We start from the raw sequence: 115343 nt of genomic DNA, 5'->3' as shown, positions 1-115343 counted from the left end.
AGACCGTCGTCCAGGACCTGGGGTGGTACTACATCGGCCTGGTCGCCGGCTGCGTCTTCTTCGCCATCTGGCTCGCGGTCTCGCCCATGGGAAGCATCGTGCTCGGCAAGGACCCCAACGACGAGCCCGAGTTCAAGCTCGGCTCCTGGTTCGCGATGCTGTTCGCGGCCGGGATGGGGATCGGCCTGGTCTTCTGGGGAGTGGCGGAGCCCCTCAACCACTTCAGCGTCACACCACCAGGGGCCAGCGCAGGTACCCCGGCGGCCGCCGCCCGGTCCGCCATGGACGTCACGTTCCTGCACTGGGGCCTGCACGCCTGGGCCGTCTACGTGGTGGTCGGCCTCGCCATCGCCTACTCCGTGCACCGCCTCGGCAACCCGGTCTCGATCCGCTGGGCGCTCAAGCCGCTGCTCGGCGACCGGATCAAGGGCTTCTGGGGCGACGTCATCGACGTGATCGCCGTACTGGGCACGCTGTTCGGCGTCGCGACCTCGCTCGGCCTCGGGGTCACCCAGATCGGTGCGGGCCTTGGCTATCTCGAGGTGATCGACGAGCCCAGCACCTGGCTGCTCGTCGTGCTCATCATCGTCATCACGGCGCTCGCGGTGACGTCGGTGGTCACGGGCGTCGACAGGGGCATCAAATGGCTCTCGAACATCAACATGGGCGTCGCCGCGGCGATCCTGGTGTTCGTGCTCATCGCGGGCCCCACGGTGTTCATCCTGAGCGACTTCGTGACACAGATCGGCTCGTACCTGCAGAACTTCTTCATCCTCACGTTCAACGCCCGGCCGTTCCAGGAGGACGGCGCGGCGTGGCTCGGCACCTGGACGACGTTCTACTGGGGCTGGTGGATGAGCTGGGCGCCGTTCGTCGGTGTCTTCATCGCGCGCATCTCCAAGGGGCGCACGATCCGCGAGTTCGTGACGGGGGTGCTCCTCGTGCCCACCCTGGTGACGTTCCTCTGGTTCTCGGTGCTCGGCGGCTCGGCGCTGTACCAGGAGATCTTCGGCGGCGGCGGAATGATCGCGGAGGACGGCACGGTCAGCACCGACACCGCACTGTTCCAGCTGTTCGACACCCTGCCCGGATCCACGATCCTGAGCGTGCTCGGGATCGTCCTGATCGTGATCTTCTTCGTCACGAGCTCCGACTCGGCGTCGTTCGTGGTGGACATGCTCGCCTCGGGCGGTGACCCGAACCCGCCCAAGTGGAGCCGTGCGTTCTGGGCCTCTGTCGAGGGAGCGGTCGCGGCGGTGCTGCTCGTCGTGGGCGCCCTGGCGGCCGCTGCCGACCCGGAGGCGGGAATCGACCCGCTGAGCGCGTTGCAGACCATGGCGATCCTGTTGGCGCTCCCGTTCAGCGTCGTCCTGGTGCTGCTGGCGGTGTCCACCGCCAAGGCACTCCTGCGGGAGCAGAAGGTGCGGCAGAGAAAGCAGCGGGAGTGGTTCGCGGAGCGGGTCGCGGAACATATCGAGAACCGCTCCTAGCCGGGCTCCTCGCTCGTGTGGCGCTCGGGTGAGGGCTCCCCGTCCGATGCGGCCTCGCCCGCCGGGCCACGGGGCCGCGGACGACGTCATCGACCGGCCTACGGTGTGACGGCGCGGCGGACCGCCTCGCGCAGGAAGTCCCGTCGCCGCCGGTGCTCCGCCGGGTCCTCGTCGGAGTGCGCCGCGTACACGTTGCTCACCGGCGACCAGGCCATGGACATGCCGATCACCAGGGCCATCACGTCGAACGGTTCGCCGGGTACGACCTTCCCGGCCGCCTGGGCCGCGGCGATCGCGGCCAGCTTCTCCTGGTCCTGCCGGTCCTCCTCGGCGACGAGGTGCCCCCGTGGGCTCCGTTCCAGCCGTGACCACGTCGCCAGCCTGACGATGTCGGGGTGCGCCAGGTACTCGTCGTAGAGGCGCACGGCCCAGTCCGGCAGGTCGTTCGCGTCGATCGTGGCCAGGTCGATGATCTGCCGGAACGACGCGGCCAGGACTGCGTCGAAGAGCTCGTCCTTGGTACCGAAGTAGCCGTAGAGCTGCGCCTTGTTGGTCCGGGCTGCGCTCGTGATGCGCTCGATCCGCGCGCCCGCGAAGCCGTGCTGGGCGAACTCGGCCGTCGCGGCGTCCAGGATCCGGTCCCATGTCGCCGCACCGCGGGCGGTGGGGGGCTTCCTGTCTGGCACGTGGCGACCATACCGTCCGCTCGCTTGTCGGCGCGGTAGGAGTGGCGTAAGGTCAAACAGACCGAACAGTCTGTTTATTTGAAGGAGCGCTCATGCGCAGCACCACCGGGTACGGGGCACAGGGGGCCGCGGAACAGCTCACACTCCGGACCATCGAGCGCAGGGAGCTGCGGCCGGACGACCTCGCCGTGCGGGTCACCTACTGCGGCGTCTGCCACTCCGACCTGTCCGCCCTGCGGGCGTCGCAGGGCCGGGGCGCCGACGGCCTGCTGGTACCCGGCCACGAGTTCGTCGGTGAGGTGGTGGCCGTCGGGGCCGACGTCACGCGGTTCCGCGTCGGCGACCAGGTGGCCGTCGGCAACATCGTCGACTCCTGCGGCACCTGCGCCATGTGCCGGGCGGGCCAGGAGAACTTCTGCGCCGAGTTCCCGACGCTCACCTACGGCGGAACGGACCGGCACGACGGCACGCCGACGCTCGGCGGGTACTCCGGCGAGTACGTGGTCCGGGAGAGCTTCGCCTACCACCGCCCGGAGAACCTGGACCCGGCCGGCGTCGCGCCCCTGCTCTGCGCGGGCGTGACGGTCTGGGAACCACTGCGTCGATGGGGCGCCGGGCCAGGCCTGACGGTCGGGGTCGCGGGACTCGGGGGCCTCGGCCACCTCGCGGTGCGCCTCGCCGCGGCGCTGGGCGCACGGGTGGTGGTGCTCACCCGGTCAGCCGACAAGTCGGCCGACGCACGGGCCCTCGGCGCCGACGACGTCGTCGTCACCACCGACGAGCACGACCTCGCACGCGCGGTGAACAGCATCGACCTGCTGATCGACACGATCTCCGCGCCGCACGACGTGGGGCAGCTGCTGCGCCTCGTCGCGCTCGACGGCACCCTGTGCTCCCTCGGCTACCTGGGACCCGTCTCGCTGGAGACGATGGACCTGCTCGTGGGGCGAAAGAGCCTGTCGTCGGCGGGGAGCGGCGGCCGGCCGAGCACGCAGGAGCTCCTCGACTTCTGCGGCGAGCACGGCATCACGGCCGACATCGAGGTGCTGCCGTCCGCGCAGGTCTCCACGGCGCTCCGCCGGCTCGCCGCGAACGACGTGCGGTACCGGTTCGTCCTGGACCTCTCGGACCTGCCCGCCACCGCGGCGTAGACGATCACCGGCTCCCGCCCCGTGGGCCCGCCCGGCCGACGGGGCGCGGCGCGCCGTCCGGCGCGGCTAGACTGCCGGTGGCCGTGACTGGCGAGGGTGGGTCACCACCGGGGAGCGGCCGAGCGACCCGTGATGCGCGCCGCCCGCCTGGGTGCCAGGGTTTTCCGCGAAGCTACCTCCGAGGAGAACCGCCATGTCCGGCGTCCCGTCCGCACACCCCGCCAGCCCCGCTGGCCAGCTCACCGACGACTCGCAGCGCCCCGTACGGCGCGCCCTGCTGAGCGTCTACGACAAGACCGGCCTCGTCGAGCTCGCGACGGCGCTGCACGCCGCCGGCGTCGAGCTGGTCTCCACCGGGTCCACCGCGTCGAAGATCTCCGACGCCGGCATCCCCGTCACCCCCGTCGAGCAGCTCACCGGGTTCCCCGAGTGCCTCGAGGGCCGCGTGAAGACGCTCCACCCGCGCGTGCACGCCGGAATCCTCGCCGACACCCGCAAGCAGGACCACCTCGATCAGCTCGCCGGCCTGGAGATCGCGCCGTTCGAGCTCGTCGTCGTGAACCTCTACCCGTTCGCCGCGACCGTCGCGTCGGGCGCCGGGCCGGACGCCGTCGTCGAGCAGATCGACATCGGCGGCCCGTCCATGGTGCGCGCGGCCGCGAAGAACCACCCGTCGGTCGCCGTGGTCGTGGACCCGGACGCCTACTCCGCCGTGGTCGACGCCGTCCGCGCGGGCGGGTTCACCTACGCGCAGCGCAAGGCGCTCGCCGCCGAGGCGTTCGTGCACACCGCCACCTACGACGTCGCCGTGGCCTCGTGGATGAGCAGCGTCGTGTCGCCGACGGACGAGGTGACGGTGGACGGCGAGCCGCAGCGCTCGGGCTTCCCGGCCTGGGTGGGCGGCACGTGGGAGCGCGCGGACGTGCTCCGCTACGGCGAGAACCCGCACCAGCGCGCCGCCCTCTACACCCGCGGCGACGGGGTGACGGGTCTGGCCCAGGCCGAGCAGCTCCACGGCAAGGCCATGAGCTACAACAACTACGTCGACGCCGACGCCGCGTGGCGTGCCGCCTGGGACCACGAAGGCCCCGCGGTGGCGATCATCAAGCACGCGAACCCGTGCGGGATCGCCGTGGGCAGCGACATCGCCGCCGCGCACGCGAAGGCGCACGCCACCGACCCGGTCAGCGCGTACGGCGGCGTGATCGCCGCGAACGGTGTGATCACGGCGGCCGCGGCGCAGCAGATCGCACCCGTGTTCACCGAGGTGGTCGTGGCGCCCGGGTTCGAGCCGGAGGCGCTCGAGATCTTGCGGGCCAAGAAGAACATCCGCCTGCTCGTCGTGCCGGAGGCGCCGACCGCGGCCGTCGAGACCCGGCCCATCTCCGGCGGGCTGCTCATGCAGGCCACCGACCGTTTCCAGGCCGACGGCGACGCCCCGGAGAGCTGGACGCTCGCGACCGGCGAGGCGGCGTCGCCCGAGGTGCTCGCGGACCTCCAGTTCGCGTGGCGGTCGGTGCGCGCCGCGAAGTCGAACGCGATCCTCCTGGCCAAGGACGGTGCGGCGGTCGGGATCGGCATGGGTCAGGTGAACCGCGTGGACTCGTGCCGCCTCTCGGTCGAGCGGGCCAACAGCCTGGCCGACGGCGCCGAGCGCGCGCGGGGCTCCGTCGCGGCGTCGGACGCGTTCTTCCCGTTCGCGGACGGCCTGCAGGTGCTGCTCGACGCCGGCGTCACCGCCGTCGTGCAGCCGGGCGGGTCGATCCGGGACGAGGAGGTCGTCAAGGCCGCCGAGGCGGCCGGGGTCACGATGTACCTGACGGGCACGCGCCACTTCGCCCACTGAGCTGCGTCAGACGGCGGCGTCCTTGAGCTTGATCGTCGGGTCCAGGGCTCGGTCCAGGTCGACGGTGAGCGGCACGCCGCGGTTCATCAGCTTGCGGACCTGACCGACCTCCCGCGGGGAGTCGACCAGCAGCACCGCCCGGACGGTCACCACCCGGTGGCCGTCCGAGGTGCGGCGGGGATGCCGGTCCAGCGCGTTCTCCAGGTAGAGCGCTGCCCAGCCGCCCGCCGCGGCCGGGTCGCCCCGCAGCACCACCTCGTCGAACGGGGACGGCACACCGAACAGCGCGAGGTCGTGCCCCAGCTGCTGGGAGAAGACGTACGGAGCGTGCGCGGCGATCGGCGCGAGCCCGAGCCGGGACCGCACGTGCTCGGGTTCCGCCGCACGTTCGTCGAGGCCGAGCAGCGCCCGCACGGTGGCGTCGGGGTCGTGCAGGGCCGCCGACCAGTGGCCACCGGGCACCGGCCCGAACACCGGGTGCTCACGCGTCGCCATGTCGCCCACCACCCACACGCGCCGCAGGGCGTCGAGGTGGAGCCTGCCCGCCGGGTCGGTGGGGGAGTGCAGCCCCATGAACCGGCCCGCGCGGTTGACCCGCAGCCCGCCGTTGGCCTCGCGCGGCAAGGAGCCCGCGAGCCAGCCGGAAGCGGGCCGTGCGCCCACGGCGGCCAGCACCAGGTCCGCGTCCAGCACCCTGCCGTCCGCGAGCACCACGCGCGCGCCGTCCGTGCCGTCGCCGTCCGTGCCGGGCAGCACCGTGTCGACGGCGACGTCCGTGACCAGGGTCGCACCCGCGGCCTCGTACCAGGGGGCGAGCAGCGTGCCGACCCGGCGGCCGAGCTGGCGTTCCAACGGGACCGGACCCGCCTCGACGACCGTGACGCGTGCCCCGGCGCCCGCCGCGACGCCGGCCACCTCCGCGCCGATCCACCCGGCGCCCACGACGACGAGCCGCATGCCCGGTACGAGCGCCGCGCGCAGCCGTTCCGCGTCGGCGGCCGTGTGCAGCGTGACGGCGGCGTCCCAGCCCGCCGGCCGGACGGGCTCGCTGCCGGACGCGAGCACCACGGCGTCGGCCACGACGTCGTCGCCCGACGCCGTCCGCACCACCACGCGCTCCCGGTCCACCTCGAGGCGGACCGCCGGGTCGGCGAGCCGGAGGTCGTCGGCGAGGGCGGGCAGGTCGACGCCGAGGTCGTCGGCGAGCCAGACCGGCTCGGTGCGCTTGAGCAGCTCCTTGGACAGCGGCGGGCGGTCGTAGGGCGGCAGCCCCTCCGCGCCGAGCACGGTCACGCGCCCCTCGAAACCGTGCTTGCGCAATGCCGCGGCGGTCTGTGCTCCAGCCAGTCCCGCACCCACGACGACGACGCTGCTGAGGACCTGTGCTGAAGGCGTGGGCATGGACCTCACGGTAGCTCGCAGGCCGCCAACCTGGGAACGTGCTGTCATTCAGGTTGCAAGCAGGTCACGGCTCTCCAGAATCGCGACGTTTCGGTTGTACCCTCGTCCCGTGGATCTCAGTGAGACGCGGACTGCCCCCGGCGCACCGGGTGGCGCTACGACGCTCCTCGAGCCGGGCTCGGCCGGAACAGCTACGCTCGAACGCACCAGAGAGGCACGTCTGACCACTGCCGCCACGACGACCAGCCAGGAGCTCGACCGCAGTGAGCCATCCAGCGGCGAGGCCCTCGACATGATGCCGGAACTGCAGCGCAGCAACATCGCCATCTGGCTCGTCCTGGTCGGCGTCGCCCTCTCGGTCCTGCTCGGCATGACCGTCGGCGCACGGGCGGGTGCCATCGGGATCGGCGTGGTCCTCGTGGTCTGCGCCATCTTCCGCGCGGTGCTCGACAGCCCGGTGGGCCTGGTCATCCGCACGCGGACGGTGGACATCGTGCTGTACGGCGCCACCGCGGTAGTGATCGGCGTGCTCGCCGTGGCGACGCCCAGCATCTGACGTTCGTCGTCAGCGCTGGGCGCCCTTGAGGGAACCCGTCACCGGCTTCTCCGACTCGACGACGCACAGGATGCGCCGGTCGCCCTCCGCCCAGCTCTCCTCGGACGGTGCGATCGGCCAGTACTGCAGCTCCGACCTGGCCCATCGCATGCCGACGAACTTGGTGAACTCGGGGTAGCAGTACGCGTCCGCCGCGTCCCACAGCTCCTGCTGGGTGGGCGTGCCGCCCTTCCCCGCGAGACTGTCGGGCGCCGTCGTCTCCGCGTAGATCTCCCCGCCGTGCGCCGTGGTGCAGGCCACCACCGGGATCCGGTACAGCGTGGTCTGACCCGATGTCGCCGACGTGTCGAAGCAGTCGCCCACCGCCAGGTCGGGGATCTCGGCGCCGGCGGTGGCCGTCGCGTCCGCCGGTGAGGACGGCTCGTCCGACGTCTCCGTGTGGTCCCCGATCTCGGGCGTCGGCAGCGTGGCAGGACCGTCCGGCGTCTCCGCGTCCGCCTCGGGGGCGTACGGGTCGGCCGTCGCGTACGGGTCGTCGCTCGGTGTGGGGGACGACGTCGGCGCGGCGAGCTCGGTCCCGTCGCCGGGCTGCGCGATGCCGAGCGGGCCCGCCAGGGCGGGCGGGACGAAGGACTTGACCGTCGAGACGAATCCGGTCGGCAGCGACGACGCGTACGTGGGCGCGGCCGCGATGCCGATCGCCAGCCCCACGATGCCGACCGCACCGAGCACGACGGCGCCCAGGGCGAAGTCGAGGGCGTACACGGAGGACTTCTTCGCACGGCGGGTGTTGCCCGTGCCGTTGGCCTCGGCGGTGCGCATCGACAGCACGAGCGCGGGGATCGCGAGCGGCCAGAAGAGCAGGAACGCGGCGACCACCCAGCCCACGCGCGTCGGAGCGGGGCCGGCGGGCTGGTCGGCGGGCTGGTCGGCGGCGGGTGCCCCCGTCACGGCGTGGGGCGTCGATGCGACGCCTTCGTCCGTGGTGTCGGGGTCCGTCTCCGGGGCGCGATCCGCCTCGGGGACCGCGTCGGCGTCCGGCTCGTCGTCCGCCTCGTCGTCCGCCTCGGCATCCGGACCGGAGCCCTCGGGCGCTTCGTCGTCGCCCGACGTGCCGGTGCCGTCCTGGTCGCCCGCGTGGTCCTTGTCGGCGAGCTTCTCCGGCGCTCCGCCTGACTCCGCTTCTGGCCTGTCCTTGTCCGGTTCTCTCGCGTCGCCGGGCTTGCGCAGGGTGTCGGCCATGATGCCGAAGCGTAGCGGCGGGACGTCTCCGGGCGAAAGGCGCCTCGTCCCGCCGGGCCCCGCGGCGAGCGCTCTGCTCCGCTCCGGTCCGGTCCGGTCCGGAGGAGCGTGTGGGGCGACGGAGACAGCCTCGGACCCACGACGACGGGGCCGCACCTCCCGTACGGAAGGTGCGGCCCCGACGTCGTGCGGAAGCTGCCGGCGGTCAGGCCTTGTCGTCGGTCTTCTTCGCGGGGACGGGCTCCGGCTCAGGAGTCGTGTCCGAGTCCTTGTCCGAGTCCTTGTCCGTGTCGGCCGTCTCGGTCGCGGAGGCGGACGTCGCGGCGACGGGCGCCTTCTCGTCGTCCTCGTCCTCGTCCTCGTCGTCCTCGTCGAGGTCGAGGTCCTCGTACTCCTCGGTCTCGCCCGCGCCGAACGCACGGTAGAACAGGGCGGCGAGGGCGGCACCGACGAGCGGGGCGAGCCAGAACAGCCAGAGCTGGCGGCCCGAGCCGTCGCTGCCCCAGTCGTTGGCGAAGACCGCCGCGGCGGTCGAGCGGGCAGGGTTCATGCCCGCGTTCGTGACGAACCACGAGACCAGGGTCAGCGCGGCGATGGCGCTACCGACGGCGACCGGGGCGTAGGCGAGCTTGCGGCGCGGGTCGTTGACGCCCAGGTACACGCCGACGAGCACAGCGGAGATGATGACCTCGACCAGCAGGGCGGGCAGCCAGTCGAACTGCGCGCCACCCTGCGTCTGCAGGTAGAGCGGCGAGTGCGTGGCGAAGCCGTTCACGGCGGAGTCGAAGGTGTCGGCAGCGCTCTGCTTGCCGAGCAGCTCGACGAGCGCCTTGGGGAGCGTCGCGAAGAGGACGGCACCGGCGAGGAGGGCGCCGACGAGCTGCGCGCCCCAGTAGCTGAACATGCTGCTGGCCGAGGTGCGCCCACCGAGCCAGGCACCCAGCGAGATCGCCGGGTTGAAGTGCGCGCCGGAGACGCGGCCGACTGCGGCGGCGCCCGCGATGTAGGCGAAGGCGCCACCGAGTGCGATGCCGAGCCCGCCGACGGTGTTCAGCGGGCTGTAGACGAGCACACCCACGATCACGAGCGTCAGCAGGAACGTGCCGAAGGTCTCGGCGAGCAGGCGGGAGAGCAGGCTCGAAGACCGCTCTTCGACCTCGGAGACGCCGCGGGTCGCGGCGAGGTCCTGGGACATGAAGTCAGATCCTTTCAGTGGCGCACCCAGCGGTGCGCGTCATGGCGTCGTGCGTGCGATGTCGCGCACATCCTGCCATTACCTGGCTGAGCAAAACCTGAATGGACACAGGTATTTTCTTCACCGTACGCCCGCCTGCCCGGACGGCATTCTCTGCACCAGGTCGTCGGCGGTCGAGGAGCCCGGCAGACCGATGCCGCGTGGGGGCTGGGCGAGGTGGGCCGGTCGATGCAAGAGTGGTGCCATGACTGAACCCGTGAACGTCACCGTCACCGGAGCCGCTGGCCAGATCGGGTACGCGCTGCTCTTCCGCATAGCCGCGGGCGAGATGCTCGGCGCGGACACGCCAGTACGGCTCCGCCTCCTCGAGATCCCGCAGGCCGTCGCCGCAGCAGAGGGCACCGCGATGGAGCTCGACGACTGCGCCTTCCCCACGCTGGCCGGCGTCGAGATCTTCGACGACCCGGTCAAGGCCTTCGACGGGGTCAACGTGGCGCTCCTCGTCGGTGCCCGCCCGCGCGGCGCCGGCATGGAGCGCGCCGACCTCCTGGAGGCCAACGGCGGTATCTTCGGCCCGCAGGGCCGCGCCATCAACGACGGCGCCGCCGACGACGTGCGCGTGCTCGTGGTCGGCAACCCCGCCAACACCAACGCGCTGATCGCGGCGTCGAACGCGCCGGACGTGCCGGCGACGCGGTTCACCGCGATGACCCGCCTGGACCACAACCGCGCCCTCTCGCAGGTCGCGGCCAAGACCGGGACCGCCGTCGCGGACATCAAGAAGCTCACGATCTGGGGCAACCACTCCGCCACGCAGTACCCCGACCTGTTCCGCGCGGAGGTCGGGGGCCGTCCCGGCGCCGAGATCGCGGCGGACACCACCTGGCTCACCGACGACTTCATCCCGACGGTGGCCAAGCGCGGCGCGGCGATCATCCAGGCGCGCGGGGCATCGTCGGCGGCGTCGGCCGCGAGCGCGGCGATCGCGCACGTGCGCGACTGGACGCTCGGCACGCCGGAGGGTGACTGGACCTCCGCGGGAGTCTGGTCGTCCGGCGAGTACGGCGTGCCGGAGGGGCTCGTCTCCTCCTTCCCTGTCACGTCGGACGGCAGCGGCGAGTGGAAGATCGTCGAGGGCCTCGAGATCGACGAGTTCTCCCGCGGCCGGATCGACGCGAGCGTCGCTGAGCTGTCGGAGGAGCGCGACGCGGTCCGGACCCTGGGCCTCGTCTGACCCGCCCCCGCCCGGGCCCGGACGGGACGCTCGGGCGGGCCTTCGGCTGGTTCTGGGCCGGTGAGGCCGTCTCCGAGCTGGGCACCTACGTCACAAGCATCGCGCTGCAGGTGCTGGTGCTGGTCACGCTCGGCGCGAGCGCGACGGAGCTGGGCGTCGTCAACGCCGCGCGCTGGGTCCCGTACCTGGTGCTCGGCCTGGTGCTCGGCGCGGTGGTGGACCGCTGGCAGCGCCGGCCCCTGCTGATCACCACGGACCTGGTCCGCGGGCTCCTCCTCGGGTCCGTCCCGCTGCTGTGGTGGGCAGGGGTCCTGGACGTCCCCGTGCTCGCCGCTTTCATGGTCGTGCTCGGGCTGGCGTCACTGCTCAACGACGCGGCGTCCCAGTCCTTCCTGCCGCGGCTCGTGCCCCGCACGGCCCTGGTCCGGGCGAATGCCCGGCTCGACCAGACAGGGGCGGTCGCGCAGGCGTCCGGGCCGGCGATCGGCGGCGCGCTCACCACGGCCCTGGGTGCGCCGCTCGCCGTGCTCGTCGACTCGGCCACCTACCTGTTCGCCGCGTTCGCGGTCTGGCGGGCGAAGGTGCCCGAGCCGGACTCCACCCGCACCACCGCGCGGCGGGACGGCGGTGGCGTGCGGCTCGGTGCCCGGCGCCTGCTCGAAGACATCCGCGAGGGCATGCGCTGGGTGTACCGGCACACGATGCTCGCGCCCCTGGCGCTGGCGACGCACGGCTGGTTCCTCTGCAACGGCGTGGTGACCACCGTGCTCGCCCCGTTCGCGCTGGTGGGGCTGGGGCTCTCGGCGTTCCAGCTCAGACTGGCGCTCGCGGCGGCCGGCGTGGCGGGGCTGGGCGGCGCGCTGCTCTCCGAACGGGCGGGGCGGATCTGGGGCGCCGGCCCCACCGTGGTCGTGGCGATGGCGGTCATGGCTCCGGCATGGGCGCTCGTCGCGCTGACGCCGGCGGGCGGAGCCGGGACGGCGGCGACCTGGCTGAGCGTGGCGACCATCGCCGTCGGCCAGGGGCTGTACGGGCTGGGGATGGGGCTCGAGAACGCGAACTCGATGGGCTACCGCCAGGCCGTGACGCCGGACCGCCTGCAGGCGCGGACGAACACGACCATCAGGAGCCTGAACCGCGCGATGCTGGTCATCGGTGCGCCGCTGGGCGGGCTGCTCGCGGATCATCTCGGCTACCGCCCGGCCTTGTGGCTGGGTGTGGCCGGGTTCACGCTGGTGGCGGTGCTGCTCGGTGTCTCACGATTCAGGGCCGCGCGGCACCCTCAGGTATCTTGATATCGAGAGATCGGCACATTCCAACACCCGGGGAGTCAGCCACACCCATGTCCAAGATCATCTATACCCATACGGACGAGGCCCCGCTTCTTGCGACCTACTCGTTCCTGCCGATCGTCTCGGCGTACGCGGCCAAGGCCGGTGTGGACGTCGAGACCCGCGACATCTCGCTCGCCGGCCGCATCATCGCCCAGTTCCCGGAGCGTCTCACGGAGGAGCAGCGTCAGCCCGACGCGCTCGCCGAGCTGGGTGAGCTGGCGCACGACCCGTCGGCCAACATCATCAAGCTGCCCAACATCTCGGCGTCGCTGCCGCAGCTGAAGGCCGCCATCGCGGAGCTGCAGGGCCTCGGCTACGACCTGCCGGACTTCCCCGAGAGCGTCGAGACCGACGCCGAGAAGGACGCACGCGAGCGGTACGGCCGGGTCATGGGCTCCGCGGTGAACCCGGTGCTGCGCCAGGGCAACTCCGACCGCCGTGCCCCGGCGTCGGTCAAGAACTACGCGAAGGCGCACCCGCACCGCATGGGTGCCTGGTCGCCGGAGTCGAGGACGAACGTCGCCACCATGGGTCACGACGACTTCTTCTCCAACGAGAAGTCGGTGATCGTCGAGGCCGACGACACCCTGCGCATCGAGCACGTCGCCGCCGACGGCACCGTGACCGTGCTCAAGGAGTCGCTGCCGGTCCTCGCCGGCGAGGTGGTGGACGGCACGTTCCTCGACGCGGCCGCGCTGGACGCGTTCCTGCTCGAGTCGATCGAGCGGGCAAAGGCCGAGGGCGTGCTGTTCTCGGTGCACCTCAAGGCCACGATGATGAAGGTCTCCGACCCGATCATCTTCGGTCACGTCGTGAAGGCGTTCTTCAAGCCGGTCTTCGAGAAGTACGGCCAGGACCTGGCCGCGGCCGGGCTGTCGGCGAACGACGGCCTCGGCGGCATCTTCGCCGGGCTCGGGTCCCTCCCGAACGGTGCCGAGATCCGCGCAGCGTTCGACGCCGCGCTGGCCGACGGCCCGAAGATGGCGATGGTGAACTCCGACAAGGGCATCACCAACCTGCACGTGCCTTCCGACGTCATCGTCGACGCCTCGATGCCCGCCATGATCCGCATCGGTGGTCACATGTGGGGACCGGAGGGCGAGGAGGCCGACACGCTCGCGGTGATCCCGGACTCCTCGTACGCCGGCATCTACCAGACCGTCATCGACGACTGCCGCGCCAACGGCGCCCTCGACCCGGCCACCATGGGCTCCGTCCCGAACGTGGGCCTCATGGCGCAGGCCGCCGAGGAGTACGGCTCGCACGACAAGACGTTCGAGATCGCCGCGGACGGCACCGTCCGCGTCGTGAACAGCGCCGGCGACGTCGTCATGGAGCACGCGGTGCGCGCCGGCGACGTCTGGCGTGCCTGCCAGACCAAGGACGCCCCGATCCGCGACTGGATCAAGCTGGCCGTCACCCGGGCCCGCGCCTCCGACACCCCCGCGGTGTTCTGGCTCAACTCGCGCCGCGCGCACGACGCCAACCTGATCACGAAGATCGAGCAGTACCTGCCGGAGCACGACACCGACGGTCTCGAGATCCTCATCATGGACCCGGCGGAGGCGACGGCGTACTCGCTGGCCCGCATCCGCAAGGGGCTGGACACCATCTCGGTGACCGGCAACGTGCTGCGCGACTACAACACCGACCTGTTCCCGATCCTCGAGGTCGGCACGTCGGCGAAGATGCTCTCGATCGTGCCGCTGATGAACGGCGGCGGCCTGTTCGAGACCGGGGCCGGTGGCTCCGCGCCGAAGCACGTGCAGCAGCTCGTCGAGGAGGACTACCTGCGCTGGGACTCGCTCGGTGAGTTCTTCGCGCTGGCCGCGTCCTTCGAGCACCTCGCGACCAGCGAGGGCAACGCCCGTGCCCAGGTCCTGGCCGACACGCTCGACCGGGCCACCGGCACGTTCCTGGGCGAGGACCGCTCGCCGGGCCGCAAGCTCGGCACCATCGACAACCGCGGCTCGCACTTCTACCTGGGCCTGTACTGGGCACAGGAGCTGGCCACCCAGTCCGACGACGTCGAGCTGGCCGCCACGTTCAAGCCGCTCGCCGAGGCGCTGGCCGCCGGTGAGCAGACCATCGTGGAGGAGCTGCTCGCCGTCCAGGGCAAGCCGGCCGAGATCGGCGGGTACTACCGTCCGGACGAGGCCAAGGCGACTGCGGTCATGCGCCCGAGCAAGACGTTCAACGAGGCGCTCGCCTCCCTCTGACCCCCCGCCGAGGTAGTCCTCTGGCGAGGTAGTCGTCTGGCGAGGTAGTCACCCAGCGGGCAGGGGTGACTACCTCGCTGCACGACTACCTCGCCAGACGACTACCTCGCGAGGGTGCGGCGTGACGCTCGTCGCTCTGCGGAAAAAGAGGCGGGGAGTGTCGGTGTCTCGACGTAGCCTCAAGAAACGATGATCGACGCGCCGCAGACCCCCGACACCACGCCCTTTCCCGAGGCGTCGCCTCGCGCTGCCGGTGCGCTGACGGACGACCCCGCCCGCCGCCTCGACTGGCGCAGGCTGCGCGGTGCCGCCGCCGTCATCGCGCTCCTCGCCCTCACCGCGGGCGCCGTGGGCCAGGCCCTCGGCACGGTCGCGGCCGGGCAGCTCGCCGCCGACGCCACCCTCGTCGGGCTGGTGCTCCTCGCCGTGTGCGTCGTGGGCGGCGCGCTCTTCGACGGCGTCGGGCAGGTGGTCTGGGCGAGCGTCGTGGACCGCGCGGAGGGCAGGCTCCGGAGCGATCTGCTCAGCGCGGCGCTGCGCCAGCCGCTGGCGACGCTCTCCGAGCAGGCGGTCGGCGAGGTGCTCGACCGGGTCGACGACGACACGCACGCCGTCGGCACCCTGGTACGGCGGCAGCTGTGGGGCGCCGGGCGCACCGTCGTAGGCGTCGTTCCCATGTGGATCATCGCGGGCGTCACCTGGTGGCCGGCCTGGTTCCTCTTCCCCGTCCTCGGGGGCATCGTCGCCCTGCTCACCCGGCCCCTGCTCGGCGAGATCTCGCGCCGCAAGGTCATCGAGGAGGCCGCGTGGACCGACCACGCCGCCGCCTTCGAGGAGGCCGTCGCGGCCCGGAACGACCTGCGTACCAGCCTGGGACAGGCGTTCGCGGTGCGCAGGGTCGCGCAGCTCTCGGCGATCGTGCACGACAAGTTCCGCGCGGTGGTGCGGGTCGAGGAGCGTCTGCTGCGGCGGGCCGGCCTGGTGATGTACGCCCTGCTGGCCGGAACCGCGGTCGTCTGCGCCGTGGTCGCGGTCGACGGGGGCCTGTCGGTGGACCAGCTGGTCACGCTGTTCCTGGTCACCGCGATGTTCGTCGGCCAGATGGACAACCTGGTGCACCACCTGCCGGACATCCAGGAGGGTCTCGGCGCGGTGCTGCGAATCCGGCAGATGCTGTCCGTCGAGCCGGAGCCCGAGGGTGGTGACGACCTGCCGGAGGGGCCGCTCGACCTGGAGCTGCGCGACCTGTCCTTCGCCTACGCGGAGGGCACGTTCGCGCTGAACGGCGTCGACCTGACCGTCCCCGCAGGCGAGACGATCGCGCTCGTCGGCCGTACCGGCTCGGGCAAGTCCACCCTCGCCGCACTGCTGTCGCGCGCCGTCGAGCCGGAGCGCGGATCGGTGTTCCTGGGCGGTTCCGACGTGCGTGACCTGGACCTGCAGAAGCTGCGCGGTGCCGTGGGCGTGGTCACGCAGCGCACCGAGATCATCGCGGGGACGCTCGCCGAGAACATCGCCCTGTTCTCCGACGTACCGCGGTCGGACATCGAGGAGGCCGTGCGCGAGCTCGGGCTGACCGACTGGGTGGCCGGGATGCCTGACGGGCTCGACACGCTCCTCGGACCCGGCGGCACCACGCTGTCCGCCGGGGAGGAGCAGCTCGTCGCGTTCGCGCGGCTCCTCGTGCGACACGTGCAGCTCGTGGTGCTGGACGAGGCGACCGCCCGGATGGACCCCCTCACCGAGGCGCGCGTCGTGGCCGCGTCGGACCGCCTGCTCAGCGGCCGCACCGGTGTGCTGATCGCGCACCGGCTCGGCACCATCGAGCGAGCCGGCCTCGTCGCGGTCCTCGACCACGGCCGTGTCGTGCAGCAGGGCCGGCGTGCGGTCCTCGCCCGCACACCCGGCCCCTTCCGGTCGCTGCTGGAGGCCGGCTCGAGCGACGGGTCGCTCGACGGCGCCGCCACCGGTCCGGAGCCGGACGCCGCAGCCGACGCCACCCACCAGACCGCGACAAGCACCCCGTCCGACGCCGCAACCGACGCCACGACCGACACCGCGACGGACGCACGTGATCAGTCGGTGACGGCCCCCGCCGAGCCAGACGCGGTCGGCGGCCGCCGCCGTGCGGGCACCCCGCCCGACCTGACGCCGCCCGGGGACGGGCCGAGCCTTGCGCGCGGGGTGCTGCACGCGCTGTTCGTGCGCCCGAAGTGGGGCCTGTTCGGCGCGGTCCTGTTCCTCCTGGCGAGCCTGGTCGCCGCCCAGGGCGCGGTCAGCGGGTTCCTGTGGGGCCGCACGGTGGAGGAGGTCGGCACGGGCGAGCTGCCCGTCGGCCTGCTCGTCGCGCTCGCGGTGCTGCTGCTCATGCAGCCGCTGTTCATCTCGCGCGCCCTGGGCGTCTACCCGCGCTGGTGGGTCGAGGTGCTGCTGCGGATCCGGATGTCGGTCATGCACGGGCAGACCCGGCAGCACCGGCTCCCCGCCACGCCACCCGGCGAGGTCGTGGCCCGGTCGATGGACGCCGACCGGTTCGTGCGGTACGCGGACCGCTGGGTCGACTTCGTCAACGGCCTCGCCATCGTCGCGGTCACGGCGCTGATCAGTGGTACCTGGACGGCGGGTGCCGTCCTGCTCGCGGTCATGGTGGTCTCCGCGGCGGCCTCGGCGATCGGCCGGCCCATCGCGGGCCGCTCGGCCGCCGGCTCGTCCGCGGCACGCGCGCGGTTCGGCCGCGCCCTGGTCTCGGCGCTCGACTCCGCCCGCACGGTGAAGCTGGCCGCCCGCACACCCGACGTGCGCCGACACCTCGGCCGGGTCGACTCGGGCCGCGTCACCGCGGCCATCTTCGAGCACCGGGTGCAGGCGGTACTCGACTCGGTGCCGTTGGTGACGCTGTACGCGGGTGTGGTCGCCGCGTGGACGTTCTACCTGACCGACCGGTGGGACCTGGCCACGACCCTGCTCGTCTCGAGCGCGGTGATGGGCTTTGCCTGGTTCGGTGTGGTCGCGGGCGCCGTGGTCACCGAGGCACCCGGCACCCGCGCCTGGCAGGTGGCGACGGCCCGGTTCGCGGGCGGTGTCGACCTCGTCTCACGGCTGCCCGACGTGGACCTCGTGGCGGGCACCGCTCCGGCGCCCGAGTCGACGCGGCGCGAACCCCTGGACCGCCTGGAGCTGCGCAAGGTCACCGCGGTGCACGACGACGGGACGATCGGCGTCTCCGACGTCGACCTCGAGATCCGCCGGGGTGAGCTGGTGCTGCTGCTCGGGCAGGTCGGTTCCGGCAAGTCGTCCCTGCTGTCCGCGCTCGCCGGGCTCATGGAGCACACCGGCGAGGTCCGCTGGAACGGCACCGAGGTGACCGACGCCCAGGTGTTCCTGCGCCCCGGCCAGGTGGCTCACGTGGCCCAGGTGCCGCGGGTGCTGTCCGGCACGTTCTCGGACAACGTGCAGCTCGACCACGCCCGCGAGATCCATGGCCCGGTGCAGGGCGCACGCCTCGCGCAGGACATGGCAGAGGCGGGCGGACCGCACGCCCTCGTGGGGCACCGCGGCGTACGGCTGTCCGGCGGCCAAGTGCAGCGCCTCGCGCTGGCCCGGGCGCTCGCCGCCGACACGGAGCTGCTCCTGGCGGACGACGTCTCCAGCGCGCTCGACGCCTCGACGGAGATCGAGCTGTGGGCAGCCCTGCGTGAGCGGGGCACCACGGTGGTGGGTGCCACGTCCAAACGTGCCGCGCTCGCCCGGGCCGACCGCGTGGTGGTGCTGACGGACGGCAAGGTGGCCGAGGTGGGGCCGTGGGCCGCCATCGCGCCGCGGTGGAGTCACCTCGCCGGCTGACGGTCGACACCCGTTCGACCCGGGCCGACGCCCACGGCACCTGGACCGGCCTGCCCGAGCGGCAGGTCAGTCCAGGTGCCGCAGGTCCGGCCAGATCGCGGCCCAGCCGCCGACAGGTTCGCGGCACACCAGGATCGACACGCCCTGCTCCTCGTTGTCGACGCCGACGCCGTTTTCGAGCCGCCCTTCGACCGCGCACCGTGCGAACCGGCCGTCCCACGCACCGGGGGTCTCCGTGAGCACGAGGGCTACGCTCGCCGAGTCCGGCGGCGGCCCGTACTCCCACAGCTGGTTGTGCCCGGAGTACGCGGCGGGCAGCCCGAGGTCGGTGCCGAACCGGTCCACCGCGCCGGCCTCACCGTAGTTCTGGGTCAGCACCACGGAGCGCTCCCGGTCGGCGGCCGGGAGCGCGGCGTGCACGTCGGCGACCTGGCGCACGTACTCCGGCCAGCCGACGGCGTCCTGGGCCGAGGAGTTCATGTCGGCGATCGGCGTCTCGGCCAGGTCCGCGACTGGCACCAGCGGCAGGCTGATCACCAGGCACGACGCCGCGTTCAACAGGACGACGGCCACGACGACGACCCGCCGCCATGCCGTCCGCGCCCACGCCGCCACCGGCACGCACCCCGCCGCGAACAGCACCGACAGCAGGCCGGTCGCGTAGTACGTCTGCGACCCCGCCGCGTAGGTGAACACGAGCAGCACCGGGTACGCCACCACCAGGAACCGCAGCGTGGGCAGGCGCCGCCAGAGCCACACCAGCCCGGCGATCCAGACCAGGGCCAGCGGCGGGCCGAGCGTGAGCAGCTGGAAGAGCCACATCTCGGAACGCACCTCGGCGGCGTTGTTCTCGCCGAGCGCCGCGCCCATGGCGAGCTGTGGCCACCCGTTCGTGGCCTGGTAGACGAGGTTCGGCAGGCCCACCAGCAGCGCGAGCACGCCGCCCGACCAGGGCCAAGGCGTCGCGAGCGGCCATCGGGTCGTGGTGCCCGGCGCGCGCAGCGGTCGCCACGGCCAGGCGACGAGCAGCCCGAGCAGCACCCCGCCGAGCAGCGCCACCACGAGCAGCTTGTTGTACAGGGCGACGCCGGTGACCAGTCCGGCCGCCAGCCACCAGCGGGGGTCGCGCCGCACGGCCCGGATCATGCACAGCAGCACCGCGGGCCACACCGCCAGGTCGAGGCTCGCGGTGAGGAACGTGTGCCCGAACGCCAGCGGGATCGCCGCCGTCCCGTAGCCCCAGGCGGCCAGTGCCTGCGCGCCCCCGCGCCCGCCCAGCTCGCGCGCGACGAGCGCGATCACGACGATCGCAGCCAGGTGCGCCAGCGTCGCGGGGATCCGCATCACCAGCAGCGTGTCACCGAACAGGTCGGCGAACGTCCGCGCCAGCCACGGGGTCAGCGGAGGCTGGTCCACGTATCCCCAGGCAGGGTCGAGCATGCGGAAGTACAGCTCGTCCCGGTGGTACCCGTACCGGGTGCTGACCGCCGTCAGCAGCACGCCGAGGACCAGCACCGCTGCGCCCACCGGGCCCCACGCGACGGCGGGCAGGGCCTCCGCGGGGCGTGCGCGCCCCGCACCGGGTTCGGTGCCGGAACCACCTGGTGCGGAGGTGACCGCCATGGCGGGAACGTACTCGTCGTACGCCGCGTGCACCAGGGAGGTCGCGGGTGGTCTTCGCGACGGCGCCGCGCTGCGCTACGCCTGCCGCACGCGCGGGTCGACCCGCCGCGGCAGCGCGAAGACCAGCAGGAACGAGGCCACGGCGAGCGCGGCGCTGGTGCCCATCGCCATGGTCGCGGCGTCGGCGAACGCGTCGGCGACCACCTCCGGCGTCGGGCGGCCGGGCGGGAACGACAGCGATCCGAAGAGCACCGAGCCGATGACGGCGATCCCTGCCGCCGACCCGATCCGCTGCATGGTGCCGATCACGCCGGAGGCCGCTCCCGCCTCGGCCCGGTCGACGGTGGCGACGATGAACTGCGCGTTGGGGGCGATGAACAGGCCGCTGCCGACGCCACCGACCAGGAGCGGTGCCGCCAGGGTCCAGCTGGTCAGGTCTCCGGCGGGCACGAGCCAGAGCACGAGCCACAGCGACACGAGGCCGATCGCGACCATGCCGGTGCCGATCACGAGCACGAGCCGGCCCAGGCGGTGCGCGAGGCGCTCGCTCTGGGACGCGCCGACGATCGACCCGATGGCGAACGGCACCGACACGATCCCCGATGCCAGCGCCGAGTGGCCGAGACCGGACTGCCAGAAGATCGAGACGGTGAAGAAGATGCTGGTGAACGCGGCGAAGTAGACGAGCGCGAGAACGACGCCGCCGGTGAAGGCGGGGTGCGAGAAGAGGTGTGGCGGGACGAGCGGGTTGCCGCCCCCGGCCACGAACCGGCGCTCCCAGAACGCGAAACCGACGAGCAACAGCAGTCCGCCGGCGAGGGACGCCCAGGTCCACCACGGCCACCCGGCGTCCTCGCCCTCGATGAGCGGGACCAGGACGGCGACCAGTGCGACCGAGACGAGCAGCAGGCCCACGCCGTCCACCCCGCGTGAGGTGCCCCCGACGACGATCCGGGGCAGCAGCACGGCCGCGGCGACGACAGCGATCATCCCGAACGGCAGGTTGACGAAGAAGATCGAGCGCCAGCCCTCCGCCTCGCCGAACGCCTCGATGAGCAGCCCGCCGACGATGGGCCCGAGCGCCGTGGAGAACCCGATGGCCGCGCCCATCACGGCGAACGCCTTGCCGCGCGTGCGGCCGGCGAACATCAGCTGGATCAGCGCCGTCACGGCGGGGAAGAAGATGCCGCCGCACAGGCCCTGGACAACGCGAGCCACGATCAGCTCGGTGGAGCCGTCCGCGAGCCCGCACCACAGGCTGGCGAGCGTGAACCCGGCCAGGCCCACGACGAACACCCACTTGTGCCCCACCCGGTCACCCACCCGGCCGGCGGGGATCAGGGCCAGGCCGTAGGCCAGGGCGTACCCGGAGATGATCCAGGACAGGGTGCCCTCCGAGGCGTCGAGCGAGGTGCGGATGGTCGGCAACGCGACGTTCACGATGGTGGTGTCGAGCAGCGCCATCGAGACACCGAGGACGAGTACCGCGAGCGCGATCCACGAGCTGCGCGGAGTCGCGTCCGGCGCGCCGCCCGACGCCGCGGGCGCGGAAGAGCTGGTCACTGGAGTGCGCCTCTCGGAGAAGGGGGAACTCCCAGATGCTACGTGTCGGACGCGGAGCGCATCCGGGGATTCGTGTGCCCTGGCACGTTACCTAGGGTGAGCCTCATGGACCTGATCTTTCGTGAGGCGAAGCTCGACGACCTCGAACGCGTCGTCGAGCTCATCGCCGACGACGCCGTCGCCGCCCGCCGCACCGGCGCCTACGGCGAACCGCACCTGAGAGCCTTCGAGGCCATCGCCGCGAGCCCGGACAACGAGCTGGTCGTCGCCGAGTCCGACGGCGCGGTGATCGGGGTGATGCAGCTGACCTACATCCCCGGGATCTCGCGCAACGGCGCGTTCCGGCTGCTGGTGGAAGCCGTACGGGTGAGCAGCGAGCTGCGCGGCCAGGGCATCGGCCGCCTCCTGATGGAGCACGCGCACGAGCGCGGCAGGGCGCGGGGCTGCGCGCTGGCCCAGCTCACCTCCGACAAGCAGCGGCCCGACGCGCACCGGTTCTACCGGAGCCTCGGCTACGAGCAGTCGCACGAGGGCTTCAAGCTCCCGCTCTGACACTCGCACCGTGAAGGTCCGCTTCCACCATGCACGTGCGCATGCTTTCGGGCTGCGCAGCGGGCCCAGCTGCATGGTGGAAGCGGACCTTTTCGCTGCATCGCACGAGGGGCGGCACATTCGACCTCGACCAACCTTGCTGCAACGTTCTGCAAGCGTTACAGTCGCGTTCGGTTCACACTGGGTTCCGGACGACGAAGGGGTCATCCATGTCTCGCACCGCGCGCCCGCGCCCCACACAGCTCGGCGCGGCCGCCGTCGCGTTAGCGCTCGCGGCATCGGTCGGGCTCGCCGCCTCGGCGTCCGCCACCGCAGGCGCCGCCACGCCCGACGCGACCACGACCAGCGGGGCGGAGGACCGCACCGCGGCCCTCGTGGGCAGCCTCCAGGACGAGCTCGGCTGCGCCGCCGACTGGGACCCGGCGTGCGCCGCGACGGAGCTGAGCCCACAGGGCGACGGCACGTTCGTCGCCGAGCTCGAGCTCCCCGCTGGCACCTACGAGTACAAGGTGGCCCTCGACGACACGTGGGACGAGGCCTACGGCCGGGACGGCGGCCAGGACAACGCCCCGCTCCACCTCGAAGGTCCGGCCACGGTCCGCGTCACCTATGACGACACGACCCACCGCACCGCCCTGACCCCGCTCACCCTCGCGGGCGAGTACACCGAGCAGGACGGCGACCTCGTGCGCGAGCCCGTCCGCCAGCCCGGCAGCGACGAGCGCTTCTACTTCGTCATGACCGACCGGTTCGCCAACGGCGACCCGGCCAACGACGAGGGCGGCCTGACGGGCGACCGGCTCACCACCGGCTTCGACCCGGAGGACAAGGGCTTCTACCAGGGCGGCGATCTCGCGGGCCTGCGCCAGAACCTCGACTACATCGAGGGCCTGGGCACGACGGCGATCTGGCTCACCCCCAGCTTCCTCAACCGCCCCGTGCAGGGTGAGGGCGATGACGTGAGCGCCGGGTACCACGGCTACTGGATCACCGACTTCACGCGCATCGACCCGCACCTGGGCACCAACGCCGAGCTGGAGGCCCTGATCGACGACGCCCACGCGCGCGGCCTCAAGGTGTACTTCGACATCATCACCAACCACACGGCCGACGTCGTCGACTACGCCGAGGGCACGTACGACTACGTGGACCAGGCCACCGCCCCGTACACGGACGCTGCCGGAAACTCGTTCGACCCGGCCGACCACGCCGGGACGGGCAGCTTCCCGGAGCTCGACGCCGCCACGAGCTTCCCGTACACGCCGGTGATCGACCCGGCCGACCAGGGCGTCAAGGTCCCGGCCTGGCTGAACGACCCGACGCTCTACCACAACCGGGGCAACTCGACGTGGGCGGGCGAGTCCGTCACCTACGGCGACTTCAGCGGCCTGGACGACCTCATGACCGAGCACCCCGACGTGGTGAACGGCTTCGAGGAGATCTACAAGGCGTGGATCGACCTCGGCATCGACGGGTTCCGCATCGACACGGTCAAGCACGTGAACTTCGAGTTCTGGGAGGAGTGGTCGGCCGAGATCGAGGAGTACGCCCGCGCCCAGGGCAAGGACGAGTTCTTCACGTTCGGCGAGGTGTACGACGCCGACGCCGCCAAGACCTCGCCGTACGTGCGCCGCACCGCCATGAGCTCCGTGCTCGACTTCTCGTTCCAGGCCGCCGCCACGAGCTACGCGAGCGGCAACAGCGCGCAGCGGCTCGCGGACCTGTACGCGTCCGACGACCTGTACACCACACCGCACAGCAGCGGGGCCGCACTGCCCACGTTCCTCGGCAACCACGACATGGGTCGCGTGGGCTACATGCTGGCCGGTACCGACGACCCGCTCGCGCGGGACGAGCTGGCACACGAGCTCATGTACCTCACGCGCGGCCAGCCGGTGGTCTACTACGGCGACGAGCAGGGTTTCGCGGGCACCGGTGGTGACAAGGACGCCCGCCAGACCCTGTTCGCCACCCAGGTCGACGAGTACGCGAACCAGCCCCTGGTGACCGGCGAACAGGCGGGCAGCGTCGACCGGTACGGCACCGACGCCCCGCTGTACGAGCACATCGCGGCCCTCGCCGACCTGCGCGAGGAGCACCCGGCGCTCGCCACGGGCGCCCAGCTCGAGCGGCACGCCGACGACGGCGCGGGCGTCTACGCCTTCTCCCGCGTGCACCGCGACGAGCAGGTCGAGCACCTGGTCGCGGCGAACAACGCGGCCCAGGAGCGCACCGTCACCCTCGACACCCTCACCCCTGGCGCGACGTTCGCCCCGCTGTACGGCACCGACACCGCGCTCACCGCCGACGCCGACGGCGCGGTCACGCTGACCGTCCCCGCACGCTCCGCGATCGTGCTGGTCGCCGACCGCACCGTCGGCGCGGACTCGGCGGGCACGGCCACCGTGGTTCCCGGCGCGAGCGCCCGGCCGGGCGCCGCGATGTCCTCGGTGGCCCCCGTCGCGGCAGGAATCGACGACGCCTGGGCGGAGACCTCGTTCGCCTGGCGCGCCGTGGGCACCGACGAGTGGCACCACCTCGGCACCGCCGAGGACACGTCGCCCCGCGTGTTCCACGACGTGGGCACCGGCGGCTCCGACCTGCCCGAGGGCACCCTCGTCGAGTACCGCGCGGTCACCCAGGACGCCGACGGCGACCGTGCCGCCGCCAGCTCGTACGCGTCGGTGGGCATCGACGTGAGCGGCGTGGTGGACGACAGCACCGACCCCGACCTCGAGATGGTCACCGTCGCCGGTTCGCACAACAGCGAGATGGGCTGCGCCGGCGACTGGACCCCCGACTGCGAGGCCGCGCGCCTCACCCTCGCCGACGACGGCACCTGGACCGGCACGTTCGAGCTGCCCGCCGGCTCGTACGAGTTCAAGGTGGCCGTCAACGGCTCCTGGGCGGAGAACTACGGCGCCGACGGCGTGCGCGACGGCGCCAACATCCCGTACACGACGGGCGGCGGACCGGTCACGTTCACCTGGGACCCGGAGACCAAGGTGCCCGGCGTGCGGACCGGCACCCCCGGCACACCGGGGGAGGGTCAGCAGGCCGCGCACTGGGTGCGGCAGGACCTGCTCCTCGTCCCCGCCGAGGGCTTCGGCTCCGGAGACCGCTGGACCCTGGAGACCGGCGACCCGGAGGCCCCGACGTCGTACACCCTGCTGCGGGGTGCGGCGCCCGCGGACGTCGCCGAGGACTTTCCCCACCTGAGGAACCACCGCGCCCTGGAGATCGAGGGTCTGGACCGGGCCGCGGCGACGCGGGCCCTCCAGGGCCGGCTCCGGCTCACGCGCCACGACGGCGACACGCTCAGCGCCGCGACGGGCGTACAGATTCCCGGCGTGCTGGACGACCTGTTCGCCACCGACCGCACGCTGGGCGTGACCTGGCAGGGCAGCAAGCGGGCGTCGTTCGCGCTGTGGGCGCCTACCGCCCGGTCGGTCACGCTGCAGGCCTGGCCGGCGGGTGCGTCGCTGGAGGACGAGCCGCGCGCCTTCGAGATGAAGCGGGAGCGCGACGGGGCCTGGACCCTCGACGGGGGCAAGGGGCTCGACAAGCGTGCGGGCTGGCAGGGCGCGCGCTACCGGTACGCCGTCGAGGTGTACGTACCGAGCACCGGCCAGGTCGAGACCAACATCGTCACCGACCCCTACTCGGTGGGGCTCACGCTCGACTCGACGCACTCGGTGGCGGTGGACCTGGACGCGAACCAGTGGCGGCCGAAGATCTGGCGCACGACGCCCGCACCGGTCGTCGAGGACGCCGTCGACCAGACCATCTACGAGCTGCACGTCCGTGACTTCTCGATCTCGGACGAGACCGTGCCGGAGCGCCTGCGGGGCACGTACGGCGCGTTCGGGGTGCGCGGCTCGAACGGCATGACGCACCTGCGCTCGCTGGCCTACGCCGGGCTCACCACCGTGCACCTGCTGCCGACGTTCGACATCGCGACGATCCCCGAGGACCGCGCCGACCAGGCCACCACGGGTGACCTGTCCGGCTTCGCCCCCGACGGCACCGAGCAGCAGGCCGCCGTCGCGCAGGTCCAGGGGCAGGACGGGTTCAACTGGGGGTACGACCCGTACCACTTCATGTCGCCCGAGGGCTCCTACGCCGTCCGGGCCGACGGTGGTCAGCGCGTCGCCGAGTTCCGCTCCATGGTCGGCAACCTGCACCGGGCAGGGCTCCAGGTGGTGCTGGACCAGGTGTTCAACCACACGGCGGCCTCGGGCCAGGACCCGAAGTCGGTGCTGGACCGTGTGGTGCCCGGCTACTACCACCGGCAGAACCCGGTGAGCGGGGCGGTCGAGACCAGCACCTGCTGCCAGAACGTCGCCACGGAGCACGCCATGGCCCAGAAGCTCATGGTGGACTCGGTGGTCACCTGGGCCCGCGACTACCACGTGGACGGGTTCCGGTTCGACCTCATGGGCCACCACTCCCGCGCCAACATGGAGGCGGTCAGGGCGGCGCTCGACGAGCTGACCCTTCAGGAGGACGGCATCGACGGGTCGAGCGTGTACCTGTACGGCGAGGGCTGGGACTTCGGCGAGGTGGCGGGCAACGCCCGGTTCGAGCAGGCCACGCAGGGCCAGCTCGGCGGTACCGGCATCGGCACGTTCAGCGACCGCCTGCGCGACGCCGTCCACGGCGGCTCGCCCGTCGACGGCTCCTCCCTGTTCACGCAGGGCTTCGGCACGGGGCTGTTCACCGACCCGAACGGGAACGAGGCGCGGCTGGGCGACCCGGCGTCGGTCAACGACGGCGGCGACGACGAGGCGACCGACCTGGCCCACCAGAGCGACCTCGTGAAGCTCGGGCTGGCCGGCAACCTGCGGTCCTACGAGGTCACCACCGCATCGGGTGATCAGGTCAGGGGCGACGAGCTGGACTACCGGGGTGCGCCGGCCGGCTACGCGGACTCGCCGGAGGAGGTCGTGACCTACGTCGACGCGCACGACAACGAGACGCTGTTCGACCTGCTCGCGCTCAAGCTGCCCGCCGACACCCCGATGGCGGACCGGGTCCGGATGAACACCGTGTCGCTGGCGACCGCCGCCCTGTCGCAGTCGCCGTCGTTCTGGCACGCGGGCACCGACCTGCTGCGCTCCAAGTCGCTGGACCGCAACTCGTACGACTCCGGCGACTGGTTCAACGCGATCGACTGGTCGGGGCAGGACAACGGGTTCGGCCGCGGCCTGCCGATGGCGGCCGACAACGAGGACAAGTGGCCGCACCAGCAGCCCCTGCTCGCCGACGCCGCGCTCAAGCCCGGCCCCGACGACATCGCGTTCGCCTCGGCCCAGGCGGCCGAGCTGCTGGAGCTGCGGCACTCGACGGAGCTGTTCCGGCTGGGGTCCGCCGACCTGATCCGGGAGAAGGTGACCTTCCCCGGCTCCGGCCCCGACGCCGTCCCCGGCGTCATCACGATGTCGGTGGACGACCTCGCGGGCCCGGCCGACGCCGACCCGGCGCTGGACGGCGTGCTCGTGGTGTTCAACGCGTCGCCGTCGGAGGCCACCGTCGAGGTTCCCGAGCTGGCCGGCCGCGACTACGCGCTCTCGCCGGTGCAGGCGGGTGGGGCGGACGCCGTCGTGCGGCAGACGGAATGGGACCGCGCAGGCGGGACTGCGACGGTACCGGCGCGGACGGTAGCGGTCCTGATCGATCCGGAGGGCTGATCCCTCGCGACGGCGCCGGTCTTTCCGGCGCCGTCGGGAGCTCCTGGGAGCCGACAACCTGACAGCGCTGACAATTGCTCCCGAGAGTCCCTTGACTACGGCACGCCAGGGGTGAATCGTGTGCCTCAGCTTGTCCGGCAGTGCTGCCGGACTTCGCACGACGCAAGGGAGCTTCATGCGCACGGCACGATTCCTCATCGCACCCGTCACAGCAGCGGCGCTCGCCCTCTCGCTCGGTGCCTGTGGCTCCGGCGGAAGCGGGTCCGACGAGTCCACGATCAAGGTGGCCTACCAGAAGTTCGGCAACTTCACGCAGGCCGATGAGCTGTTCAAGGACGTGAAGGCCGACTTCGAGGAGGCCAACCCTGACATCACGGTCGAGCTGGTGCCCATCGAGGCGCAGCAGAACGACTACTTCACCAAGCTCGCGCTCATGAACCGGTCACCCAGCACCGCGCCCGACGTCATGTACGAGGACACGTACATGATCAAGTCCGACGTCGAGGCCGGGTATCTCGCACCGCTGGACGACTACCTCGCCGAGTGGGACGAGTGGGACCAGTTCGTGGACAGCGCCAAGGAGGCCGGCGCGGGCGACGACGGCAAGACCTACGGCGTCTCCATGGGCACCGACACGCGCGGCCTCTGGTTCAACAAGGACGTCCTCGCCAAGGCCGGCCTGCCGGAGGACTGGGCGCCGAAGTCCTGGGACGAGCTCCTCGAGGCGGCCCGGGCGATCAAGGAGTCCGACCCCGACGTCGTCCCGTTCAACATGTACTCCGGCAAGCCGCAGGGCGAGGCCGCGGTGATGCAGGGCTTCGAGATGCTGCTCTACGGCACCGGCGACACCCTCTACGAGGACGGCAAGTGGGTGGTGGGCTCCCAGGGCTTCATCGACTCCCTCGAGTTCATCACCACCGTGTTCACCGAGGGCCTCGCGCCCACCCCGCAGCAGGCGCTCGACACCAACATCGGCAACACGGTGCAGGCCGAGTGGCTGCCCGAGGGCAAGGTCGGCATCGCGCTCGACGGCTCGTGGGTGGCGGGCAACTGGCTCGAGTCCGGCGTCGCGCCCTGGCCCGAGTGGTCCGAGACCATGGGCACGGCCCCCATGCCCACCCAGGACGGTCAGGACCCGGGTGCGGTGAGCATGTCGGGCGGCTGGACGCTCGCCATGGGTTCGGGCTCCAAGAACCCGGACGCCGCGTTCGAATTCATCTCCATGGCCCTGAACCGTGAGAACTCCCTCTGGTTCGACGTCGCGAACAGCCAGATCGCCGTGCGGACCGACGTGGCCGAGGACCCGGAGTACACGAAGACCAACCCGACCACCGAGTTCTTCACCGGCCTGGTCGACGTGACCAACTTCCGGCCCGCCACCTCGGACTATCCGAAGGTCTCCAACGAGATCATGGTCGCCATGGAGTCCGTGATGACCGGACAGCAGACGCCGGAGGAGGCAGCCGCCGTCTACGACGAAGCAGTAGCCGGCATCGTCGGCGACGAGAACACGACACAGGGCTGACTCGATGGCCGTCACGTCCCGCGGCGCGGCGCGGGTGGTTCCACTCGCGCCCGCCGTCGTCCTGCTCGCGCTCTTCATGCTGGGCCCCGTGGTGTGGTCGTTCTACGGATCGTTCACGAACGCTGCGCTCACGGGCCCGGCAGCCCTGAACCCCGAGTGGATCGGGGTCGACAACTACACGGCCCTGTTCAGCGACCCCGAGTTCCCGAAGTCGCTCTGGCTGACCGTCGTGTTCCTGTTCGCCTCGGCCGTGGTGGGCCAGAACGTGCTGGGCATCGCACTGGCCGGGCTGCTCCGCTCGGCCGTCAAGCCGGTGCGGTCCATCGCCTCGACCGTCGTGGTCGCCGCGTGGGTGCTGCCCGAGATCGTCGCCGCGTTCGCCGCGTACGCGTTCTTCCACGCCGAGGGCACGCTCAACACCATGCTCGGCGGCGTCGGCATCGCCGGCCCCGACTGGCTGTACACGACGCCGATGCTCGCGGTCATCCTCGCCAACATCTGGCGCGGCACCGCGTTCTCCATGATGGTCTACTCCGCGGCGCTCGCCGAGGTGCCGCCGGAGCTCACCGAGGCCGCGCAGCTCGACGGCGCGAACGGCCTGCAACGGCTCGCCTGGGTGACCCTGCCGGTCATCCGGCGCAGCATCTCGACCAACCTGATGCTCACCACCCTGCAGACCCTGTCCGTGTTCACGCTGATCTACGTCATGACCGGCGGGGGACCGGGCACGGACAGCTCGACGCTGCCGATCCTGGCCTACCAGGAGGCGTTCAAGTTCGCGCAGGTCGGCTACGGCACGGCCATCGCGACGGTGATGATCATCGTGGGCGGCGTCTTCTCCGTGGTGTACATCCGCGCACTCCGCCCGGAGGTGGACTGATGGCCGGCCAGATGACGGCGCCCGCCGTGACGACGAGACGTGGCACCACGGCCGGCCAGCTGGCAGGTCCGCGGCTCAAGGCGACCAAGCTGGTGGCGAACCTGGTGCTGCTCGTGATCGCCGTGCTGTTCGTGCTCCCGATGGCCTGGGTGGTGGTCGCGTCGTTCGACGCCGAGGCCACCCTGTCGTTCGGGCTGCCCGACGCTCTGACCGCGGACAACTTCGCCGCGATCATGACGCCGGAGCTGACCTGGCTGCCCTTGTGGAACGCGTTCGTGCTGTCCTTCGGCGCCGGGGCCATCACGGTGGTCGTCGCCGTGCTCGCCGCGTACCCGCTGTCGCGGTACCGCATGCGGTTCGGCAAGTACTTCCTGTACTCGGTGCTGTTCGGCACGTGCCTGCCGATCACGGCGATCATGGTCCCGGTGTACTCGCTGTTCGTGCAGCTCAACCTGCTGGACTCGCTGCCGGGGACCATCTTCTTCATGGCGGCCACGTCGTTGCCCATGGCCATCTGGATGACGAAGAACTTCATGGACTCGGTGCCGATCTCGCTGGAGGAGGCGGCCTGGACCGAGGGGGCGTCGGCCATGCAGGCGCTGCGCCAGGTGGTGCTGCCGCTCATGCGGCCGGGGATCGCCGTTGTGTTCATCTTCGTGTTCGTGCAGGCGTGGGGGAACTTCTTCGTCCCCTTCGTGCTGCTGCTCTCCCCGGAGAAGCAGCCGGCGGCCGTGAGCATCTTCGCGTTCTTCGGGCAGTACGGGAGTGTGGCGTACGGACAGCTCGCCGCGTACTCGCTGCTCTACGCCGCGCCAGTCCTCGGGCTGTACGTGCTGGTCACGAGGATCTCGGGCTCGGCGTTCGCGCTGGCGGGCGCGGTCAAGGGCTGACCCGCGAGCCGGGCGGTCGGCAATCCGTCAGGTGATCGGTAGTCCGAACTGCCGATCACCTGACGGATTGCCGACCACCCGCCCGGAGCAGTGGAGTCAGCGGAAGACGACCGTGCGGCGGCCGTCCAGGAGCACCCGGCGTTCGGCGTGCCAGCGGACGGCGCGGGCGAGCGTGCGCCGCTCGACGTCCTCGCCGATGCCCACCAGGTCCTCGACCGTGCGGGAGTGGTCCACGCGCTCGACGTCCTGCTCGATGATCGGGCCCTCGTCGAGGTCGCCGGTCACGTAGTGGGAGGTGGCGCCGATGATCTTCACGCCGCGGTCGTGGGCCTGCCGGTACGGCCCCGCGCCCTTGAACGACGGCAGGAACGAGTGGTGGATGTTGATGATCCGCCCGCTGAGGTCGCGGCACAGCTCGTCGGACAGGATCTGCATGTAGCGGGCCAGCACCACCACCTCGACGTCCAGCTCCTTGACCAGCCCGCGGAGCGTGGCCTCCGCCTCGGCCTTGGTGTCCTTGGTGACCGGGACGTGGTGGAACGGCTTGCCGTAGAACGTGGCGATGTCCTCGAGGTCGCGGTGGTTGCCCACCACGCCCACGACGTCGATGGGCATGCGCTGCGACCGCTCGCGGTACAGCAGGTCGACGAGGCAGTGCGCGGCCTTCGACACCATGACCAGCGTGCGGATCCGCCGGCCGACGACGTCGAGCGTCCACGTCATCTCGAACCGCCCCGCCACCTGCGTCATCGCGGTGGTGAGCTCGTCGCGGGACGCCGTCGACTCGACCTGCACGCGCATGAAGAACAGCCCCGACGCCGGATCGCCGAACTGCTGCGACTCGGTGATGTTGCCGCCGTGCTCGGCGAGCATTCCCGCCACCGCGTGGACGATTCCAGGCTGGTCCGGGCAGGACAGGGTGAGGATCCAGTGGGTGGCTTCGGTCGCGGCGTTCATGCGGGCAGGCTAACCCGCCGCGACGGCTGGCCCCTCCCGGGGCTCGAGCTCCCTGCGCATCACCCAGCGCCGCCGGCCACCGCTCACGCCTCCGGTCTCCGCCGCGCGGTGGAAGCCCGCGGCCTCGAACAACCGCACCGACCCGACGTAGCCGCTGATCACGTCCACGCGGTCCGGCCCGGAATCGGCCGGGTAGCCCTCGACCACCTCGGCGCCGTGCGCCCTGGCGTGCTCCACCGCCCCGGCGAGCAGGTGGTGCATGAGCCCACGCCTGCGGTACCCGGCGCGGACGACGAAGCACACCGCCACCCAGGCGTCACGCTCGTCGACGAACGGGATGGTGCGGCTGTTCATGAGCCTGCGGTAGGTGGACCGGGGCGCTATCGAGCACCAGCCCGCCACGACGTCGTCCACGTAGACGAGCACGCCCGGGCCGGGGTCGGTGGCGCAGAGGTCCTGCATGTAGCCGGGGCGCTCCTCTGCCGGGACGCGGCTGTCGCGGTAGCTCATGCACCAGCAGCCCTTGCCGCCAGGCTTCTTGACCCCCACCACCTCGTAGAAGTCGTCGTACCGCCCGACGGCCGGCCGCACCTCGATGTGCTCCCCGGCTTCTGCCCGCTCCTGGGTTCCCTGGTTGCCCATGCCCGCAATCTAACCGGGGTCACCGACACGCACCGTCCGCACCACGAGCCCGCGTCGACCGGTGTGCGCGACCTCTGACACCATGGCCCCATGAGCAACTCCACCACGACGATCGCGCTGGTCGAGGACGACCATGCGGGCGAGCTTCTCACGCTGCGGCGCGCCGCGTTCGTGACCGAGGCCCAGCTGTACGACGACCCGCACATCCCGCCCCTGACCCAGACCCTCGCGGAGCTGCGGGACGACCTGGCGCGCGACGACGTGGTGACGATCGGCGCGTGGGAGGGCCACCGGATGATCGGCTCGGTACGCGTCGAGATCGAGGGCGAGAAGGCGACGCTCGGCCGCCTCGCCGTGGCCCCGGACAAGCAGGCCCGCGGCATCGGCACCGAGATGCTCTTCGCGGTGCTCCCGTACCTGCCGGAGCAGACCAAGGAGATCTGGGTCTTCACCGGCAAGGACTCCAAGCAGAACCTCGCGATGTACACGAAGCACGGCTACGAGGAGCAGTACGACAAGGCGGCCGGCGACCTGACGTACACCTACCTGCGACGGGTGCTCGGCGCCGCGGGCGCGCAGAACGTGTCGCAGGACGGCTGACGGTCGGTACCCCCAGGCCTGGGTCGGTACCCCCAGGCGTGGGTCAGTACCCCCAGGCGTGGAAGGACTCGATCTCCATCCACGCGTCGAATCGCGGGCTCTCGCGGTCCGGGTACGGCTTGCCCGTGTAGTGCGTGGAGAGCCGGTCGATGCCGGCGAGGTCCTCGTCGGGCGTGATCGTCACGCGGCCCCTGAGGCTGACGTGGCGGTACCAGCTGTCGCCGTCGAGCACCGTGAGCGAGACGCGCGGGTCCGCCCGTAGGTGGTCCAGGCGCTTGCGGGTGCCGTCGAGGTTGAGCAGCACCCGGCCGTCGTCGTACAGGTACCAGGTGGCCACCGACACGGGCGCGCCGTCGGGCCGCACGGTCGCCATGACGGCGGGGTTCGCGCGTTCGAGGATCCGTGCGAACTTCTCCGGGACAGGGGGCGTTGCCATGTGTGCTCCTTCGGACGCGGACGGTCCGAGCAGCCAATCAGGTATCGAGGTCCAGGCCAAGTACGTCGAGCGACCGGAGCAGCCCGCCCCGGCGCCCGCGGTTGTGGTCCGCCTGGTCGAGGGCACGGCGAGCGGCCCGGACGGCCGCCGTGGCCACCGGCTCCGGCGGGAACGGCACCGGCGTCCGCCGCACCATCGCCAGCGCCGCGCGCTCGGTCGTGGGGCAGCCGTCGACGGCGTCGAGCCGGTCCAGCATGACCTGCGCGGCGAAGTGGCTGCCGGCGACGCCGCAGCTGCCGAGACCTGCCGTGTGCTGCACCCGGCCGCCCGCCGCCTGGCCGAAGAGCCCGCCGGACCGGGTGGACAGGTCGGCCACCCCCGACCACCGGTGCGTCAGCCGGATGCCCTCGAGCTGCGGGAACGTGGTCAGGAGGTGCTCTGCCAGCCGCCGGTACGGCTCCTGACCGCCGAACACGATCCGGTGGTCGGCGGTCAGCCGGTAGTGGTGGGTCCGGTTCGCCAGGTCGGCCAGGCCCTGCCGCCCGCGCCAGCCGATCGCCCCCAGCAGCTCGGCGGACAGCGGTTCCGTCGCGACCATGTCGGCGCGGGCGGGCACGGTGTGGCGGCGGTAGCGCCGCAGCAGGGACGGGAGCGCGCTGGTCCCGAGGAGCACGCGGCCGGCGAGGACGCGTGCCTCCCCGGCGGGCGACGCCGTTCGCAGTACGACGGCGGTGCCCGCACCGCGGCCGGCCAGGGTGAGCCCGGTCACCCGGGTCTGCTGGAAGACCTCGACGCCCAGCTCGCTCGCGGCGCGGGCCAGCTCGGTGGCCAGGAGCGCGGGATGCACCAGGGCTGCGTCGTCGGGCCGCACGAGGCCGGCCTCATAGGTCGGGCTCGCGATCTCCGCCCGCAGCTTCGCGCGGTCGAGGAACGTGTGGGGCGCACCGGTGCGGGCGGCCCGCGCGGCGGCGTCCTGCAGCCAGTCGATCTGGTGCGGCTCGATCGCGAGGTCGATGGTGCCGGTGCGTTCCCACTGGCAGTCGAGGCCCAGATGGTCCACCGCCGACCCGATGGCCGTGAGGTTCTCCCGGCCGAGCCGTGCCAGGGTGTCGGGGTCGTCGGGCGGGCCGCCGCGGTGGCGCACGAGGCGCGCCCCGCAGAACCCGGCGTTGCGCCCGGATGCCGCCCACCCCACCGAACGGCCCTCGAGCAGCACCACCCGTGCCGCGGGGTGCCGCTGCTTCGCCAGCAGCGCCGACCACAGGCCGGTGTACCCGCCGCCGACCACCGCGATGTCCGCCCGGGCCGGCGCCGTCAGCGCGGGGTAACCGGTGCGCCCGTCCACGTCGTCGAGCCAGAGCACCCCGTGGCGCGTCTCGCCGAGGGCGTGGTCGACGACGGACCGCGCCGGGACGTTGCGCTCGAAGACGGTCTGCTGGAGACGGGACATGCCGCGAATCTAGCCAACGCGCGGTGACCGCTGGTTTCCGCCGGGTGAGCGGCAGATGACGGTGCAGGTCACGCGCCCAGGCAGATCGTCTCGTAGCTGCGCTGGGCGTCGAAGCCGAGCTCGATCTTGTCGGCGGTCCCCTCGGGGCACTTGCTGCCGCCGATGGTGAGGCCGACGACCTCGCGCGTGCCGTCCTCGGCGCACTTCGCCTCACGCCCGTCCCCGTCCACGCAGTCGCCCGAGACGAGCTGGCCGCCGCCCATCCCGGGATCGCCCGGGTGGTCGTCCGACAGGTTGCGGGCGCACACTGCCTGGGTCACCCCGCCCGCCTTGCCGTCCTTCTGGAAGATCACGTCGGTACCGGTGGGGCAGTGTGCCTGTCCCACGGACACCGCGTCCTGGATGTCGAGGACGGTGACGGTGGCCTCGGCGTCGTCGCAGGCCAGTGGGCGGTAGGTGTCCGTGGCGGCGCCGGCGTCCTCGGCCGTCGGGTCCGGTCCGGCGCACGCGTCGACGGCCCAGAGCGCGGTGGCCTCCTCGGTGGCGTCGGGCCCGAAGAAGTGGAAGCCGACGGCTCCGATGACGCCCGCCGCGACGAGGAACGCGACGACGGACCAGATCCAGTCCCGTCGGCCGCTGTTCCGGCGCCCGCCGTCGTCGTTCCCGGAGTGCCCGGCCGGCTGCCCGCCGAGGTCGGGCGGCATCCGATGGGCGCCGGAGCGAGTGGGGAGCTGGCCGGACTGCGGCCGGTCGGCCGCCGCCGAGCCCGGCGGAGGCTGGTTCGTGCGGAAGGGGCCGGGCTGTGGGCGTCCGCTCGGCTGGAACTGGCCGGAGCCGCGTTGGTGTTCCGGAACACCTGCGTCCGGTGACACGGGGTAGGACATGGGCGGCACCATAGCGATGTACGGGTGAATCGCGAAAGGGTCTCAAGTACTTTCGGTGCAATCACGCGCCTCGCGGTCCGCGACGCCGTCGTCGGGCGGTCGTGGGGAACCGGTTCCGACCGCCGCTGCTACGATCTTCGGGTCGCGACTGGCGTCAGGTGGATCACCACCGGGGAGCGACGAGTCATGCTGACGACGGGTCGTTCGCCTGGGCCCCGGGTCACCTCGTGATGGGTGTGCGCCCGGGCAGGATGTCGCGGCGCGTGTGCCCTCCACCGCCGTCCGACTATCCCCGTCCCGCATGAATCGAGGAGCTATGAGCGCATCGACTCCCGACCCGCTCGCGACCCCGCTCGCTGAGCTCGACCCCGAGATCGCCGCCGTCCTGGACGGAGAGCTGACCCGCCAGCGCGACACGCTCGAGATGATCGCGTCCGAGAACTTCGTGCCGCGCGCCGTCCTGGAGGCCCAGGGCTCGGTCCTGACCAACAAGTACGCGGAGGGCTACCCGGGCCGCCGCTACTACGGTGGCTGCGAGCAGGTGGACATCGCGGAGAACCTCGCGATCGCCCGTGCCAAGGACCTGTTCGGCGCCGAGTACGCCAACGTGCAGCCGCACTCCGGCGCCCAGGCCAACGCGGCAGTGCTGCACGCCCTGATCAACGCGGGCGACAAGATCCTCGGCCTCGAGCTGGCCCACGGCGGCCACCTCACGCACGGCATGAAGATCAACTTCAGCGGCAAGCTGTACGACGTCGGCTCCTACGGGGTGGACCCGCAGTCCTACCGCATCGAGATGGACGAGGTGCGCAAGAAGGCGCTGGAGCACCGGCCCGATGTCATCATCGCCGGCTGGTCCGCCTACCCGCGCCAGCTCGACTTCGCCGCCTTCCGCGAGGTCGCCGACGAGGTGGGTGCCAAGCTGTGGGTCGACATGGCGCACTTCGCCGGGCTCGTGGCGGCAGGGCTGCACCCGTCCCCGGTGCCGCACGCCGACGTCGTCTCCTCGACGGTGCACAAGACGATCGGCGGGCCGCGCTCCGGCTTCATCCTCGCCAAGGACGAGTACGCCAAGAAGATCAACTCCGCGGTGTTCCCCGGCCAGCAGGGCGGGCCCCTCATGCACGTGATCGCGGCCAAGGCTGTCGCGTTCAAGGTCGCGGGCACCGAGGCGTTCAAGGACCGCCAGGAGCGCACGCTGCGGGGTGCCTCGATCATCGCGGAGCGCCTCTCCCAGCCCGACGTGGCGGCGGCGGGCGTGTCCGTGCTGACCGGCGGCACCGACGTGCACCTGGTGCTCGTGGATCTGCGCCACTCCGACCTCGACGGTCAGCAGGCGGAGGACCTCCTGCACGACGCCGGGATCACCGTGAACCGCAACGCCGTCCCGTTCGACCCGCGCCCGCCGCGTGTCACCTCGGGCCTGCGGATCGGCACGCCGGCGCTCGCCACGCGCGGGTTCGGCGACGCCGAGTTCACCGAGGTCGCGGACATCATCGCGACGGCCCTCAAGCAGGGCGCGGGAACGGACGTCGAGGCCCTCTCGACCCGGGTCGCAGCCCTCACGGCCAACTTCCCGCTCTACCCGGGTCTCTAACCACACCCCACGCTGAGTGCTGGATATTCGCCCCTGGATCGCCGCTGGCAGGGCGAATGTCCAGCACTCAACGAGAGAGGACGACATGACGGCTCAGATTCTGGACGGGAAGGCTGTCGCCTCGGCCATCAAGGGCGAGCTGAAGGAGCGGGTCGCCGCGCTGCGTGAGCGCGGGGTCGTACCCGGCCTCGGCACGCTCCTGGTCGGCGACGACCCCGGGTCGCAGTGGTACGTGGCGGGCAAGCACCGCGACTGCGCCGAGGTGGGTATCGAGTCGATCCGGGAGGACCTCCCGGCCGACGCCACGCAGGAGGACATCGAGGCGGCGGTCCGCCGGCTGAACGAGGACCCGGCCTGCACCGGGTACATCGTCCAGCTGCCCCTGCCGAAGGGCATCGACACCAACCGGGTGCTCGAGCTCGTCGACCCCGACAAGGACGCCGACGGCCTGCACCCGACCAACCTCGGACGCCTGGTGCTGCGGGTCAACGAAGAGGTCACCTCCTCGTTGCCCTGCACGCCGCGCGGCATCATCGAGCTGGTGGAGCGGCACGGCATCAAGCTCGCGGGCAAGGAGATCGTGGTGCTGGGCCGCGGCGTCACCGTGGGCCGCCCGATCGGCCTGCTGCTCACGCGGCGTGCGGTGAACGCCACGGTCACCCTCACGCACACCGGCACCCAGGACCTCGCGGCCCTGGTCCGGCGGGCCGACGTCGTCGTGGCCGCCGCGGGCGTCAAGGGCATCGTCTCCGGCGACATGGTCAAGCCGGGCGCGGTGCTGATCGATGTCGGCGTCTCGCGCGAGACCGATCCGGAGACGGGTAAGTCGCGCGTGGTGGGCGACGTGTCACCCGAGGCGGCCGAGATCGCCGGCTGGGTGTCGCCCAACCCGGGCGGCGTCGGCCCGATGACGCGGGCGATGCTGCTGGCCAACGTGGTGGAGTCGGCGGAGCGGACGCTCGCGGGCTGAGCGGCCCGGAGGACTGGGCGCTCGATCCGCCGAACGGAGGAGTAGTCGCTCGGTCCGCCCTCATCAGGCGACCGAGCCTGAGTTCGGCGGATCGAGCGACTGCTCCTCCGTTCAGCCATCAGGGCTCCGGCCGATGAGTTCGCGGAGGCCGGGGGGTCGGAGGAGGTGAAGGGGCCGTTGGCGCCCACCGATCAACCCAGGAGCAAGCCATGGTTACCGTGCGACCACACCTCTGGTTCGGCAACGACAAGGCCGGCGAGGCTGCCGCCTTCTACGCCGAGCACATCCCGAACTCGTCCGTCGACACGGTGCTCAAGGCGCCCGAGGGTGTCCCGGGTGCGCAGCCGGGCGCGGACTTCGTCGTGGAGTTCACCGTGGCGGGCATGGCGGTCATCGGGCTGAACGCCGGGCCAGAGCTCAACCTCGACGAGGCCTTCTCGTTCTACCTGCGGGTGGAGGGTCAGGAGGAGGTCGACCACTACTGGGACATCCTGACCGCCGACGGCGGAGCGCCCGGCCCCTGCGGCTGGTGCAAGGACAAGTTCGGCGTCTCGTGGCAGGTCATCCCGAAGGAGCTCGAGGAGCTCTGCGGCACCTACTCGACACCGGCCGAGATCGCCACGATGAACGCGATGCTCAAGATGGGCAAGATCGACGTGGCCGCGCTCCAGGCGGCGCACGACGCCGCGTAGGTCGCTCACGTTCCCCGTGCCCGTTGCCGGTCCCGTCCGCGCCGTGCGGGGCGTGGCGGGACCGGCGGGACGGGTCAGCGCGCGGTGGACCGCGCGGCCTCGAGGATCACGTTGGTCACGGACTCCGGCCGGGAGACCGTCACGGCGTGCGAGGCGTCGACCTCGACGAGCGTGGCGGCCGCTCGCTCGGCCATGAAGCGCGAGAGCTCCGCGGGGACGGCCAGGTCCTTCGTGGCGGAGAGCACCCACGAGGGGATCGACCTCCAGGCCGCGGCGCCGGCCTGGGCCTCGAAGGCGGCGAGCCCGAGCGGACGCTGCGTGGCCGCCATGTGCTCCGCCGTGGTCGCGTCGACGTCGCCCGCGAACAGCTCGTGGAACTGCGCCGGGTCGATGTAGAGCTCCGTGGCCGTCTTGCCCTCGGGCGTGGTGTACGGGAACGGCTGCGCCGCGCCACCGAGCTTGGCCCCGGGGAACTTCTCGACGAGATCGACGAGGCTCTCGCCGGGCTCCGCGAGGAAGCTCGCGACGTAGACCAGGGCGGTCACGTCCGGGTTGCCCTCGGCCGCGTGGCTCATGACGTGTCCGCCGTAGGAGTGGCCGGCGATGACGACGGGTCCGTCGATCGTGTTCAACACGTCACGCAGGTACTGCGCGTCCTGCTCCAGGTCGCGGAGCGGGTTGGCGACCGCGATCACGCGGTGGCCGGCCTCGCGAAGCGCCGTGATCGAGCCGTTCCAGCTCGACGAGTCGGCGTAGGCGCCGTGGACCAGGACGATGGTCTGCTTCGTGGCGGTGGTGTTCATGATGCCCTCTCTCGGATCGGTCCTGCTTCGTCGAGGACTTGTGTCCTCGCCCCCCGCGCAACGCATTGTGAATGCAATATATTGCATGTCGCCCGCGAGAGCGAGGGTGAACCCAGGCGCAGCAGCGGTGCGGAGCGCGTGACCGGCCCGTGTCGGAGGCTCCGGTTAGGCTTCCCCGGTGCCCCTGATCGTCGCCACCGCCAACGTCAACGGGATCCGCGCGGCAGTCCGCCGCGGTATGGAGTCCTGGATCACCACCCGAACCCCGGACGTGCTGCTGCTGCAGGAGGTCCGCGCCCCCGACGCTCTCGTCCGTGAGCTGCTCGACGGCTGGCACGTCGCGCACGCCGAGAGCGAGGTCAAGGGCCGGGCCGGGGTGCTGGTCGCGTCCCGCCTGCCGCTCGGCGAGGTCCGTACCGGTCTCGCCGCGCACGGTCCCGCCGGCGCGGTCGAGGAGGGCCCCGACACGGGCCGCTGGGTCGAGGCCGACGTCGAGCTGCCGGGCGGTGGCACGTTCACCGCCGTCTCCGCCTACCTGCACTCCGGTTCCACCAACCCGGGGCAGGAGCACACGATGGTGGCCAAGTACGCCTACCTGGAGAAGGTGACGGCGCGCCTGGCCGAGCTCTCCGCGGCCCCTGCCCCCGCTCTGGTGGCCGGCGACCTCAACATCGCCCACCAGAACGTGGACATCAAGAACTGGAAGGGCAACGTCAGGAGCGCGGGTTTCCTCCCCGAGGAGCGTGCCTACGTGACGCGGTGGCTCGACGACCACGGGTGGACCGACCTGGGCCGCACCCACGGCGGCGACGGCCCCGGACCGTACACGTGGTGGTCGTGGCGCGGCAAGGCGTACGACAACGACTCCGGCTGGCGCATCGACTACCAGCTCGCCAACCCGTCGCTCGCCGGTGCGTGCCGCAAGATCGAGGTGGACCGTGCGCCCACCTACGCCGAGCGCTGGAGCGACCACGCCCCGGTCGTGGCCACGTACGAGCTCTGACCGACCCGATCCGTCCTCGTCGCACTCGACGAGGACGGATGGGGATCAGTAGCGGATCGCGTCGATGACCTTGACGCGGACCGCGTAGATCGCGGGGATCAGGCCGGCCAGGGCGCCGATGCCGACGGCGCACGCCATGCCCACCAGGGCCGCGTCGAACGGGAAGCCGGGCAGGTCGTCGATCGGGCGGCCGAAGATGCGGTCGATCGGGATGTTCTTGATGATCGCCACGGCGACCACCACACCGACCACGCCGGCCACGGTGGTGGCGACCACCGACTCCATGAGCACGCCGAAGAACACCCGCCCGCTCGTGGCGCCGAACGACCGGCGGATGCCGATCTCCCGGATCCGGTAGCGCACCGTGACCAGCGCGATGTTGAGCAGCCCGAGCCCGCCCAGCAGCAGCGCGAACCCACCGACACCGAGCACGAGGTACTGGAGCACGCGGTCGATCACGAGGTCGTCGCCCTGCGGCGGCTGCACGTCGAACGGCACGCCTGCCGCCGCCAGGTCACGTGGCAGCACCGCGGCGAACTGGTCGGCGAGCTCCGGCGGCACCCAGAACCGGTACGCGTCGGCCATCACCCGGTCCGGGAACCAGTGCGTCGCCTGGTCGAACAGCATGAGCGCACGCGGCCCCTCGTCGGTCCACTGCACGGGCACCTCACCGATCACGGTCGCGGCCACCGGGGTCTCGCCCTCCAGCACGACGGTCGGGTGCGTCGTGGCGGAGGCGCCGTCCGCGTACGCGTCGAGGAAGGCTTGGTTGACCACGAGCACCGGAGCCAGCCGCTCCGTGTCGGTCTCGCTGAACCAGCGCCCCTCCTCCATGTCCTGCCGGGTGATGGTGCCGTTGTCGACGTCGACGGCCGACCACTCGACGTACTCGCCCGCCTGGCTGCCGCGCACCTTGACGTCGACGGACCCCTGCACGGAGTAGTACGAGATGTCGTGCCGCTCGGCGACCCCGTCGACGAGCGCGTCCACCTCCGCGGGCGACATGTTCCCGTTGCCCATGGACCAGGCCTGGAGGGTGGTGTCCCGGCCGGACATGCGCTCGGTCTGCTCCTGCATGGCCTGGCCGACCATCGTCACGGACGCCGTGATCCCGGTGATCGCGGTGACCGCGCAGGCCACGCCGATGAGCGCGAGCAGCACCCGTACCCGGTGGATCCGCAGCTCGTCCCAGGCCTCGATGATCGCTCCGACGACGCCGGTCATGCGGTCAGCCTCGCCGTCTCGGACACCGCGACGGTGGCGGTGGCCGCGTTCTCGGCCACCTCGGCAGGTGCGTCGAGGTGGATCGGGACCAGGACGCCGTCGGCCAGCCGGAACTGGCGGTCGGCGCGGGCCGCGATCGCCAGGTCGTGCGTGATGGTGACGAGTGCCGACCCGGTCTCGCTCGCCGCGTCGTCCAGCAGGGTCATGATGGCCTGGCCGGTCTCGACGTCGAGGGCGCCCGTCGGCTCGTCGGCCAGGATGACGCGTGGCCCGCGCACGAGGGCGCGGGCGATGGCGACGCGCTGCTGCTCGCCGCCGGAGAGCTTCTCCGGCCGGGTGTCGAGCCGCTCACCCAGGCCGACCCGCTCGAGCGACCGCGTGGCCAGCCGCGTACGGCTCCAGAACTGCTTGCCGCGTGCGTACAGCAGCGGCGCGGCGACGTTCTCGAGAGCCGTGCGGCCCTGCAGCAGGTTGAACTGCTGGAACACGAAACCGAAGTCGTCGCCCCTGCGCCGGGCGAGCGCCCTGCTGCGCAGGCGGCCCACGGGCTCGCCCTCCAGCAGGTACTCGCCGGACGTGGGGGAGTCGAGCAGGCCGAGGATGTTCAGCAGGGTGGACTTGCCGGTGCCGGAGCGGCCGACGATCGCCACGTGCTCACCCGGGCCGACCGTCAGGTCGACGCCGCGGAGGATCTCGAGGGTGCTGCCGTTCGGCAGCTCGACGTGCCGGGTGACGCCCTGCAGGTCAACGAGCGGGATGGCCGTCATCCGAAGCACTCCTCCTCGAACGCCTGCATCGTCTCGATGTCGCCGCTCATCGAGGCCTCGTCGTAGGCGGTCATGTCTTCGCAGTCGATGCCGCCCTCGGTGCCGTCGTCGACCGGGATGAACTCGAGGATCTGCTCGCCGGGCCTCAGCCCCTTGGTGATCTCCACCTGCAGGCCGTCGGTCAGGCCGAGGGTGACCTCGCGTTCCTTCGGCTCGGCGCCCTCCTTGGCGACGGTCCAGACCTTGCCGGTCTGCGAGGTGCCGAGCACCGCGCTGATCGGCACCACGACGACGTCCTTCGCGTTGCCGTTGGTGATCTCGATCTCCCCGCCGAGGCCGGGGAACGCCTTGATCTTGGTCGGGATGGAGCAGCGGACGGCGCCGGTGGCGGTCTCCGTCGACGCCTCCATCGCCTCGTCGCCCGCGCCGCCCCCGCCGGCAGGCGCCTCGCCGATGGTGAGCCCCGTGCAGGTGAAGGGCGCGGGGCCGCCCTTGAGCGTCACCTGGGCCTTCCCGGTCGCTCCGACGAGCCGGTACTGCTGGTCGGCCGTGAGCGTGCCCGAGACGGACAGCGTGCCCGGGGAGACCGTGCCGATGACCTCGCCCACGGTGACCGCCTGGTCCTTGAGCACCGTGACGTCGACGGTGCCGTCGACGGGCGCGAGGGCCGAGGTCCAGGTGACCTCGGGCTCCTGCTCGGTGACGGTCTCCTCGCCGGTCTCCTCGTCGACCTCGACGACGGGCTCGACGGGCTCCTCGGTCTTGATCCACAGGACGCGGCTGTCCTTGCCGACCTCGGCGTCGTCGACCTGGATCTCCGCGATCACGCCGTCCGCGGTGGCCTTCAGCTCCACGGGCGGGTCGGCGACCACGGAGGCGGGCACCGTCACCGCGTTCGTGACGGAGCCCTTCTCGACGGCGATGACCGACTCGGTGATCTCGCCGGTGGGCTGGAGCGCGTCCGGCGGGTCGAGCTCGGCCCCCTTGAGGGCGAGCGCGACGAGCGCCGCGGCGATCACCGCCCAGATGATGATCCGGGCGGTGGGGAAGACGTACTGGCGGACGGCACCCATGTGGGCTCCTCGCGGCGGGGACATTGGGAGTCGGTGGACAGGCGGCCCGGCGGACATTAGCGCAGGTCGGCGCCCGGACGGGATGAAAATGCTGGGTGAAGCCAAGACTTTGCGCGCAGCGGGCGACACGCTGGGGGACGCCCTGCTGTCGCGCGAGCCACACTACTATGCAATACGCGATACCGGTGTCAGAAGCGGGGTCTCGGGCGTGATCGTTGCGCCTGTGCTTCCAGCTCAGGCGCAACGATCACGCCCACGACAAGGCGTGGCTAGGCCGCCGGGGCGGACGGCGGGGCCAGCAGGAACGCCGGGGCGGCCAGGCCGGCGTCGGCGAAGGCGCCCGCGACCGCCGGGGCGACCGTGTCGACGTCGGGCAGGCGCACCAGCGCGATGGCGCTGCCGCCGAACCCGCCACCCGTCATGCGCGCGCCGAGCGCGCCCGCCGCCATGGCGGTGTCGACCACGAGGTCGAGCTCCCGGCAGGAGACCTCGTAGTCGTCACGCAGGGAGGCGTGCGACGCGAGCAGGAACGGGCCGACGTCGGCAGCGCGTCCCTCCCGTACGAGGTCGGCGAAGCGCGCGGTGCGGTCGATCTCGGACACCACGTGCCGCACGCGACGACGCAGCACGCCGTCGGGATCGTGCGGCTCGAGCTCGGTCAGCGCCCGCTCGATACCCATGCCACCGAGCGTCGGCGCGATGTCGCGGAGGGATTCGAGCCCGAGCAGCTCAGCGGCCTGCTCGCACGACGCGCGGCGCGCGCCGTACTCGCCGTCGACGTGCGAGTGCTCCGCCTTGGTGTCGACCACCAGCAGCGTGAGACCGGCGGTCGCCAGGTCGAACGGCACGGGCACCCCGGACTCGAGCGGCTTCAGCCCCGGACGGAAGTCGAGCAGGAGCGCGTGCCCCTCCCGGCAGCGCAGCGACGCCGACTGGTCGAGCCCGCCGGTGGGCGCGCCCGCGATCTCGTTCTCCGCGCGGCGGCTGGCGTCGACCAGCTCGGCGCGGCCGGCGTCGGACGCCGCGAGGCCGAGCCCCGCCACCGCGTCCAGGGCCACGGCGGCGGCCGCCTCGAGGGCCGCCGACGAGCTCAGCCCTGCCCCGAACGGCACGCACGAGTCGACGGCGGCGTCGAAACCGCCGACCTTGTGGCCCGCCTCGGCCAGGGCCCAGGCAACGCCCGCCACGTAGGTGCCCCAGCCCTGCACGGCGCCGGGGGCGACGTCGGACAGACGCGCCTCCCACACCCCCTCGGCCTGCGCCGAGACCAGCCGGACCTGGTCGTCCTCGCGCGGCCGCAGCGCGATGTAGGTGCGGTGCGGCAGCGCCGTGGGGAGGCAGAGCCCGGCGTTGTAGTCGGTGTGCTCGCCGATGAGGTTGACCCGGCCGGGGGCGGACCAGACACCCTCGGGCGAGCCGTCGAACGAACGGGTGAAGAGCTCGTCGACCCGGCGCGCGCCCTCTTCGGCGGTCCAGGCTTCGAGCCACTGCGGTTCAGTCATGGGGAACATTGTCTCTCGACGTCAGCGGTTGGTGGTGCGCAGCACCCGGACCTCGCCGGCCGGGATGTCGGCGCCGCCCGAGACCGTATCGCCGGTGAGCAGGTCCGTGGCGGACGTGTCCAGGGCGAGCTTCACGGCGTCCTCCGTGTGGTTGATCGCCACCGTGTACTCCGCTGCATCCCCGGTGCGGCGCACCACCTCCAGTCCCTCCACGATGCCCGACGGCGCCAGGCCGGCGCTCGCGTACACGTCGGCCATGAGCGTGGCCAGGGCGTCGACGTCCAGGCTCGTCGACACGTACCAGCCGGTACCCGCGCCGTGGCGGTGCCGCGTGATCGCGGCGCCGCCCGGCTTGGGTCCGTCGGCATAGGTGCCGACGGGCTCCGCCCCGGCGAGCACCAGGTCGTCGGCCCAGACCGTGCCGGTGAGATCCGTGGTGTCGGTGCTCGCGCCGCCGGCTCCCGCGGCCCCCGCCCGGTACGTGACGGTCAGCGCGTCGCCGTCGCGCAGCGGCAGGAACTCCTCGACCCACACGCCGAGCGCGTCGCGCAGCGGGGCCATGAAGCCGCCGGGGTGCACGGCGTCGTGCTCGTCCACGATCCCGCTGAAGTAGCTGACCAGCAGCGTGCCACCGGCCTCGACGAACGCGGTGAGGTTGGCGGCCGCCTCCGCCGTGAGCAGGTACGACGCCGGGGCGACGACGAGCCGGTACCCCGACAGGCCCTGGCTGGGCCGCACCAGGTCGACGGTGTGGCCGTCCCGCCACAGGCGGTCGTAGTAGGTGTCGACGCGCTCGCGGTGGCGGGTGCCTTCGCTGGGCCGGTGCTCCAGGTCCTGTGCCCAGAACGACTCGTAGTCCCACAGCAGGGCTACGTCGGCGCGCACCCTGGAGCCGCGCAGCTCGGCCAACCGGCCGAGGTTCGAGCCCAGCTCGGTGACCTCGCGCCACACGCGGGAACCCGTGCCCGCGTGGGGCAGCATCGCGGAGTGGAACTTCTCCGCACCCGAGCGCGAGGCGCGCCACTGGAAGAACATGACCGAGTCGGCGCCGCGGCCCAGGTGTGAGAACGAGTTGCGGGCCAGCTCGCCGGGCCGCTTGGCCACGTTGCGCGGCTGCCAGTTCACGGCCGACGTCGAGTGCTCCAGCAGCAGCCACGGCTTGCCGCCGGCGACGGACCGGGTCAGGTCGGCCGCCATCGCGAGCCCCACGTGGGCGCGGGGGTTCGCGGCCTCCAGGTAGTGGTCGTTCGAGACGATGTCCACCTCCTTGGCCCAGGCGAACAGGTCGGTGGTCAGGTTGGTGCCCGCCATGAAGTTCGTGGTGACCGGCGCGGTGGAGTGCGCACGGATCGCGTCCCGCTCGGCCACGAAGCAGGCGCGCAGTGCGGCGTCGGAGAACCGTGCGAAGTCGAGCTGCTGCGCCGGGTTGACCGACGTCGGCGCGGCGGCCGGTACCTGCACGTGCTCCCAGTCGGCGTAGTGCTGACCCCAGAACGCGGTGCCCCAGGCGTCGTTCAGCGCCTCGAGCGAGCCGTACCGGTCGCGCAGCCACTCACGGAACGCCCGCTGGGCGTGCACGGAGTGGTCGAGCGTGACCGGCGCGCCGTACTCGTTGTGCACGTGCCACCCCACCACTGCCGGGTGGGTGCCGTACCGCTCGGCGAGCCGCGTGGTGATGCGCAGTGCCGCCGCCCGGTACGCGGGCGCCGTGGGGGCCATGAGTCCCCGGCTGCCCGGGCCCATCGGGGTGCCGTTCCGGTCGACCACCCGGGCGTCCGGGTGTGCGGCGAAGAGCCACGCCGGCGGCGCCGCGGTGGGCGTGGCGAGCAGGATCCGGACCCCGCCGTCGTGCAGCAGGCCGATCACCCGGTCCAGCCAGGCGAAGTCGAGCTCGTTCTCGTGCGGCTCCAGCAGCGCCCAGCTGAAGATGCCGAGGCTGACGAGGTTGACACCCGCCTCGTTCATCAGCTGGACGTCCTGGGCCCAGACCTCCTCCGGCCACTGCTCCGGGTTGTAGTCGCCGCCGTAGCTGATCTGCTCGACGCCGGTCAGCCACCCGTCGTACTGCGGTCCGGGGGCGAAGGTCTGGGTCTCAGGCATGAAGGATCCTCTCAGGAGTCGTCGGTGCGCCGGCCGGTGCGGCCCGGCCCGCGACGACGCTCGCGACGGGTGCTGTGCGTCATGCGGACTTCCTTGTCCAGGTCGGGAGCATTCGGCCGGCTGCCGGGACAACGTTATGTCCTGGAGGCGCGGGTGGGAATACGCTTCCCGGCGTTGGCCGGGCCGCGTGCTGTCGGGTGTTGCCTCCGGCTCGGGTGGATCGGCGCGGCTGATCCGGTCCATTGCCTCGGCGCGGCATCGAGATCGGTCACTTGGTGCGAGATCGGTCCATCAACCGACCGATCTCGGGTCAACGGACCGATCTCGTCCGGTGGTGGTGTGCGTCGGACCGAATCCGCAGCCGTCCGACGCAGCGGCAGCGCCCGCCCGCATCGGTAGTACCGGCTTACGCCCGCCGGAGATTCGCCTCGGGCAGATTCACGTGGTCCCCGCCGTCTGTATGCGGTTGCGTAGGGCCATGCGAATCCTGGTTCTCGGTGGAACGGTCTTCCTGTCCCGTGCGGTCGCGGAGGCCGCGCTCACCCACGGCCACGACGTCACGTGCGCTGCCCGCGGCGTGAGCGGCACGGTGCCTGACGGCGCCACGCTCGTCCGCTGGGATCGCTCCGAGGCGGTGCCGTCGGAACTGGCGGATGCCCGCTTCGACGCCGTCGTCGACGTCTCTCGTGTCCCGTCGCACGTGCGCGGTGCGGTGGCTGCCTTTCCGGACGCGCACTGGACGTTCGTGTCGACCGTCAACGTCTACGCGGACACCACCACCGTGGGCGGCACGCCCGAGACGCTCGCCCTGCTCGACCCCATCGAGACCGACGAGGACCCGTTTGCCGGGCCGGAGACGTACGGCGCCATGAAGGTGGCGTGCGAGAGCCTGGTCCGGTCCGGTGCCGCGGCGGCGCTCGTGATCCGGCCGGGTCTGATCGTCGGCCCGGGAGACCCGAGCGGCCGGTTCGCCTACTGGCCGGCCCGCTTCGCGGACGCCGCGAGGGACGGCCTGCCGGTGCTGGTCCCTGAGCCCGTCGACGCCCCGGTCCAGCTCGTCGACGTCCGCGACCTCGCGGAGTGGATCGTGACGGCGGCCGAGGCGGGCACCACCGGAGACTTCGACGCCGTCTGCCCGCCGGTGCCCAGGTCCGAGCTGCTCGCCCAGGTGGCCGACGGCGCCGGCGCCGACCCCGAGCTGGTCCCCGTCGCCCCGGCGACGCTCGCGGAGCACGAGGTGAACCCGTGGTCGGGACCCCGGTCGATCCCGTTCTGGGCCGCCGACCTGGTCGACGCCGGCTTCATGGCGCACGACGTCACGCCCTCCCTGGCAGCGGGACTGCGGATCCGCCCGTTCGCCGAGACCGCTCGCGACACCCTCACCTGGCTGCGCGCCACGCCGGACGCCAAGGTCACGGGTCTCACCCGCGCCGAGGAGCAGGAGGTGCTTGCGGCCGTGCGCGGCTGAGCGCGGTTGAGCGCGGCTGAGCGCGGTTGAGCGCGGTTGAGCGCGCGCGGCGGGCTGAGCGCGCGGTGCGGGCTGAGCACCGCGCTGGGGCCGTGCCCCGGAGGGCCGGTGGTCGGCCTCAGCCGTGGTTGGCCTCTGACGTGGTTGGCCTCAGCCGTGGTTGGCCTCAGCCGTGGTTGGCCCCTGACGTGGCACGGGCCGGCAACAGGCGGCGTCCTCTGGCCACCCACCGGCCGAGTGCAGACTTCATAGCACCTGTGATCGGCGACTGCAGAGTTGGTTGCGGATGGCAGCTCTGCATCCGCAACCAATTCTGCACTGGGTGGATGCTGGCGCGTCAATGTCTGCGGTCGGCGGCGCCGGCGGTCCTGGCTGTCATCGGCCGAGCCCCACCGCAGCCGGCCAGCCCCGGCCGCAGCAGCCCGGGCCGCAGCCGCGCCCACCGGCAGTCCTCAGCCCGCCACCACCCGGTCCTCCTTCAGGAAGTCCGCGCACCGTTCACCGATCATCATCACCGTGATGTTCGGGTTGACCGACGTGATCTCGGGCATCACCGACGCGTCCGCCACGCGCAGCCCCGTGACCCCCTTGACCCGCAGCCGCGGGTCGAGGGGCGAGGAGCCGTCGTCCAGCGCCCCCATCCGTACCGATCCCGTCGGGTGGTACACCGTGTTGTGGGTCCGGGAGATGTAGTCGGCGATCTCGTCGTCGGTCTGCACGTCCGGCCCCGGGTACAGCTCCGCGCCCGCCCACTGCTCCATCGCCGGCTGCGCCACGATCTTCCGCGCGAGCTTGATGCCCTCGACCATGACCTGCATGTCGTACGGGTCGGTGAAGTACCGCGGGTCCACCATCGGCTTGTCCCGGAAGTCGCGCGACCGCAGCCGCACCGTGCCGCGGGAGCGCGCGTGCGTGACGTTCGGCGTGAGGCAGAACCCGTTCTCCGTGGTCGGGTAGCCCTGCCGTGCCGTGTGCATGTCGAACGGCACGGAGCCGTAGTGCATCATCAGGTCCGGCCGGTCCAGGCCGGGCTCGGTCGCCGCGAAGATGCCGATCTCCCACCACTGTGTCGAGGAGGTGACCATCGGCTGCTTCGCCTCCCACTGGATCACGCCCTCGGGGTGGTCCTGCAGGTGCGAGCCGACGCCGGGTGCGTCCACCAGCACGTCGATCCCCACCTCCGTGAGGTGCTCCGCCGGGCCGATGCCCGACAGCATGAGCAGCTTGGGCGAGTCGATGGCGCCCGCGGAAAGGACCACCTCCTGCCGCGCGGTGAACGTGCGGTGGTGGATGAGGTCCGGGCCGAGCACCTCCACACCCGTGCACCGGGTGCCGTCGAAGGTGAGCCGTCTCGCCCGGTGCTCGGTGAGGATCGTCAGGTTCGGCCGGTCCAGGATCGGGTGCAGGTAGCTCACCGACGACGACGAGCGGACGCCGTCCTCCCGGGCGTTGATCTGGAAGAAGTTCGCGCCGGTCACCACCGTCGAACCGTCGTTGAACTGGACGCGGGGGATGCCCGCCTGCTCGCAGGCGTCCAGCACCGCGACCCCGCACGGGTCGGTCGGCGGCACCTGCCGGATCCGCACCGGACCGTCGTGCCCGTGGTGCTCGCCGGGCTGGTCGTTGTTCTCCAGCCTCGTGTAGTACGGGCGGGACTCGTCGGCGCCCCAGCCCTCGGCGCCGAGCGCCGCCCACTCGTCGAGGTCCTCCGCGGGAGCCCAGAACGCGATGCACGAGTTGTGCGAGGAGCAGCCACCGAGCACCTTGGCACGCGCCTGCCGCATGAACGAGTTGCCGTGCGTCTGGGGCTCGACCTGGTAGTCCCAGTCGTAGCCCGACTCCAGCAGTCCCATCCAGCGGTCGAGCCGCAGGATCGCCTCGTCGCCGACGTCGGACGGGCCGGCCTCCAGGAGTGCCACCGAGACCGCTAGGTCCTCGCTGAGCCGGGCCGCGACGGCAGCCCCGGCGGAGCCTCCGCCGATCACGACGTAGTCGAAGGCACGATCATCCGCCGCCGCGGCGGACTGCCGCTCGGGGCGCTTCGCCGGCAGCTCAGTCATCGGTGCCTCCGAACCATCCGGTCACCGCCGGGCGCAGGTTCTGGTAGATGTGCTTGGACTCCTGGTACTCGGCCAGCCCGGCCCGGCCGAGCTCCCGGCCGAAGCCGGACTGCCCGTAGCCGCCCCACTCCGCCTGCGGCAGGTAGGGGTGGTAGTCGTTGATCCAGATGGTGCCGTGCCGCAGCCGGTTCGCCACCCGCTGCGCCGTACCCGCGTCCTGCGACCAGACGGCGCCCGCCAGGCCGTAGAACGTGTCGTTCGCGATCTCGACCGCCTCGTCCTCGGAGCGGAACGTCTCGACGGTGACGACGGGACCGAATGCCTCGTCGACGACGGCGGAGCTGCCGCGGCGGACGCCGTCGAGCACCGTGGGCAGGTAGTAGAAGCCGGCTTCCAGCTCGCCCGTGCCCCACTCGCCGCCGCAGCGGACGACGGCGCCCTCCTCCACCGCCCTCTCGACGTACGCCGTGACCTTGTCCCGGTGTGCCGCGGAGATCAGCGGGCCGGTCTCGGCCGACTCGTCCCACGGGCCGCCCAGGCGGATCTTCCGGGCGCGGCGCACCAGCTCGTCGACGAAGCGGTCGTGGATCGACTCCTCGACCACCAGGCGCGCCCCGGCCGAGCACACCTGGCCCGAGTGGACGAACGCCCCGTTGAGCGCGTTGTCGACGGCGGCGTCGAAGTCCGCGTCCGCGAAGATGACGTTCGGGTTCTTGCCGCCCAGCTCCAGCGCGACCTTCTTGACGGTGGCCGCAGCGCTCGCCGCGATGACGCGGCCGGTGACGAGGCCGCCGGTGAACGACACCAGGTCGACGTCCGGGTGGCTCGACAGCGGAGCGCCCGCCTCGGGACCCGCCCCGAGCACGAGGTTGGCGACACCGGCGGGCACGCCCGCGTCGGTGAGGATCTCCATGAGCAGCACCGCGGTGTGCGGCGTGAGCTCGCTCGGCTTGAGCACGAAGGTGTTGCCGGCGGCGAGGCAGGGCGCCACCTTCCACACGGCCTGCAGCAGCGGGTAGTTCCACGGCGAGATGAGGCCGCAGACACCCACCGGCTCGTATACCACCCGGCTGAGCACGTCGGGGTCGCCCGCGTCGACCACCCGGCCGGCGTCGGCGCCCGCGAGTTTGGCGAACCAGCGGAAGCAGGCGATGCAGTCGTCCATGTCGATGCGGCTCTCGACCAGGCGCTTGCCCGTGTCGCGGGACTCGGCCAGGGCGAAGTCCTCCGCCCGCTCGGTGAGCAGGTCGGCGACGCGGTGCAGCAGCTCGCCGCGTTCCGGGCCCGTGGTGCTGCGCCAGGGTCCGGTGTCGAAAGCCCGGCGCGCCGCGGCGATCGCCCGCTCCGTGTCGGTGGCGGTCGCCTCGGACACCTCGGCGACGAGCGAGCCGTCCGCGGGGCAGCGGATCTCGCGGGTGCCGCCGGCGGCCGCTGCCGCCCAGGTGCCGTCGATGTACAGGGTGGTCGGTGTGCTCATGGTGGTGCTCCGGGTCGGGGCGGGCGGGATCTGCGGGGTGTGCGGTGGTCAGCCGTCGATCTGCTCGGTGCGGTGCGCCGGCGAGCTGCTCGCGTGCAGGAAGAGCAGGTGCCGCTCGTACTGGTCCAGCACGTCGGCGATGAGCTGTTCCTTGGCGTAGCCGGTCACGTCGTAGCCCTGCGTACCCTCCGCGAGGAGTACCTCGACCCGGAAGTAGGTGTCGTCCTGGTCCGAGGTGTTCATGCGGAACGTCGGCGTGGGGTGCGCCTGCGGCCACAGCGTGTAGGTGAACGGGGCCTCGTCGCCGTGCTCGGCGGTGAGCGAGACGGCGGGCAGGCCGGAGTCGCCGACGACCGTCTCGGTGCACGACGTCGTGATGCCCTGCTCCTCCAGGGCCTCCGACACCTCGGTGAGAGCAGGCCGCACCGTCGTGTCGAGGAACCGCAGCACGTTCCGCCGGTCGGGGAAGCTGACCAGCCGTTTGAGCCGCTGTCGCCAGCCTGGCGCGCCGGCTGTGCCGGTGTGCCCGATACGGCCGGACAGGCTGGACGGCAGGGCCGTGCGCAGCGTGTCGAACTTCTGTCCCTCGGTGCGGAGCACCTTGTAGAGCGCGAACATCACGCCGAACATCACGAGCGAGAACGGCAGGCCCATGATGATCGTTCCGGACTGCAGCGTCGCGATGCCCCCGGCGAGCAGCATGCCCATCGTGAGCAGGCCGGTCGCGGCGGCCCAGAAGGTCCGCAGCCAGGCCGGCCCGTCGTCGCCGGCCTGGTGCAGCCGGGAGGTCAGGTTGGACAGGACGAGCGCGCCGGAGTCGGCGGACGTGACGTAGAAGAGCAGGCCGACGAAGATCGCGAGACCGATCGACGCGGGGGCCGCCGGGAACTGGTCCAGCAGCGCGAAGATCCCCGACGCGGGGTCGTTCATCGCGGCGTTGCCGAACGCGGCGCCCTCGGCGCTGCCGCCGCGGATGAAGTCGAGGGCGCTGTTGCCGAAGACGGACACCCAGAGCAGCACGAACAGGAACGGGATGGTGAGCGTGCCGACCACGAACTGGCGGATGGTCCGGCCCCGCGAGATGCGCGCGAGGAACAGGCCGACGAACGGCGCCCAGGCCACCCACCAGGCCCAGAAGAACAGCGTCCACGCGTTCAGCCAGTCGGTGGGCGCGTCGAAGGCGAACGTGTTCAGCGTCATGCCGGGCAGCCGGGACACGTAGTCGCCGATGTTCATCACCAGGCCGTTCAGCAGGAACGTCGTCTTGCCGGTGACGAGCAGGAACAGGATCAGCGCGAGGGCGAGCACCACGTTGAGCTCGGACAGGCGCCGCACGCCACGCTGCACGCCGGAGACCACGGACAGGGTCGCCATGACGACCGCCAGCCCGAGCAGGGCCACCTGCGCGCCGACGCCGATCGGTACCCCGATCAGGTCGGACAGCCCGCGGTTGAGCATCTCGACACCGATGCCGAGCGTCGTCGCCAGGCCGAAGATGGTACCGAGCACGGCGGCGATGTCGACGGCGTCGCCGAGCTTGCCCCAGACGCGGTCGCCGAACAGCGGGTGCAGCGCGGACCGGATGCTCAGCGGCATGTTGCGCCGGTAGGCGAAGTAGGCGATGGCCATCCCCATCAGGGCGTACATGCCCCAGCCGATGACGCCGTAGTGGAACAACGTCCAGACGATGGCCATTCGGGCCGCCTCGACGGTGCTGCCGTCACCGACCGGCGGCGCCAGGTACTGGGCAGCGGGCTCGGCCACCGAGTAGAACATCAGGTCGGTGCCGATACCCGCGGCGAACAGCATCGCGGACCAGGTGAAGAGGCCGAACTGGGGCTTGGACTGCTCCGGGCCGAGCTTGACGCGGCCTGCCCGGGACAGGGCGACGCCGATGACGAACACCAGGAACGCGGCGGCCGCGATGAAGTAGTAGGCCCCGAACCAGTCGGAGATCCAGGCGACGACCACGCCGATGTACTGTTCGGTCCGGCTGGGCCAGATGATCGCGGCCAGCGCCACCGCCAGGATCAGCGCCGCCGAGCCGAAGAACACCGTCGGATTGATCCCGCTGTGCCGCCGCCCTTCGTGCGGGCCGTCCGCTGCGCGGACCTCCGCGCCGTCCTCAGGTGGGGTGGTGCTCTCGGTCGTGGCCGGGATGCTCATGTTTTCCTTCGTCGGGGGCTCGGGGCGCTGCCCACCGTACAACTACCGGAAAATCACCGGCTCCGCCCGGCGGCGCGTGCCCGGCGAAGGGCCAGGGTGGTCAGACCGGCGCCAGCCCGAGGCTCCGGCCGGCCAGGCCGCGTCGACGCTTCGCGAGCCCACGGGCGACGTCGGCCAGGACCTTGGCTCCGGGGGAGTCCGGCGCGGTCAGGACCACCGGGGTGCCGTTGTCCCCGCCCTCGCGCACGGCGACGTCGAGCGGCACCTGACCGAGCAGCGGCACGTCCTTGCCCACGAGCTCGGTGAGCCGGGCCGAGACCTCGGCCCCGCCACCCGAGCCGAAGATCTCCAGCCGCGTGCCGTCGGGCTGCTCGAGCCATGACATGTTCTCGATGACGCCGACCACGCCCTGCGACGTCTGGGTCGCCACCGACCCCGCGCGCTCGGCGACCTCGGCCGCGGCGGCCTGCGGCGTCGTGACCACGAGGATCTCGGACGACGGCAGCAGCTGCGCCACGGAGATGGCGATGTCACCCGTCCCCGGCGGCAGGTCGAGCAGCAGCACGTCCAGGTCGCCCCAGAACACGTCCGCCAGGAACTGTTCCAGCGCACGGTGCAGCATGGGACCCCGCCAGACCACGGGCTGGCCCGCCGGCACGAACATGCCGATCGAGACCACCTTGACGCCGTGGGCGATGGGCGGCAGCAGCATGTTGTCGACGCGCGTGGGCTGCCGGTCCACCCCCAGCATGCGGGGGATCGAGAAGCCGTAGATGTCCGCGTCGATCACGCCGACCGACAGCCCGTCCCGCGCCAGTGCCACCGCGAGGTTCGCGGTGACCGACGACTTGCCCACGCCGCCCTTGCCGGACGCCACGGCGTATACCTTGGTCATCGAGCCCGGCTGCGAGAACGGGATAACCGGGTCGCCCGACCCGCCGCGCAGCATCGAGCGCAGCGAGGAGCGCTGCTCCGGCGTCATGACGCCCAGCTCGACGTCGACGTCGGTCACGCCGTCGACCGCGCTCGCGGCCGCCGTCACGTCCCTGATCAGCGTGGACTTCATGGGACAACCGGCGACGGTCAGGTCGATGCCGACGGCGACGCGTCCGCCGTCGGCCACGTCGACCGACCGGACCATGCCCAGGTCGGTGATGGGGCGGCGGATCTCAGGGTCGATCACACCGGTCAGTGCGTCACGCACCCGAGCCTCGAGCGTGGGGGAGTCGACGGTCATGAATCGATCCTATGGGCGAGGTCCAGGGGTACTGGAATCAGCGTGGCCTTTCATGACTTTGCAATGAAGGTCAGTTGAAAACGGTACGCTGCGTCACCACCGAGGGTGAGGAGGCCCCATGACCGAGCCACGCGTTCCCACGCGAGTTCGGCGTGTCGCCTCGGAGGACCAGGCTCGCGAGCTCGCCGCAGCCCTGCAGCGGCCCGGCCGCAGCAGCCCGGTGGTGGTCATCTCGACGCCGGCCGGGCACGACGCCCCCTACGTGGACCCGCAGCGGGTGCTCGACGACGTCGCGGGGCTCGCCGAGGTGGTCGTGATCCCGACGGGCGACGTGTCGTGGGCGTTCTCGTCGGGCATGCCGCCGGACACCCAGGTCTACGGCGGCGCGTCCCGCGTCTACGGGACCGACCTGGAGTGGGTGCACCATCCTCGCCGTTCGCCGCTGCACTTCGCCTATTCGGCCGACGAGGACGTGCGCGTGCGCGACCGCCTGGTCAGCGACGTCATGCGGTTCGCCGTCCGCGCGGGGATCGTCGGCTCGGCGCGGTCCGCGCCGGACGCCGCGCCCACGGCCGGAAAGGTGCTGGGGGTGCTCGGCACGCGCGCGCTGATCAGCACCGACGACGGCGGCCAGGCCACGATCGCGGAGGAGCTCGTCTTCGCCGATGTCCCGCTGGCCCGGGTGCTCGCGCCGGGCATGCGGGTCACGGGCGTGCTGGACCCGGCGCGCCGGCTCCTGGACATCCGCGGCATGCTGCCCGACGCCGACGCGCTGCGCCGGGCAGTGAACGCCGCCTACCGCGTGGGCCAGGTCGTGCTCGGCCGGGTCGAGGTGGTCGAGCACGACGCCGTGCGCATCTCCCTGGCGCCCGGTGTCCACGTGCGGGTGCGCCGCGCGGAGATCACGGGCAACGACCTCGACCTGCTGAGCGACCTCTTCACAGCGGGCGAGGTCGTCGCCGCCCGCCGCATGCCCGCGCCACTGGACGGCCTGGCGCTGCGGCTGGACGACGTCGACGAGTCGGAGGACGAGCCCGTCCCCGCCATCGCGCTGCTGGACGGCGGGCCGCCGTGGCTCGAGCCGCCGGTTCCGGAGAGCGACTCCGCCAGGGCCCGGCACCTCGAGCCTGTCGGGCTGCCGCTGGCGTTCGTCGAGCCGGCCGAGCACCGCCCCGCGACCGCCGAGTCCACGGCCGACGGCACGCCGCCCACACCCGCCGACCTGTTCGGTGAGCGCCCGGCCGACGCGAGGGCTGACTCCGGGCCGGTCCCGACGCCCCCGGGCGGCTCGCGCGCCCCGACGCCCGGTGACGTCGCGGCATGGCACGCCGGTGGGCACGACGTGCTGCCGTCGCCCGCGGCGTCCGAGTCCCCGGCGGAACCGGCCGGCAAGGCCGCACGCGACCTCAGCCTGTCGCTCGACGCCGCCAAGGCCCAGGTGGCGGCGCTCACCAAGGAGCTGGTGGACGACAAGGTCAAGCGGCACCAGGTCGAGCTGGAGGTCGATCGGCTGCTGGGGCGTGTCGGCGAGCTCACCGAGCGGCTGGAACGCAGTGAGCGGCGGGCCGAACAGCAGGCGACGGCGCTCCGCAAGGCGCGGCAGGAGGCCGCGCGCCTGCGCCGTCGGCTCGGCGACGCGGAGGCGGAGGAACCTGAGGACCGCTACTTCGTCGACGACGAGGAACAGCTCCGGTTCGAGGTCCTGGCGGAGTGGGCTCGCGCGATCCCGGCCGCCGAGAAGCCGGGCCGGCCGCTGGCGCAGTACACGGTCGGCCCACGATTTCTCGCCTCGCTCGCCGACGTCGAGGGGGTGAGCCGGGACCGCGTCGTCTGGACGCTGGTCATGGTGCTCACCGGGCACGCGCCCGAGATGAACGGGCTGCAGGTGCACCGTCTGCGGACGGGTTCCGGTGGGGACGACCCGGTACGCCAGCGGGACGACGGCGCTGCCTGCTGGCGCGTGTCGCTCCAGGTCAACACGCCGTCCGCCCGGCGGCTGCACTACTGGAAGCTGCCGGGCGGCGCCTACGAGCTGTCGCGCGTGGTGGTCCACGACGACGTGGAGCCCTGACCGCGCCCCTGCTCGTCCTTCTCCTCCAGCTCTTCCAGGAGGTTACGGATCTCCGACCGCACGAAGTCGCGGGTGGCGACCTCCGACAGGGCGATCCGGAGCGCCGCCATCTCGCGCGCCAGGTACTCCGTGTCGGCGAGGTTGCGCTCGCCCCGCCGTCGGTCCTGCTCGGCCGTGACGCGGTCGCGGTCGTCCTGCCGGTTCTGCGCCAGCAGGATCAGCGGGGCCGCATAGCTCGCCTGCAGCGACAGCATCAGGGTGAGCGCGGTGAACCCGTTGGCCGCGCTGTCGAAGCGCAGGTTCTCCGGCCCCCACGCGTTCCACGCGAGCCAGAGGACGCAGAACACCGTGAGGTAGATCAGGAAGCGCGGTGTGCCCAGGAACCTGGCGATGCCCTCGGTGGCCTTCCCGACGGCGTCCTGCTCCATCCGGAACCGGGGTACCAGGCTGCGGCGCTGTGCGAGCGGAGTGTCCAGACGGTCAGCCACGGGTCCCCTCCCGTCGCTCGGGGTTCGGTCGCTCGCGGTTCGGTCGCTCGGGGTTCGGTCGCTCGGCCGGGGCGGACTGCGCGGCGATCGACTCGAGGTGCTCGTCGTCGCTGCCCCGCCAGTCGGCGGGCAGGATGTGGTCCAGCACGTCGTCCACGGTGACCACGCCCAGCAGTCGGCGCTGGGCATCGAGCACCGGCAGCGCGAGCAGGTCGTAGGCCGCGAGCAGCCGGGTCACCTGGCCAACCGACGCGTCATGGGTCAGCCACTCGGTCTCGGCGTCCAGCACCGAGGCGACGGCGGCGTGCGGCGGTTCGCGCAGCAGCCGCTGGAAGTGCGCGACGCCGAGGAACCGGCCGGTCGGCGTCTCCTGCGGCGGCCGCACCACGAACACCATGGAGGCCAGCGCGGGCGGCAGCTCGGCCCGCCTGATCTGCGCCAGGGCGGTGGCGATGGTGTCGTCCGCACCCAGGATGACCGGCTCCGTGGTCATGAGACCACCCGCCGTGTCCTCGGCGTACTCCAGCAGCCGCCGGACGTCGGCCGCCTCCTCCGGCTCCATGAGGTTCAGGAACTGGGTCGCCTGTTCGTCGGGCAGCTCGTTCAGGAGGTCGGCGGCGTCGTCAGGCTCCATGGCGTCGAGCACATCGGCCGCACGGTCCCGGTCCAGGCCGGTCAGGATCGCCACCTGGACGTCCTCCGGGAGCTCCTCCAGCACGTCCGCGAGGCGATCGTCGTTCAGCGCGCCCGCGATCTCCAGCCGGCGTGCCGTCCCCAGCTCGTTGATCACGTCCGCGAGGTCGGCGGCCCGCATGTCCTCGTACGCCTCCAGCAGGCGCGCGGCGCCCTGCTCGACGGAACGGCTCGTGAGGTCCTGCACGGCCTCGACCGGGATCGTCATGGTCGACCCCCGGCGGAACCGGGTCGAACCCCGCGCCGACCGGCGGCGCACGAACAGCTGGTCCACGAGCCAGTCACCGGTGCGCTGCCGGGCGATCGAGACGTCCTCGATGGTGACCTCGCCCGAGCCGTCCTTGAGCTGGACACGGCGGTCCAGCAGCTCGCCCAGCACCACCGACTCCATGGCCCGCTGCTCGAACCGCCGCATGTTCACGAGGCCGGTGCTGATCACCTGGCCGGAGTCGATGCTGGTCACGCGGGTCAGGGGGAGGAAGACGCGGCGTCGGCCAGGCACCTCGACGACCAGTCCCACCGCACGCGGCGCGCCCTTGGCCCGGACCAGCACGACGACGTCACGGACCCGGCCCACCTGGTCGCCGATCGGGTCGAAGACCACCGTGCCTGCCAGGCGTGCGACAAAAACCCTGGTGCTGGCGCTCACGCGGGTCAGCCTACGGCCCGCTCCTGTGGCCCGCTTCTCGCCACCGGCCGCAAGGTAGGAGAGACTATGGGGCATGAGCATGTCTCGCCCGGGTGCCGTCCCGAAGGTCCCGACCCTGCCGGCCGGCGACGAGGTCGCCGCGTACTCCACCTACCTTGAGGCGCAGAAAGCGGTCGACTACCTCTCCGACAACAAGTTCCCCGTCGAGAACGTCACGATCGTGGGCACCGACCTGCGCATGGTCGAGCGCGTCACCGGCCGCCTCACGTACGGGCGCGTGGCGCTCGCGGGCGCGCTCTCCGGCGCCTGGTTCGGTTTCTTCGTGGGCCTGCTGATCACCCTCTTCGCGGGCGAGGCGGGCTTCCAGGTGATGTTCGCCGGTATCGCGCTCGGTGCCGGGTTCGGCCTGCTGTTCTCGATCCTGTCGTACACGTTCACCCGCGGGCGGCGTGACTTCACGTCGTCGTCGCAGATCGTGGCCGCCACGTACGCGATCCTCTGCGGCCACGAGCACGCGAGCGACGCGCGGGCGCTCCTGATGCAGTCGCCGAGCGGGCTGGGCAAGTCGCGCGGCAACGCCACCGTGGGGGTCCCCGCGCCCACCGCTCAGCCGACGGTGCCGGGTCAGCCCCCGGTGGGCGGCCCGCAGGCTCCGGCCGCGCCGCCGGTGTCCCGCCCGACCGACCCGCGCTGGGTGACGCCCACCGGCGAGCCCCGGTACGGCGCGATGCGGCCGGGTGCGGGTGAGGGCGCTGCGGGTGGGGCGGCGCCGGGTGCTGGTTCGGGTGCTTCGGGTTCGGGTGCGGCTCCCGCCGTGCCGCCGTCGGACGCGCCGGCGGACGCAGCCTCGGACACGGGGGCGCAGACCGGGTCGCCGACCCGACCGGACCAGGTGTCGCCCGCCGCGAACGGCCAGCGTCAGGACGAGCCGGTCGACCAGGACGACGTGCCGACGCAGCGCACGACGCCCCGGTCCACCAATCCCTACGCGCCGCCGAGCGACGACGAGAAGTAACCGGGTTCCGGGCGGGAACCTCAGGTGTTCTGGTCTGTGTGACCGTGCCTGAGCTGTGACCAGCCCTGAGCTGTGACCAGCCCCGAGCTCGTTGGCTTGGCCCTGCTGCTCCGACTTCGGTCCGTTGCACAGCGGCTCCCATGACTTCGGTCGGTTGCTCTGAGATCGGTCATTCAAACGACCGATCTCAGAGCAACCGACCGAAGTCGTTTCACCGCTGTGCAACCGACCGAAGTCGGGTCAGGAGGCTGGGAGCCGTGGATCGATCCGGGCCCTCCGCAGCACGTCCGGTGGGAGATGCGCGGTGATCCGGTCGAGCATCGCCTGGACATCCTGCTTGTCGGACGCACTGACATTCTCGAGCGTGACGCCGGCTCGCCGGATCGCGTCGGCGCGAGCCTTCTCGGCCAGATACTCCTGCGCGGGGTCATGGCCAGGGCGAACACCGTTCTGCCGGTACTTGACCCGCCCGTCGAACTCGATGCCCAGCGCCCACTGCTCCCAGCCAAGATCGGTGTGGAAGGTCCCGGCGTCGGTCTCGACGGTCATCTGCGTCACCGGTCGAGGCAGTCCGGCGCGGAGCAGCTCGTAGCGCACCCAGGTCTCCCAGGCGGACTGAGGGCCGGCGTCAGCCAGCGTGATCACCAGCCTGGCCTGCTGGATCCCACGCCGACCGGTCTGGGCGTCGAGCAGGGCGAGCATCTCGTCTCGATCGGCGCCCAGGGCCAGGGCCGAGTCGGCGATGACGAGTGCTTCGAGCGGGTGCAGCGTTCGCGCGCAGTCGACGACCGTGCGCGCGAGCGACGTCACCGGCAGGCCCGCCGCCTCGGTGATGTCGTCGGGCGAGAGTGTCCAGGAGTATCGTCGGACGTCGTCGGCCGCATGGCCGGAGGCGCGATAGCACTGGTAGATGTGTGTTTCTCGGGGCGTCGTCCAGACGAGACAACCCAGGAGCAGCGCGGCGGACGTATGGCTGAACACGTGCTTGGCCCTGAGCTGGGAGTGCAGCGCGCGGGCGCGGGCGAGTGCCTTCTTGCGCGCTTCCCGCGGGGCACCCGATGGACCAGCGACCTGGATCTCGTCCGGAGCGCAGTAAGCGCCGCGTCGGACCCTGAGGATCTCGCCGGAGCGAGCCGCTGCCGCCAGCTTGTTGCGGTTGTGCTCGCGCGCGAGGGCAACCGCTGGGATCTCTACTTCGACCATGGAACGACGTTGCGTCATCCCAGGCGGGTCGAATGACGTGCACGGAGAGAGCTGTGCACAGAGAGCAAGTCCACAGGACCGTGGTCGTACTCGAACCGTTGGGGAACCGTCGGGTAGTGCCGCACGTCGGAGAATATTTCTCGGCTCGGCTCGGCTCGGCTCGGCTCGGCTCGGCTCGGCTGATGTGACGGTGCGGGGCCCGCACCCCCTGACTTCGGTCGATTGCATAGTGCCCGCGTATGACTTCGGTCGGTTGCTCTGATTTCGGTCATTCAAACGACCGATCTCGGTGCAACCGACCGAAGTCAGTTGTCTGCGTCGGGCAACGGACCGAAGTCAGCTGTCTGCGTCGTGCAACCGACCGAAGTCAGCTGCCCGCGTCGTGCAACCGACCGAAGTCAGCTCTCTGCGTCGTGCAACCGACCGAAGTCAGAGACGCGGAGGCAACGGACCAGCTCAGCGCAGCGACGCCATCCATGCCTCGATGTCCTCCGGACGGCGGGGCAGCGCGGCCGAGAGGTTCTCGTTGCCGTCCGCGGTGATCAGCACGTCGTCCTCGATGCGCACGCCGATGCCGCGGAACTCCTCGGGCACGGCGAGGTCGTCGGCCTTGAAGTACAGTCCCGGCTCGATGGTGAACACCATGCCTGGCTCCAGGACGCCGTCGAGGTAGAGCTCCCGGCGGGCCTGCGCGCAGTCGTGGACGTCGAGGCCCAGGTGGTGGGAGGTGCCGTGCACCATCCAGCGGCGGTGCTGCTGGCCGTCGTCGGCGAGGGCGTCGGCGGCGGTGACGCCGTCGGGCAGGAAGCCCCACTCCTCGAGGCGGGCCGCGATGACCGCCATGGCCGCCGCGTGGACGTCGCGGAACTTGGCGCCCGGCTTGGAGACGGCGAACGCCGCGTCCGCGGCGTCGAGCACCGCCTGGTAGATCTTGCGCTGCACGTCGGTGTACTCGCCGTCGACCGGGAGGGAACGCGTGACGTCCGCGGTGTAGAGAGAGTCGATCTCGACACCGCCGTCGAGCAGCAGCACGTCGCCGGAGCGGACCTCGCCGTCGTTGCGGATCCAGTGCAGCGTGGTGGCGTGCTCGCCCGAGGCCGCGATGGTCTCGTAGCCCACCGCGTTGCCCTCGAGCCGGGCGTGCCCGTCGAAGGTGGTCTCCACGACCCGCTCACCGCGGCGGTGCTCCTTCGCGGCGGGCAGTGCGCGGACGACGGCCTCGAAGCCCTCGATGGTGCGGGCGACGGCCTCGCGCATCTGCTCGATCTCGTACTCGTCCTTGACGAGGCGCAGCTCGGAGGTGGCCTCGACGAGTGCGTCGTCGGTCAGCGCGTCCTCGTCCTCACCCGCCTCCAGGCGCAGCTCTTCGACGAGCGCCTCGATGGCGTCGTCCGCGCCGGGCACCACGAGCACGTGCACGCCACCGTCGCCGACGTCCTTCGCCAGGGCATCGCCCAGTTCGTCGATGTGGCGGGCTTCGATACCGGTGAGCGTCTCGACGTCGGCGAGCGACGGGCGGGCGCCGACCCAGAACTCGCCGTAGCGCGCGTCGGCGTAGAACTCCTCGTTGTCGCGGGGAGCGAGCGGGCGCACGTACAGCACCGCGTGGTGGTTCGAGCCGCCGTCGCCGGAGCCGTCCTCGACCGGGTGCAGCACCAGCACGGCGTCCGGCTCACGGTCGGTACCCAGCCCGGTGAGGTGCGCGAACGCCGAGTGCGGCCGGAACCGGTAGTCCGTGTCGTTGGAGCGGGTCTTGAGCGATCCCGCCGGGATGACGAGGCGCACGCCGGGCAGGCGCTGGGAGAGCGCCGCCCTCCGGGCGACCGTGTACGGTGCGGCGGCCGACGCCGTCAGGCCCAGCTCGGCGCGCGGCGCCCACTGCGACATCACGAAGTTCTTGAAGGCGGTGGAGGCGGGACGGTGCGAACGGTTGGAGCCGCGGTCCGCGGTCCCCTGCTCGTCAGACTGAGAAGTGGTGGTGGGCTCGCTCATGCGCCCAGTGTTTCACGCACGCCGGTTGAAGTCCGCAAGCGCCCTGGTGAGCACCCGGTTGAAGCTCGCGGGGGCCTCCATGTTGACGTCATGGCCTGCCCCGGGAATGACCACGAGCGCCCCGTCCCGTGCCGCGGCGAGGTGTCGCTGCTCCTCGATGCGCATGGCATCGCGGGCACCGTTGACGAACCAGAGCGGCACCTGCGTGGCGCGGACGTTGGCGATGGACGAGCGTCCGGCCAGGTGGGTGAGCGCGTCGGAGACGACGTCCCAGGCGGGGCGGTACATCTCGGCCGTCTGGCTCGGCGCGATCTCGACCTGTCGCAGGTCGGCGCCACCAGGGGAGCTCCGGAGCGGGCGCAGGGTCGGCACGGAGAGGCGTGCGCGGTGCGTGCTCGGGTGCACCACCCGGCCGGTCACCCGGCGCGTGAAGTAGGCCGCGTTCGCCACGCTCTGCGCGATGTCCCGGTAGATCCGCACGGGCTTGCCCTTCGGGTCTGACGTGCAGCCGGCCGCGAGCACGCCCACCAGCCGGTCGGTGGTGTCGGGCCGGGCGGCCCACGCGAGCGATGTGTAGCCGCCGAGGGACAGCCCGACGAGCGCCACAGGTCCGGACGGGAGCCCCGCGACGGCGTCGTCCAGCGTCTCGAACGCGCCGTCCATGCTGAACCGGTCGTGCCGGCGCGAGCCGTGTGCGGGCAGGTCGACGGCGACGGCCTCGTGACCGGAGGCGCGCACGTGCGCGAGCTGGTTCTCCCAGATCGCGCCGGAGCTGCGCACGCCGTGCACGAAGACGACGCTCGTGCGGGCGTCCTGTTGGTGCTGGCTGCTGCTCTTCATCCCTTCGATGATGCGTTATCGGCTTGGGCAGGCGGCGTACGGCGGCGGAACAGCCCGTGAACGTGCTGTGTGGGCTTGCTGTGACCGCGACAGGGCCGGAGTCTCTCTACCCTGGTGGGGTGATCGACCTCCACACGCACTCCACCGCGTCAGACGGCACCGACTCGCCTGCGCGCCTCGTGGAGGTCGCCGCACTGGCCGGCATCACCACGCTGGCCATCACCGACCATGACACGACGTCCGGCTGGTCGGAGGCTGCCGAGTCGGCGGCCAGGCACGGGGTCGGGCTGGTGCGCGGCGCCGAGATCTCCGCGCTGGCCAGGACGCCGGGATGGGGCACCGGCGTCCACCTGCTCGCGTACCTGCACGACCCGACGCATCCCGACCTGCTCGCCGAGACGGAACGCACTCGCGACGACCGTACGTCCAGGGCGCGGCGCATGGTGGAACTGCTCGGTGAGGACTACCCGATCACCTGGGAGGACCTGCTCGCCCAGACGAAGTCCGGGACCACCATCGGTCGCCCGCACATCGCGGACGCGCTGGCGGCGGCGGGCGTGGTGCGCGATCGTGACGAGGCGTTCGCCACCATGCTCCGTCCAGGCACCCGGTACTACGTGGGCCACTACGCGCCGGACGCGGTCGCCACCGTCCGTGCGGTTCGGGCCGCAGGTGGTGTGCCGGTCTTTGCGCACCCGGGCGCCGACGCGCGTGGGCGGTTGGTGCCCGACTCGACCATCGAGGAGCTCGCCGCGGCCGGTCTCGCGGGCCTCGAGGTGGACCACCGCGACCACACCCCGGACCGGCGCCGGCGTCTGCGCGACATCGCCGAGTCGCTGGACCTCCTGGTCACCGGCTCGAGCGACTTTCACGGCGAGGGCAAGAAGAACCGCCTCGGCGAGAACACGACCGAGCCGCACGTGCTCGAGGCGATCATCGCCCAGGGGACGATCGACGTACTCAGGTGACCCTGTAGCAGTGCCGCACTGCTCGGGGCCGGCGCCGGTCCGGCGGGCCGTCAGACGTCGATGGTCTCCAGGACCACCGACACCGGCCGCTCCGGGGTGATCCCCTCCGCCTGCCGCACCTTCTTCTTCAAGGGCAGCACGTAGCCGCCGTCGCGGTCGCTCGGAAAGACCGAGGTGGTCCAGGTGGTCCTGCCGATGGTCACGCGCACCCGGATCGAACCGAATCCCCGCGGCGGCAGCGGGAGGTCGGCCAGCTCGTCGGAGTGCTCTGGGGGCACGGTCACGAACCACCAGGAGTCGGTCCGTACCTGCCACTGCCACAGGGGAGCCGTGAACTCGATCTGCACGGGGAACAACCTACGTGGTGACACTGACACACCGCCCCGACGAGTTCGGTCGGACGGGACGAGACCAGTCAGCTGACTGGTCTCGTCCCGTCCGACCGAACTCATAGCCACCTACGTTCAGGCGACGGAACTCATACCACCGGCCGTTCAGCCGCAGGTGTCAGTCCTGGGCCTGACCGCCACGCGTGCGACGGCGGGTGCGGCTCCGGCGGCGGCGCTGGCCGCCATCCTCGTCGCCTGCCTGCGCGGGGCGCTCGCCCGAGCCGCCGGCCGGGGCTCCGCCGTCGTGCCGGGTGGTCGTGCGCGGCTCGCTGTGCGCGCCGTCCTGCCGCCCGCCCGAGCGCGGCGCTCCCGAGCGCGGCGCTCCCGAGCGCGGCGCGCCGGAGCGCGGGCCGCCGGAGCGCGGGCCGCCGGAGCGCGGGCCGCCGGAGCGCGGGCCGCTGTTGCGCTTGCCCGTCTCGCCCAGGTCCTCGAGGTCCTCGGCGTCCAGGCCCGCGAGGTGCTGTGCGGACCGCGGCAGGCGGCCCTTGGTGCCCTCGGGGATGTTCAGGTCCGCGAACAGGTGCGGCGACGTGGAGTACGTCTCGACCGGCTCGGCGAACCCGACCTCGAGGGCCTTGTCGATCAGGGACCAGCGCGGCACGTCGTCCCAGTCCACGAAGGTGACGGCGGTACCGGTGTTGCCCGCGCGGCCGGTGCGGCCCACCCGGTGCAGGTAGATCCGCTCGTCCTCCGGGCACTGGTAGTTGACCACGTGCGTGACGTCGTCGACGTCGATGCCGCGGGCGGCGACGTCGGTGGCGACGAGCACGTCGATCTTGTTGTTGCGGAACGCGCGCAGCGCCTGCTCGCGCGCGCCCTGGCCCAGGTCACCGTGGATCGCGCCGGACGCGAAGCCGCGCGTCTGCAGCTCGTCCGCGACCTTGGCCGCCGTGCGCTTGGTGCGCGCGAAGACGATGGTGCGTCCACGCCCCTCCGCCTGGAGCAGGCGGGCCAGCACCTCGATCTTGTCCAGGGCGTGGGCCCGGTAGACGACCTGCTTGATGTTCTTGACGGTCGCGCCCTGGTCGTCCGGCTCGGCGGCCCGGATGTGCGTGGGCTGCTTCATGTAGCGACGGGCCATCGAGACCACGGCGCCCGGCATGGTCGCGCTGAACAGCATGGTGTGCCGCTGCGCGGGGGTGCGGGCGAGGATCTTCTCGACATCGGGCAGGAACCCGAGGTCGAGCATCTCGTCGGCCTCGTCGAGCACCACGGTCGCCGCACGGAGCAGCGTGAGGTGACCCTGGTTGAGCAGGTCGATCATGCGGCCGGGCGTGCCCACCACGACGTCGACGCCCGCCTTCATGGCGTCGATCTGCGGCTCGTAGGCGCGACCGCCGTAGACCTGCACGATGCGCACGTTCCGCTTGGCGGACGCAGTGCTCAGGTCGTTGGCGACCTGGACGGCGAGCTCACGTGTGGGGACCACGACGACGGCCTGCGGCTTGCCGGGGGCCACGAGCTCGTCGTAGCCGGGCTCGCCCGGGGCGACGACACGGTGCAGCAGCGGGACGCCGAAACCGAGCGTCTTGCCGGTACCGGTCTTCGCCTGGCCGATGATGTCGTGCCCGCTCATCGCGACGGGCAGGGTCATCGCCTGGATGGGGAACGGGTGGGTGATGCCCGAGTCGTTGAGTGCCGCGACGATCTCGGGGCGGACGCCGAAGTCCGCGAACGTCACGTTCTGCGCCTGGATGGCGGACGAGCTGGAGTAGTCGGGCCCCGAGTCGGTGATCGGCTCGGGGCTGGTGTCTGTGGCCGCGCTTGCAGCCGGGGTGTCTGTGGTGGTCACTGGCGCCTTCATCTCTCGCGGCGCGGTGGGCCCTCATGGCCCGGCCGTCGCGCCTTCGTGCGGCAGCCGATCGTGAAAATCATCGCGCGCCGGGGATAGACCCAGGCTGCGCGTCCTGTCGGGGCGGCCTCTGGGAGGCCGAAGCACAGGCTCGGGGGTCGGAACGTGACGACCGGGCAACCGATGTACGTCATTCATGGTACGCGCACGATGTTTCCGCCTGGTGAGCGAAACACGTTCAACTACCCCGTTAGTAATGAACGCCACGTGGCGGACGGCCCGTGCGGGCGTGCCGTCCGCCACGTGGCGCCGGGGACAACTCGCTCAGACCGCGCCGAAGCCGACCTTGCGCTGCTCCTCGGAGCCGATCTCGACGTAGCCGATCGCGTCGCCGGGGATGATCACTTGACGGCCGCGGGAGTCGGTGAGCTCGAGGGGGCCACCGGTCAGGGCCTTCTTGACGGCAGTCGCGACGGCGTCCGCGCTCTGGTCCGTCTCGACCACGACCTCGCGCGGCAGGTTCTGCACACCGATGGTGACGTCCACGTTTACTCCAGTTCGGTCGGGGATTGCGCCGTGCGCCCGGTGGTCCGGGGACCCGGCCTGACGATCCTAGTCACGCTCTGGCGCCGTCGGCCCGCGGTTTCGCCGTGAGCCGACAGGACGGGTGCCCCGGGTCCGGCCGGGCGGACCGGCAGACCGGGGAAACCCTGTGGACGAGGTCATGGGCCGTCGGGCGTCCGCGTGGCACCATGGGCAGCGTGAGCAGCCCGTCCTCCCCCCGGCGTGCCGGCAGGCACGCTCCCGGAGGCGCGTCCGCAGGTCCTGCGCCGGAGTCCGCCGGCGCCCGTCGCCTCGCGCCTCGGCAGGCCCAGCGGCGCCGCGCGCAGAACCCGCGGCGCTCTGTGGTCGCACTCACCCTGTGCCTCGCCGCCGGGCTCGGCGGAGGTGTGGCGGCGACGATGAGCACCGAGCCGGACGCGTCCGCCGCCGTCGTGGCAGGCGCGGTCGAGGACAGCCTCGGCGTCGAGGCGGCCGACGCGGTGCGGAACGCGTACGAGGCCGCCAGGTCCGGCAGCCGCACGTCGCCGCCCGAACCAGCGCGGACGATCTCGTCCGGTGGGCCTGCCGGCGCCGCCGACGCCGCCTCGGGCACGGGTGCGGGTACCGCAGCCGGCGGTGCGATGCTGCCGGAACCGGCAGCCCCCGCACCGCTTGCCTCGGCGTCGGCACCGGCCGGTGAGACGGTCCCCGAGAAGTCGCCTCCGCCGTCGCCCGGCCCGAGCCCGGCGCCCAGTGCCGATCCTGGCCCGACGCCGGAGCCCGGCTCCGGCCTCCTCGGTGAGAGGATCGCCGTCGAGGAGCGGCTGTCCGGCAAGCTCGTCGTGGCGAGCGGTTCCCGCCCGGCGCCCGCCGACGGCAAGGTCTGGCGGGTCCAGATCGCCGTCGAGGAGGGGCTCCCGGTGGACCCCGAGGTGTTCGCCGAGTCGGTGCTGGCCACCCTGAACGACCCGCGCGGCTGGAACGCCGCCGACGGATCCACCTTCGCCTGGACCGACTCGGACCGCTACGACGCCCGGGTCGTGCTCGCGAGCCCCGGCACCACCGACGAGCTCTGCCTCCCGCTCGACACGATCGGGGAGCTCTCGTGCGGCATCGAGGAGACCGCGGTGCTCAACTTCAAGCGCTGGGCGAAGGGGTCCGAGGCCTGGCAGAGCACCGGCCGTTACCGGCAGTACCTCGTGAACCACGAGGTGGGGCACGTCATCGGCTACCGGCACGACCTGTGTGCGGGCAAGGGTGAGCACGCGACGGTCATGGTGCAGCAGACCACCACGACGAGCGGCTGCATCCCCGAGCCCTGGCCCGTACCCGACGCGCGCTGAGCCCGCCCTGATCGGACGAACTGCGCATTCGTGACACCTCCGCGCGGGGCGTCGGGGAGTGTCAGTGGCTCGTGGTTCGATCGTCCGCGTGACACCGAACCTCGCTCTCGCACCTCGGCTGACGCCGCCGGGAAGCCGTCCCGACGCCGCCCCCGCGGCGGCGCTCGACGACTCGCAGACGGCGGCCGTCGAGAGCGCGCTGAGCAGCCGCGCGACCCTGGTCCTCGGCGCACCCGGCTCGGGCAAGACCACGGTGACCTGCGAGGTGGCCGTGCGGGCGCTCGCCGCGGGTACGCGCCCGGAGCGCGTGCTGGTCCTCGCGTCGTCACGGCGTGCGGCCGCGCGGCTGCGGGACGAGGTGGCCGCCCGGGCCGGGCGGACGGTCGGCGCGCCGATGGTGCGCACGGCGTCGTCGGCGGCGTTCGCGGTGCTCCACAAGCGGGCCGCGGCGCTCGAGCTGCCCACACCCACCCTGGTCTCCGGCCCGGAGCAGGACCTGGTGCTGGCCGAGCTGCTCGCCGGCCACGTGGCGGGGGAGGGGCGGCCGCTCGCGCTGCCTGCCGGTTTACCGGAGGAGTCGCTCGGCCTGCGCGGGCTGCGCCAGGAGCTGCGTGACCTGCTGATGCGTGCCGCGGAGCGAGGGCTCGGGCCGGTCGAGCTCGACGAGATGGGGCGCGCCAACGACCGCCCCGAGTGGGTCATGGCCGCACAGATCTACGAGGAGTACCTCGACACCATGGCGCTGCGGCTCGCCACGCCCGACGCCGGGCCGCGCTACGACCCGGCGGTCGTGATCGACGAGGCGGCGGAGTCCCTGCGTTCCTGGGAGGACGAGGTGCCGGGCACGGCTCGCCCGACGTGGGACCTGGTCGTGGTGGACGACTACCAGGAGGCCACCGCGGCGACGGTCCGTCTTCTGCGGGTGCTCCACGACGACGGAGCGCGCCTCGTCCTGCTGTCCGACCCGGACTCCGCCGTCCAGACCTTCCGTGGCGCCGCACCCGGTCTCACCGGCAGGGCCGCCGCTCCGGCCGGTCCTGGCCGTGCCTTCGGTGCCTTCGACGCCGAGACGGTGGTGCTGGGAACGGCCTGGCGCCAGTCACCGGAGCTGCGTGCGGTCACGCGCGCGGTCACCAACCGGATCCCCGTGTCGGCGAGCGCGCTGCACCGGCGCGCGACGGCATGGACACCTGACCCTGAGCCCGAGCCGTCCGCCGAGTCCGAGCCGTCCGCCGAGCCCGTGCCCGCCGTCCAGGTGGCGGTGCTCTCCGGTGCCGCGCAGGAGGCCGCCTGGATCGCACGTGAGCTCCGGGCCGAGCACCTGCTGCGCGGCACGCCCTGGGAGCGCATGGCGGTGATCGCCCGCAGCGGCACGCGGCTCGGGGCGCTGCGCCGTGAGCTGGTGTCCGCGTCGGTGCCCGTCGCGCTGCTCGGGTCGGACCTGCCGCTGCGCGACGAGCCGGCGGTGGCACCGCTGCTGGCCGCGGTGAAGACCTGCGCGGGCGCGCCGCGCGGGAGCCTGGAGGCGCTGATCGCCGAGGAGCTCGACGGCGACGACGCGGTGCTCGACCCGGAGACCGCCGCGCTGCTGCTCGTCTCGCCGATCGGCGGTCTGGACGCCGTGGCGCTCCGCCGGCTGCGTCGCGCCCTCCGGGCGGACGAGCTGACGGCAGGCGGCGGCAGGACGTCGGACGCGCTGCTGGTCGAGGTGCTGGCAGACCCGGCCCGCGCGGCGCTGCTGCCCCCGCAGGTGCGCCGCGGCCCGCTCGCCGTGGCCCGGGTGCTCGCCGCCGGTCGCGAGGCAGCCGGGGAGCCCGGCGCGACGGCGCAGACGGTGCTCTGGGCCGTGTGGGCGGCGACCGGCCTGGCCGAGCGCTGGAGCGCCGCGGCCCTCACGGGTGGCCCTGCCGGCCTGCGTGCCGACCGCGACCTCGACGCCGTGCTCGCCCTCTTCCGCGCGGCGGAGACGTTCGTGGACCGGATGCCGGGAGCACCGGTCGCAGCGTTCGTCGACTACCTGGCGTCCCAGGACCTCCCCGCCGACTCCCTGGCGGCGTCCGCCCAGGGCGCCGGCGCCGTGGAGGCGCTGACGCCTCCCGGCGCGGCAGGGCGGGAGTGGGACGTGGTGATCGTCGCCGGCGTCCAGGACGGCGTCTGGCCCGACCTGCGCCTGCGGGACTCCCTGCTCGGCTCGCAAGCCCTCGTGGAGCTGATCGCCGGTCGGTCGGAGGACGGCCGGGTGGTCGGCTCGGAGGCCCGGCGCCAGGTCCTCACGGACGAGCTGCGTGCCTTCGCGGTGGCGGTCTCACGGGCCCGGCGGCGCCTGCTCGTCACCGCGGTGGAAGACACGGAGGAAGCACCCAGCGTGTTCTGCGACCTGGTTTCCCCGCGGGACGACGGCGGCGACGGCCCCGACCCGCGGCGGGCGCCGGTCGGGCCGCCGCTCGACCTGCGCGGCGTGGTGGCCGCGGCCCGCTCGGAGCTGGTGCGGGCCGCCGCGGTGTCGGCGTCGGCCGAGCAGCCCGCGGCCGCGCTCCTCGCCGACCTCTCAGCGGCAGGCGTCGCCGAAGCCGATCCGAGCACCTGGTACGGCGTGGCGGGGGTGTCGAGCGAGGTGCCGCTCTGGGGAGCCCAGGACACGGTGACGGTGTCGCCGTCGAAGGTCGAGACGGTGACCACGTGCGCGCTGCGCTGGGCGTTCGAGTCCGCGGGTGGTACCAAGCCGGACGCCACCCACCAGACGCTCGGCACGCTCCTGCACTCCATCGCGCAGAGCCACCCGAAGGGTTCGCTCACCGACCTGAAGAAGGAGCTGGACCGGCGCTGGCCGGAGCTCGCGCTGCCCGACGGGTGGCCGTCGCTGCAGCTGCGCAAGCGCGCCGAGCGCATGGTGGAGCGCCTGGCGGACTACCTGGCCGACTCGGGAGAGCCGCTCCTCGTCGAGGCCGACTTCGACCTGCAGGTCGGTCGGGCGCGGCTGCGTGGCCAGGTGGACCGGGTCGAGGACGCGGGCGACGGCGGTGTGACCGTGGCCGACCTCAAGACCGGCAAGTCCGCGGCCAGCAAGGAGAAGGCGGCGGAAAACCCCCAGCTCGGTGCCTACCAGCTCGCTGTGGAGCAGGGGGCGCTCGACCTGCCGGACGGCACGGTCAGCAAGGGCGCGAGCCTCGTCTACGTCGGTACCGAGACGGTGTCCGCGAGCGTGCGGAACCAGCCGGCCCTGGTGTCCGACCCCGACGGCAACAGCTGGGCACGCGACACCGTGGAGGGCGCCGCCGCCACGATGGCCGCGGCCGAGTTCGCCGCGCGGAACAACGACCTCTGCGAGATGTGTGCGGTGCGACGCTCCTGCCCACTGCAGCCCGAGGGACGAAAGGTGGTCGAGTGACCGAGCCAGAGATCCGGCTGTCCGCGCGCGCGATCGCACGCCTGCTCGGCCGCCACGAACCCACCGACGAGCAGGCCCGCGTCATCGAGTCACCCCTGGAGCCCGCGCTCGTCGTGGCCGGCGCCGGCTCGGGCAAGACCGAGACCATGGCCGCGCGCGTCGTCTGGCTCATCGCCAACCGGCTGGTCCAGCCGGAACAGGTGCTCGGCCTGACGTTCACGCGCAAGGCCGCGGGCGAGCTCACCCAGCGCGTGCAGACCCGGCTGGCGCAGCTGGGCCGGGCGCTGGGCGAGGAGTCGGGCGAGGCGCTCGCCGGTCTGGACCTCGACCGGCCCACCGTCGCCACCTACAACGCCTACGCCGCTTCCCTGGTCGCGGACCACGGCCTCCGCCTCGGCGTCGAGCCCAGCGCCCGCCTGCTCGGCCAGGCGGAGCAGTGGCAGCTCGCGTCCCAGGTGGTCGAGTCCTGGGACGAGGACCTCGGCACCGACAAGGCGGTCAGCACCGTCACCGGGGCCGTCGTGGCGCTGTCCGGTGCGCTCGGCGAGCACCTCGTCGACCCGGCCGACGCCCGCGACCAGCTCACCGAGATGGTCGAGCACCTCGAGTCCCTCCCGCTCGGCCCGCGGCAGAAGAAGCGCACCAAGGACGTCGACAAGCTGATCAGCTCGGTCGCCGAGCGAGCGCGGTTCGTGGACCTCGTCGTCGAGTACCGGCGCCGCAAGCGTATCGCCGAGGCACTCGACTTCGGCGACCAGGTCGCGTTCGCCGCACAGCTCGCCCGCGAGGTGCCGCTGGTGGGCGCCGCCGAACGCGCCAGGTTCGAGGTGGTGCTGCTCGACGAGTACCAGGACACCTCCTACGCGCAGGTGGAGCTGCTCTCCGGTCTGTTCGGGGGCGGGCACCCCGTGACCGCCGTCGGCGACCCCCACCAGTCCATCTACGGGTGGCGGGGCGCCTCCGCCGCCGGCCTCGCCCGCTTCCCCGGCCGCTTCCAGCGCGACGACGGCGTCCCCGCCGCCGTCCACTACCTCTCGACCTCCTGGCGCAACGACGCCACGGTGCTCGCTGCCGCCAACATCGTGTCCGGACCGCTGCGCTCGCGGACGGGTACCGGCACGAACGTCGAGGTGCCTCCGCTGGACCTGCGGCCAGGGGCCGGCGAGGGAGTGGTGTCGGCGCACGTGGCAGCGACCCTGGAGGAGGAGGCCGACGCGGTCGCCGAGTGGGTGGCGGCGCGCTGGCGCTCCGGCGCGCATCCGGACGGACGGTCCACCGCGGCGGTGCTCTGCCGTGCTCGGGCACAGTTCGCCACCCTCGAGGTGGCGTTGCGACGCCGCGGCCTGCCGGTCGAGGTGGTGGGTCTCGGCGGCCTGCTCTCCACGCCCGAGGTGGTCGACGTCGTCGCGCTGCTCCAGGCCGCGCACGACCCGTCCCGTGGTGACTCCTTGCTGCGCCTGCTCACCGGCCCGCGCCTCAATCTCGGCGCCGCGGACCTGCACGCGCTCGGTTCGTGGGCGGCGGACCTGGCGCGGATGGACGACCCGCGCCGGGCCGCGGCTGCCGCCGCTCTCGCGGGCGACGACGCGGAAGGCCTGGACGACGGCGCGGTCGAGGATCCCCGAGTGGTCGAGGGCGACGTCTCCGACCACCGTTCGATCATCGACGCGCTCGACGACCTCCCGGGGGTGGGCACGCCCGCACGCGACGGTCGGGTGCTCTCCGAGGACGCGCACCGGCGACTCGCCGCGCTGGCACGCCTGCTGCGCGACCTGCGGGGCCTCACGTACCTGTCCCTGCCCGAGCTGGTGGTCCAGGCGGAGCGCGCGCTCGGCCTCGACGTCGAGGCGGCCACGGCGCTCGCCCTGGCGGGTGCGGGGGTCGGTGGCGCCGTGAGCGACCGCGGCCGTGAGCACCTCGACGCGTTCAGGGACGTGGCCGCGTCGTTCGCGCAGTCGTCCGACACCGCGACCCTCGGCGCGTTCCTCGCCTGGCTGGGCGTCGCGGGCGAGAAGGAGCGCGGCCTCGACATGCCGGTGCGCGAGCCTGACCCGGACGCCGTCCAGGTGATCACGGCGCATGCCGCCAAGGGCCTGGAGTGGGATGCGGTGGCGGTGGCGGGCCTGGCCGACGGGGCGTTCCCCACATGGGACAGGGGCTCACGGTCGGGAGAGTCCTCGTCGGGCTGGCTGTCCGATCTCGGCGAGCTGCCTTACCACCTGCGTGGCGACGCGGAGGACCTGCCGAGCTTCGCCTGGGAGCACGCCTCCGACACGAAGGACCTCGTCGCGCTCCGGGACGAGTTCAAGCTCGACTGCGGCGAGCATCGTCTCGCCGAGGAGCGCCGGCTGGCGTACGTGGCGTTCACGCGCGCCCGGAGCGAGCTCTTTCTCACGGCCTCGTGGTGGGGCACGGCGAGCCGCCCGCGTGGTGTCTCCCCGTTCCTCGCCGAGCTGGCCGAGGCCGGCCTGGTCGCGACCGACCTGTGGGCGCCCATGCCGGATCCGGACGCCGAGAACCCCCGCAACGCGGAGGAGCTCACGGCGGTCTGGCCCGCGCCGGACGGGTCCGGCGACCAGGACGGCGCCGACGCGGCACGGCAGGACGGTTCCGGTACCCAGCCGCGGACTGCCCGAGACGTCCTGCGCGCCACGGCCGGACTCGTCGACGAGGCGGCGGAAGAGCGCCTGGTCGCGCTCGCCGCCCGGCGGCTCCCGGCCGACGCGCTCACCGCGCCGCAGGGCACCCTCAGCGACGGGGCGGGGCACGACCTGGTCGACCTGGCCCGCATGCTCCTGGCCGAGCGTGACCAGCACGCGGACCGGGAGGTCGCCTTCCCGGCACACGTGTCGGCGTCCGGACTGGTGCGGCTGGCCGCGGACCGCGACGCGTTCGCGCTGCAGCTGCGCCGCCCCGTGCCGACGCAGCCCACCGTGCACGCACGGCGCGGTACCCGTTTCCACGAATGGGTGGAGCAGTTCTTCACGTCGGCCACGCTGCTCGACGTCGACGACCTGCCCAGCGCGGAGGACGACGACCTCCCGGAGGACACGGACCTCGAGAAGCTCCGCGACACCTTCCTGGGGTCCGAGTGGTCGGCCCGCACGCCCGTGGCGGTCGAGGTCGACGTCGAGACACCGGTGGCGGGCGTCATGCTGCGCTCCCGCATGGACGCCGTCTTCCGGGACCCGCCCGCCGGCCCGGAGGCCGTGGTGGTCGTGGACTGGAAGACGGGACGCGAGCCGCTCGACGCTGCGGCGCGGGCAGCCCGTGAGGTGCAGCTTGCCGTGTACCGGTTGGCGTGGTCCCGCTGGACGGGGCTTCCGCTGGACCAGGTCAGCGCCGCGTTCTACTACGTGGGCTCGGACACGACGGTCCGGCCGGAACGGCTGCTCGACGAGGCGGAGCTGGAGGCGCTGATCCGGGGTGAGTAGTACGGCCCCGCCGGCCACGTGGGGGCGTGGCCGGTTACGCGCCCTCCTCCAGCGTCGCCTCGTCCAGGTCCTCCAGCATCGATGTCGCGTCCTCGACCACCTCGGGCAGCCGGTGCCGCACGCCGTGCAGCAGCCACCGTGCGAGTGCCAGCTCACCCACGAGCATCGCGCGCTCCGCGAGGCGTGAGTCGCTCAGCTCGGTGCGGCGTAGCTGGTAGGCCTCCATGATCGAGTCGACCGCCTCGATCGGGGCCGCGGCGATGAGCCAGGCGAGGTCGTCGGCGGGGTCGGCGACGCGGGCCTCCGACCAGCCCGAGACGGCGACGACGCGCTGCCGGTCCACGAGCAGCTGGTCCGGCGCGAGGTCGCCGTGCGCGACGACGGGCTTGAACTTCCAGAGGGACACGTCCTCGAGCGCCGTCTCCCAGCGCCGCAGCAGCGTGGGTGGCACCCGTCCGGTCTTCGCGGCCTCGTCCACCTCGGTGAGCCGCCGCTCGCGGTACTCGGCGGCCGTGTAGCTGGGCAGGCCGCAGGTCTCGACCACGGAGATGGGCAGCTCGTGGATGGCGGCGATGGCCCGGCCCAGGTCGGCGGCCAGGCCCGGGCCCGGTTCCAGCGCCTCGACGTCCAGGTTGCTGCCGATGATCCGCCGGTGCACCACTGCCCGGCCGCCCTCCGGCAGCAGGGCATAGCCGGCGACCTGCGGCACGACGAACGGGAGAACACCCGTGTCGATGTAGAGACGGAGCGCGTCGAGCAGCTCGATCTCCGCTTCGAGAGCTGCCCCTGCCACCGTGGTGCGGGGCGCGCGCACCACCCACTCCTGGTCGTCCTGACCGGTGACGACGGCGACGTCGTAGTCGCCGGCGAGGTCGCCGACACGCACGGACCGGGCGTCGAGACCAGGCACGGCGGCGGTGGAGAGGGCGGCGAGAGCGAGGGGCGTGCGGGACACGTGCTCACCGTATTGCAGTGTCCGCGGTGCTACGGCACAGCGCGGTGGCGTGTCACCCCTCCCGCGACGACCGGAGAGCCTTGGCGCGGGCGGGTCCGCGCGACCGTGCGTGGGCGAGGGCATGGCTCGCCCCGACGGTGAGGAGCAGCCCGCCGGCCCACCAGGTGGCGAGGACGATGTATCCCGGGCTGAGGGCGGACTGGACGAGCAGCGCCACACCGCCCACGGCCAGGATGATGCCGGCCCGCGGTCTGCCGAGCGCGACCAGCACGCCGAGCGCGAAGGAGGCGACGGTCAGGAGCACGCCCCAGACGTCCAGGTCGAAGCTGCCGGTGAGCAGGCCGACGAGGACCAGCGTGGCGGGCAGGGCCGTGAGCACGCCACCGGTGACGCGCCAGCCGGCCGCCGGCCGACCGTCACGGGCGACGGCCGGCGTGACGAGCGCGGCCCAGGCGAGCAGGGCGGTGGGGACGAACCAGGAGCTGTTGTACAGACCGGTGAGGCACAGCGCCGTCAGCAGGATCGCGGACGCCGCGGTGGCGACGGTGCGGACACGCGTGGGCACGAGGACGGGGAGCAGTGCGATCAGCGCGGGGACCAGGTTCCACAGCATGATCCCGAAGCCGTGCTGCTCGACCTGGGCGTCGACGCCCGGGAGGGAGTCCTGGTCGGGAAACCAGAACGAGATGAACATCATGGTGAAGACCGCCACGCCTGTCGCCAGCCACTGCAGCACGCGCCGCACGTGGTCGGCCCGGCCGGGCTCGTGCCCCAGCTCGGCACGCACCCGTTCGCTGAACTTCGCGGGGTCGCCGAGGCTCTCCGCCGCCTGCTCGGGCGAGCGGCCGGCGTCCGCGGCGTCCGCGAAGTGGGCCCGCACGTCGTCGAGCACCGCGTCACGCTGCTCGGCGGTGAGGGACTGCAGGCGCTTGCTCACGGCGCGCAGGTAGGCGCCTTCGGCGTTCGAGGTCATCGTGGTCCTCTCGGTCATCGTGATCCCTCCAGCAGTGCGTCGACCTGTGCGCCGAGCGACGCCCAGACCTTGGCGAACGTGGCGAGCTGGTCGGTACCGCTCTCGGTGATGGCGTAGTAGCGGCGGGGGCGGCCGGTGCCGGACGCGACCCAGCGGGGCTCGACGAGCCCGTTCTCGCGCATGCGGGCGAGCAAGGGGTACAGGCTGCCCTCGCTGGCGATGAGCTCTCGCGTCGTGAGGTCGTCGGCCAGCTCGAGACCGTACTTCTCGCCGTGCGAGAGCAGCGCGAGCACGCAGTACTCGAGCACTCCCTTACGGAGGTTCGTCGCGATGCGCTCTTCGGTCATGCCGAGAACTCTAACCTTGCGTAGCAAGACTTGCAATACAAGTCTTGCGAGGCAAGGTTGCTGTGGCCGGACGCCGGGGCGGCCAGGACCCGGGTGCCGCAGCAGGCGACTAGGGTCGGCCCTGTGCCAGTTCTCGACCTCCCTCTCGCCCGCGCCGCCCACTACCGTGCCGCGCACCGGCGCGCCGAGCCCGGTCTGGTCGGGGAACTGCTCAAGGAGCCCGGCACCCAGATCCTGGTGATCCGCGGCAGCCGCGCGGCGATGGCCGGGCAGCGGCTGGCGCTGCTCGCGCCCGACGACGTGGCACACCTCGCCGTCGGCACGCACCTCTTCCTCGGGGAGGCGGACGGCGTCGCCTACCTCGCGGCGGTGCTCGCGGACGCGGAGGCCGAGCCCGACCTCGACGTCGACTGGGTGGGCCTGCGCGGCATCGACGAGCCCGACCTGGCGCAGGGACTGGTGGTCGAGGCCATCGCGCTGGCCCAGTGGCACGCAGTACACACCCACTGCCCGCGGTGCGGGGCGCGGACCGAGGTGACGCAGGGCGGCTGGGTCCGGCACTGCCCGGCCGACGGCACCAACCAGTTCCCGCGGACCGACCCCGCCGTGATCATGGCGATCACGGACGCGGACGACCGCCTGCTCCTGGCTCGTGGCCCCCAGTGGGGACCGGGGCGCCGGTCGGTGCTGGCGGGCTTCGTCGAGCCGGGCGAAGGCCTCGAGCAGGCGGTGGTGCGCGAGACCATGGAAGAGGTTTCCGTCGTCGTCGACCCTGACTCGGTCGAGTACCGCGGCAGCCAGTCCTGGCCGCTGCCCGCGTCCCTGATGCTCGGGTTCCGCGCCCGCGCGTCCACCACCCGGCTGGTGCGGCAGGAGGACGAGATCGCCGAGGCCGACTGGTTCACCCGGGAGCAGGTCGCCACGGCGGTGGCCGACGGCGAGCTGGGACTCCCGGGGCGCGCCTCGATCGCCCGCTCGCTGATCGAGGAGTGGTACGGCGGCCGGCTGGAGGACTGACGGAGGCGGGTGGGCCCGCCCCGCGCTCAGTTCGCCAGTGCGAGCTTGACGGCCGCGAGGCTCGGGTTGGTCGCGGCCGAGCCGTCCGGGTACACCACGGTGGGAACCGTCTGGTTGCCGCCGTTGACCTGCTCCACGTAGGCAGCCGCCTCGGGGTCCTGCTCGATGTCGACGACGGTGTAGCCGATGCCCTCCGAGTCGAGCTGCGTCCGCAGTCGGCGGCAGTACCCGCACCAGGCGGTGGAGTACATCAGGACGGTTCCGTCCACGGGGATCTGCGAGGTCGTCTCGGACATCTGTACTCCTTGTCAGTGGTTGCTGCGAGAATCGCAGACGATGTTCACCCAGACCAACTCCGCGACCGGTACGAATCATCCTGGGCCGATGAGTCCCGACGCGATCCTTACCGCGCTCGACCCCGAGCAGCGCGAGGTCGCGCTCGCGCTCACCGGGCCGGTGGTGGTGCTCGCGGGAGCCGGGACCGGCAAGACGCGGGCCATCACGCACCGCATCGCCTACGGCGTCCGCATCGGTGCCTACAAGCCGACCAGCGTGCTGGCCGTGACGTTCACGGCGCGCGCGGCCGGTGAGATGCGCACCCGCCTGCGGGAGCTCGGCGTCCAGGGTGTGCAGGCCCGTACGTTCCACGCGGCGGCGCTGCGTCAGCTCGGGTACTTCTGGCCGCGTGTCGTGGGCGGTGCCCCGCCGCGGCTGCAGGAGCACAAGGCGCCGATCATCGCCGAGGCGGCACGTCGGCTCGGCCTCAGCGTGGACCGGGTGGCTGTCCGCGACCTGAGCAGCGAGGTGGAGTGGGCGAAGGTCTCCCTGATCACGGCGGACGACTACGAGAAGGCGGCGGCCGCCACCGGTCGTGAGGGGCCCTCGGGGTACGACCCGCAGACGGTGTCGCGCCTCATCACGGCGTACGAGGACGTGAAGACGGAACGCGAGGTCATCGACTTCGAGGACGTGCTGCTCATGCTCGGGGACATGCTGAACAGCCACAAGAACGTGGCGGACGAGGTCCGCTCGCAGTACCGGCGCTTCGTCGTGGACGAGTATCAGGACGTGTCGCCGCTCCAGCAGTTCCTGCTGGAGCAGTGGCTGGGTGGGCGCAAGGAGCTGTGCGTCGTGGGTGACCCGTCGCAGACCATCTACTCCTTCACCGGAGCCTCGCCGCGCCACCTCCTCGAGTTCCGGCGTACCTATCCGGACGCGCAGGAGATCCGCCTCGTGCGCGACTACCGTTCCACGCCCCAGGTGGTGAACCTCGCGAACGAGGTGCTCAAGCGCGCGGGCCGCGCCGGTGGTGCGCACCAGGCGCTGGAGCTCGTCGCGCAGCGGGAGCCCGGCCCGCCGGCCGTCTTCACCGCGTACGACGACGACGAGGCCGAGGCGAAGGGCATCGCCACCCGTGCGGCACGCCTGATCCGGTCGGGCGTGCGGCCGAGCGAGATCGCGGTGCTGTACCGCACCAACTCGCAGTCGGAGGCCTTCGAGGCGGCCTTCGCCGATGCCGGTGTGGGCTACCTGGTGCGTGGCGGGCAGCGGTTCTTCCAGCGCAAGGAGGTCCGCGACGCGATAGTGCTGCTGCGTGGTGCCGCTCGTTCGGCCGACCCGGAGCTGCCCATGCCCGACCAGGTGCGCGACGTCCTGGCCACCGCCGGCTGGGCCGATCAGCCGCCCGGGGCGCGCGGCGCCGCCCGGGAACGCTGGGACGCCATGCAGGCGCTCGTCTCCCTCGCCGACGACCTGGCCGCCGCGGCGACCCCGGAGAACCCGGCGACCATCGTCGGGCTCGTCGCCGAGCTCGACGAGCGTGCCGCCGCACAGCATGCACCGACAGTCGAGGGCGTCACCCTCGCCTCGCTGCACGCGGCGAAGGGCCTGGAGTGGGATGCCGTCTTCCTCGCCGGGATGAGCGAGGGGCTCATGCCCATCTCGCTGGCGGAGACCGACGCCGCGGTACACGAGGAACGCCGTCTGCTCTACGTGGGGATCACCCGGGCCAGGGAGCACCTCGAGCTGTCGTTCGGGCGTGCGCGCAACCCGGGCGGTCGTGCGACCCGAAAGCGCACGAGGTTCCTGGACGGGCTGTGGCCCGACGAGCCGCGTGCACCCCGTGCCCGCGCCGTGCCGAAGGGCAGGGCCCGTGCGCTCCTGACGGGCGAGCACGACGCCGCGCTCTTCGACGCCCTGCGCGAGTGGCGCCTGGAGGTCGCGCGCGAGACGGACAAGCCCGCCTACACGGTGCTCACGGACGCGACGCTGGCGGCCATCGCGGAGATCCGACCTTCGGCCATAGCCGAACTCGCTCGCGTGGACGGCATAGGTCCCGCGAAGATCGACAGGTACGGCGCCACGATCCTCGCGATCGTGGCGAGCGCACCGGTCGAACCGAGTCGCTGAGCGGCTCGGGAAAGACCTGACGAGGAACTTTCGAGCGGTTCCGGCCTGTCCGGGACGGCAGTCCAGCGAGGCCTCCCGGCCGCTCCGAAAAACTTCTCAAGAAAGTTTGGAAAAAGAGTTGGCTCGCCACGGCGGCCAGGCATAGTGTTCACATGTCCCTGACGGCAGTGGGCAAGGCCGAAAGGTCTGGCCCGGATTCGAGTGAGGAGGTGGGTGTCTTGGAGATGAACCAGATTTCGCAGACGGATCTGCAGGTGTGCGCGTACGTGCTCGGCAACGAGCCCGTTCCGGCTACCGGCGCAGCTCTGTCCTTCCGCGCGCGCACTCACCGCGGAGGCAGCAAGCCGTCCGCTCTCGCACCCGACTCCGCATCTCCAGGAGACTCGCCGGTCTAACGACCGAGTCATCCAGGCCGCGGAGTCCATCTAGGACCCGCGGCCTTAGTTTTTGCCCGGAGAACCGTCCCTTTCAGGGGCCGGCCGGCTGAGACATAGCCCGGGGTCCTGTTCCCCCAGACGTTCACCGACGACGTTCATCCTTACAGGACACAGGAGACAACCGTGCGCCTCACTGCGCTCCTCGACACACTTCCCCAGGGCGGCTCGGGCCCCTGGGACCCGCCTCAACACCCCGCCACGAGCGGGACCGGTTCGGACTCGGCGGAGTTCAACCGGCTGATGGACACACTGCTGCCGTGCCGTACCAACGACCCGGAGCTGTGGTTCGCCGAGCACAGCACACAGGTGGAGCAGGCCAAGGCCCTCTGCCGCACGTGCCCTCTGATCGAGGGCTGCCTCGCCGGTGCTCTCGAGCGCAACGAGCCCTGGGGCGTCTGGGGCGGCGAGGTCTTCGTCGACGGCGCCGTGGTCGCTCGTAAGCGTGGCCGTGGCAGGCCCCGCAAGTCGGAGAACGTCGCCGCGGCCTGACCAGCCGCCGCGCTGAGTGCTGGGTATTTGCCGGGCGAGCAGCCCTGAAACGGCAAATCCCCAGCACTCAACGGGAGCGTCAGGCAGGGAGGGCCACGCAGCCGCAGCGCGGGTGCGGGTCGGCCGGTCTGACGCGGGGGAGCCCCGCCGGGAGAGAGATCTCCAGGCATGCACCGACGGCCGCCGGCCGGTGCCCGTCCAGGTGGGCGAGCACCTGGCCGGCGGCCGTCGCCGCTGCCACGGCGGCGAGGGTCGCCTCGTGCGTCGGCTCCGTCGTCTCGCGCAGCTGCGTGGCCAGCGCCGGCCACTCACGATCGGCGTCCGCGTGAGCGAGGTCCACGCAGGACACGCACGTGGACAGGCCCGGCCGGACGAACGGTCCGACGACCACGTCCGCCTCGCGCACCACCACCGGCAGGTGCGGCACCCCGAGACCGAGCAACCGCCGGTAGCGCGCAGGGTGGGCGGCGTGCGGCTCGGTGACTACCACGGCGTCGAGCGCCGTCGGGTCCAGCCCGGTGCCGCCGGCGCCGCTCTCGTCCACCTCCACGCCGACGCGCGGTGACCGCTCCGCCAGGAGCGACCGCACCGCGGCGTCGCGCGCCTGTCCCACGTCGATCGTCCGTAGGCCACCCAGCCCGACATCGGTGACCTGCACGGGCAGGGGGTCGTGCAGCAGGAGCCTGCCGACGCCCGCCGTCGCCAGGTGCAGCGCGACAGCCGTGCCCAGCCGGCCGAGGCCGACCACACCGACCATGCGCAGCGCCCGGTCCGCCAGGGTGGTGAGGCCCGCACCGTCGGGCCGCAGCATGCCGAGCACCGTCGCGTCCGCCGCGCCGTCGGCCGGGGCGGTGACCGCCCCGACGGGCCCAGCGGCCGGGACCAGCACACCCGCCCGGAACAGGGCCGTCATGATCTCGTCGCGCCGTCCGGCGGGCACTCCGCACCGCGCCGCCGCCCGCTCGACCGTCACGTGCCGACGCTCGGCGACCTGTTCCAGCCACGCCTCCTCGGCGGGTGTGAGCCCCGACAGCACGAACGACCAGCGAGGGTCGGATCCACACTGCACCTGGCCGCCGCCACGGCTGAGCACCGGCGTGCCCGGCCGCAGCCGGAGGAGGGGAGGAGGCTTCATGCCCCCAACGATGCCCGACGGCGGCGGCCGGCCCGGGTGGTCGTCCACAGTTCCAGAGGTATATCCAAAGCATCGAGAGAGCCGGAAGTTCCCGTGTGCGCCCAGAGCCAAATGGACGGCGCAGATCTTGCCCGCACGGTTACGGTGACACTATGAGCGACCAGCACCAGCCCGGCGAGACTCCCCAGTCGTGGGAGGAGATGCTGCGCTCCATGCTCGGCGACGGCGCAGACGAAGTGATGGCCGAGATGCGCGAGCGAGGCATCGACCCGACGGCTCTCGGCGGCCCGCCCGATCCGGTGATGATGCAGTACGCGCTCGCCCAGGTGCAGAAGATGCTCTCGGCCGAGGGCACCGGACCGGTCAACGCGGACGTCGCGCACGACGTCGCACGGCAGGTGGCCGTCAGCGAGGGCGACCCGTCCCTGACCGGCAAGCAGGCCAAGGAGGCGACGGACGCGCTGGCGGTCGCGGAGCTCTGGCTCGACGCGGTCACCGACCTCCCGCCCGCCGGCGGTACCAGGCGCGCCTGGAACCGGTCCGAGTGGGTCGAGGCAACCCTTCCGGTGTGGAACGAGCTGGCGGCGCCGGTCGCGTCGTCCGTCTCGGACGCGCTGGCGACGGTGCTGCGCGACCAGCTTCCGGAGGGTATCGACGACGGGGAGGCCATCCCGGGGATGCCCGCAGGGGTGCTGCACGGCCTCGGCGGCTCGATCGACCCCGCCCAGATGATGCGCCGGCTCGGTTCCGCGGTGTTCGGCATGCAGGTCGGCCAGGCCGCCGGCACGCTCTCCCGCGAGGTCTTCGGCGTCACCGACGTCAGCCTGCCGCTGCTCGACAGCCCCGACACCGTGCTGCTGCCCACCAACGTCGCCGCGTTCGCGGAGGGCCTGGACGCCCCGATCGAGGAGGTCCGGCAATTCCTGGCGGTCCGCGAGTCCGCCCACGCGCGCCTGTTCACCCACGTCCCGTGGCTCCGGTCGCACCTCCTGTCGATCGTGGAGCGCTACGCGCGCGGCATCACCATCGACCTCGACGCCCTCGAGTCCCAGGTGCGGGACATCGACCTCGCCGACTCCGACGCCCTGCGCAGCGCCCTGTCCGGCGGCGTGTTCGGGCTGCAGAACACGGACGAGCAGAAGGCCGTGCTGCTGAACCTCGAGACCACGCTCGCGCTGGTGGAGGGCTGGGTCGACGAGGTCACCGCCGTCGCGACGCTGCCGCACCTGCCGCACGCGATCCCCCTGCGGGAGATGATCCGCCGCCGCCGCGCCGCCGGCGGGCCCGCCGAGCAGACGTTCTCGACCCTGGTCGGGCTCGAGCTGCGGCCGCGCCGGTCGCGCGACGCAGCGAGCCTGTTCTCGATCGTGGCGCGTGCCCAGGGCACAGCAGGGCGGGACGCGGTGTGGGACCACCCCGACCTGCTGCCGGGCACTCAGGACCTCGACGACCCGTCGGGCTACCTGGTGCGCCGCGAGGCGGCGGAGAACGAGCACGCCGACGTGGACGCGGCGCTCAAGGAGATCTTCGGCGAGGACCTGTCGGCCCAGGACGCCTCGCGTACGGAGACGTCCGACGCCGAGCGGCCCGAAGGCAGTGAACGGCAGGACGGCGACCAGCCGGCCGAGGACAGCCCGACGGACGGCTCGGCCGACGAGTCCAGGTAGTCCAGGACTCAGTCGTCCTCGTCGTCGGAGGTGATCTGACCAGGGTCGTCCTGCGCGAACGAGGCGCCCTCCAGGAAGCCTCGCGCTCGGTCGGTCCGGGGGTAGACCTCCAGGATCTTCCAGAACTCCGGACCGTGGCCGGCGTGCAGCAGGTGCGCAAGCTCGTGCAGCAGCACGTAGTCGAGCACCCAGGACGGCATGCCCTGGACGCGGGTGGAGATCCGGATGGAGCCGTCGAGCAGCGTGCACGACCCCCAGCGCCGGCCCTGGTTCGACGACCAGCGCACGCTCGACGGCCTGGCCCGGCCGTCGAGGTACTTCACGGAGAGCTCGCCGGCGCGATCCATCAGCTCTTGGTCGGACGGGCGGCGGCGCCGTTCCTTGTCCTCGAGCCGGGCTACCATCTTGGCCACCCACTCTCGTTCCTGAGCCCGAGAGAAGCGCGCGGGAATCGCGACGATGGTTCGTCCACCGTCGCGATATGCGCTCACCGTGGCGGTGCGACGGCGGCTCCGGCGCACCTCCACGGACGTCAGGGCGTCGTGGGCCACGGAACGACCGTAGCGTGTTATCGGCGTCACGTGGGCTATAACACACCGTTCAAGTGGAAATTCTTTGCCCGACGGCGTACTCCTTGGCGTGGTGCGAGCAGGTGCCGGCTACGCCGTCGGGCCGCTTTCACGGAACCTCCAGCCAAGTGAGGAATGATGGGCCGGTGACCGATATGCGCGACCTCCAGCACGCCCCGCAACCTGAGCCGTCGCCGTTCGGCGACGCGCCGCCGGCGGTCGCACCGATTACCCGCCGCACCGTGACGCTGGGGGTGTCCCTGCTGGCCACCGCCGTGCTCGCAGCGGTGGCCCTGGTGGTGCCCACGCCGTACGCGATGCGCTCGCCCGGGCCCACGGAGGACACGCTGGCGCGCAACCTCATCCAGATCGACGGCGCCAGGACGTACGAGTCGACGGGTGAGCTGCGCCTGACGACGGTGTCCGTGCTGGGCGGGCCCGGCTACCCGATGCTGTCCGGGCAGGTGGTCCAGGGCTGGCTGGACCCGCAGCGGTCCGTGCTCCCGGTGGAGGCGATCTTCCCCGAGGCGACCACCAAGGAGCAGCAGCAGGAGCTCAGCCAGGCCGAGATGGTGTCGTCGCAGGAGTCGGCCACGGCGGCGGCGCTCACCGAGCTGGGCTACGACGTGCCTGCCGTCCTGGACGTCGCGGGAACGGAGCCGGGGTCCGGCGCGGACGGCAAGCTGAACGAGGGCGACGTGATCACGGAGTTCCAGGGCGCGCCCGTCGGTACCTATGCGGACCTCATCGACGGGCTCGCCGGGACGAGTCCCGGTGACTCCGTGACGCTCGGCGTGCAGCGTGGCCAGCGGACGATGGACGTCGACATCACCACGAAGGGCAACGGGGAGCGCGCCGTGCTCGGCGTCTTCATCGACCCGCACTACGACTTCCCCGTGGACGTCTCGATCGAGATCGAGAACATCGGCGGACCGAGCGCGGGCACCATGTTCGCGCTCGGCATCATCGACAGGCTCACGCCGGAGGACGAGGCGAACGGCCAGGTGATCGCGGGTACGGGGACCATGAGCCCGGAGGGCACGGTCGGCCCCATCGGCGGGATCGAGCAGAAGCTGTACGGGGCCGTCCGGGACGAGGCCGAATGGTTCCTCGCCCCGGCGGACAACTGTCCCCAGGTGGTCGGCAACGTGCCGGACGGTCTGAACGTGGTGCGGGTGGCGACGCTCGCCGAGGCCCGCGACGCCGTCGAGCAGATCGGGCGCGGCGAGGGCGGCGGCCTCCCGACGTGCTCCTGACGTCCGGGCGGCGTCGAACACCCGCGTGTTGCACATCTGGAGGATGTGGGAACCTTGTGTTGGGAACCTTGAGCAGTGCCTGGCCGTTCCATCGTGGTACGGCCCAACCATTTGATGACGTGAGGTAACGCAGTCGTGTCCTTCGCCGCAGCACCTCGTCGCCCTTCCGGCGGCGGCGCCCCCCGAGCCCGACGACGCAGTCCGCTGGGGGTGGCGGTAGTCGCGGTCGCGGTCGTGATCGCAGTCCTGCTTCTCCTAGCCCAGTTCTGGACCGAGCTGATGTGGTTCGGTCAGCTCGGGTTCTCCCGGGTGATCTGGACCGAGTGGGGCACGCGTGCCGCCCTGTTCACCGTCGGGTTCCTGGTCATGGCCGGCGCCGTGTTCTGGTCCTTCACCGCGGCCTACCGGTCCCGCCCCGTGTACGCGCCGAGCACGCCGGAGCAGGCGACGCTCGACCAGTACCGTGAGGCGGTCGAGCCGCTGCGCCGGGTCGTGATGATCGCCGGTCCGGTGCTCGTCGGCTTCTTCGCAGGGCTCGCGGCGTCTGCGCAGTGGCGCACGGTGCTGCTGGCGTTCAACGGTGAGTCGTTCGGCGAGCGGGATCCCGAGTTCAACATGGACCTCGGGTTCTTCGTCTTCACGCTGCCGATGCTGCGGTTCAGCGTCGGGTTCCTCATCTCGGTCGTGGTGATCGCCGGTATCGCCGGGCTCATCACGCACTACCTGTACGGCGGGCTCCGCGTGGGTCCCGCGGCGGCGGGCGGTCCCCGTACCACCCCGTCCGCGCGGATCCACCTGGCCGTCGTCGGTGCGGTCGGCCTGCTGCTGGTCGCCGCGAACTACTGGCTGGACCGGTACTCGCTCCTGACCAACACGGGCGCCCGGTTCGACGGTGCCTCGTACTCCGACGTGCACGCCGTGATCCCCGCCAAGGGCATCCTCACGGTCGTCGCCATCTTCGTCGCCGCGCTGTTCATCGTCACCGCGTTCCGCGGCGACTGGCGCCTGCCGGCCATCGGCGTCGGGCTCATGGTGGTCTCGGCGATCGCGATCGGCGGCATCTACCCGGCGGTCGTGCAGCGTTTCCAGGTGAACCCGAACGCGCAGGAGCTGGAGAGCGAGTTCATCCAGCGCAACATCGACGCGACCTTGTCGGCGTTCAACATCGACGACGTCGAGAAGCAACAGTACGACGCGACGACGGAGGCCGAGGAGGGCGCGCTGCGTTCGGACGCCGAGACCGCCGCGTCGATCCGCCTGCTGGACCCGCAGATCGTCTCGCCGTCGTTCCGCCAGCTGCAGCAGAACAAGCAGTACTACAACTTCGACGACTCGTTGTCGGTCGACCGCTACGAGATCGACGGCGAGTCCCGTGACACGGTGATCGCCGTGCGCGAGCTGAACCTCGACGGCCTGGGGCAGGACCAGCGCAACTGGGTCAACGACCACACCGTGTACACGCACGGCTACGGGGTCGTGGCCGCGTTCGGCGAGCAGACGGGCCCGGACGGCCGTCCGGCGTTCTTCGAGGGCGGCATCCCGTCGGAGGGCGCGATCAGCGAGCTCGAGGACGGGTACGAACCGCGCATCTACTTCAGCCCGAGCACCGACACCTACTCGATCGTCGGCGCACCGGAGGGCACGGAGGCGTGGGAGCTGGACTACCAGGCCGACGACCAGGAGAACGGTGGCCAGGTCAACACGACCTTCACCGGTGACGCGGGGCCGGACGTCGGTACGTTCGGGAGCAAGCTGCTGTTCGCCCTGAAGTTCGGCGAGGAGCAGCTCCTGTTCTCCGACCGGGTGACCAGCGAGTCGCAGATCCTGTACGACCGTGACCCCCAGCAGCGGGTCAGCAAGGTCGCGCCGTGGCTCACGCTCGACAACAAGGTCTACCCCGCGGTCGTGGACGGTCGCGTGAAGTGGATCGTCGACGCGTACACCACGACCAACGCCTACCCGTACTCCGCGTCGACGCCGCTCGACGAGGCGGTGGCGGACACGCTCACCCAGCAGCAGGGCGCCCCGATCGAGCTGCCGGAGGAGGTCAACTACATCCGCAACTCGGTCAAGGCCACGGTCGACGCCTACGATGGTTCGGTCGACCTGTACGCGTGGGACGCGGAGGACCCGATCCTCAAGGCCTGGACCAACGTCTTCCCGACGTCGGTCAAGCCGATGGAGGAGATCTCCGGCGACCTCATGAGCCACGTCCGGTACCCGGAGGACCTGTTCAAGGTGCAGCGCACCCTGCTCAGCCAGTACCACGTGACGGACTCGGCCGAGTTCTTCTCGGGCCAGGACTTCTGGAACAACCCGACCGACCCCACCTCGGACGCGGCCACCGCGCCGCTGCAGCCCCCGTACTACCTGACGCTGCAGATGCCGGGGCAGGAGGAGTCGGCGTTCTCGCTGACCTCCACCTTCATCCCCGGTGGTAACACCGACCGTGAGGTGCTCACCGGGTTCCTCGCCGCGGACGCCGACGCAGGGAACCAGGACGGTCAGGTGGCCGAGGACTACGGCAAGCTACGCCTGCTGGAGCTGCCACGAGACACCACGGTGCCGGGTCCGGGCCAGGTGCAGAACAACTTCGACTCGAACCCGACGATCTCGGAGCAGCTGAACATCCTGCAGATCGGTGCCTCCACGGTGCGGCGGGGCAACCAGCTCACCCTGCCCGTGGGTGGCGGTCTGCTGTACGTGCAGCCGGTGTACATCCAGTCGACCGGTGGCACGCAGTTCCCGCTCCTGCGCAAGGTGCTGGTCGCCTTCGGTGACAACATCGGCTTCGCCGACACGCTCGACGAGGCGCTGGACCAGGTGTTCCAGGGCGACTCCGGTGTGGAGGCGAGCGACGCCGGCACGGCGCAGGACGAGGCGCCCATCACCCCGCCCGAGGGCGAGGGCGAGGGCGGCACGGACCCGGGCACCGACCCGGGCACGGAACCGTCCGGCCAGCCCAGCGACCCGGCGACCGAGGAGCCGGGTGGTGCGGGGTCCACGGAGCTGGACGCCGCGCTCCAGGACGCCGCTGACGCCATGGAGGACGCGACCGCGGCCCAGCGCGACGGCGACTGGGCGGCCTACGGTGAGGCGCAGGACCGCCTCCAGAAGGCTCTGGAGGATGCGATCGCGGCCGAGCAGGCGCAGGGTGGTTCGGCGGGGTAGTCCGCCGGCCGCGCGCTGAGCGCGCGGCCCACGTCTGACGAGAGGCTCCCCGGTGCGTGCACCGGGGAGCCTCTCGCGTGCGTTGTCAGACGTTCAGCCGATCCGGCGGGCCACCACCACCGAGTTGACGACGTCGTCGGCGGGGTGCACCACCTCCAGCACCTCGAAGCCAGGCATCGCGCCCAGGTCCATGGGCGGGTACAGGAGGGTGCGCAGGCCGCGCGCGCTGCGGGCGAGCAGCGTGGTCCCCGGCCGCATCGTGGCGGCCATCTCGCGCAGGATCACGGCCTTGGCCGACGGCGACTCGCCCACCAGTGCGGCGAGCACCACGGCGTCGTGGTCCGCGAGGTCGACGTCGGCGGCGTCGGCCTGCTCGAACCGGACCGCCGTGGACCCGATGCGGCCGGCCAGCTCCCGGGCGAGGGCGACCGCGGCGGGGTCGCGGTCCAGCCCCACGACGGGCGCGCCGAGCGCGCCGGCGTAGCCCAGGGCACTGAGGGGGAGCGGCCCGCAGCCGAGCACGGCGACCGACGTCGGCACCGCGCCCGAGCGGCGGAGCAGCCGGACCTCGAGGGCAGTGAGCCGGTCGTAGTTGTCGAGGTAGGGGAACGCCTGGAGCGCGGCCGCCGGATCGGGGGCGTCGACGACGTGCCGGGCCCAGGTGTGCTCGAGCGCCGTCTCGCCGCGTGCGGAGAGCTCCCGGATGGTGTCCCTGCGTCTGTCGACCTCTGGGTGGGTCAGGATGTCGTGGGCCTGGCCGTACGGTGCCGCGAGGACGGCCCCCACCAGTTCGCCGAAGAGAGCGTTGGTCCGCGGGCCGGGTCGCAGGTCAGGCAGGGCGGCGAGCTCGTCGGTCACGTGGACGATGCGGTCGGCGGTCAGGGTGGTATCGCTCAGCTCCGTCGTCATGGGGACGATCGTTCCATGGCCGGATCGGTTCGATCGCTTGTGACCTGCGTCTCTACCGCCTGACCCGGTTTGCACTCAGCCCCAGGGCGTGCGTAAAGTAGGGGTTACCGCCGCGGGGTGGAGCAGTTCGGTAGCTCGCTGGGCTCATAACCCAGAGGTCGCAGGTTCAAATCCTGCCCCCGCTACAATTGTGATGTCGCAGGACATCGCGGACAGCCGGACTTACGAAATTGTAGGTCCGGCTGTTTTTTGTTTGCGGGTGGGTCCGGGTGGGCGGCCGGTGGGTTGGTAGTCCTTGGTCGGGTCCAGGATCAGGTCGCGGAGGATCTCGCCGGTGGCGGCGTCGATGATCTGGGCGTTGAGGCCTTGAACCGGGGCTAGGACGTAGGTTCGGGCGCTGGGGGTGTGAATTCCTCAGGTTTGGTACTCGTGTGCATCGACCTGGTTGGCATCGGGAAGCACCGGCGATGATGACCGAACCGGGAGGCGCCCTCCATGTTCACCTGGGTGAGAGGTACGGCGCGCCGGTCCCACAGTCCCCGGACAGTGCCGATCGTGTGGTCCTTGTGAGGAGCATCGGGCACTACGCGACCCAGTAGCCCCAAGTATTCGGTGCAAGGGATCAAAAGGTCGGCGAGACCTATATAGCCAGAGGCCCCGTCGCGTCGCTCCCGGGGGCGGGTTGGGGGTTCTTGGGTCCGAGCAGGATGACGTAGATGAAGAGGACCGCCATGAGAGCGGCACCTGCCCACATGGCGGTTTGCCAGCCGTCGACGAAGGACTCCTGAGCTGCTCGGATGAGGGCCGCCGAGGAGGCACCGGAGTCGGCGGCGGCGTCGAGGGCATTGGCGATACCGTCACGTGCGGTATCGGCGACATCATCGGGAACACCGTCGAGCCGAGGAGTGATGGCAGTGCGGTATCCGGCCGACAGCAGCGCGCCGAGCAGCGCGACGCCGAGTGCGGTGCCGAACTCTCGAGTCACGTCGTTGAGAGCGGAGGCCACGCCCTGGCGTTCCCGAGGTAGGGCGCTGGTGATCGCCTCGGTGGCCGGAGGCATCGAGAGACCCATGCCGAGACCCACGGCGATCATGCCGGGCAGGACTGCGAGGTACCCGCCGTCGACCGAGACGAGTGCCGCCATCAGGACCAGGCCCGCGCCGGCCAGCAGGATTCCGGTTGCCATCGTCGCGCGGGCTCCGGTCCGCTCGGCTACACGCGGTGCGAGTCCGGAGGCGACCATCATCAGCCCAGCCATCGGCAGGAGCCCGACGGTCGACAGCAGACCTGACCAGCCGAACACCGTCTGGAAGAACGGATAGAGGGCGACAGAGACTCCCGCCTGAACTCCGAAGACCGCCAGGAGAGCCATGGAGCCGCTTGCAAGACCCTGTTCACGGAAGAGGCGAACGTCCAGCAGCGGGGCGCGGTGGCGAAGCTCCCACACCACGAAACCGACAGTGCCAACGACACCGATAAGCAGGCTGACGAGCGAACCGGGGGCCGCCCAGCCCTTCTCGGGCCCTTCATGGAGGAAGAAGGACAACCCGACCACGGCGACGACAGACGCCAGCGAACCGATGGTGTCGAACGAGTGCTGCGTCACCTCGCGGGAGTTGGGAACCGAACGCCGCGCCATGATGAGCGCCACGACCACGAGAACGATGGGCAGAACGAACAGAAACCGCCAGCTCGCCACGTCGACGAGCGCAGCCGACAGAAACATGCCCAGGAGTCCGCCGCCACCGGCGACAGCGGTCCATACGCCGATCGCCCTGCCGCGCTCCTTCTCCGGGAACGTCGAGGTGATGACCGCGAGCGTGACGGGCATGATCATGGCAGCGCCCACCCCACTGAGTACTCGCGCCACCAGCATGACCTCAGCCGACGGCGCAAGACCGGCGGCCAGGTTCGAGACCCCGAAGACAGCCAGCCCCGCGAGCAGCACAGGCTTGCGGCCCCAGCGGTCGCCTACAGCGCCGAGCGGCAGCAGCAAAGCAGCCAGGGTGAGGATGTAGACGTTGATCATCCACAGGACTGCCCCCTGTGAGACCTCGAAGTCGACGGCCAGGTCCGGCTGAGCAACGTTGAGCCCGGTCACCGACGAGATGACCGCCATCAACGCCACCGAGACCGCGATCAGGATCGACCGACGTGTGCCCGGGTCGGACACGGTCGCCGCGTCGGTGATGCTGGGACCGAGCTCTGTAGTCTCTGGCTGGTTCCGCTGCATTTCGTGTCCTCTCGGGAGGTAGGCGACCACGTCGGAGAGCCGTGCGTGATCGTGGACGGAGGGAGTGGGGCAAGAGGGCGCAGCAGAAGCGTCGACCAGTACCCAACACCGCCAACCTACGCACGGCTTGCGGAGTAGACATAGGGTCGTGCCTATGGCGCAAGATGATGGTGAGCTGGACAGCCTCGTGCGCAAACGCGTGCGCGCCCTGCGAGTGGCGCAGGGCTGGTCGCTCGACGAGCTGGCCAAGCGGGCCAGGATGAGTCCGTCGTCACTCAGCCGGATCGAGAACGGCAAGCGCCGCCTCGCTCTGGATCAGCTCGTCACGCTCGCACGTGCCCTGGACACCTCGCTCGACCAGCTGGTCGAGACCGGCACTGACGACGTGATCGCCAACCCCGTGATTGACGGCACCCATGGCCTGATGCGGTGGCCGATCAAGGCGGAGCCCGGGATGACGGTCGTGCGCCAGCGCATCACCAACCCACCACCCGACAAGCCGGCAGGCATGCGCGCCCACCCGGGGCGCGAATGGCTCGTCGTCCTGTCCGGCACCGCGGTGCTCCTGCTGGGCCACCGCCGCTTCCGGGTGGAGACCAACCAGGCTGCAGAGTTCCCCACCATGCTGCCGCACGCGATCGGCACAGCGGGCGGACCATGCGAGATCCTGGGCATCTTCGATCGCGAAGCCCGCCGCGGGCACAACTCCAGCACCAAGGTTCCCCCAGCGACCGACCGCCCATGACGTCGTCGGCGTTGCCTGGCTAGCCGCTGCACACCCTTCCCTCTTGCGCTGTTGGCAAGAGCTCACGCTTCTTGCGCACGACGACCCTACGTTGAAAGGAGCGCACCGGACCGGCGCGCTCGGCAAAGAGGGAAGGACACCCATGGACACACAGCACGTGCCCCCGCGACCGCAAGCGGCCAAGCAGGCCATCACCAGCCCACCCGCCGACTACACAGCATGGCGCGCGGCAAGGTGGAACGAGATTGCCGGGCCGAACGGCAAGGCCAAGGTCGTCGCCAACGCCAGGATCACCGCACAGGAGGCCCGCAGTATCCCGGGCGTACCCGGACAGTGGAGCATCACCGAGGCAGGCGCCTTGACGGTCGCGGCCCCGGCCGACGACAACGTAACGGTCAACGGTGACGTCGTGGACGGAACCGCTGAGGTGCCTTCTGGAAGCTCGCTCGCATTCGACGGAGGCCGGGTCGGCTTCGCGGGCGGCGCGGACGGGTTCTACGGCGTCGTCGTCATGGACGACGACGCGCTCACCCGATCGGGTCTCAGCGGGATCGACACGTATCCGTACGACCCGGCATGGGTCTTCGAAGGCGAGTACCGGTCCGCCCCGGACGGCCGCCGCATCGAGGTGGGGCGCCTGACCAGCCCTCGCACCACCGAGGCGATCCTGGCGCCCGTCGACCTGGCCGTCACCATCGACGGCACCGAGCACGTGTTGGCCGTCCTTGAGGACATGCCCGGACAGCGCCTCATTGTCTTCACCGACGAGACCAACGGGTCCGGGACACCGGAGATCGGCCGCTGGCTCGTGCTGCCCCAGCTGGAACCGGGCAGCACCCTGACGGTCGACCTCAACCAGGCGACCCTCTCCCACCACCACCTGGCGCCGGACGTCTTCACCTGTCCTCTCTCGCCGCCCAGCAACCATCTGCCCCTGCGTGTCCAGGCCGGCGAGCGGGCCCTGATCCGCACCACGCAGTAATCACCGATTCGCAGCCCGACCCGAACCCTCGGAAACAGAAAGCAGCCTCATGCACGAAGACCTCAAGACCAAGGCGACCGCCTACCTCCGCCACCTGGAGAACAGAGAGTGGGCCCAAGCACGAGCGATGTGCTCCGACACCGCCACCGTCTGGCACAACGACGGCAAGGGAGACTCCACGATCCAGGAGAACATCGCCGGCATGGAGGCGCAGATCGCCCCCATCGAGTCGATGCGCTACGACATCACCCGACAGATGTCCCAACCCGACGAAGTCCTCCAGCAGCACGTCGTGAACGTGGTCATGAAGGACGGGGGACGTTTCCGGGTCGACGCCGCCGTTTACTTCCGTTTCGACGACGGCCTGATCACCCGGATCGAGGAGTACGCCGGCCAGCCCAGCGCTGACGCTTCCTGAACGACCCGAACCCACACGTCCCACCGAGCCGGGTCGTACCGCGCTGCGCGAGCGCTGTACGCCCCGGCTGCGTCCTAGCTCAGGGCTGCGCGAGACGACGAGGGGGTCGGTTCGGACGACGCGTGCCATGCCGCGTGGATGACCTCCGCGACCTGTCGGGGCTGCGAGAGGAACGGGGAATGCGAGGTCTGCAGCTCGACCACCCGTGTGGCTCTGGTGGAAGTGCAGTCGATGTCCTTGATGATCTTGCGCTGAAGTGCAGGCTTCAGCATTCGGTCCTCGGTGCACAGCAGGTAGGTGTGCGGTACGACGCCGAAGCGTTCACGTGTGACCGAGATTGGTTCCGTCGCGATCCCGACCGGCGCATCCGCGCCGAGCATGCTCGTCGCTGCGTCCGCGGCCTCTAGCGGCACATCGGCGTACAGCGCGGCACGGACGAGCTCGCGCGATGTCGTGTCTCCCGTGTCGATCCGCGAGGCGCCGATCATGAACGGGTCAGCCTGGAGCAGGCCGGTACCCAGCTCACCCGCGTTCGTGGCGCTCGCCACGTCGACAGCTGCTGGCTGCCCTGAGACGGGCGCCAGCGCGGCGACGTAGACGAGGTGCGAGAACAGCGACGGCTCCATCTCCGCGGCCAGCGTCGCGACCACGCCACCCATGCTGTGTGCCACCACGACGCTCGGTTCGCCATGATGGATCGTCCGCAGCTGGGCGACCAGCTGTTGGGCGGCGCTCGTGGCGGTGACGGCCGACGCCTTGGATTCCTCGGTGGTAAAGGCGGCGGTGTCGAACGGCCGCCTCCATCGTGCGGAGGGAGACGTTCCTTGCAAGCCCTGCGCCTGCAGATCAAGCGCGACTGCCGGGATCTGCTGGCGCGCGAGTTCTAGCGTGACCGGTCCCCAGCACCAGGTGCCGTGCCAGAACCCCGGTAGGAGTACCACATGCCTCATCGAGTTCTCCCCTTCATCGAAGTGCCTGAATCGCGGTTAGTGACCGCTCACTATCAAAAGTATCAGGCGGGAGTCGTGGGCCGTGCGCGACCACCGCGGCCCCTCGGCGGACGACTTGACATCCGACTGGTAGTGACCGTTCACTATCACCATGGCAGCTGAGCGACGCGCGCGAGTGCCCTTCGGGGAGCGCAGGGAGCAGATACTCCAGGCCGCGCTGCGCGAGTTCAGCCACAAGGGTCTGCACGGTGGTTCGACCATGACGATCGCAGCTGAGGTCGGGGTCTCGCAGCCCAACATCTTCCGCATCTTCCCGACCAAGCGGGAGATCTTCGTCGCAACGCTCCAGCGGGTGTTCACCAACGTCGCGACCACGATGCTCGCCGCCGGCGAACGCGACCCCGAACAGCCCTTGCAGGCCATGGCCGATGGGTGGGGCGAGCTCATGGAGGAGCGGGAGAACATGCTGATGCTCCTACAGGGTTACGCCGCCTCCGAGGATCCCGTCATCCGCGACCTCATGCAGAACTGGACCCGTGACGTGTTCGAACGAATGGAGGCGCTGCCGGGTGTCGGGCAGGACGTCGCCCACGACTTCTTCGCCGCAGGCATGCTCTACATGGTTGCTGCGGCGATGGACCTTCCCGCGCGCGCTGACAGCGACGCATGGGCCGAGCGGTTCCTGGCCTCCGGATCATGAGAACCCGCCCCGGCCCTCTCTTTTTTGACCCCAAGATAGTGACCACTCACTAAGGAAGACATGTCTACCACCTCCCCGCTCCTTCAAGGCCTTCGCCTGCCACGCGGCGCAGCCCTCGGCGTCCTCGCCACGTCGATGTTCCTCATCGTGCTCGACGGCGCGATGGTGAACCTCGCCGCATCGACCATCCGCAGCGGACTCGGCCTGACCGCCGCAGAGCTCACGGTCGTGGCCAACAGCTACCTGATCGCGGTCGCCGGACTCGTGCTCCTCGGCGGCCGCCTCGCCGACGTGCTCGGCGCTCGACGGATGTTCCTGATCGGCATGTCCGTCTACGTGGCGGCATCTGCACTGTGCGCGCTCGCGGTCAACGGCCCGATGCTGATCGCCGGACGTGTCGGGCAGGGGCTCGGCGCGGCCCTCACCGTCCCGGCGGCACTCGCCATAGTGCTCCTGCTGTACACCTCGGCCGCCGAGCGATCCCGTGCGATCGGTATCTGGGGCGCGGTCTCCGGCGGTGGCAGCCTGATCGGGGTCTTCGCGGGAGGCACCCTCACCGAGGTACTGGGCTGGCAGTCGGTGTTCTGGACCCCAGTCCCCCTGGGTATCGTCGCGGCCGTCGCCGTATGGCGGACGGTGCCGCCTATCCCGGGCCGCCCAGGGCGGTTCGACCTCGCGGGTGCTGTCAGCATCACGCTCAGCATCTCCGCGCTCGCATTCAGCATGGTGACCGCCGCCGAATCCGGATGGACCGCGCCGCCCACCCTGGTCGCCCTCGTCGTCGGTCTCGCAGCGCTCGGGGCGTTCGTGGCCGTGGAACACAGCTCCTCGCACCCGCTCGTCCCGCTCAGCGTGTTCCGCCGGGCCACGGTCGCGACCGCGACCGCGGTCATGGTCCTCGCCGGCGGCACCTTGACCAGCCTGTTCTTCTTCCTCCCCCTTTACCAGCAAGACGTCCTGGGTATGGGCCCGCTCATGACCGGGCTCGCGCAGCTTCCCATCGCCGTCATGATCATCGTCGGCAGCGTCCTTGCCCCCCTGCTCGCCAAGCTGCTCGGACTCGCCCGCGCGCTGCCCGTGTCGTTGGCCGTGCTGCTGATCGGGATCCTCTGGATCGCGATCAACCCGGCGATCACGTTCACCTGGCAGCACACGGGAGCGTTCCTCCTCATCGGCGCCGGCCTGGGCCTCGGGATCGTCAACGGCACGACGCTGGCCGTCCGCGACAGCGGCGACGGCGAGTCCGGACTCCTCAGCGGTCTGGTGAACGCCGCCCAGTCGCTCGGCGGCGCGATCGGCCTCGCCGCCCTGGCCGCGATCGCGCTCAGTGCCGCCGGTAGCACCAGCGACGTCAGCTTCACCGCGGCGTTCCTCGGCGGAGCCGGCCTCGTCGCCCTCGCGATCGCTCTGTCGATCATCCCCCTGTTCAGCCGGCGACGAACCGCCGCTCCCACGCCCTGACCACCACCCCCATCCGAGAGGAAGACCCGATGACCAACCCGACGATCCTCGTCACCGGCGCCACCGGCACAGTCGGTACCGCGCTCGTGCCCGCCCTGATCGACCGTGGCGCGCAGGTACGAGCGATGACCCGCGACCCCTCGCGCCGGATATCCGGAGCCGAGACCGTGGTGGCCGACCTGCACGACCCTGCGACGATCTCGACCGCGCTGGAAGACGTCAACGCCGTCTTCCTCAACTCACCGTCCACCGAGGACGCCGCACAGTTGCAGATCCGCTTCGCCGAGCTGGCTCGCGAAGCGGGCGTGCGGCGGCTCGTGCTGTTGTCCCAGTACGGTGCGCATCTCGACTCCCCGGTACGTTTTCTGCGCTGGCATGCCGAGGTCGAGGACCGGCTGGCCAGCCTCGATCTCGCCTGCACAGTGCTGCGGCCGAACCTCTACCTGCAGTCCCTGCTCGCTTTCGCCGACACGATCGCCCAGGGGATGCTCACCGCGCCCGTCGGCGAGGCCGCCGTCAGTGTGATCGACACCCGGGACATAGCCGAAGCCGCAGCGGCCGTACTGACGAGCACCGGGCACGACGACCGTACCTACACGCTCACCGGACCACGCGCGGTGACCCACAGCGACATAGCCGCCGCCCTCAGCACCGCCACCGGGACGCCCATCTCTTTCTACGACGTGCTACCTGAGCAGTTCGCGGCAGCGCTCGAGTCGTTCGTTCCCCGGTGGCAGCTCGACGGCCTCCTGGAGGACTACGCCCACTACGCCCGCGGTGAGGCGGCCGACGTGACCTCCGCGGTCAACGACCTCACCGGCCGTACCGCGCGCGACATCGCCGACTTCGCCGCCGACCACGCCACAGCCTTCGCGCGCCCCTGATCCTGCCGAGAGGACCATCATGATCACTCACATCATCAGGATGTCCGTCAAGCCTGACGTCTCGCCCGAAGAGCTCGGTGCCGCCCTGCAGCGGATGCAGGATGCCGCAGCCGAGATGAGTTCCGGTGGAAGCTCCCGGGCCGCTTTCTTCGGCCGCGACTTCGGCGACACCTTCGACTTCGGATCGGTATCGACCATCGAAACCCTCGCGGAGTACGAGGCGATGATGAACCATCCGGCTCACCTGGAACTCGATCGAATCGGCTTGCCGCTCGTCGACCGCTTCCACTCGGTCGACATCACCGACGACAGCGACCCGGAGATCGGCGCCAAGATCGCCGCCATCCACCGCCGCCGCTTCGAGTCCCACCCGGACCTGCTCGAGCTCGTCAGCAGCATCGACGACTACCGCGGCAGCGGCGTCCCTGACCGCGACTGATCGTCGGTCCGTGGAGCGGCACAGGCCCGGCCGCTCCACGGACCACACGTAGTTCCGAGAGGATCAACATGACCGACATCGTCCATGCCGACGCCATCGTCGTCGGCAGCGGATTCGGTGGCGCTGTTGCGGCTGCCCGACTCGCGCAGGCCGGCTACTCGGTGACCGTCCTCGAGCGTGGACGCCGCTGGCGTCCCGGCGACTTCCCGCGTGAACCAACGCTTCAGCGCGGTTGGCTGTGGTCGGTCGATCGCGGCCTGTATGACATCCGCTGGCTTGACGGCATGCTCGCCGTCCAGGCCGCCGGCTGGGGTGGTGGCTCGCTCGCGTACGCCAACGTGTTCGCCCGCCCGTTCGACGACGCGCTCAGTGACCGCTGGCCCGTGCACCTGAGGCGGGCCGAGCTCGACCCGTACTACGACCTCGCCGCCCACATGCTCGGCGTCTCGCCCGTGGGCGACGACCCTCGCACCGGTGAAGCCCCCGCACGCACCACGCTCATCGAACAGCTCATGGAGCGCACAGACCGTCCGGATGCGATCGAGCGTCCCAACCTCGCCGTCACCTTCGGCGACCCGGACACGTGGCGCCCGAACCGGCACGGCGTGCCCCGACGCGGCTGCGCCTTCGTCGGCGAATGCGTCATCGGCTGCAACCACGGCGCGAAGAACTCTCTCGACGCCACGTACCTCGCCGCGGCCGAGAGCAACGGTGCGCGCAGCGTCACCGATGCGGAGGTCACCCGCATCGAGCCGGCCGTCGACGGCTATCTCCTCACCACGACAACACCCTCTGATCCCGATGCGGAACCGCGGACGTGGAGCGCCCGTCGGGTCGTCCTCGCGGCGGGCTCGGTCGCGACCACCGAGCTGCTGCTCCGGTCACGAGACGTCGACCGCACCCTCCCGCGCCTGTCACCGACGCTCGGCCACGGCTTCTCCGGCAACGGAGACTTCCTCACTCTCGCTGAGCTCCGCGAACCGCAGGGAGACATGACAACGGGCCCGACGATCACGACCAACACCGTGCTCGATGTACCCGAAGGGCAGCGGTCCGTCTGGTACCAGGTGCAGGACGGCGCATTTCCCGCAGTCCTGCACGATCTCTTCGACTCGATGATTCCCGGACAACGGGCACGCAACTGGTGGCGGCGACGGTTCGCCGCACCCGATGCCCGACGTGTCTTCACCGTCCTGGCCATGGGGCACGACTCCGGAGACGGGACCCTCCGGCTCGACCGGTCCGGCAACCTCGTGCTGTCCTGGCGAAACCGCTGGCAGACCCACCTCTACCGATCGCAGCGCCGCGTCGGGCCGCTGCTCGCTCGCCTCCTCGACGCGCGCCTCTACCACCCGATCACCTGGTCCGTGCTCCGTCGCACGACCACCGTCCACCCCCTCGGCGGCGTGCGCTCCGGACACGACGCCAGCTCAGGTGTCGTGGACGACGTCGGCGAGGTACACGGCCACCCCGGCATCTTGGTCGTCGACGGCTCCACCCTGCCCGCCTCCACCGGCGTCAACCCCTCCGCGACGATCCTCGCCGCTGCCGAGCGGTCGATCGAGGCGATCATCCGCCGAGACGGGCGCCCGCAGTGGTGTGCCCCCGAATGGCCTGACGTCGTACCGGCCGCCGCTCCGGAGGACACCGCATCGAGCTTCGCGGCGGACCTCAACACCGCCACCAGCGGCGGCGGCATCGTATTCGACGAGCGCATGGTCTCGATCGATCGTGACCGGTCACGCATCGACCTGCGCCTCACCGTCGAGCGAGGCAGCATCGACCAGCTCGTCTCCGACCCGAACCACATGCTCTCGGTGCGAGGCACCGTCGACGTCTCCGGCGTCGCGACCTCCGCCGCCACGTCCGGCACGCTCTCCCTCTTCCCGGACCAGTCCACGGAAGCGATGCGCTACGAGCTCCGCTTCGACGCGGACTCCGGTCAGCCGTGGCAGCTCACCGGGACCAAGACCATCACAGGACGGGCGCCATGGCAGCCCTTGGTCGACCTGACGCGGCTGCACGCCACCGCCCACCCCGTCGACGACCCGACCACCATGGCCGACGCGACTCTCGTCATCACTCCGCGGGACCTGGGGAGCCTTCTCGGCACCGTTCGCGGCACCGGATTCACCCGGGCACGCAGGATCCGTACCGCTGCGCGTTTCGCTACCTTCTTCGCCCGCTCGGCCGTGCAACGGACCTGGGGGCCAATGTCGCCGGCCCGTGCGGCATCGCACGACTCATGACCACACCGCCCGCCGGTGCGCGGGTGCCACGACAGACGCGCACCAGTACCCCGTCGTCTCGGCCCGTTCGTCCGAAGGAACTCATGTCACCACTCCACCCCCCGTACGTCGCGGACTCCCCCGATTCGCCGGCCGCTACCGACAGCGAAGCCGCCGCGCGGACGTGGGTCGTGGCATGGACCGCGCCGCCCAGCGGCGTCGGCCTCGCGCAGGGCTTGCTGGGACGGCCCGTCGTCGCGCAGACCCTGCGCATGGTCGTCCGCCCCCTGATGTCGGGTGATGCCGTCCGCATCCGGCTGAACAACGCCTACGGCTCGCGCGGCCCCGTCCACATCGAGCATGCCACGGTCGCCCGCCGCAGCGATGGCGCGACAGCCGCACCCGGCACCCTGCGCGATCTGACGTTCAAGGGCGGGCTCTCCACCAGCCTCGCCGCGGGCGCCTTCGTCGGGAGCGATGCCGTGCCACTGGACGTGCAGCACGGACAAGACCTCCTGGTGAGCCTGCACGTCCGCGGCAACGTGATCCGGCCCACCCAGCACTTCATCACCAACCAGACCAACTACGTCTCCGCGCCGGGCCGAGGTGACCAGGCTGCGAACCGCTCAGGTCGCAGCTTCCACCGCGCCCGCTCACCGCTCGGCTATTCGACGGGTTGGTACTTCCTTCACGCCGTCGATGTCCGCGCCGATCGGCACTCTGCCGTCGTGGTCGCATTCGGCGACTCAATCACCGACGGTTATCAAGGCCGGGTCCGTGGCCCGCTGGAAAGCCGGACAGCACTGGACCAGAACGCCCGCTACCCCGACTTCCTGGCTCAGCGCCTTGCACAGCTGACACCGGAGCGCTCGATCGGCGTCGTCAACGCCGGCATCTCCGGCAACCAGGTGCTTGCTGCCACCTCGTGGCATCTTCCGTTCGGCGATTCGGCGCTGAGCCGCTTCGAACGCGATGTACTCACTCAGCCGGGCGTCACCGACGTCATCATTCTCGAGGGCATCAACGATCTCGCGGAAAACGCCGACCTCACGGCTGCAGAACTCATCAAGGGCCTCTCCCGGCTCGCCGAACGCTCGCGACAAGCAGGCCTCAGGGCCCATCTGGGCACCCTCACTCCCACGGCCGGCAGCGCGCGAGGCCAGGTGACGGAGGAACGTCGGGTCGCGGTCAATGGCTGGATCCGCGGGCAAGACGTCGCCGACTCCGTCATCGACTTCGACGCGGTGCTACGAGACCCACGAGCGCCCACCCGGATGGCTGCCCGGTACGACTCCGGCGACCATCTCCACCCGAGCAGCGCTGGATACCGCGCCATGGCTGCGGCAGTCCCCCTACCCGTCTTGGCCGCGCACGACGAATCTCTGTGATCTACGGCCATCAGCGCCGCAGCACCGCTGCGGCCCTTGAGAGAAGGAGAATCAATGAGCAGGATGTTGCAGTTCGCATGGGCCGCGCTGGTACCGAGCCGACCCGAACCCACAAGAACCTTCCTGGAGCCGGCGACGGCCAGGATGCGGGTGTTGCCGCAGGACCTCGACTTCATGATGGTGGTCAACAACGGCTCGTACCAGCAGATCATGGACGTCGCCGGGTACCGGCAGATGGGGAAGAACGGTGGCCTGCGCCTGGCGACCAAGCAGTCGTGGGTCGGGGTCGTGGCGGCTTCCACGATCCGCTATCGCCGGTCGCTACGCCTGTGGGACCAGTTCGAGGACACCTCGCGCGTGCTCGGATGGGACGACCGCGTCTTCTACATCGAGCACCGGATCACCCGGCACGGCGAGCTGTACACCCGCGGCGTGATCTGCCTGCGGTTCCTGCACCGGCGCACTCGGGAACGTATCAGCCCGCACGAGATCGTCCGGCTGCTGGCACAGCAGCAGGGGCACACCGTGCCGCAGAGCCCTGAGCTGCCCGCGGACATCGCGGAGTGGGCCGCGACCCTGAACCACGACGTCACGGAAAAAGAGCCGGTGGGCGGCTGACGCCCGCCGGCATTCTCGCCCATCGACCACCACGTGGTACCCGACGTGAGGAGCGGTATGTCCAACGAACCACCACCCACCCTTCCTATTGCTCGCACCTGCCCGCATACCCCGCGTGCAGAGCACATCCGGCTCCAGGAACAAGAGCCTGTCAGCAAGGTCACTCTGCCCTCAGGGAGCGAGGCCTGGGTCGTCACCCGCCACAGCGACGTCCGCGCCGTGCTGTCGGACGCGCGCTTCAGCTCCGACCGTACGCGTCCTGATTTTCCGCGGGTCAACGTCGGTGACCTCGCCGCACAGGACGAAGAAGTCGTTCCCGGAGTGATGCTGAACATGGACGCCCCGGAGCACGGAGCGGCCCGGCGCGCCGTCCTAGGCGAGTTCACCCGTCGGCGGCTGGCCGAGCTCGAGCCACGCATCCAGCAGATCGTCGACGAGCACATCGACGCGATGCTGGCCGGGCCGCGCCCCGTCGACCTGGTCCAGGCCTTGGCCCTGCCGGTCCCGTCGCTGGTGATCTGCGAGCTGCTCGGGGTGCCGTACGAGGATCACGACTTCTTCCAGAGCCGGTCGACCCTGGCCATCACGCAGGGCGAACACCCCGATGACGCCCACAACGCACGAGCCGCCATGGGTGAGCTCACCGGCTACCTCGACGCCCTGCTGCGGGCCAAGGAAAAGGAACCCGCCAACGACCTCCTCAGCCGCCAGCTCCTGCGGCAGCGCGAGACGAACGGCAGTGTCGACCGCGCGGACCTGATCGGGCTCTCCTTCCTGTTGCTTGTGGCCGGGCACGAGACGACCGCAAACATGATCGCGCTGGGAACGCTGCAGTTGATCCAGGACTCCAAGGCCAGAGAGGTCATCCGGCTGGACCGGGCAAGGACCCAGCCTGCCGTCGAGGAGCTGCTGCGCTACTTCACCATCGCCGAACAGGTGCTGACGCGGGTAGCCACCGAGGACGTCGAAATCGGCGGCAGGCTCATCAAGGCGGGGGACGGCGTGCTGGCGCTCTCACACGTCGCCAACCGTGACCCGAGGGTGTTCGACGACCCGAACACGTTCGACGTCGAGCGCGGCACCAGCAATCATCTCGCCTTCGGCCACGGCCCACACCAGTGCCTCGGTCAGAACCTGGCTCGGCTCGAGCTGCAGATCGTGTTCGACGCACTGCTGCAACGCATTCCCGGCCTGCGCCCTGCGGTCCCCGTCGACGAGCTGTCGTTCAAAGGAGACTCGCTCACCTACGGCGTCCAGGAGCTACCGGTGACCTGGTAGGTGTCGGCTCGTGTCCCCGGTGAGACGGCGGTAGCTCTGGCCTGCCTACTGAATGGGAGGCCAGAGCTGCGGCCTGGTCCCACACCCCGCGGCGGGCCACGGGCGGTAGCGCCGGCTGGCGAGCCTCAGCACCTGGCCTATGTGCCTGCATCTGGTCCGTAGCCTGTTCGGGGTCGGGGCCGAGCTCGTGGTGGGTCGTGAGCTGGCAGCCGGGCCGGCCCGTCATGGCCAGCAGCCACAGTATGTGGACGTGCTCAGCCCGCCCGGCGCGGATCTTGCTGACGTGACCGATCCCGCAGGACCCGAACACCTGCGTGAACTGAGCTGAGCAAGCCATGAAGACTCCTGTGCCCGACTACCTCGACGTCAGCAGGGTCCATTCCTTCTCCGGCCTGGGGCGGCGTATGTCGCTCGAAGGGCAGCTACCTGAATGTCCTGTCACCGGCTGCAGGCAGTCAAGGTGACAGACATGGCCACGCATGAACATGACCGCTCCAGGGTCGCTTCGGCCCACCCCTCGCGTTCGAGGTCACGCGCCGGATCTGCTCCGGCGGCTCGTCAGGAGTCGGTCAGGCAGGTCTGGTTGGTCGCCGGACCGGACAAGCTCGGCCGACAGTGACGCCCTGTCCGCCCGGAGAGCGCTGACCGGTCGAGGGCAGCCGGCTCCAGGAAGAGAGACGATGCTTGCGCCCGGCGGGCGACAGCGAGATGATCACGCATGCCCCACCGCGCGCCCACCGACGACGGATCTGCTCCGACGGTGTCCGCGCCGCGGTTCGTGGGACGCGAGCGTGAGCTGTCGGCCCTCAGCGACGCCGTGAACCGGCCACCGGCGATCGTGCTGCTGGAGGGCGAAGCCGGCCTCGGCAAGAGCCGCCTGCTGCAGGAGTGGCTCGCCACGGACCCCCGGCACGCCGGCAACGCTCTGTTCTCGGTGTGCCCGCCGCTTCGGGAGCCGCTGACCCTTGGCCCGGTCGTCGACGCGTTCCGTGGGATCGACGTGCCGCTCGCGGACCTGGGGCTCACCGACCTCGCCGGCGCCCTGCGCCCGCTGTTCCCGGAATGGTCGGCCGACCTGCCGCCGACCCCGGAGCCCCTGTCCGACGCGAGATCAGCGCGGCACCGGCTGTTCCGCGCCCTGGACGAGCTGATCCGCGCGCTCGGTGTGGACCTGCTCGTCGTGGAGGACGCCCACTGGGCCGACGACGTGACCTTGCAGTTCCTCCTGTTCGTCGCTGCCCGTCAGCAGACGCGCGGACCGAGCCTTGTGATCTCCTACCGGCCGGACGAGGTAGGCACCGACTCGCACCTGCTGCGCCTGACATCACGGGCGGCGGCCGGTGTGGCCAGGGCGAGGATCGTGCTGTCGCCGCTGCGCCCGGAGGACACGGCCGCGATGGTGTCGTCGATGCTCGGCGGTCGTCCGGTGCCGCCCGAGCTCACCACCTTCCTGCACGAGCGGACCGACGGGATCCCGTTCGCGCTGGAGGAGTCGGTGCGGCTCATGTGCGACCGCGCGGACCTCGTCGTCCGCGGCGGCCAGTGGGGCGGGCTGACGCACGGTGAGCTGCCGATTCCGCCGACGGTGCGCGACTGCACACGGGAGCGGGTGGGACGGCTCTCACCGCAGGCTCAACAAGTGCTCCGGGCAGCGGCGACCCTGGCCGAGCCGTCGTCCGAGGCGACGATCGCGACCACCGCCGACCTGGCTCCGAGCGTGGCCCGAGCCGGGATAGCGGAGGCTGCCGATGCCGCGGTGCTCGACAGCGATGGCCGTGGCCGCTGGCGCTACCGGCACCGGCTGGCCGCCGTGGCGGTCTACGAGGCGATCCCGCGTGCCGTGCGGCAGGCTCTGCATCGACGAGCCGGTCGTGTGCTGGAGGGCATGCACCCCCTGCCGGCCACTCGCCTCGCGCACCATTTTCGTCAGGCCGGCGAGGCCGAGCCGTGGCTCCGGTACTCCGAACAGGCCGCGGAGCAGGCCGTGGCCTCGGGCGACCACACCACGGCGGCCGTCCTGCTCGACGAGGTCCTCTCGGCCACCGACCTTCCACCCCACGACCTGGCCCGCGTCGCGCGGGCCGCCGCGACCGCCGCGCTGGGGCGCCGCGAGCCGGTGGACGAGGTCTACCACCGGGTGGTCCGCACCCTGCGCGCCGTGCTCGGCTCCCCGGGGCTGTCCGATCGACAGAAGGCCGAGATCCGCAACCCGCTCGGTCGGCTCCTGATCGTCGGCGGCGAGGCGACCGCGGCGCTCGCCGAGCTCGAGCAGGCAGTGGCCAACCTCGACCACGAACCGGTCGAGGCGGCCAGAGCCATGACCTACCTGGGCTGGGCCTATGCGGGACCCTGGCCCGCGCAGACCCACCTGCGCTGGTTGCAGCGTGCCGCCGAGATGACGGCCCACGTCGCGTCCCCGCCTGACCGGCTGAACCTCGCGGGCAACCGCGCGGCCGCACTGCTCATGCTCGGCGAGGAGACCTCCTGGGACGTCATCGCCGACCTACCCGTCGACGGCGCTGCCGCGGCCGAGCGGCTCGACCTGGCCCGCATCCACGCGAACATCGGCACCGGCGCGCTGATCTGGGGGCGGTACGCCGACGCGGAGCGACATCTGGACGTCGCCATGCGGCTCGCCGATGCCGAGCAGGCAGCCCGCCTGCGCTACAACGTCGAGATCGAACAGGCCAACCTCGACTGGCACACCGGTCGGTGGGAGGGGTTGGCGGAACGTGCGGCAACCCTCGCGGACGTCGACCGGGACCGGCCCACCATCTATCTGGCCAGCGTCCGGGTGGCCGCCCGGCTGGCTGCCGCGGCCGGACGCCCGCGCGCCGCGGAAGAGCAGTTCCGGCTGGTGCTCGAGGAGGCAGCTCGGCTCGGTGCCGTCGACGACACCATGGAGCCCGCCGCGGCTCTGGCCCGGCTGTGGCTGGCGGACGACGACCCCGACCGGGCACTGCGGGTGACGAACCGACCGATGGACGCCCTGGAGACCAAGGGTGTGTGGGTGTGGGCGACCGACATCGTGCCGGTGCGGGTCGAGGCGCATCTCGCCGCCGGGGACCACACGGCGGCGCGACGCCTCGCGGCACAGCTCGCGCGAGGCCTGCGCGGCCGCTCGGCACCGGGGCCGCGCGCAGCTCTCGCGCTGTGCCGCGCACACCTCGCCGCAGCGGCCGGTGAGCACGACCGCGCGGCGTCCGCCTACGCGCGAGCGGCCCGTGCCTGGGCGGCGCTGCCTCGACCGTACGACGCGCTACGGGCCCGCGAGCAGCAGGCCGAGACGCTCCTCGCGGCAGGAAGGGCCCACGAGGGCCAGGAGGTGATGGCGCGCCAGTACGAGGAGTTCTTCCGGCTCGGCGCGCGAGGCGACGCGGACCGGGTGGCGCGCCGTCTGCGCGACCTCGGCGCGGACGTCCCACGACTGTGGCGCGGCGGTCGACGAGGTTACGGTGACAATCTTTCACCCCGCGAGATCGAGGTCGTCCGCCTGGTGGTCGCGGGCCACACCAACCGGGAGATCGGGAAGATCCTGGCGAAGTCCCCGGCCACCGTGGACCAGCAGCTACGCGCCGCCATGCGCAAGCTGAAGGTCACCTCCCGGACCGCGCTCGCGGTCCTCGCGGTCGAGACCGGTGTGCTCTCGGCGCACGGGTCTGTCGCCGACGCGTCATGAAGATTGACGCATCCGCAGGATAGCGACGGCGCGCACGACCACCGGAGCATGAGGCCCCATGATCCATGCCCCAGTGAGACTGACTGCCGTCGCGGCAGCGTTGACCTTGGTGGCGGGCCTCAGCCTGAGTGCCGCGCCACCGACGTGGGCGGCCACGCCGCCACCCGAGCCGACCGCCGACTCCGTAGCTCCCGCCGACAAGATCCAGCCGGAGCTGCGGGCGTCGCTCCGGAACGACCGGACCGCCGAGCTCTGGCTCCGGTTCGAGGACAGGGCGGACCTGGCGCCCGCCGCGCGCATCGCGGACTGGACCGAACGCGGTCAGTTCGTCTACGACGCGCTGACCGAGACCGCCGAGAAGTCGCTGGCGACGGTCGCCGCCGAGCTGGACGCGGCCGGCGTCGGCTACGAGTCGTTCCCGATCGCCAACGCGGTGCTGGTCAAGGACGCGACCGAGGGTCTCGCGCTGGACCTGGCCGCGAACCAGGCGGTCGCGGAGGTCCACGACACCCCAGAGGTCGGGCTGGTCGAACCGGTGCGGCCGGAACCCGCGACACCTGCCGCGCGCACCGCGGAGGCCGAGGTCGAGTGGGGGCTCGACTACATCAACGCACCCGCGGCCTGGGAGATGGGGGCCACGGGGGCGGGCATCACGGTGTCCAATCTCGACTCAGGGGTCCAGTTCGACCACCCGGCGCTCGTCGGCACGTACCGGGGCGCCGTCGCGGACGGCACGTTCGAGCACGACTACAACTGGTTCAGCACCCGGAGCACCTGCGGGGACGTGCCGTGCGACGACAACGGTCACGGCACGCACACCATGGGCACCATGGTGGGCGACGACGAGGCAGGCAACCAGGTGGGTGTCGCCCCGGACGCGCAGTGGATCGCGACGGACGGCTGCTGCGAGGCCACGGGGTTCGAGACGTTGCTCGAGTCGGGCTGGTGGCTGCTGGCCCCCACCGACCTGGACGGCGAGAACCCGGACGTGTCGAAGCGACCGCACGTGGTGAACAACTCATGGGGCTCGTCGGCGGAACACGCCTACTCCGACTTCTTCACGGCGATCGACGAGGCGTGGACGGCGGCCGGCATCTTCAGCGTCTGGTCGGCGGGCAACACCTCACCGGGCGCGGCGTGCGACACCGTCTCCTCACCCGGTGCGCACCCGGACGCCTACTCCGTGGGCGCATTCGCCTCGAACGGCGTGCTCGGCGCGTTCTCCCGCAAGGGTGAGGGCGAGGACGGAGTGATCAAGCCCGAGATCTCCGCACCCGGCGTCAGCGTCCGGTCGTCGTGGCCGGGCGACGGCTACAACACGATCAGCGGCACGTCGATGGCAGCCCCGCACGTCGCGGGAGCCGTCGCGGCGCTGTGGAGCTACGACCCGACGCTCGTCGGGCAGATCGAGCAGACCCGCCGTCTGCTCGCGGAGTCGGCCCACGACGTCGACGACACCTCGTGCGGTGGCACCGCGGAGCTGAACAACAAGTACGGCGAAGGGCGCCTGGACCTGGTCCGGCTGCTCCAGCTCGCGCCGCAGGAAGGCGGCACGCTGAGCGGCGTCGTCACCGCGGGAGGCAACCCGATCGGCGGCGCGGAACTGACGATCAGCGGCCCGTTCGACCGTACGGTCGGCACGGCCAAGGACGGCACGTTCTCGCTGCACCTGCCCGCCGGCGACTACGACATCACCACGACGGCCTTCGGTCACGTACCGGCGACGACGAGCGCCACCGTCACGATCGGCGAGCACACCACGCTCGACGTCGTGCTCGAGACAGCGCCCACCCGCGACGTCAGCGGTGTGGTGCTCGACGCGGAGGAGCGGCCCGTACCGGCGGCTGAGGTCTCCGTCGAGGGCACACCGCTCGACGCCGTCCGCACGGACGCCGACGGCATGTTCACGGTTCCTGACGTCCCGGAGGGCGAGTACCTGTTGAAGGTGCTGCCGAACGCGTGCTTCTCGCCCACGACGGTTCCCCTGACGGTCGGGCCCGCGACGGGGCCGGTCGAGATCGCGGTCGCCCTCGTCGTGGACGGCGGCGGCTACACCTGTGCCGTCTCGGAGGGCGACTACCGGCGTGGCACCGACAAGGTCGAGTTCCCGAGCGGGGTGTGGACCCAGGTGCCGTTGCCGTCCCCGATCGCGCTCTACAACGGGACCCACGACACCCTCAACATCGGCAGGCGCGGGGTGATCTCCGTGGACGACACCATCGCGGGGCCCGGCGTGGGCGGGGCGGGCGTCTTCCCGTTCTACGTCGCCAGCCCGCTACGGACGGACAGCGGCGGCGTCTACACGGCGTCCACCACGGTGGACGGTGAGGACGCGTTCGTCGTCGAGTACCGGGACATGACCGTCTGGGGCGGCTCCGAATGGCCGCGGGAGTCGGAGGGGACGGTCAGCTTCTCCACCACGTTCACCCGGTCCGGGAAGGTGATCGTCGCCTATGGCGACGGCGTGGGCGGCGACGACCCGCTGACCGCCGGCCTCGTCGCGACGACGGGCATCCAGGGCTGGGAAGGCGTGGACGGCATCCGGTTCTCGGAGCGGTCCCCGGCACTCCACGACGGCCTTGTCGTCACCTACGACCTGCCCGACTTCGGGTACCTCGACCTGACCGTCGCCGACCGCAACGACGGCCTGCCGGTGGACGGCGCGAACGTCTCGATCTCCGACGCGGAAGGCCTGGTCGAGAGCCTGACGACGAGCTCGACCGGCGCCATGCGCCGGCAGCTGCCCGTCGGCGACTACACGGTGACCGTCTCGGCGCCCGACTACGTGACCGAGACCCACGAGTTCTCGCTCGCCGAGCTCTACGCCGAGACCGAGGTCGAGGCACGCCTCGCCACCGGCGCCACCGACCTGACGGTCGACGGGCTGGACGCGGTTCTCGGCACCGACCAGCACGGCACCGGGTCGCTGACCCTGACCAACTCCGGCTCCGCCCCCCTCACGTACGACCTGGGGGAGGCGGCGCGCCATCCGGAGCTCGACACCGCAGGGGCCACGGCGCGCACCGGCGCGGGAGCCGACAGCACGATCGACCTGTCGGCCTGGAACGAGGCGGCCAAGGCCTCGGCCGGAGACCATGAGCCGTCACTGACCGACGGTCAGGGCAGGAAGGCGGACGCCGCGCTCGCCGAGGCCGCCGACCAGGTCGGTACCCACTCCGGCGGGGACGTCATCACCCGGATACCGCTCGGGGACGGGCCGGACAACGGCTCGCCCACCGGACTCGGCTACGACGGCGACGTGTGGGTCCACGACTACAACGCGCGGACCAACACCGCCTACACCGTGACGGGCCGCAAGACCGGCAAGCAGTTCGCGGCGGAGTGGAACCCCGACTACCGGGCCTTCGACCTGGCGTTCGACACCCGGACCGGGGACATGTGCCAGATGGAGGACAGCCCGGCGAGCCTCATCCACTGCTTCGACCCGGACACCGGGGACAAGACCCGGGAGATCGAAGGAGCCTGGTCGAACACGCAGCTGACCGGGCTGGCCTACAACGCGAGCCTGGACGTGTTCTACGTGGGCGGCCGCGGGATCGGTGCGATCGGGACCGTGGCGGGCACGTCGCACGAGACACCGGGGGAGTTCCTCTCCTACTGCTCCCCTCCGCTGCCAGAGGTGATGGGCCTTGCGTACAACGAGGCGTCGGACACCATCTGGTACACCGACCGCGCGGTCGGCCGGCCCAGCCGGCTGCTGCAGGTCGACCCCGTCGACTGCTCGCTCGTCAACGCGTGGTGGTTCCCGGGCCAGCTGCAGCTGCAGGGCGGCGGCCTCGCGACCGACGCCACGGGCGCCCTGTGGGCGACCGACCAGATCGCCGACGAGGTGCTGCTCGTCGACGTCGAGGACGACCTGCTCACGGATCTGCCCTGGCTGTCGCTCTCCTCGACCGGCGGGACGCTCGCGCCGGGCGAGTCGACGACGGTCGAGGTCGCTCTCTCGGCCGAGGACCTGGAACCGGGAGCCCTCGGTGCCAACATCGTGGTGACGTCCGACTCCGGCCGGCAGTCCAAGGAGTACGTCCCCGTCACCCTCACGACCACCGAGTACCAGGTCGGCGTCAACGCCGGCGGCAGGGCGTTCACGGACAGCACCGGGTTCGCCTGGTCGGCCGACCGGCCGTTCCACCACGGCCCGTGGGGGTACGAGGGCAGGACGAAGGAGATCTCCACCCGCGGCGCCGTGCACGGCACCACGGACGACGCCCTCTTCCAGTCCCAGCGTGCCGCCCGGCACCAGGACCTGTCCTACAGGTTCGACGACGTTCCGGAGGGCACCTACGCGATCGATCTGGGCTTCGCCGAGATCCAGCGCGCGGCCCCCGGCAGGCGGGTGTTCGACGTGCTCGTCAACGACTCGCTCACGCTGTACTCCTACGACCCGGCCGGCGCGATCGGCCGGCAGACCGCGGGCTGGCACACGGCCACCGTCGAGCACGCCGGTGGTCCGCTGACGGTGGAGCTCAGGGGTGCCAGAGGGCTGCAGGCCCCGGCGCTCGCCGCGCTCAGGGTGACCCTGGATCCCCGTGCTGCCGAGGCACCGGGCCCGGAGCCGGAGCAGCCGGAGCCCGGCGAGGTGCCGGTCGCTCCGGTCGACCGTCCGTACGAGGTGACGGAGGTCTCCGGTGTGTACCGGCAGGGCACCACGGAAACCGCCTGGTCGGGCAGCCGCGGCTGCGGAGTGCTGTGGTTCGGCTTCGACTTCCCGTTCTACGAGACGACGTGGGACGGGGTGTGCGTGGCGCCCAACGGCATGCTGACCTTCGATCGCAGGCGGTCCGACGCGCCCAACACCGAGCTGCCCACACAGCGGCCGGCCGATGCGATCTACCCGTTCTGGGACGAGCTGCTCGTGGACGACGAGGCAGGGATCCACATCGGTACGGCGGAGGTGGACGGGCTCGACGCCCAGGTGATCGAGTACCGCGACGTCACCTTCAACGACCAGCGGTCCGAGCGCGTGAGCTTCTCGGTCACGCTGGTCGAGGACGGTCGCATCCAGATCGGTTACGGCGACGGCATCGGCGGGGAGAACCCGCGGACCCGGGGCGCGTCGGCGACTGTGGGTATCGAGAGCCTGGACGGGACCCGGGCGAGCCAGTACTCCCACGACCAGGCCGTGCTGTCCGCCGGAACGGGGCTGGAG

At 71.5% G+C, this 115343-nt stretch carries 82 protein-coding genes, 1 tRNA gene and 2 riboswitches (2 of these 85 running past the window's edge); of the genes, 45 read left to right on the top strand and 38 right to left on the bottom strand.

Annotated elements, in window-relative coordinates; all coding sequences use genetic code 11:
* Positions 1–1490: the 3' portion of a BCCT family transporter gene (locus ACYVK7_RS24880; RefSeq protein WP_460890416.1), read on the top strand. Its footprint begins 94 nt before the window's first position; the window shows 1490 of its 1584 coding nt (coding positions 95–1584); its start codon lies beyond the left edge, outside the window; it ends in the stop codon at positions 1488–1490.
* A 98-nt stretch (positions 1491–1588) separates the two neighbouring features.
* On the opposite strand, the gene ACYVK7_RS24875 is transcribed toward ACYVK7_RS24880, so the two are convergent.
* Positions 1589–2176 carry a TetR family transcriptional regulator gene (locus ACYVK7_RS24875; RefSeq protein ID WP_460890415.1) on the bottom strand — a complete coding sequence of 196 codons (588 nt, stop codon included), beginning with the start codon at positions 2174–2176 and terminating at the stop codon, positions 1589–1591.
* A 92-nt stretch (positions 2177–2268) separates the two neighbouring features.
* On the opposite strand from ACYVK7_RS24875, the gene ACYVK7_RS24870 reads away from it, so the two are divergent.
* A complete protein-coding gene (locus ACYVK7_RS24870) occupies positions 2269–3327 on the top strand; it encodes an NAD(P)-dependent alcohol dehydrogenase (protein ID WP_460890414.1) in 1059 nt (352 codons plus the stop codon).
* A 73-nt stretch (positions 3328–3400) separates the two neighbouring features.
* Positions 3401–3487, top strand: a riboswitch (ZMP/ZTP riboswitch).
* Positions 3488–3520: 33 nt separating this feature from the next.
* Positions 3521–5173, top strand: a complete 1653-nt coding sequence (gene purH / locus ACYVK7_RS24865; protein WP_460890413.1) for a bifunctional phosphoribosylaminoimidazolecarboxamide formyltransferase/IMP cyclohydrolase — start codon at positions 3521–3523, stop codon at positions 5171–5173.
* 6 nt (positions 5174–5179) lie between these two features.
* Here the strand turns inward: purH and ACYVK7_RS24860 are convergent, their stop codons facing one another.
* Positions 5180–6574, bottom strand: coding sequence for an NAD(P)/FAD-dependent oxidoreductase (locus tag ACYVK7_RS24860; RefSeq protein ID WP_460890412.1), 1395 nt, complete (start codon positions 6572–6574; stop codon positions 5180–5182).
* Positions 6575–6683: 109 nt separating this feature from the next.
* Here ACYVK7_RS24860 and ACYVK7_RS24855 point away from each other — a divergent pair, with 109 nt between their 5' ends.
* The gene (locus ACYVK7_RS24855) at positions 6684–7130 is read left to right on the top strand and encodes a DUF3017 domain-containing protein (protein ID WP_460890411.1); all 447 of its coding nucleotides are present in this window, start codon (positions 6684–6686) and stop codon (positions 7128–7130) included.
* A 9-nt stretch (positions 7131–7139) separates the two neighbouring features.
* Here the strand turns inward: ACYVK7_RS24855 and ACYVK7_RS24850 are convergent, their stop codons facing one another.
* A complete protein-coding gene (locus ACYVK7_RS24850) occupies positions 7140–8372 on the bottom strand; it encodes a septum formation family protein (protein ID WP_460890410.1) in 1233 nt (410 codons plus the stop codon).
* Between the two features lie 205 nt (positions 8373–8577).
* Positions 8578–9567: an MIP/aquaporin family protein gene (locus ACYVK7_RS24845; protein WP_460890409.1), complete on the bottom strand. Its 990-nt coding sequence runs from the start codon at positions 9565–9567 to the stop codon at positions 8578–8580.
* Between the two features lie 244 nt (positions 9568–9811).
* Here ACYVK7_RS24845 and ACYVK7_RS24840 point away from each other — a divergent pair, with 244 nt between their 5' ends.
* The 4 genes from ACYVK7_RS24840 (at position 9812) to ACYVK7_RS24825 (ending at position 18197) form a co-directional block, all read left to right on the top strand.
* Positions 9812–10801: a malate dehydrogenase gene (locus ACYVK7_RS24840; RefSeq protein ID WP_460890408.1), complete on the top strand. Its 990-nt coding sequence runs from the start codon at positions 9812–9814 to the stop codon at positions 10799–10801.
* Positions 10798–12096 carry an MFS transporter gene (locus ACYVK7_RS24835; protein WP_460890622.1) on the top strand — a complete coding sequence of 433 codons (1299 nt, stop codon included), beginning with the start codon at positions 10798–10800 and terminating at the stop codon, positions 12094–12096. The genes ACYVK7_RS24840 and ACYVK7_RS24835 overlap by 4 nt, the downstream gene beginning before the upstream one ends.
* A 47-nt stretch (positions 12097–12143) precedes the next feature.
* On the top strand, positions 12144–14354 hold the full coding sequence (locus ACYVK7_RS24830) for an NADP-dependent isocitrate dehydrogenase (protein ID WP_460890407.1): 2211 nt from the start codon (positions 12144–12146) through the stop codon (positions 14352–14354).
* A gap of 189 nt (positions 14355–14543) precedes the next feature.
* The gene (locus ACYVK7_RS24825) at positions 14544–18197 is read left to right on the top strand and encodes an ATP-binding cassette domain-containing protein (protein WP_460890406.1); all 3654 of its coding nucleotides are present in this window, start codon (positions 14544–14546) and stop codon (positions 18195–18197) included.
* A gap of 66 nt (positions 18198–18263) precedes the next feature.
* Here ACYVK7_RS24825 and ACYVK7_RS24820 read toward each other — a convergent pair whose 3' ends face one another.
* Positions 18264–19820 carry a glycosyltransferase family 39 protein gene (locus tag ACYVK7_RS24820; protein ID WP_460890405.1) on the bottom strand — a complete coding sequence of 519 codons (1557 nt, stop codon included), beginning with the start codon at positions 19818–19820 and terminating at the stop codon, positions 18264–18266.
* A 75-nt stretch (positions 19821–19895) separates the two neighbouring features.
* Positions 19896–21383: an MFS transporter gene (locus tag ACYVK7_RS24815; RefSeq protein WP_460890404.1), complete on the bottom strand. Its 1488-nt coding sequence runs from the start codon at positions 21381–21383 to the stop codon at positions 19896–19898.
* 105 nt (positions 21384–21488) lie between these two features.
* Between ACYVK7_RS24815 and ACYVK7_RS24810 the strand changes: the two genes are divergently transcribed.
* The 5 genes from ACYVK7_RS24810 to ACYVK7_RS24790 all read left to right on the top strand — a co-directional run bounded on the left by ACYVK7_RS24810 (position 21489) and on the right by ACYVK7_RS24790 (position 30920).
* On the top strand, positions 21489–21935 hold the full coding sequence (locus ACYVK7_RS24810; protein WP_460890403.1) for a GNAT family N-acetyltransferase: 447 nt from the start codon (positions 21489–21491) through the stop codon (positions 21933–21935).
* 209 nt (positions 21936–22144) lie between these two features.
* Positions 22145–27625, top strand: a complete 5481-nt coding sequence (gene pulA / locus ACYVK7_RS24805; protein ID WP_460890402.1) for a pullulanase-type alpha-1,6-glucosidase — start codon at positions 22145–22147, stop codon at positions 27623–27625.
* A gap of 175 nt (positions 27626–27800) precedes the next feature.
* Entirely contained in the window at positions 27801–29150 is a 1350-nt protein-coding gene (locus tag ACYVK7_RS24800; protein ID WP_460890401.1) for an extracellular solute-binding protein, read from the top strand.
* Positions 29151–29154: 4 nt separating this feature from the next.
* Positions 29155–30030 carry a carbohydrate ABC transporter permease gene (locus tag ACYVK7_RS24795; protein WP_460890400.1) on the top strand — a complete coding sequence of 292 codons (876 nt, stop codon included), beginning with the start codon at positions 29155–29157 and terminating at the stop codon, positions 30028–30030.
* Positions 30030–30920 (top strand): carbohydrate ABC transporter permease, encoded by an 891-nt coding sequence (locus tag ACYVK7_RS24790; protein ID WP_460890399.1) that lies wholly within the window; start codon positions 30030–30032, stop codon positions 30918–30920. Before ACYVK7_RS24795 ends, ACYVK7_RS24790 begins: the two co-directional genes overlap by 1 nt.
* Positions 30921–31016: 96 nt before the next feature.
* On the opposite strand, the gene purU is transcribed toward ACYVK7_RS24790, so the two are convergent.
* Both purU and ACYVK7_RS24780 read right to left on the bottom strand, forming a co-directional pair.
* A complete protein-coding gene (gene purU, locus ACYVK7_RS24785; protein WP_460890398.1) occupies positions 31017–31877 on the bottom strand; it encodes a formyltetrahydrofolate deformylase in 861 nt (286 codons plus the stop codon).
* A 9-nt stretch (positions 31878–31886) separates the two neighbouring features.
* Positions 31887–32519 carry a GNAT family N-acetyltransferase gene (locus ACYVK7_RS24780; RefSeq protein WP_460890397.1) on the bottom strand — a complete coding sequence of 211 codons (633 nt, stop codon included), beginning with the start codon at positions 32517–32519 and terminating at the stop codon, positions 31887–31889.
* Positions 32520–32609: 90 nt separating this feature from the next.
* Between ACYVK7_RS24780 and ACYVK7_RS24775 the strand changes: the two genes are divergently transcribed.
* Positions 32610–33119 carry a GNAT family N-acetyltransferase gene (locus ACYVK7_RS24775; RefSeq protein WP_460890396.1) on the top strand — a complete coding sequence of 170 codons (510 nt, stop codon included), beginning with the start codon at positions 32610–32612 and terminating at the stop codon, positions 33117–33119.
* A 43-nt stretch (positions 33120–33162) separates the two neighbouring features.
* Here ACYVK7_RS24775 and ACYVK7_RS24770 read toward each other — a convergent pair whose 3' ends face one another.
* The 3 genes from ACYVK7_RS24770 to ACYVK7_RS24760 all read right to left on the bottom strand — a co-directional run bounded on the left by ACYVK7_RS24770 (position 33163) and on the right by ACYVK7_RS24760 (position 35889).
* Entirely contained in the window at positions 33163–33555 is a 393-nt protein-coding gene (locus ACYVK7_RS24770; protein ID WP_460890395.1) for a PPOX class F420-dependent oxidoreductase, read from the bottom strand.
* A gap of 37 nt (positions 33556–33592) precedes the next feature.
* Positions 33593–35005: an NAD(P)/FAD-dependent oxidoreductase gene (locus tag ACYVK7_RS24765; RefSeq protein ID WP_460890394.1), complete on the bottom strand. Its 1413-nt coding sequence runs from the start codon at positions 35003–35005 to the stop codon at positions 33593–33595.
* Between the two features lie 68 nt (positions 35006–35073).
* Positions 35074–35889, bottom strand: a complete 816-nt coding sequence (locus ACYVK7_RS24760; RefSeq protein WP_460890393.1) for a hypothetical protein — start codon at positions 35887–35889, stop codon at positions 35074–35076.
* A 134-nt stretch (positions 35890–36023) separates the two neighbouring features.
* Positions 36024–36110: riboswitch (ZMP/ZTP riboswitch) on the top strand.
* 95 nt (positions 36111–36205) lie between these two features.
* On the opposite strand from ACYVK7_RS24760, the gene glyA reads away from it, so the two are divergent.
* The 3 genes from glyA to ACYVK7_RS24745 all read left to right on the top strand — a co-directional run bounded on the left by glyA (position 36206) and on the right by ACYVK7_RS24745 (position 39148).
* Entirely contained in the window at positions 36206–37486 is a 1281-nt protein-coding gene (glyA, locus tag ACYVK7_RS24755) for a serine hydroxymethyltransferase (protein ID WP_460890392.1), read from the top strand.
* Between the two features lie 85 nt (positions 37487–37571).
* Positions 37572–38456, top strand: coding sequence for a bifunctional methylenetetrahydrofolate dehydrogenase/methenyltetrahydrofolate cyclohydrolase (locus ACYVK7_RS24750; protein WP_460890391.1), 885 nt, complete (start codon positions 37572–37574; stop codon positions 38454–38456).
* 209 nt (positions 38457–38665) lie between these two features.
* A complete protein-coding gene (locus ACYVK7_RS24745; protein ID WP_460890390.1) occupies positions 38666–39148 on the top strand; it encodes a VOC family protein in 483 nt (160 codons plus the stop codon).
* Between the two features lie 74 nt (positions 39149–39222).
* Here ACYVK7_RS24745 and ACYVK7_RS24740 read toward each other — a convergent pair whose 3' ends face one another.
* Entirely contained in the window at positions 39223–39951 is a 729-nt protein-coding gene (locus ACYVK7_RS24740) for an alpha/beta fold hydrolase (protein WP_460890389.1), read from the bottom strand.
* A 178-nt stretch (positions 39952–40129) separates the two neighbouring features.
* On the opposite strand from ACYVK7_RS24740, the gene ACYVK7_RS24735 reads away from it, so the two are divergent.
* A complete protein-coding gene (locus ACYVK7_RS24735) occupies positions 40130–40954 on the top strand; it encodes an exodeoxyribonuclease III (protein WP_460890388.1) in 825 nt (274 codons plus the stop codon).
* A gap of 45 nt (positions 40955–40999) precedes the next feature.
* Here ACYVK7_RS24735 and ACYVK7_RS24730 read toward each other — a convergent pair whose 3' ends face one another.
* The 5 genes from ACYVK7_RS24730 to ACYVK7_RS24710 form a co-directional block, all read right to left on the bottom strand.
* A complete protein-coding gene (locus ACYVK7_RS24730) occupies positions 41000–42178 on the bottom strand; it encodes an ABC transporter permease (protein WP_460890387.1) in 1179 nt (392 codons plus the stop codon).
* Positions 42175–42945: an ABC transporter ATP-binding protein gene (locus ACYVK7_RS24725; protein WP_460890386.1), complete on the bottom strand. Its 771-nt coding sequence runs from the start codon at positions 42943–42945 to the stop codon at positions 42175–42177. Before ACYVK7_RS24725 ends, ACYVK7_RS24730 begins: the two co-directional genes overlap by 4 nt.
* Positions 42942–44018 carry an efflux RND transporter periplasmic adaptor subunit gene (locus tag ACYVK7_RS24720; RefSeq protein ID WP_460890385.1) on the bottom strand — a complete coding sequence of 359 codons (1077 nt, stop codon included), beginning with the start codon at positions 44016–44018 and terminating at the stop codon, positions 42942–42944. Before ACYVK7_RS24720 ends, ACYVK7_RS24725 begins: the two co-directional genes overlap by 4 nt.
* 269 nt (positions 44019–44287) lie before the next feature.
* The gene (galK, locus tag ACYVK7_RS24715) at positions 44288–45520 is read right to left on the bottom strand and encodes a galactokinase (protein WP_460890384.1); all 1233 of its coding nucleotides are present in this window, start codon (positions 45518–45520) and stop codon (positions 44288–44290) included.
* Between the two features lie 21 nt (positions 45521–45541).
* Positions 45542–47620, bottom strand: coding sequence for a beta-galactosidase (locus ACYVK7_RS24710; protein ID WP_460890383.1), 2079 nt, complete (start codon positions 47618–47620; stop codon positions 45542–45544).
* A 478-nt stretch (positions 47621–48098) separates the two neighbouring features.
* Here ACYVK7_RS24710 and ACYVK7_RS24705 point away from each other — a divergent pair, with 478 nt between their 5' ends.
* A complete protein-coding gene (locus ACYVK7_RS24705; protein ID WP_460890382.1) occupies positions 48099–49088 on the top strand; it encodes an NAD-dependent epimerase/dehydratase family protein in 990 nt (329 codons plus the stop codon).
* Between the two features lie 452 nt (positions 49089–49540).
* On the opposite strand, the gene ACYVK7_RS24700 is transcribed toward ACYVK7_RS24705, so the two are convergent.
* The 4 genes from ACYVK7_RS24700 to ACYVK7_RS24685 all read right to left on the bottom strand — a co-directional run bounded on the left by ACYVK7_RS24700 (position 49541) and on the right by ACYVK7_RS24685 (position 56028).
* Positions 49541–51148: a GMC family oxidoreductase gene (locus ACYVK7_RS24700; protein WP_460890381.1), complete on the bottom strand. Its 1608-nt coding sequence runs from the start codon at positions 51146–51148 to the stop codon at positions 49541–49543.
* Positions 51141–52625: an aldehyde dehydrogenase family protein gene (locus ACYVK7_RS24695; protein ID WP_460890380.1), complete on the bottom strand. Its 1485-nt coding sequence runs from the start codon at positions 52623–52625 to the stop codon at positions 51141–51143. The genes ACYVK7_RS24700 and ACYVK7_RS24695 overlap by 8 nt, the downstream gene beginning before the upstream one ends.
* 48 nt (positions 52626–52673) lie before the next feature.
* On the bottom strand, positions 52674–54791 hold the full coding sequence (gene betT, locus ACYVK7_RS24690; RefSeq protein WP_460890379.1) for a choline BCCT transporter BetT: 2118 nt from the start codon (positions 54789–54791) through the stop codon (positions 52674–52676).
* Positions 54792–54891: 100 nt separating this feature from the next.
* On the bottom strand, positions 54892–56028 hold the full coding sequence (locus ACYVK7_RS24685; protein ID WP_460890378.1) for an Mrp/NBP35 family ATP-binding protein: 1137 nt from the start codon (positions 56026–56028) through the stop codon (positions 54892–54894).
* A gap of 118 nt (positions 56029–56146) precedes the next feature.
* Here ACYVK7_RS24685 and ACYVK7_RS24680 point away from each other — a divergent pair, with 118 nt between their 5' ends.
* Positions 56147–58099, top strand: coding sequence for a hypothetical protein (locus tag ACYVK7_RS24680; protein WP_460890377.1), 1953 nt, complete (start codon positions 56147–56149; stop codon positions 58097–58099).
* On the opposite strand, the gene ACYVK7_RS24675 is transcribed toward ACYVK7_RS24680, so the two are convergent.
* Together ACYVK7_RS24675 and ACYVK7_RS24670 are read right to left on the bottom strand one after the other, a co-directional pair.
* Positions 58054–58587 (bottom strand): DUF1003 domain-containing protein, encoded by a 534-nt coding sequence (locus tag ACYVK7_RS24675; protein WP_460890376.1) that lies wholly within the window; start codon positions 58585–58587, stop codon positions 58054–58056. The two genes, ACYVK7_RS24680 and ACYVK7_RS24675, sit on opposite strands and share 46 nt — an antisense overlap.
* A complete protein-coding gene (locus ACYVK7_RS24670; protein ID WP_460890375.1) occupies positions 58580–59929 on the bottom strand; it encodes a magnesium transporter MgtE N-terminal domain-containing protein in 1350 nt (449 codons plus the stop codon). Before ACYVK7_RS24670 ends, ACYVK7_RS24675 begins: the two co-directional genes overlap by 8 nt.
* 73 nt (positions 59930–60002) lie before the next feature.
* On the opposite strand from ACYVK7_RS24670, the gene ACYVK7_RS24665 reads away from it, so the two are divergent.
* Complete coding sequence (locus tag ACYVK7_RS24665; RefSeq protein ID WP_460890374.1) at positions 60003–60944, top strand: YflT domain-containing protein; 942 nt, start codon at positions 60003–60005, stop codon at positions 60942–60944.
* Between the two features lie 240 nt (positions 60945–61184).
* On the opposite strand, the gene ACYVK7_RS24660 is transcribed toward ACYVK7_RS24665, so the two are convergent.
* The 3 genes from ACYVK7_RS24660 to ACYVK7_RS24650 form a co-directional block, all read right to left on the bottom strand.
* Positions 61185–62147 carry a hypothetical protein gene (locus ACYVK7_RS24660; protein WP_460890373.1) on the bottom strand — a complete coding sequence of 321 codons (963 nt, stop codon included), beginning with the start codon at positions 62145–62147 and terminating at the stop codon, positions 61185–61187.
* A 456-nt stretch (positions 62148–62603) separates the two neighbouring features.
* Entirely contained in the window at positions 62604–64139 is a 1536-nt protein-coding gene (locus ACYVK7_RS24655; RefSeq protein WP_460890372.1) for an aminopeptidase P family protein, read from the bottom strand.
* Positions 64140–64151: 12 nt separating this feature from the next.
* Positions 64152–64979 (bottom strand): alpha/beta fold hydrolase, encoded by an 828-nt coding sequence (locus ACYVK7_RS24650; protein WP_460890371.1) that lies wholly within the window; start codon positions 64977–64979, stop codon positions 64152–64154.
* Between the two features lie 119 nt (positions 64980–65098).
* Between ACYVK7_RS24650 and ACYVK7_RS24645 the strand changes: the two genes are divergently transcribed.
* Complete coding sequence (locus ACYVK7_RS24645) at positions 65099–65947, top strand: PHP domain-containing protein (protein WP_460890370.1); 849 nt, start codon at positions 65099–65101, stop codon at positions 65945–65947.
* 50 nt (positions 65948–65997) lie between these two features.
* Here ACYVK7_RS24645 and ACYVK7_RS24640 read toward each other — a convergent pair whose 3' ends face one another.
* The 3 genes from ACYVK7_RS24640 to ACYVK7_RS24630 form a co-directional block, all read right to left on the bottom strand.
* On the bottom strand, positions 65998–66294 hold the full coding sequence (locus ACYVK7_RS24640; RefSeq protein WP_460890369.1) for a DUF1905 domain-containing protein: 297 nt from the start codon (positions 66292–66294) through the stop codon (positions 65998–66000).
* 160 nt (positions 66295–66454) lie between these two features.
* Positions 66455–68128 (bottom strand): DEAD/DEAH box helicase, encoded by a 1674-nt coding sequence (locus ACYVK7_RS24635; RefSeq protein ID WP_460890368.1) that lies wholly within the window; start codon positions 68126–68128, stop codon positions 66455–66457.
* A gap of 324 nt (positions 68129–68452) precedes the next feature.
* Positions 68453–68674, bottom strand: coding sequence for a DUF3107 domain-containing protein (locus ACYVK7_RS24630; RefSeq protein WP_460890367.1), 222 nt, complete (start codon positions 68672–68674; stop codon positions 68453–68455).
* 215 nt (positions 68675–68889) lie between these two features.
* On the opposite strand from ACYVK7_RS24630, the gene ACYVK7_RS24625 reads away from it, so the two are divergent.
* The 3 genes from ACYVK7_RS24625 to ACYVK7_RS24615 all read left to right on the top strand — a co-directional run bounded on the left by ACYVK7_RS24625 (position 68890) and on the right by ACYVK7_RS24615 (position 76836).
* Positions 68890–70014: a DUF3152 domain-containing protein gene (locus ACYVK7_RS24625; protein WP_460890366.1), complete on the top strand. Its 1125-nt coding sequence runs from the start codon at positions 68890–68892 to the stop codon at positions 70012–70014.
* Positions 70015–70102: 88 nt separating this feature from the next.
* A complete protein-coding gene (locus tag ACYVK7_RS24620) occupies positions 70103–73402 on the top strand; it encodes an ATP-dependent helicase (protein ID WP_460890365.1) in 3300 nt (1099 codons plus the stop codon).
* Positions 73399–76836 (top strand): UvrD-helicase domain-containing protein, encoded by a 3438-nt coding sequence (locus ACYVK7_RS24615; RefSeq protein WP_460890364.1) that lies wholly within the window; start codon positions 73399–73401, stop codon positions 76834–76836. The genes ACYVK7_RS24620 and ACYVK7_RS24615 overlap by 4 nt, the downstream gene beginning before the upstream one ends.
* A 34-nt stretch (positions 76837–76870) precedes the next feature.
* Here the strand turns inward: ACYVK7_RS24615 and ACYVK7_RS24610 are convergent, their stop codons facing one another.
* The 3 genes from ACYVK7_RS24610 to ACYVK7_RS24600 are packed head-to-tail and all read right to left on the bottom strand — an operon-like array spanning position 76871 to position 79111.
* A complete protein-coding gene (locus tag ACYVK7_RS24610; RefSeq protein ID WP_460890363.1) occupies positions 76871–77791 on the bottom strand; it encodes a phosphotransferase in 921 nt (306 codons plus the stop codon).
* Positions 77792–77843: 52 nt separating this feature from the next.
* Positions 77844–78782: a DUF1700 domain-containing protein gene (locus ACYVK7_RS24605; protein ID WP_460890362.1), complete on the bottom strand. Its 939-nt coding sequence runs from the start codon at positions 78780–78782 to the stop codon at positions 77844–77846.
* A complete protein-coding gene (locus ACYVK7_RS24600) occupies positions 78779–79111 on the bottom strand; it encodes a PadR family transcriptional regulator (protein WP_460890361.1) in 333 nt (110 codons plus the stop codon). The genes ACYVK7_RS24605 and ACYVK7_RS24600 overlap by 4 nt, the downstream gene beginning before the upstream one ends.
* Before the next feature lie 123 nt (positions 79112–79234).
* Here ACYVK7_RS24600 and nudC point away from each other — a divergent pair, with 123 nt between their 5' ends.
* Positions 79235–80128: an NAD(+) diphosphatase gene (gene nudC, locus ACYVK7_RS24595; RefSeq protein ID WP_460890360.1), complete on the top strand. Its 894-nt coding sequence runs from the start codon at positions 79235–79237 to the stop codon at positions 80126–80128.
* Positions 80129–80154: 26 nt separating this feature from the next.
* Here nudC and ACYVK7_RS24590 read toward each other — a convergent pair whose 3' ends face one another.
* A complete protein-coding gene (locus tag ACYVK7_RS24590) occupies positions 80155–80424 on the bottom strand; it encodes a mycoredoxin (RefSeq protein ID WP_460890359.1) in 270 nt (89 codons plus the stop codon).
* A gap of 88 nt (positions 80425–80512) precedes the next feature.
* Here ACYVK7_RS24590 and ACYVK7_RS24585 point away from each other — a divergent pair, with 88 nt between their 5' ends.
* Both ACYVK7_RS24585 and ACYVK7_RS24580 read left to right on the top strand, forming a co-directional pair.
* Positions 80513–82537, top strand: coding sequence for an ATP-dependent helicase (locus tag ACYVK7_RS24585; RefSeq protein ID WP_460890358.1), 2025 nt, complete (start codon positions 80513–80515; stop codon positions 82535–82537).
* Positions 82538–83097: 560 nt separating this feature from the next.
* Positions 83098–83463: a WhiB family transcriptional regulator gene (locus ACYVK7_RS24580; RefSeq protein ID WP_460890357.1), complete on the top strand. Its 366-nt coding sequence runs from the start codon at positions 83098–83100 to the stop codon at positions 83461–83463.
* Between the two features lie 79 nt (positions 83464–83542).
* On the opposite strand, the gene ACYVK7_RS24575 is transcribed toward ACYVK7_RS24580, so the two are convergent.
* Positions 83543–84598 carry a ThiF family adenylyltransferase gene (locus ACYVK7_RS24575; RefSeq protein ID WP_460890356.1) on the bottom strand — a complete coding sequence of 352 codons (1056 nt, stop codon included), beginning with the start codon at positions 84596–84598 and terminating at the stop codon, positions 83543–83545.
* Positions 84599–84750: 152 nt separating this feature from the next.
* Here ACYVK7_RS24575 and ACYVK7_RS24570 point away from each other — a divergent pair, with 152 nt between their 5' ends.
* Positions 84751–86265: a zinc-dependent metalloprotease gene (locus ACYVK7_RS24570; protein WP_460890355.1), complete on the top strand. Its 1515-nt coding sequence runs from the start codon at positions 84751–84753 to the stop codon at positions 86263–86265.
* Between the two features lie 8 nt (positions 86266–86273).
* Here the strand turns inward: ACYVK7_RS24570 and ACYVK7_RS24565 are convergent, their stop codons facing one another.
* Complete coding sequence (locus tag ACYVK7_RS24565) at positions 86274–86816, bottom strand: SprT-like domain-containing protein (RefSeq protein ID WP_460890354.1); 543 nt, start codon at positions 86814–86816, stop codon at positions 86274–86276.
* Between the two features lie 173 nt (positions 86817–86989).
* Here ACYVK7_RS24565 and ACYVK7_RS24560 point away from each other — a divergent pair, with 173 nt between their 5' ends.
* Both ACYVK7_RS24560 and ACYVK7_RS24555 read left to right on the top strand, forming a co-directional pair.
* Positions 86990–88090: a YlbL family protein gene (locus ACYVK7_RS24560; protein ID WP_460890621.1), complete on the top strand. Its 1101-nt coding sequence runs from the start codon at positions 86990–86992 to the stop codon at positions 88088–88090.
* Between the two features lie 135 nt (positions 88091–88225).
* Positions 88226–91261, top strand: coding sequence for a UPF0182 family membrane protein (locus ACYVK7_RS24555; protein ID WP_460890353.1), 3036 nt, complete (start codon positions 88226–88228; stop codon positions 91259–91261).
* A gap of 93 nt (positions 91262–91354) precedes the next feature.
* On the opposite strand, the gene ACYVK7_RS24550 is transcribed toward ACYVK7_RS24555, so the two are convergent.
* Complete coding sequence (locus ACYVK7_RS24550) at positions 91355–92170, bottom strand: nicotianamine synthase family protein (RefSeq protein WP_460890352.1); 816 nt, start codon at positions 92168–92170, stop codon at positions 91355–91357.
* 111 nt (positions 92171–92281) lie between these two features.
* On the opposite strand from ACYVK7_RS24550, the gene ACYVK7_RS24545 reads away from it, so the two are divergent.
* Positions 92282–92355, top strand: a tRNA-Met gene (locus ACYVK7_RS24545).
* A gap of 455 nt (positions 92356–92810) precedes the next feature.
* Here ACYVK7_RS24545 and ACYVK7_RS24540 read toward each other — a convergent pair.
* Positions 92811–94403, bottom strand: a complete 1593-nt coding sequence (locus ACYVK7_RS24540; RefSeq protein ID WP_460890351.1) for an MFS transporter — start codon at positions 94401–94403, stop codon at positions 92811–92813.
* 154 nt (positions 94404–94557) lie between these two features.
* Here ACYVK7_RS24540 and ACYVK7_RS24535 point away from each other — a divergent pair, with 154 nt between their 5' ends.
* The 3 genes from ACYVK7_RS24535 to ACYVK7_RS24525 all read left to right on the top strand — a co-directional run bounded on the left by ACYVK7_RS24535 (position 94558) and on the right by ACYVK7_RS24525 (position 96548).
* Positions 94558–95148 carry a helix-turn-helix domain-containing protein gene (locus ACYVK7_RS24535; RefSeq protein WP_460890350.1) on the top strand — a complete coding sequence of 197 codons (591 nt, stop codon included), beginning with the start codon at positions 94558–94560 and terminating at the stop codon, positions 95146–95148.
* Between the two features lie 142 nt (positions 95149–95290).
* Positions 95291–96130, top strand: coding sequence for a DUF1684 domain-containing protein (locus ACYVK7_RS24530; protein ID WP_460890349.1), 840 nt, complete (start codon positions 95291–95293; stop codon positions 96128–96130).
* 49 nt (positions 96131–96179) lie between these two features.
* Positions 96180–96548, top strand: a complete 369-nt coding sequence (locus ACYVK7_RS24525; RefSeq protein ID WP_460890348.1) for a nuclear transport factor 2 family protein — start codon at positions 96180–96182, stop codon at positions 96546–96548.
* Positions 96549–96622: 74 nt separating this feature from the next.
* Here the strand turns inward: ACYVK7_RS24525 and ACYVK7_RS24520 are convergent, their stop codons facing one another.
* A complete protein-coding gene (locus tag ACYVK7_RS24520; protein ID WP_460890347.1) occupies positions 96623–97498 on the bottom strand; it encodes an alpha/beta fold hydrolase in 876 nt (291 codons plus the stop codon).
* A 151-nt stretch (positions 97499–97649) separates the two neighbouring features.
* Here ACYVK7_RS24520 and ACYVK7_RS24515 point away from each other — a divergent pair, with 151 nt between their 5' ends.
* The 10 genes from ACYVK7_RS24515 to ACYVK7_RS24470 form a co-directional block, all read left to right on the top strand.
* The gene (locus tag ACYVK7_RS24515) at positions 97650–98198 is read left to right on the top strand and encodes a TetR/AcrR family transcriptional regulator (protein WP_460890346.1); all 549 of its coding nucleotides are present in this window, start codon (positions 97650–97652) and stop codon (positions 98196–98198) included.
* Positions 98199–98258: 60 nt separating this feature from the next.
* Positions 98259–99659 (top strand): MFS transporter, encoded by a 1401-nt coding sequence (locus ACYVK7_RS24510; RefSeq protein WP_460890345.1) that lies wholly within the window; start codon positions 98259–98261, stop codon positions 99657–99659.
* A 29-nt stretch (positions 99660–99688) separates the two neighbouring features.
* Positions 99689–100543: an SDR family oxidoreductase gene (locus ACYVK7_RS24505; protein WP_460890344.1), complete on the top strand. Its 855-nt coding sequence runs from the start codon at positions 99689–99691 to the stop codon at positions 100541–100543.
* A 19-nt stretch (positions 100544–100562) separates the two neighbouring features.
* Positions 100563–100982 carry a Dabb family protein gene (locus ACYVK7_RS24500; RefSeq protein ID WP_460890343.1) on the top strand — a complete coding sequence of 140 codons (420 nt, stop codon included), beginning with the start codon at positions 100563–100565 and terminating at the stop codon, positions 100980–100982.
* Positions 100983–101050: 68 nt separating this feature from the next.
* Positions 101051–103231 (top strand): GMC oxidoreductase, encoded by a 2181-nt coding sequence (locus ACYVK7_RS24495; protein ID WP_460890342.1) that lies wholly within the window; start codon positions 101051–101053, stop codon positions 103229–103231.
* Between the two features lie 170 nt (positions 103232–103401).
* Positions 103402–104598 (top strand): GDSL-type esterase/lipase family protein, encoded by a 1197-nt coding sequence (locus ACYVK7_RS24490; RefSeq protein WP_460890341.1) that lies wholly within the window; start codon positions 103402–103404, stop codon positions 104596–104598.
* Between the two features lie 54 nt (positions 104599–104652).
* Positions 104653–105216 carry an acyl-CoA thioesterase gene (locus ACYVK7_RS24485; protein WP_460890340.1) on the top strand — a complete coding sequence of 188 codons (564 nt, stop codon included), beginning with the start codon at positions 104653–104655 and terminating at the stop codon, positions 105214–105216.
* Between the two features lie 324 nt (positions 105217–105540).
* A complete protein-coding gene (locus ACYVK7_RS24480; protein ID WP_460890339.1) occupies positions 105541–106494 on the top strand; it encodes a cytochrome P450 in 954 nt (317 codons plus the stop codon).
* A gap of 718 nt (positions 106495–107212) precedes the next feature.
* Positions 107213–110173, top strand: coding sequence for an ATP-binding protein (locus tag ACYVK7_RS24475; protein ID WP_460890338.1), 2961 nt, complete (start codon positions 107213–107215; stop codon positions 110171–110173).
* Between the two features lie 73 nt (positions 110174–110246).
* Positions 110247–115343, top strand: the 5' portion of a protein-coding gene (locus ACYVK7_RS24470; RefSeq protein ID WP_460890337.1) for a S8 family serine peptidase. 1107 nt of this gene lie beyond the right edge of the window; only the first 5097 of its 6204 coding nucleotides appear in the window; the start codon lies at positions 110247–110249; the stop codon falls past the right edge of the window.

The sequence above is a fragment of the Promicromonospora xylanilytica genome (assembly GCF_054782895.1).
This window is presented reverse-complemented; position numbering and strand designations above follow the sequence as displayed.

Coding starts and splice junctions, on each gene's coding strand:
- ACYVK7_RS24520 (WP_460890347.1), bottom strand. CDS start 97,498: ATGAGGCATGTGGTACTCCTACCGGGGTTCTGGCACGGCACCTGGTGC.
- ACYVK7_RS24845 (WP_460890409.1), bottom strand. CDS start 9,567: ATGTCCCAGGACCTCGCCGCGACCCGCGGCGTCTCCGAGGTCGAAGAG.
- ACYVK7_RS24860 (WP_460890412.1), bottom strand. CDS start 6,574: ATGCCCACGCCTTCAGCACAGGTCCTCAGCAGCGTCGTCGTCGTGGGT.
- ACYVK7_RS24825 (WP_460890406.1), top strand. CDS start 14,544: ATGATCGACGCGCCGCAGACCCCCGACACCACGCCCTTTCCCGAGGCG.
- ACYVK7_RS24830 (WP_460890407.1), top strand. CDS start 12,144: ATGTCCAAGATCATCTATACCCATACGGACGAGGCCCCGCTTCTTGCG.
- ACYVK7_RS24725 (WP_460890386.1), bottom strand. CDS start 42,945: ATGACGGCCATCCCGCTCGTTGACCTGCAGGGCGTCACCCGGCACGTC.
- ACYVK7_RS24810 (WP_460890403.1), top strand. CDS start 21,489: ATGGACCTGATCTTTCGTGAGGCGAAGCTCGACGACCTCGAACGCGTC.
- betT (WP_460890379.1), bottom strand. CDS start 54,791: ATGAGCATCCCGGCCACGACCGAGAGCACCACCCCACCTGAGGACGGC.
- ACYVK7_RS24530 (WP_460890349.1), top strand. CDS start 95,291: ATGGACACACAGCACGTGCCCCCGCGACCGCAAGCGGCCAAGCAGGCC.
- ACYVK7_RS24515 (WP_460890346.1), top strand. CDS start 97,650: ATGGCAGCTGAGCGACGCGCGCGAGTGCCCTTCGGGGAGCGCAGGGAG.
- purU (WP_460890398.1), bottom strand. CDS start 31,877: ATGAACGCCGCGACCGAAGCCACCCACTGGATCCTCACCCTGTCCTGC.
- ACYVK7_RS24695 (WP_460890380.1), bottom strand. CDS start 52,625: ATGAGCACACCGACCACCCTGTACATCGACGGCACCTGGGCGGCAGCG.
- ACYVK7_RS24765 (WP_460890394.1), bottom strand. CDS start 35,005: ATGTCCCGTCTCCAGCAGACCGTCTTCGAGCGCAACGTCCCGGCGCGG.
- ACYVK7_RS24770 (WP_460890395.1), bottom strand. CDS start 33,555: ATGGCAACGCCCCCTGTCCCGGAGAAGTTCGCACGGATCCTCGAACGC.
- ACYVK7_RS24710 (WP_460890383.1), bottom strand. CDS start 47,620: ATGCCTGAGACCCAGACCTTCGCCCCCGGACCGCAGTACGACGGGTGG.
- ACYVK7_RS24650 (WP_460890371.1), bottom strand. CDS start 64,979: ATGAAGAGCAGCAGCCAGCACCAACAGGACGCCCGCACGAGCGTCGTC.
- ACYVK7_RS24600 (WP_460890361.1), bottom strand. CDS start 79,111: ATGACCGAAGAGCGCATCGCGACGAACCTCCGTAAGGGAGTGCTCGAG.
- ACYVK7_RS24840 (WP_460890408.1), top strand. CDS start 9,812: ATGACTGAACCCGTGAACGTCACCGTCACCGGAGCCGCTGGCCAGATC.
- ACYVK7_RS24480 (WP_460890339.1), top strand. CDS start 105,541: ATGCTGAACATGGACGCCCCGGAGCACGGAGCGGCCCGGCGCGCCGTC.
- ACYVK7_RS24500 (WP_460890343.1), top strand. CDS start 100,563: ATGATCACTCACATCATCAGGATGTCCGTCAAGCCTGACGTCTCGCCC.
- ACYVK7_RS24680 (WP_460890377.1), top strand. CDS start 56,147: ATGACCGAGCCACGCGTTCCCACGCGAGTTCGGCGTGTCGCCTCGGAG.
- ACYVK7_RS24510 (WP_460890345.1), top strand. CDS start 98,259: ATGTCTACCACCTCCCCGCTCCTTCAAGGCCTTCGCCTGCCACGCGGC.
- glyA (WP_460890392.1), top strand. CDS start 36,206: ATGAGCGCATCGACTCCCGACCCGCTCGCGACCCCGCTCGCTGAGCTC.
- ACYVK7_RS24550 (WP_460890352.1), bottom strand. CDS start 92,170: ATGACGACGGAGCTGAGCGATACCACCCTGACCGCCGACCGCATCGTC.
- ACYVK7_RS24575 (WP_460890356.1), bottom strand. CDS start 84,598: ATGAAGCCTCCTCCCCTCCTCCGGCTGCGGCCGGGCACGCCGGTGCTC.
- ACYVK7_RS24780 (WP_460890397.1), bottom strand. CDS start 32,519: ATGGGCAACCAGGGAACCCAGGAGCGGGCAGAAGCCGGGGAGCACATC.
- ACYVK7_RS24505 (WP_460890344.1), top strand. CDS start 99,689: ATGACCAACCCGACGATCCTCGTCACCGGCGCCACCGGCACAGTCGGT.
- ACYVK7_RS24560 (WP_460890621.1), top strand. CDS start 86,990: ATGCGCGACCTCCAGCACGCCCCGCAACCTGAGCCGTCGCCGTTCGGC.
- ACYVK7_RS24585 (WP_460890358.1), top strand. CDS start 80,513: ATGAGTCCCGACGCGATCCTTACCGCGCTCGACCCCGAGCAGCGCGAG.
- ACYVK7_RS24730 (WP_460890387.1), bottom strand. CDS start 42,178: ATGACCGGCGTCGTCGGAGCGATCATCGAGGCCTGGGACGAGCTGCGG.
- ACYVK7_RS24660 (WP_460890373.1), bottom strand. CDS start 62,147: ATGGTCGAAGTAGAGATCCCAGCGGTTGCCCTCGCGCGCGAGCACAAC.
- ACYVK7_RS24790 (WP_460890399.1), top strand. CDS start 30,030: ATGGCCGGCCAGATGACGGCGCCCGCCGTGACGACGAGACGTGGCACC.
- galK (WP_460890384.1), bottom strand. CDS start 45,520: ATGACTGAACCGCAGTGGCTCGAAGCCTGGACCGCCGAAGAGGGCGCG.
- ACYVK7_RS24475 (WP_460890338.1), top strand. CDS start 107,213: ATGCCCCACCGCGCGCCCACCGACGACGGATCTGCTCCGACGGTGTCC.
- ACYVK7_RS24870 (WP_460890414.1), top strand. CDS start 2,269: ATGCGCAGCACCACCGGGTACGGGGCACAGGGGGCCGCGGAACAGCTC.
- ACYVK7_RS24750 (WP_460890391.1), top strand. CDS start 37,572: ATGACGGCTCAGATTCTGGACGGGAAGGCTGTCGCCTCGGCCATCAAG.
- ACYVK7_RS24775 (WP_460890396.1), top strand. CDS start 32,610: ATGAGCAACTCCACCACGACGATCGCGCTGGTCGAGGACGACCATGCG.
- ACYVK7_RS24570 (WP_460890355.1), top strand. CDS start 84,751: ATGAGCGACCAGCACCAGCCCGGCGAGACTCCCCAGTCGTGGGAGGAG.
- ACYVK7_RS24665 (WP_460890374.1), top strand. CDS start 60,003: ATGAGCATGTCTCGCCCGGGTGCCGTCCCGAAGGTCCCGACCCTGCCG.
- ACYVK7_RS24685 (WP_460890378.1), bottom strand. CDS start 56,028: ATGACCGTCGACTCCCCCACGCTCGAGGCTCGGGTGCGTGACGCACTG.
- ACYVK7_RS24590 (WP_460890359.1), bottom strand. CDS start 80,424: ATGTCCGAGACGACCTCGCAGATCCCCGTGGACGGAACCGTCCTGATG.
- ACYVK7_RS24495 (WP_460890342.1), top strand. CDS start 101,051: ATGACCGACATCGTCCATGCCGACGCCATCGTCGTCGGCAGCGGATTC.
- ACYVK7_RS24540 (WP_460890351.1), bottom strand. CDS start 94,403: ATGCAGCGGAACCAGCCAGAGACTACAGAGCTCGGTCCCAGCATCACC.
- ACYVK7_RS24745 (WP_460890390.1), top strand. CDS start 38,666: ATGGTTACCGTGCGACCACACCTCTGGTTCGGCAACGACAAGGCCGGC.
- ACYVK7_RS24820 (WP_460890405.1), bottom strand. CDS start 19,820: ATGGCGGTCACCTCCGCACCAGGTGGTTCCGGCACCGAACCCGGTGCG.
- ACYVK7_RS24760 (WP_460890393.1), bottom strand. CDS start 35,889: ATGTCCTACCCCGTGTCACCGGACGCAGGTGTTCCGGAACACCAACGC.
- ACYVK7_RS24655 (WP_460890372.1), bottom strand. CDS start 64,139: ATGAGCGAGCCCACCACCACTTCTCAGTCTGACGAGCAGGGGACCGCG.
- pulA (WP_460890402.1), top strand. CDS start 22,145: ATGTCTCGCACCGCGCGCCCGCGCCCCACACAGCTCGGCGCGGCCGCC.
- ACYVK7_RS24535 (WP_460890350.1), top strand. CDS start 94,558: ATGGCGCAAGATGATGGTGAGCTGGACAGCCTCGTGCGCAAACGCGTG.
- ACYVK7_RS24720 (WP_460890385.1), bottom strand. CDS start 44,018: ATGGGTGCCGTCCGCCAGTACGTCTTCCCCACCGCCCGGATCATCATC.
- ACYVK7_RS24705 (WP_460890382.1), top strand. CDS start 48,099: ATGCGAATCCTGGTTCTCGGTGGAACGGTCTTCCTGTCCCGTGCGGTC.
- ACYVK7_RS24740 (WP_460890389.1), bottom strand. CDS start 39,951: ATGAACACCACCGCCACGAAGCAGACCATCGTCCTGGTCCACGGCGCC.
- ACYVK7_RS24795 (WP_460890400.1), top strand. CDS start 29,155: ATGGCCGTCACGTCCCGCGGCGCGGCGCGGGTGGTTCCACTCGCGCCC.
- ACYVK7_RS24525 (WP_460890348.1), top strand. CDS start 96,180: ATGCACGAAGACCTCAAGACCAAGGCGACCGCCTACCTCCGCCACCTG.
- ACYVK7_RS24850 (WP_460890410.1), bottom strand. CDS start 8,372: ATGGCCGACACCCTGCGCAAGCCCGGCGACGCGAGAGAACCGGACAAG.
- ACYVK7_RS24800 (WP_460890401.1), top strand. CDS start 27,801: ATGCGCACGGCACGATTCCTCATCGCACCCGTCACAGCAGCGGCGCTC.
- ACYVK7_RS24605 (WP_460890362.1), bottom strand. CDS start 78,782: ATGACCGAGAGGACCACGATGACCTCGAACGCCGAAGGCGCCTACCTG.
- purH (WP_460890413.1), top strand. CDS start 3,521: ATGTCCGGCGTCCCGTCCGCACACCCCGCCAGCCCCGCTGGCCAGCTC.
- ACYVK7_RS24700 (WP_460890381.1), bottom strand. CDS start 51,148: ATGACTGAGCTGCCGGCGAAGCGCCCCGAGCGGCAGTCCGCCGCGGCG.
- ACYVK7_RS24485 (WP_460890340.1), top strand. CDS start 104,653: ATGAGCAGGATGTTGCAGTTCGCATGGGCCGCGCTGGTACCGAGCCGA.